The organism is Thermosynechococcus sp. HN-54, assembly GCF_023650955.1.
Classification (GTDB): domain Bacteria; phylum Cyanobacteriota; class Cyanobacteriia; order Thermosynechococcales; family Thermosynechococcaceae; genus Thermosynechococcus.
On sequence record NZ_CP098039.1, the window covers coordinates 1,955,303 to 2,070,645 of the forward strand.

Here is a 115,343-nt window from a genome sequence, read left to right on the forward strand (position 1 = left end):
TCCCAAACAGTAGAGATAACCATCCCGCATTGTCAGTGCTTAGGATCGAACTATCGCGTTGACGGGAACTCTGATGAACACAGTATTGGAGCCAGCGGTCACATACCTCACTCCGGAAGCTTACTTAGCTCAAGAAGTGGTGGCAACGGAGCGCCATGAGTATCGCCAAGGAGAACTTTACACCATGCCCGGGGGCAGCGTTAATCATAATGAGTTGGTTCGTTCCTTAACTGTTCTGTTGAGTTTGGCACTCAAGGGACAGCCCTACCGCGTCTTTGTCACAGATCAACGTCTGTGGATTCCGGAAACCCAGTCATACTACTATCCTGATGTCATGGTGACGCCGAAGCCGGTGCCATTGGTGGAGGGACGCAACGATGTGGTGATGCACCCGATCTTCATTGCTGAGGTTTTATCGCCTTCGACGGCAGATCGCGATCGCGGGACAAAATTTTTCGACTATCGCCAGATTCCGACCCTTCAAGAATATCTGCTCATCAGCCAAGAGCGCCCCTGTGTTGAACAATATGTGCGGCAAGCTGAACATCAATGGTTGCTCACAATTTGGCAAGATATTACGCAGGAACTGCCAGTGCCCTCGTTACAGACTTCCTTAAAACTCAGTGATCTCTATGCGGACGTTGAGTTAGCTGAGTCCTAAAAAAGAATTCCTTGACCTCCCTCTATGCCTTACCCCCTCCGCCACCCCATTCTGCTGGAAAACAAGTACACCCAGTTGCTGGTGGCGCAAATTTTGCTGCTACTCGTGCCGACAATGGTTCAGGGGGCAATACCCTCTATTTTAGCCTTTATCATTTTGGTTTCGAGTGTGGTTGCCTTCACACTGCGCACGTTTGAGGTGCGGTTTCATCACTTAGCTTGGTTTATTGTTGGTACATTTTTGGTTGGTTTTTTGGAATTTATCCTTGTGCTCTTTGCCATTGACTACCAGCAGCTCTCGCTCTTCATCAATGGTTTTCATCTCATCATTACTGTAATGGCTGTTGTTTTCATTTTGGGTCGCATCTTTAGCGCCAATATGATTACGGGGGACTCCATTCGTGGGGGGATTTGTGTGTACTTTTTGGTGGGGTATTCTTTTTTCTTTGTTTATAGAATCTTATCGGACTATGTGCCAACAAGCTTTTCGCGGCCAGCACACCTCGATCATTTGTTTAGTCTGCTGTATTGTAGCTTTACAACCCTCACGAGCGTAGGCTATGGCGATATTACTCCCACAACTCCTTTAGCGATGGCGATCGCCAACTTGGAAGCAATTTTTGGCCAGATGTATTCGGCAATTGTCATGGCGCGGCTTGTCAGTCAATATCTGAATAGTCGTTCTGCTCACCCCCACTAAGTCTCGACCAATGCCCATGACTGCTGTAACTGCTGATGCCTCCCTTCGTTTTGGCCTAATCATTGTCGAGGGAGAAGATGTTGTACGCCTTGGCCTCTGGACGGGCATTCAGCAGCAGTTGGGGATTGAACCATTGGTGTTTCACGATAGCCATGGCTTGATGACGTATCTTGCAAACACCCCCCTAGACAAGGAACACGATCCTTGGATTGTTCTCTGCGACGCCCAGCTGACCGTGAATGATGCCGCCACACCTTGGCTGTGGCAATGGCTAAAACAGCACTATCCTACTGTGCGAGTGATTCTTACGGTACGCCCTGCGGCTTTGGAACTCGTCCCTTTGGCACAACAGGTGGGTGTAGAGGGCATTTACTACCGCAATACAGCGCTCGGTGATCTGTTGCGGGGAATTCTGGCCATTGCCCAAGGGGAAATCGTTCATGCCGTAACCCTCCCCCCACCCCCTTTGAGTGTGCTCTTTCCTAATCCTTGGGATCGCTGGCGGTATCGGGTATTGCACCAAGGAATGGCGGAAATGGAGGCGTGGTTGCAGGCTTTGGATCAGCATCTCGGTCGGGCGAGCCTATCGCCTCTGGAACGCCTAGTGTGTGAAGGTCGGCATCGGGAAATTCGAGCCGCCCGCTGGTTGGTATCGCGCTTTCTGCCTCAACCCCGTCACGTTCCCGCTGCGCCGCTGGTTGCCCCTGCCCCTCCCCAAGTGGAAATCATTTCCCAACTGGTGGATCGCTGCTTGCAGCGGATGCAATCGGATCTACTAAACCTGACCAGCCGGCCTTTGGAGCTAGAGGTGCTGACCCTAAAGCAGCGACAGGAACTGCTCTACACCATTTTGCGGCAGTGGGATCTCTTGGTGCGCACATTGCAAGCCATACCACCGAGTATGGAGTTTTTGCAGCAACGGCGCGATCGCCTGCTCTTTGATCTTTGGGAACAAAGCCTGCGGGAGTTTTTTCGTCCCTATCGTTTTATCTTGGGGAGTGACTCCGACCTCATTGAGCAACTGCTCAGCGAAAGGGAGACTGTGACCACTGTCTATCTCAAGCCTATCCCCTTCGTGGCGGAAATACTGGCCCACTTGTTGAGCCAACAGCCGCTTGTGATTCATCAGCAAAGCTATCGCTATAGCACGGCTGCCGCCTTAGAAATCCTTGATGCTCTCCTTGATCATTGGTTACTCACCGTTGCCAATGGCATTGTCTATCCCCTGCTGAATCGTTGCTGCTACAGCGAGATTGTCCAACAAACGTTTTTTCAGCCACACTATGCCTCAATGCGGGAAATGGAACGCTTTCGCAACGCCCTCTCTTGGCATTACCGCTGGCAGCGCTGGGTCAAGGAACCCCAAAACATCTTTGAAAGTCGGTTGGTCTTGCTGCGACTCACGGAGCGGGGGATTCAGGAACTGGCACTAACGGTGCCCCGTCAACAGGAGCTACTGGAATTGGAGGGAATTCCCTACGCACTGACTTTGGCCCTTGAGGCTCGCGATGCCTTGGCTCCCCCTGTACGAGCCGTGGTGGCCTGGGTGGGTAAGGGGGTTGTGTATCTGCTGACGCAGGTGATTGGTCGCGGCTTGGGACTCATTGGTCGCGGCATTTTGCAGGGGATTGGTCAATCCGTTGGCAGTGGCTGGAGTCGCTCGGAAGCCTCCAAAAGCTCATCCAAGCCTGAGGGCATGAAATATTAAACGACTCTTAACCTTGGGACAACCTTGCACCAAAGAGCACTGTGTTAGAATCTGACCGAGGAAAGCTACCTCTTCATTTTGGGTAAGAGGGGCGATGAGGTGCGCTAGAGCCTCTGTAGGAAAGTCTGATAGCTCAGCTTGCCTGCGGATGCATAATTCTAGCAACCATCTCAGTAGGATCAATGATTGAGAAACCTGTCTTAGAGATCAACCCTCTCAGACAACTTCATTGAGGAGTGAAGGAGTAAAACGTTATGTCCCGCATTTTTCCGGGCTGGGTTTTGACCTCGCCTGTTTTATTGTTAGGTGTGTTTGCAGGTGGGGCTACAGCAGCCGATACCTCTTTGACCAACTTCAGTGCCACTCAGTTCCAAACTCCAACGACGGGGGCTGAATCTTTAAGTACACTGCCCAACAGCCCAGCCCTGATTGCTCAAAACCGCCGCAGCAGCATGTCCACCCCTTCGGTGGCGGAACTCGAAGCAGGGGGTAGCCCTAGCCCAACTGCAAGCATGGGTCAAGTGACCTCTGTTAGCCAACTCTCGGATGTGCGCCCCACCGACTGGGCCTACCAAGCCCTTGCTTCGCTGGTGGAGAAATATGGCTGTATTGCTGGCTATCCCGATGGCACCTTCCGTGGGAATCGGGCTGCTACCCGTTACGAAATGGCTGCAGCTCTCAATGCCTGCTTGGATGTGATTAGTGACCGCTTTGCCACCAAAGAAGACCTCGAAAAACTGCGGCGACTGATGCAGGAATTTGCCAAGGAACTTGCCGTCATCAAAGGCCGCGTCACCAACCTCGAAGGCCGCGTCGCCAACCTCGAAGCCACTCAATTTGCCACCCTCACCAAACTCAACGCCACGATTATCTTCAACGTCTCCGATATTCTGACGAACGATCAGGCAGTGGCAGTGGGTGCTGCTCTTCCTGTACCGCGGCCTGAAATTAACGACAACACTGTTGTTAACAACCGCGTCCGTCTGAACCTCGATACCAGCTTCTACGGCAAAGACCGTCTGCGGTTGCGTTTGCAAGCTGCAAACATTCAAAATTATGCTGGATTGATGGGCACCAACATGGGGCGCCTTGGCTACGATGGTGATAGTGGTAACCAATTTGAACTGCAAAAAGCATTCTACAGCTTCCCTGTCACGAGTCGTGGTCAGATGATCCTCGACTTTAGGGGCGGGGAGTTTAACGACAACTTTAACAACTTCAACCCCTTCCTCCAGTCCAGTGATACGGGCGCCCTGTCTCGCTTTGGTCGCTTCAACCCCATCTACCGCGCAGGAAACGCTGCCAACGCTGCGGGTGTGAGCTTCAAATACGACATCCTGCAAAACAAGGAGCGCGGCACCGGCGTCACCCTCAATGTGGGCTACTTAGCACCTAATGCTAGCAATCCCCAGCAGAATGCTGCCAATCCGGCTGGCTTTAACAATGCTGTTGGCAATACTAATGGTTTCTTTGACGGAGCGTATGCTGCCTTAGCACAGCTGGACGTGCGTCCAGTAAAAAATTTAGCTCTGGGCGTGACCTATGTGCACTCCTTTGGCTTAGATCCCTTTGGTGGAACTGGTAGTACAGGTAATTTCTCTGCTGCTAATCCTACTCGTACTGGTTTTGCAAATAGTACTGCCGATTCTTTTGGCTTCCAGTTTACCTACCGCCCGATCAAGCAATTCAATATTGCTGGTTGGGTTGGCTACTCTAGTGTCGATGCCGTTCAAAACCAAGCAGATTATCCAACACGAGCGGAAAGTGCAGAGGTGCTGAACTGGGCGGTGACGTTTGCTGCTCCTGACCTATGGAACAAAGGGGATGTTTTAGGCCTTATCTTTGGCCAACCTCCTCAGGTGATTAGCCTAAGTAACACATTTAATGGTGGTGTTCCCGGTCCTTTACCGCCAGTAGGTGCTGGTGCTTCATCTCGCACTGCGTTTAACTCCTATCACCTAGAGGGCTTCTACCGCTTTGCGGTGAATCGCAATATCTCGATTACGCCGGGTGTGATTGCGATCTTTAACCCCAACAGCAACTCAGTCAATGACCCCATCGTGGTTGGCGCTGTGCGGACAACGTTTAGCTTCTAAATCCGCACTGACGTGTTTCCCCCTCCCTGTGAGGGGGCTTTTTTTATGGGCGGACGATAGAATAGGGGCGGTGCGTTGTTCATGGGGTGTGCTGAGTGAAACACCTCTGTGCCAATGAAGTAAAGCGGTGGGCGATCGCTGGACTGGGTCTTGCCTTTTTGGGGATGCCACCCGCGATCGCCGGCACGAATACGCTCAAAGATTCCCCCAAGGCCTTGGTGGATGAGGCGTGGCAAATTATCTACAAAAGCTATCTGGATCGCAGCTTTAATCGTCTTGATTGGCAGGGCATTCGGCGGGAGTTGCTCTCACAGCCCTATCGCGATCGCCAGACGGCCCATCGGGTGATTCAGCAAACCCTTCTGCGGCTAAATGATCCCTATACCCGCTTTCTGCCGCCCGAAGAGTACCGGCAACTGCTGCTGCAAACCCAAGGCCAGCAGGTGGATGTGGGTCTAACCTTGGTGGAGTCGGGGGAACTCTTTCGCATTCAAGCGATTCAACCCGGTTCTGTGGCCGCCAAGGCAGACCTCAAGGTTGGGGATGAAATTTTGGCCATCAATGGCCGTGGGAGCGATCGCCTGACATTGGAGCGCGCCACCCTTGCTCTACGGGGGCCTGCCGGCAGTAAATTGCGCCTGCTCGTGCGCCGTGAGGGCAAACCCCAACCCTTTAGCGTCGAACTCACCCGCGCTGGCGAAATTCCTCGCACCGTCAATTTTCAAATCCTCAACAACCCGCGGGTGGGCTATATCCGCCTCAGTGGCTTCAACAGTCGCTCCCAACAACAGATGCAAGAGGCGATCGAACTTCTGCAACGGCAGAACGTCCAAGGCTTTATCCTTGATTTGCGCCACAATCCGGGAGGGCTACTAGAAGCAGGGATTGAAATTACTCGCCAATGGCTCGATTCTGGGGTGATTGTGCGCATTCAACAACATCAGCGGGAAGAGGCGATTCGTGCTCGCCAAGGCGCCTTGAGTCGGTTGCCCCTCGTGGTTCTCGTCAATCAGGCCTCCGCCAGTGCCAGTGAAATTTTGGCGGGTGCTTTGCAGGATCAGGGGCGGGCAACGGTTGTCGGCACTCCTACATTTGGTAAGGTGCGGGTTCAAGCGGTTCATGAACTGGGGGATGGCTCTGCCCTTGTAGTAACCGTGGCCCGCTATTTGACGCCAAGGGGTCGCGATATTGCCGCCGGGGGCATCACCCCCGATGTGCTAGTGACGGTGGATCCCAGTACCGATCTCGAACTGCGGCTCAATCCCAATTTAGTGGCTCGACCCACGGATCCAATGGTGGCCAAGGCCTTAGAATTATTGAGCACCAAAATCAGTAATGCCCGTGCTACCCATGTCCACTGAGGCCCTTGTTGTGCCAGCGGCACCCGCGATCGCGCCCGCACCCCGTCCCCTACGATTGGGCGTTTTAGCTTCTGGCAATGGCTCCAACGTTGCTGCCCTTGCGGAGGCGATCGCCCACGGCGAACTGGCCGCCCAGATTCAAGTCCTGATCTACAACAATCCCGATGCCTTTGTGGCCGAGCGCGCCAAACAGTGGCAAATTCCCAGTGTCCTCCTCAACCATCGCCACTACCCCAGCCGGGAAAGCCTCGATGCTGCCATTGTCGAAACCCTCAAGGCTCATGATGTCGAGTGGGTGGTGATGGCAGGCTGGATGCGCATTGTAACGCCGGTGCTGCTCAACGCCTATCCCCAGCGGGTAATTAACCTGCACCCCAGTTTGCTGCCGAGTTTTCGGGGGTTGCGTGCCGTCGAGCAAGCCCTTGCTGCTGGCGTCAAGATTACAGGGTGCACGGTGCATCTGGTGGAGGAGGAAGTGGATAGTGGCCCAATTTTAGTCCAAGCAGCGGTGCCGGTTTTTCCCGATGATACGCCCGCAACCCTCCATGCCCGCATTCAAGTTCAAGAACACCGCATTCTCAAGCAGGCGATCGCCGACATTGCCGCACGGCAATCACAAGCTTCCTGCTGACCCTTGGCCAATAGCAAAAACCACTAAGGGCGAGGGCAGTGGCACACTTCAACCCTCTTTTCTGATTGGCTTGGGGACTGCGTCGGAATCCTTTTCGCAGTAGGGTACATTGATTCGGGTTAGGATCGAGCATGATCAGCGGGAAGTAGCCATCTTTCTTCAGATAGCGGGGCAACCTCACCTGCGCAAAGCTGTACAGCCCTTGCTGAGCCTTTTTGAGCAAGCCGAAAAACCACCTGAAGGCTCTGTCCACTGCTTTGAGGGTTTGCTGAGCGATGTCGGTATTCAGTCCGACTCAAACCCCGTATTTGGTTCTGCGGCAGTCCCCCCTATAAATTCCCTCTGGTGGGGGAAGTCTCTGGGGAGCGTGTTCCCGAAAATAGCAGGCATCATAACTAAATAGCAGGCTGATTATTTCATTTTCTATGGTTTTGTAACGAAATGTTGCATTTTCTCAGATTAATCCCTAGCATAGAGGGTAAGGTGTGGTAGCTATAGGAATCATGAAAACGCCACGTTGGACACGACTCATTGACTTCCTACAGCGGGAGATGGCACTGCCCACCGCTGCCATTGACTTCGGCCTCAAGCACTGCGATGAGCAGGTGAATCTGTTGCCCGTGGTTCTCTGGCAGTATGGCTTGGTGAGCCTAGAGCAGCTTGACCGCATCTTCGACTGGTTAGAAGCAAGTCAGTCCTAGTGGCGCTCTCAGAATCCCTTCATCAAGACTTAATGAAGCGTTAATGAATTACGGTTTCCTTGGCCACAAAGTCGTAGCTCTGGGAAATACCTAATTGTTGAGGCAGTGAAATTGGGCTTTGCCAACCCACGGGTTGAATGGACAACAGGGGCGAAGGATTTTTGAACGTTCCCCAAAGGTACACCTTCTTACCCAGCAGCTCAGGCGGAACGGTAATCTCGTAACTGCAACCATTATTCCCTGTGGGTGTCAGACTGGCAGTGGCACCACCCACTGGAAAGCCACCGGGGGAATGCAGTGTGGCATTAATGACAATCTCATTGCAGGAGATGGAAGGAGATTTACTCACCTTGCCAATAATGGTCGGACGTACTCGTACCTTATTGGGGAGTTTGAATTGCACATTACTTGGGGGTTGCAATTGCACAGTCTGAGTGGAGGCTAGAGGCACTGCACGGCTCACCGCTGGGCTGAGGACAAGGGCGAGGCTAGCCAAGAGCAAACTTTGTTTATTCAGCATTTGAGTCGATCCTTTGTGTGAGTGAAGAGAACGGTTTTGTCAAACCCCGATGGGGTGAATACTCTTATCCTAGGGGGGCTAACCAAGAACACCTGTGGCGTTTCTCACCCGCAACCGATGAGGCTCATCACCAAGGGCTGTGACGGTTCAAGCTGTTGAATGGCGGAATAGACCAGTGGATCACTTGGGAATAGGGGAGTGGCTCTGTGAGCAAGTAGCCTTGAATGGCATCACAACCAAGGTGCTGCAGGAGCTGTCCTTGACCCCACATTTCTACGCCTTCCGCAACTGTGGAAATCTCTAAGCCCTTGGCCAAGTCAATGATGGCTTTGACAATCGCCTGATCTTGGCTATCCTCTTCAATGTCGGCGATAAATGAGCGATCAATTTTTAAGCCGGTAATCGGCAATTGTTTCAGGTAGTTCAATGAGGCATAGCCGGTGCCAAAATCATCCAGCGTAATCCCTACCCCAAGGGAACGTAACTCTTCGAGAATCAACTGGGTTCGTTGGACATGGTGAATGGCTGCGGTCTCGGTAATCTCTAAGGTCAGTAATTCGGGAGAAAGGTGAGCTTCACGCAGACACTGGCCAACTTCTTCGACCAGATTCCTGTGCAAAAACTGTCGGGCTGACAGGTTCACCGCTACCCCTACCCCCGCTAATCCCTGTTGTTGCCATGCGGAGCAATCCCGACAGGTCTGTTGGAGAACCCAACGACCAATAGTAAGGATCAAACCATTTTCTTCGGCAATATCGATAAAGTATTTTGGATAAAGCAATCCCTGCTGGGGATGGTGCCAGCGCAGCAATGCTTCAATGGCGTGAATTTTGCATTTTTTTAAATCCAGCTGCGGCTGATAATAAATCGAGAGTTCGCCCCGCTCAAGAGCAGTATGGAGATCATTTTCAAGGCGCAGGAGTTCAGGAGCAAGGGCATTGAGGCTGTTGGTGTAAAACTGATACGTATTGCGGCCGCTTTCCTTGGCGCGATAGAGGGCAGTGTCAGCATTGCGCAGCAGCACATCGGCGGATTGACCATGGTCAGGATAAACAGCAATGCCAATGCTAGCCGTAATGTGGAGATGGTGGCTATCGAGGACAAATTCGGGCTTGAGGGCATAGAGAATGCGTTCAGCCACAATTGCCAAGTCATCGGGGTGGTGTACCATTGGCAGGAGCACCGTAAATTCATCTCCCCCCCAGCGGGCGACTGTATCGGTTTCCCGCAGACAATGTACTAGCCGCTCTGCCACTTGTTGCAGCAACTGATCACCCACCGCGTGGCCAAGGGTGTCGTTAATGACCTTAAAGCGATCAAGGTCTAAGAACATGACCCCTACTCGCTGCTGGAGGCGGCGGGCTTCGGCTAGGGCCATGGGCAGGCGATCGTCAAAAAGGGCACGATTGGGCAGCCCCGTGAGCAGGTCATGGAAGGCTTGGTAGTGAATCGTGTTTTCTGAGAGTTTGCGATCAGTAATATCGACAACCGTGCCCTCAAAGTAGGCCAGACGACCTTTATCGTCATAGACAGCACGGGCATTTTCGCAAATCCAGATGATTCGACCATCCTTGCGATAAACTTGGGACTCAAAGTCAGTGACGACTCCTGTGGCAGTCAGAGCCTCGATAAATTCGTCACGACGGCGAGGGTTAACGTAGATTTGATGGGCAATGTCGGTGATGTGGGTTTCCAAATCTTCGGCGGAGTTGTAGCCGTAGATGCGGGCAAGGGCTGGATTCACTTTTAGGTAGTGACCATCGGGTGTTGATTGAAAAATCCCTTCAGTGGCATTTTCAAAGATACTGCGGTATTGGCTTTCGGCAAGGCGGAGCGATCGCTCGATTTCTTGGCGCTCCAGCACATTGGTAAATACTTGACCCATCACTTGCAGCAGCGGCAGGAGGCTCTCTAGGTGGGAGTGAACTTGACGTACAAAGTCTAACCCCAGAAAGCCGATCAACTCTTCACCACGATTGAGGGCAACCACCAAGAGAGATTGAATTTGCTGGGCTTCTAGACCTTGGCGATCCGGGAAATCCTTGGGCAGGTTTTGGATGCAAGGCCAGATGACATGATGCTGGCTCTGAATTTCCTCGAAAAAACGGGGATAGTCTTGGGTCACAATCCCCTGAAGCTGATCCTGCTGAGGTTCAATGCCGGGGGCACACCATTCGTAGGTATTGGAAAAGCTCCCTTGAGTACTAGGATCACGCTCAAAAAGGTAGGCGCGATCGGCCTGTGTCATTTCTCCCAATAGACCGAGCACCTTATGAATAGCTTGGGGAATCTCCGTCAGGGGTAAGTTAATAAACTCGCTGGCTACCGTACTAATTAGTCGTTCGTAGCACAGTTGCTGATCCAGTTGGGTTTGGCGGGCTTGCTGTGCTCGTTCGGTGCGAATACGCTCTAGTTCAGCGGTTACCCGTACAGCAAAGATTTTGAGCAGACTTTCAATGGCAGCAATCCGTTCAAGGGGTTGGCAATGCATGAGGGCAATAATACCGAGGGTTTCCCCCCTAGCATTGCGGAGGGGCACGCCAACATAGGATTCAATCTGCAAGTTTCGGAGCATTTCATCCTTGGGGAAGAGGCGCGCTACGCCATGGTTGTAAAAGCAGGTATCGGCTGTCAGTACTGAGGCACAGGGGGTATCGGCCAAGACATAGCTGAAGGGGGGTTGCAGCTCACCCCGATAACTCAAGGCAACTGTAGTAACCCAATCCTGCTGGTGGCCACTGAGTTCGCCAATCAAAACGTAGTCAATCCCTAAGCGCTGATTCAGATAAAGCGCAAGGTCACGGCAAAAGTCATTGCCCAAGCTTTCATTGAGGTGAATAATCGGCTGCTCGAGAGCGTCGTACAACTCTTTCCAAGTAGTAATGTCAGTAATTACACCATCAATGGCGATGACTTGGCCTTGGGCATTGAGCACGGGAATTCCCTGCTCTTGCACCCAGCGGGGTTGACGATCCCGATGCAGAATGCGGTATTCGATGTTGTAGGGCGTGGCGTGGGCGATCGCCTGCTGTAATGTCTCAAGCACAAGGGGGAGGTCTTGGGGATGGATGATTTGATTCCAGCCCTGATCACCCCGATCATAAAATTCGCTGGGAGTATAACCTGTAACGCCATAGCAGCCCTGACTGAGGTACGTCAACCGCCATGGTGGTGTGCTCTCGCAGGAAAAGATGAACCCTAAGAGTTGATCGAGCAGTTGGGTGAGACGATGAGGATTGTCGGCAAGGGGGCTATGGCTTGGCTCATGCTGGAGAAAAGCAATAATGAAGCCACTAACTGCACTGGGTTCCTTGAAGGGAACTAGTGTGAAACAGAGGTTGCGATAGCAACTTTGCAGGGGCATTTGCTGTTGCCAGCATTGATCCAGAAAGGAGACTAGGGCAACATCCTGAAGGAATGAAGCCACTGAGAGGTGATTCCCCAACAGTTGCTGGCCAATGCTATTGATGCTAATGATTTGGTATTGGGGTGGGCGAGGGGAATGGTGATCAACACCCAGCAACAAGAGTCCTTGGCTACTGTAATTAAAAAGAATCTCCAAGAGGCGATCGCCCATGGAGAGAGAGGAAACGGCCTGTGTCGTATCTTGCAGGGGAGACGGTTGAACCACGGCCAGTATTTCTCAGTTTTCTAAATTTTGGCTCTTAACCTATCTAGTCTAGACAATACTGACGAGCATGAACTGCTAAATAGAAAACAGTTTACTTCCCAGTAATGCTATTCCTCCTGTCAGCGCAAGGGTGATGAGATACAGACGACGACTGAGACGAAGAGCCGATAAAATGATGCCTTGATCAATAGGATAAAGCAGTTTCCCCAAAAAGGGTTTCACCTTGGTTTGACCGCGATAGGTATTGACGCCGCCAAGGCGAACACCAAGGGCGGCGGCGTAGGCACACTCACTCCACCCTGAATTGGGACTGGGATCTTTGGGGGCATCACGGCAACACCACTGCCATACCCGCTGCCATTGCCCTGAGGACAGCGCCACTAAACAGACCAGCCAGCGGCAGGGCAGCCATGTCAACAAGTCCTCAGTTTTAGCAGCAAACCAGCCCCAGTGGGTGTAGGGCGGCTCACGGTAGCCAATCATGGAATCAAGGGTACTCGCCGCTTTGTAGGCCATAACCAAGGGCAGGGGCGTGAGTTGAGGAACGCACAGGGTGGCGATCGCCCCATAAAAGAGTGGCGCCATCATGCCATCGGTGGCATTTTCACTGACGGTTTCGAGAACAGCGCGCAGAATCTCTGGGGGATCTAAATTGGTAGTTTCTCGCCCCACATATTTCGCCAATGCTTGGCGTGCCTCCTCAAGATGACCGCTCGTTAAAGGGGCAAGTACTTCCTCGGCGGCATCCCGCAAACTGCGACCTGCAAAGCCACTGGCAGTTCCAATGACGGCCACCCCCCAGCCCAGTAAGGGGGAAATCTGCATCCCCGAGGAAACAACTCCCCAACTGATGAGAGCAGAACCAGCGATTAAACTAAGGGTAAGCAGCGCCCCTCCCAACCGCTGTCCCCAGATTGGCCAGCCTTGGCCATAGTTGAACCTGTTGCTGACGAATTGGATATAGGCTCCCATCCAGCGCACCGGATGCGGCCAGCCCCAAGGATCGCCAAGGCCAAAGTCAAGGAGGGCAGCAGCCAGAAGAATCGTGTAGGCAATCAGCTGGCAAGACACAGGACGGATCCATGGGAGCGATCGCTCATTTTAGAACCTTAGCGCCACCCAGCCCGATCCATAATCCGCAGTGCCTCGGCATTGTTGCGGCCAAACACCGCCGCATTGACATTCTGGCCACGAAAGCTGCCAAATTGTTTCACAATCGGATGCACGGGCACCCCCGAACGCACTGGATATTCAAAGTTGGCCATCGCAAACATCTCCTGCGCCTTGGGACTCACCAGATACTCCAAGAAGCGAATTGCCGCCTGACGATTGGGGGCACCCGCCACCACACCGCCGCCACAGATATTCACGTGGGCACCGCGATCGCGCTGATTGGGGAAAAACAAGCCCACCTTCTCAGCAACTGCACGATCTTCTGCTTTATCTGAAGCAATTAACCGTGCTAGATAGTAGTGATTGGCAATTGCAACACTGCCAACACCGGCAGCACAGGCACGAATTTGCGCGGTATCATTCCCCTCCGGTGGGCGGGCAAAGTTTTGGGCTAGTCCCCGCGCCCATTGTTCCGTTTTCTGGGCACCATGAATGGCTAGCAAGGATCCCGTTAGAGACTGATTGTAGACATTGCTGGAACTGCGACTGAGAATTTGCCGCTGCCACTTGGGATTAGCCAGATCTTCGTAGGTGGAGAGTTGGTTGGGATTCACTTTGGATTTATCGTAAATCAGGACACGCACCCGCCGTGAGAGACCAAACCAGTGTCCTTGAGGCTCCCGTAGGTTTGCTGGCACAACACTGTTGAGTACCCTTGACTGAATGGGTTGCAAAATACCCGCCTGTTGTGCTCGCCAAAGCCGACCCGCATCCACCGTAATCAAGACATCAGCAGGACTACGGCTGCCTTCACTGCGAATCCGCTCAATCAGGGCGTCAGCTTCAGCTTCAATGATGTTCACCCGAATTCCGGTCTGCTGCGTAAAACCGTTGTAGAGGGCTTTGTCAGTGTCGTAGTGCCGTGCTGAATAGACATTGATCACACCACCCGCCTGCTGCTGTTGGGCATTGCTCGATTCAGCCTTTTGATTCCAGAGGTGGTGGGCAACATAAGCCGTTGCTGCGGCGCCCATGCCAAGCAATACACGGCGACCTACTTTCTCCATAGTTGAGAATCTCTCCTAAATTCAAGCTGAGAGATATTCTAAAACTACCCGTGCGTCTTTGCAATTTTTTCGCAATAAGTTTATCCCTTGCTGTACCACCACTGGCGATCGCTAGGGGCTAGCTCCACCCAATAGAGGGTAATCACCATCATTGCCCCCGTTTCAATGTGGCGTACCCAATAGCTGGGATGCCGTTTTGTGGCACTATCGAGGACAAGCCGTCGGCCAATGCGCCGCCAACTGGGTTCTTTGCTGCGCCAAGCAATGCGACAACAGGGCCACGGCAACTGCTCACGGTCAAAAAGGCGACAACAGGCACCGACCACTTCATAGCTAAAGGAATAGCCGGGACTGTAGAACTGAGTCCCACTCACCAAGACAAGGGGTTGTTCTATTGTCGAAGATGCGCCAGTCAAGGACGTGTGCTAGCATGCAGGCCAACTTGCCAGTGTATCAGGAATCCCCCCTAGGGTTCTTGGGCGGCAATCAAAAGGGCACAGCAGCTAAAGCCGATGACCAGTGGAAACAAAGACTGAAACCAGCCACTCAAGCCCGTAGTGACTAGGGCGATCGCCAGTGCCAACATCTGTAGGCGTCGTTGCTGCGGCGAGAGTGCAACCGGCAGGTCAATGAATTGCAGCCCCTCAGTGGGCAAGGGTAGGGGCATCACTCCCCCCGGCGGAAATGCCCAATACTGGTACTGCTCAATAAAGAGATCTGTCCAGCCGTGTTCTTGGCACCAGGCCACTGCGGACTGATAGGAGTATTTGAGTAATTGCAACGAAGGATGACGATCCATAGGGGCACTGGTAAGGGCAAGACAATCAACATCTCTATTGAGAACATAACAGAACTGGGAAATCTGTTTGGAACGCTTGTAGTAACTCTTAATCCTTTTGCTTGGGAGAAAATTAAGATTCCCGAAAGAGGTCAGCAGATATACTAAAAGATAGATAGAGTGAGTTATGTCAGAAAGCACCACGGTTCCTACACAACTGTTCGTTGCAGACCTTTGATGTAAAGAAGTGTTTATTTATGTTTTGCAGTGAGGGGTGTTGTTAAGCCATCAATTCATGGTTTTCAACAAGCATTAAATTTCCCTCAAACTCCTATGAAATCTTGCTTTGTAATGAGTCCAACCCAATCATGAAATCCCTTAAAAACCATCTAGGAGGCGGTCATGTTGCTGGAGGCACCGACTGTACCGATTTCACCTGTTGCCTTGCTCCATAGCCTGTTAGAACTGCGGCAGGAAATTACTAAAGAGGGGGAAGCCCGTTTTCAACAGTGGCAATCAAAAATTAAGCGATCCGAATTTATACCTAGTGCTCGTAACTTGGCCTACTATTTGGCCTTGCGCTGGCGAGATCTACGGGCAATTCAAATGGCCTTGATGCCTTGGGGGTTATCCTCCTTAGGACGGATCGAGTCGCGGGTGTTGCCCAATTTAGATGCAGTAATCAATACTCTGGGTGCCCTTTGCCATACCCATGAGGCATTGCCCCCCCGCCCACCCCTTGATGCCTTCTTTGCGGGCGATCGCCAACTGCGCCGCCAAACGGAAGAACTCTTTGGCCCGATTCGTGGCAAACGCCATGTGCGGATCATGGTGACACTCCCCACAGAGGCTGCGACTAATCCCCAATGGAGTATTACGCTCCTACGCAAGGGGATGAACTGTGCCCGCATCAACTGTGCCCACGATGACCCCGCCACTTGGGAAGCCATGATTGAGCACCTACGAGCGGCAAGTCACATTACGGGTCAACCCTGCAAAATCCTCATGGACTTGGGCGGCCCCAAACCCCGCATTGCCGACATTTTTCCAGAGGTGGTGCGTCTCCATGGGGGCGATCGCCTGCGGTTGACCACGGAAATTTGCCCTGAGGGCGGAGAAATACCGCAATTCACCTGCTCCTTGCCCGAAATTTTGCCGCAATTGGAGGGGGGGCAGCGGATTTGGATTGACGATGGCCACATTGGCGGTCGCATTGTCAGCAAAGATGCCCAAGGGGTAGAACTCACCATTACTCACTGCAAAGAAGGACAGCGGCTGAAAGTGGCCAAGGGCTTGAACTTCCCGGATAGTGATTTGCGCCTCTGTCCGCTGACCGAGAGCGATCGCGAGCATCTGGCCTTTGCTTGCCGCCATGCCGACATTATTGGCTACTCCTACGTCCAGTCCGCCGAGGACATTGCTCTGCTGCAACGGGAATTGGAACATTGCTGTGGCGATCGCGCCGACCAGATGGGCATCATTGCCAAAATTGAAACCCCCAAAGCGATTCGGGCACTACCAGAAATGATCATCCAAGCGGCGGGGCGGCAACCCTTTGGCGTCATGATTGCCCGCGGGGATCTCGCTGTTGAAATTGGTTACCAACGCTTGGCGGAAATGCAGGAGGAAATCCTCTGGCTCTGTGAAGCTGCCCATGTGCCTGTGGTGTGGGCCACCCAAGTCCTTGAAAACTTGGTGAAAAAAGGCGTGCCCTCCCGTGCAGAAATCACAGATGCTGCGATGGCAGAGCGAGCGGAGTGTGTCATGCTCAACAAAGGCCCCTATGTGGGACTGGCCGTGGATATTCTGGATGATGTCCTTGCCCGCATGGAAGCCCACCAGCAAAAGAAAACACCGCAACTGCGGGCACTGCACTCTTGGCGTCCCTATGAACCCACTGTCCACCAATAATCCCTAGAAGCGGCGGTCATTAGCCCTCAGAGAGAATGCTGGGGCGAATTTTATCCCCGTCCCGCAGGGGGCGACCCGAACGGACGACATAGCGATCGCCGGCATTCAAGCCACTGAGGATTTCCACTTTACCCTCTCGCCGTTGGCCAAGGGTGACCTGCCGCTCCTGCGCGCGATCGCCAACCACCACAAAAACGCTGCCCCGCCGGGAGGACAACTGCCCCTCTTCAAAGCCACTTAGCGCCGACTGGGGAATCAACAAGCGTGGCGCCTTCGCTCCTTGGAAAGCGACCCGTGCCAGTAAACCACTCCCTAGGCGTTCATCGGCATTGTCAATCAGGACTTCCACAGGAATCAGACGGGCATCGGCTGCCGCTGGCGAAATCCGCGTAATACGCCCTTGGTAGGTGCGGTTGGGGACGGCATCAAACGTCACTGTTGCTCCTTGGCCGGGCGCTAATCTCGCTAATTCCCGTTCCGAGACTTCAACTACCACTTTAAGCTGACGAATATCGCCAAGGCGGAGAACTTCTCCCCCCGGTTGCAGCAGGTTGCCCACCTCCGTGAGTCGCTCTAGCACCACCCCATTGAGGGGCGATCGCAGGAGGGCTTGATTCAACCGTGCCCGTGCCTGTTGGACAACGGCCAGTTGGGCTTGTACTCGTCCTTGGGCAACAGCTACTCCCTGTTGAGCCGTCACCACTTCTGCCTCGCGGGAATGGAGAACCTGCCGTGCTGTTTGCGCCGTGGTGCGTGCCTGTTCCGCTGCTTGCGCTGAGACGGCGCCATCCCGCAGCAGGGTTTCAAGGCGTTGGGCATCACTTTCTGCCTGTTGGAGGGTGAGACGCGCTTCTTCGACAGCCGTACGGGCACGATTGACAGCGGCTTGGGCTTGGATCACTTCATTGCGGCGGGCAGCGAGTTCTGCCTCTGCTTCAAAGACCGCATTTTTTAGGACAACGGCATCCACCTCCGCCAACAGTTGTCCCGATTGCACGCGATCGCCCACATCCACACTGAGACGAAGGACTTGCCCTTCCACCTGCGATCGCACCATCACTTCACGGTAAGGGCGAGTGGTGCCCGTGAGGGTTGAGCCTATTTCCAACTGTTCCAAGCGTGCCACCGCCACATCGGCCACAACCCCCTCACGGTCTGGACGCGCGACTGCGGGTGATTCTAAGCGACTCATTGCCGACTGGCAGCCCCCCAAGAGCACTGCGATCGCGATCGCCCCCAGCCATTGTTGCTTCGCCATGATTTGTCTAATCATCTTCCCAACTGCTGCCGATAGCCTATCACACTGTCCCCAACTGCATCAGTAACACCTCCCAGACGAGGCGAGGCTGGACGTACTGCTGTAAATATTGGCGGGCACGCTCCAATTGCTGAAGCAGCGCAACGCACCGAGGGAATTCTCCCCCCTGCCAAATTTGCTGCTGCATTAGACCGAGGAGCCAGAACTGCCGTTCCACGTCAAGGGATTGGCTAATATCCCGTGCCAACTCCAATGCGGTTTGTAAAGGGAGGGGCGTCGTCAATTGTTTGCCGAGGTGGCGGAACGCCTCAGGGATCTCCCGCCATGTTTGCCACGCTTGCAAAACGGCTCCTGGCGAGCCAGCTCCCAAGTCAAAGAGGGCAGGGCTAACCTCCTGCCAAAATTCAGGGGGGGCAACCCGTCGCAGCACCTGTTCGAGATCGGAACGATTGAGGGGATAGAAGGGAATCTTCTGGCAGCGGGAGACAATGGTATTCAAGAGCGCCGAGGGACTAGGGGCAATGAGAATCAACGTGGCCCGCCCCGGTTCTTCAAGGGTTTTCAGCAGCGCATTGGCAGCGGCTTCGTTCATCGTTTCAGCTTGGGTCAAGACCACCAGCGATCGCGGGGCACGCATGGGCGGTTGGCTGAGGTGACGGCTGAGTTGGCGAATCTGCTCGAGACGAATCTGGGGGGGACTGCGGGGAATTTCCTTGTCCGCGGCAAGGAGTTGGCGACGAGTGTAGAGGGTTCCCTGGGCACTGTAGGTGGGTTCCAGCCAGAGGACGTCGGGGTGGTTGCTAAGGTCACTGTCCTCTTTCAGAATGGCTTGCAGAAAACAGCGAGCCGTCAAGGCACGACCCACGCCTTCAGGCCCAACAAAGAGATAGGCCGGTGCCAGTCGCTGGCGATCGAGGGCATGGGTTAACAGTTGCACAGCGGTGGGCTGACCAATGACCGGGTGAAACCAATTCATGACTTCGGGAAATGGGCTTCAACATAGGCAATGGCACTGGCGCGATCGCTGACAAGGCCATCGAGCATCGCCGCTCGCAAGGCAAGGAGAATTTGCCGTAACTGCGGTCCACGGGGATAGCCCAACTGTTGCAGATCATGGCCATTTAAGGGCGGCTTTTGCACGCGCCACTGCCAGAGATACTCCCGCAGTAAGTTGACATCCGCTAAGGCGGCCTCGCTACCCACAGCCTTGAGCACTGCTGCCAACAGCACAATCAGCGGTAGGGGATGGCTCTCCAAAAACTCCCAGCAGTGACTGCGCTGTTGCGTCGTGTCCCGCAGTGTCTGCCATGCGTCTTGCAGTTGAGGAAAGCGATCCAACCACCCCCAAATGTGCTCTCCCAGTTGCAGTTGGCGGGCGATCGCTCCCGCTGTGGGCACGGTCACAATCAATGCCAAGAGTTCCAGCTCCCACAAAGGAAAGGTTTGCCACTCCCGCCGCTCAGGAACCTGTGGCCACCACTCCCACACTAGTCTTAGGCGCACCTTGGCCGCCTGATCAAACCTCACTTGGCGATCCAAACAGTCAAGCGCCCCCAACTCCGCTAGCAGTGTCAAGGCGCGCTCACCGCCAAATTGTTCCGTGGGGGCAAGGGGCAGTTCGAGGATGTGGCGCAGTTCATTGCGCAGCCGACTTTGCAGGGAAGGCCGCTTTGAGGTGGGGCGATCGCGGGTAGCAAAAACACCGCTGGTGAGCGCATATTCAATGTACTGGCGGGTTTGCGGCTCCACTTCAAATCCCAGACGCACAGCAAAACGCACAGCGCGAAAAATCCGCGTTGGGTCTTCGATAAAACTATTGGGGTGGAGCACCCGAATCAGTCTCCGTTGCAAATCCTCCCGGCCACCAAAGAAATCAAGGACTTCGCCGTGGCGAGGGGGTGTTAGGCGCATAGCGAGGGCATTGATGGTAAAGTCGCGGCGGTAGAGATCTTGGCGAATCGAACTGGCGGCTACTTCCGGATGCGCGGCGGGATAGGGATAAAACTCACTGCGGGCGGTGGCAATATCCACGGCAAAACCCGCCAAGGGCGAGGCCTTTGGCCAATGGAGTGCCGCGGTTTGAAACTGACCATAAATTTGTAAATCGGTCTCTGGGTAGAGCGTATGGAGCGCTTGCGCCAGATGCACGCCGGCCGCCTCCTCCTGTTGCACGCCATCCACTACCAAGTCAAACTCCCGTGTGGGTAAGTGGTGATTCCCTTGGGCGATCGCCAGCAGCAGATCTCGCACCGCGCCGCCGACAAGGTACAGTTGCCAACCGCGTTCCTTGGCGATCGCTGCCGCCCGCTGCAAAAGTGTCCACAGTTGCTCCGGCAGCCGTTGTTGTAGGGCGTCGTAAAGGTTTAAGGTCGGCAGAGGGCACACCGTTTCTGTCTCGCGGCTGAGGGCATAGAGATGGCGCAGCACATCGGTACGGGTAACAATGCCAACAAGGTCACCCTGATCATTGACCACCGGTAATCGCCCAATATCGTACTGCACCATCAGGGCTTGAATCTCAGGGAGTGGTGTGGTGGGGGAAATTGTGCGCACCGGTGCTTTCATATAGCCTTTGACCGGAGCATGGCCAAAGCCATGGTGCAGCGCTACATCTAAATCGCGCCGTGAAATAATCCCCTGAAGCTCCCCTTCAGCACTCACCACCGACAGACCAGAATGGCCATAGCGCAGCAAGACACGGTGGGCATCGGCAATGGGGGTTTCGGGGCGTACCGTGCGCACGGGGGAGGACATCAGTTCTGCGGCTGTGGGAGGATGGGGAATCTGCGCCTTGAGGGCACTGAACAGGTCTTTGAGAACCGCCTCTGGCTCCCCTGTGGTCATCGTCACCGCAGCGGCTTGGGCATGGCCACCGCCCCCAAGGGGAGCCAGTAAATGGGCAACATTGACATTGGGAATTTGGCTACGGGCAATAATGGCCAGATGATGTTGACGATACTGATGGCCAAGGAGCAGGGCATCGGATTCACTGAGATCCGCCAGTTGGGTAATTAACCGCGAGAGACCGGGGAGATACTCCTCAGTGTGTAGCAGAACCCAGCCCAAACGATAGCCCTGATAAACCACTTGCTGGAGATTGGCCCAAGCCTGCCGTAGCAGGGGCTGTAAGGTTTCACTCAAACCATCCTCGGAATAGGTGGCGATCGCCCGCTGATTGGCTCCTTGGGTCAACAGCCATGCCAAGGCCTGCACATCCCGCACCGTGGTTTGTTCAAAGGTCAGGGAGCCGGTATCTGCGTGAATTCCCAAGGCCAAGACGGTTGCTTCTGTGGGGGTGAGGCTAATCTCCGCGGCCTGCAAGTGCTCGCAAACGATAGTACTGGTGGCTCCAACGGGTTCTAGCCATTGCTGCTGTGGCACAATATCCCCCGCCATCTCTAAATGGTGGTCGTAAAGGCCAATTTGTACCTGTGGCTGATCGAGCCAGCCTGCGGCTTGCCCCAACTGGCGGCGCCACTGCGTATCCACCACCCAAATCTGGCGCAATTGACTGGGGTCAACGGCTCTTGCTTCAATGAGGGGATATTCATCGCGATGGTAAGCCAAAAACTCCCCCACTTTGGGATGGGTACCCCCTGTTAAGACAATTTTGGTTCCCGGATAAAGGCGCGTGAGACCGACGGCTGCCCCAAGGGTATCAAAATCAGCAATTTGATGACACAGGACAACATCCATCAACGATTCCGCAAGGGGACTGCAATCATAGCGTAACTTAGTGGCCTAGGCAATAAATGAGTACAAAAATTAGTGTTAAGTCTTTTAGTACAGGAAGGGAATCAGTTTTTTCACCGTCTGCCGATAGCTTGCGTAGTCCTTAAACTTGGCCGACAGCCACTGTTCCTCCTGAGCGGCCTTGCGGTCAAAGAAAATAAAGAGGGCGATCGCCCCCAGCCCGTGGGAGAGACTCATTTGCCATACGCCATAGGCCAACGCCAAAAAGATGACACTGCTGTAGATAGGGTGGCGCACCCAGCCATAGACCCCCGTGGTCACTAACTGACTGTCCTCCTTGGGATGGGGTAGGGGCGTCAAGTTGTTCCCTAGGTGAGACAGACCCGCAATGCCTAAGCCAAGGCCAATGAGACCCAGACCAAGGGTTAACCCTAGGCGCACCGCAAAGGATAAGGTAACCACTTGGACAACGGGCAGCAGAATAAAGCCAATACTGAGCACTGTTTGGCCAATGACCCAAAACTCTCCTCGCTGGTTGCGCCACCAGTCTTTGCTGAAGCCCCACTCTTGCAATTTATTCACGTTGGCTGCTGTTGTTAGGGGATACCTTGAATTCTAGCGATCGCTAGAGGCTTCAGGCAGCAACTTCACTGGCTTCGCACTGGCTTTTTTGGCCTTGGTTTGCCCACTCCCCAGTTTGCCTAGGGATTCTTGGAGGGTTCCCATCGGACAAATCGCACACCAAGCCCGCTGATTGAAGAGCACCCCCAGGAGAATGGCAACAATGGACGTGACAACGCACATATTGACAAAGAGGCCCCCCACCGCCATCCAGTTGCCCCATGCCAACGTCATGCGAATCGCAAAAACCGTCATGATGAAGCTAAACACCGCCCAACGAAAACTCTGTTTTTTGAACAGTTTGGGGTGGGGACGGTGCGGACTAAAGTGATAAAGCACAATGTCAAGGAAGGCGCCGCGAGGACACAGGTTGCCACACCAGTAGCGGCTGCGAAAATAGGCCAGCACCGGAATACCCAGCATCATTGCCAGCATCAGGTACCCCAGCCACGGATACCAAAGACCACCGATCGCAATCAAAAAGAACAGCCAAATTGTTGCCCACTGACTGGGCTTGCCGCGCAACGATCGCTTCATAGCCAACCTATCCTTATAGTCTTATATGAATATAGAGTTATTTAGTCAAAACCGTCAAGACCTTGCCGCCCTGCCTTCATCGTTCTTTACCTTAGGCGTCAATCGCTACCCGTGTCGCTCTAGCGCCAACTGCACCAAACGATGCACCAATTCCGGAAAGGGCACGCCACTGGCTGCCCACAATTGCGGGTACATGCTCAGGGCGGTAAACCCCGGCAGCGTATTCACTTCATTAATCAGTACTTCACCGCTACTGGGCACATAGAAGAAATCAAAGCGGGCAAGGCCAGCCGCATCAAGGGCTTGAAAAGCGTGCAGCGACATGGTGCGGATCTGCTCACTCACGGCTGGGGGAATCTCGGCAGGAATATGGAGCTGAGCACGGCCATCGGTATATTTGGTCTCGTAGTCGTAAAACTCACTGCTGTAGGTAATCTCCCCCACGACAGAAGCTTGGGGCTTATCATTGCCGAGCACGGCACACTCTAGCTCACGAGCGGTGACAGCCGCTTCCACAATAATGCGGCGATCCAGTTCGGCCGCGGCCTCAAGCGCGGTCGTCAATTGTTGGCGATTTTTGGCCTTGGAAATGCCCACCGAGGAGCCAAGATTTGCAGGTTTGACAAAGCAGGGATAGCCCAATTCGGTTTCAATGCGATCGCACAAATGGTTGTAGCGGCAGGGATCCGACCACAGATCATTGCGCTGGAGAGCGATGTAGCGCACTTGGGGTAAGCCCACCGCCCCAAAGACCGTTTTCATCAGAATTTTGTCCATACCAATGGCCGAGGCAGCCACCCCCGAACCGATATAGGGGCGTTGCATCAGTTGCAGCAGGCCTTGCATCGTCCCATCTTCGCCATTCGGGCCGTGGAGCATCGGGAACCAAACATCAATAGTTTCGGCAACCGCAGGAAAGTGCCACAGGGAGTCTTCTGGTGCTGCGCCATGGGGGATGCCGACATGGTCTGTAGAGCGCCAGCGGCCATCTTTTTGGATGTAGATGGGAATCACTTCATAGCGATCGCGATTGTCGCCCTCGGCAAAGGCTTGGGCGATCGCTGCCGCTGAAACTACGGAGACCTCATGTTCCCGTGAGCGACCCCCAAACAATAACCCAACCCGCAGACGACCCATAGTGCAAACCCGTGTGAATGTGACGGTTTCTTGGTAGGATTTTCAAGGATTATACAAAGTTTGGGAGTTGCTATGGACGTGGGGCAAAAAGTGCGCGTCTGTCGAATTCGCGATCGCGTCGCCCAAGACATCATTCAAAAACTCGGCCAAGTGGGTCAAATTACCGGTTTTAAGATGACCGATGGCAGTGGAGTTGGCGTCATTGTCACCTTTGACGATCGCTTTAGCACTTGGTTTTTTGAGGACGAAATTGAAGTCGTCGGCTAATTCCTGTCCTAGCGCCTTTTTCGCAGCAACTGAGCGGGGTCAATAAGACCTCAGATTTGGATCCCACTGAATCCGATAGAAAAAGGCTGCATTAGTGGTACGTTGTATTGTGGTGCACTTGCACCAAAAGCTGCATTCCACTTTCAGTCTCGATCGTTGTGCCCCCTAGGGAGCGATCGCCCTCTGAAAAACGCAAATGAATTTACCTAGACAGTAGGCAAACGTCCATGGTCATATCAGCAGAACGAACCAATGTAGGCTTTATTACTCAGGTCATTGGCCCTGTCGTTGACATTGAATTTCCCAGTGGCAAAATGCCCGCCATTTACAACGCCCTGCGAATTCAAGGCAAAAACGAGGCCGGCTTAGACGTGGCTGTAACCTGCGAAGTGCAACAACTCCTTGGCGATAACCGTGTCCGTGCCGTTGCCATGAGCAGCACCGATGGCTTAGTGCGGGGGATGGAAGCCGTAGATACCGGTGCCCCCATCAGCGTGCCCGTAGGCACAGCTACCCTTGGCCGCATCTTCAATGTGCTGGGTGAACCCGTGGACGAAAAAGGCGCTGTTAGTGCTACTGAAACTCTGCCCATTCACCGTCCCGCCCCCAGCTTTACGCAACTGGAAACCAAGCCCTCGGTGTTTGAAACCGGCATCAAGGTGATTGACCTACTCACCCCCTATCGCCGTGGCGGTAAAATTGGCCTCTTTGGCGGTGCTGGTGTCGGCAAGACCGTGATCATGATGGAACTCATCAACAACATTGCCACCCAACACGGTGGGGTCTCGGTATTTGCTGGCGTGGGCGAACGCACCCGCGAAGGCAATGACCTCTACAACGAAATGATTGAATCGGGCGTCATTGACAAAAACGATCCCAGCAAATCCAAAATCGCCCTTGTGTACGGTCAAATGAACGAACCCCCTGGAGCACGGATGCGCGTGGGTCTGTCGGGGCTGACGATGGCCGAATACTTCCGCGATGTCAACAAGCAGGATGTGCTGCTGTTTATTGATAACATCTTCCGCTTTGTGCAAGCCGGTTCTGAGGTGTCGGCGCTACTGGGTCGGATGCCCTCTGCGGTGGGATATCAGCCCACCCTCGGTACGGATGTGGGTGCCCTGCAAGAGCGGATTACCTCGACCACCGAAGGTTCAATTACCTCGATTCAAGCAGTTTACGTGCCTGCGGACGACTTGACTGACCCTGCTCCGGCTACGACCTTTGCCCACTTGGATGGGACAACGGTGCTCTCCCGTGGTCTAGCCGCAAAAGGGATTTACCCCGCTGTGGATCCCCTTGGCTCCACCTCCAACATGTTGCAGCCGGACATTGTGGGTCAGGAGCACTATCAAACCGCACGGGCCGTCCAAGCCACCCTCCAGCGCTACAAAGAGCTTCAGGACATTATCGCCATTTTGGGTCTCGATGAACTCTCTGAGGAAGACCGCCTGACAGTGGCGCGGGCACGCAAAATTGAGCGGTTCCTGTCCCAGCCCTTCTTTGTGGCGGAAGTGTTCACCGGTGCCCCTGGCAAATACGTCACCCTCGAAGAAACTATCAAAGGCTTCCAGATGATCCTCAGCGGTGAGCTGGATGATTTGCCCGAACAAGCCTTCTACATGGTGGGCAATATCGAAGAAGCCAAAGCTAAGGCTGAAAAACTCAAAGCCTAGGTTTCACAGGTGTCCATACAGGGTGGGGCAACCCGCCCTTCGATCATATTGAGTGGCAAGGGAAGCGTTATGGTGATGACCGTCCGGGTAATTGCACCCGATAAAACTGTTTGGGATGCCCCCGCTGAAGAAGTGATTTTGCCCAGCACAACGGGGCAATTGGGTATTCTCTCAAATCATGCCCCCCTCTTAACTGCCTTGGAAACGGGCGTGATGCGGGTGCGCCAAGACCGCGAATGGGTGGCGATCGCCCTCATGGGCGGCTTTGCCGAAGTTGAAAACAATGAAGTGACGATCCTCGTCAACGGCGCCGAGCGTGGGGACACAATTGACCTTGAAAAAGCCAAGGCTGAGTTTGCCGACGCCCAAGCCGCCCTCGCTAAAGCTGAACAGGGGGACTCGAAACAAGCGAAAATTCAAGCCACCCAAGCCTTTCGTCGTGCCCGTGCTCGCTTGCAGGCCGCAGGGGGTGTGGTCGAGATTTAGCCCCTTTCCTAGCTGATGGAGTTGAAGACCTCCCCAAATTGTCTGGGGGGGGTTTTATTTAGTGAGCTTCCTCCGTCTGCTGCCGCAGGTAGGCTTGGATAAAGGGATCAAGGTCACCATCCAGCACGTCTTGAATGGCCGTGGTTTCCACCTCCGTGCGCAGATCCTTGACCAATTGGTACGGATGGAAAACATAGTTGCGAATTTGGTTGCCCCACGCTGCCTCAACAGCATCCCCGCGAATATCGGCAATTTCCTTGGCTTTTTGCTCTTGGGCAATCACCAATAGCTTGGCTTTGAGAATAGCAAGGGCTTTTTCCTTGTTTTGCAGTTGCGATCGCTCCTGCGTACAGCGGACGGCCAAGCCTGTTGGTTTGTGGACAATACGCACTGCCGTTTCCACCTTGTTCACGTTTTGCCCCCCCTTGCCACCACTGCGGGAAGTGGTAATCTCCAAATCGCTTTCCGGGATCTCAACCGTAACGGATTGATCTAGTTCCGGCATCACATCCACGCCCGCAAAGCTCGTTTGCCGTTTGCCATTGGCATTAAAGGGAGAAATGCGCACAAGGCGATGGGTACCCTTTTCAGAGCGCAGATAACCATAGGCATAGCGACCGCGAATTTCCAATGTCGCCGATTTGATACCTGCCTCCTCCCCTTCTGATAACTCTGCAAGATGGGTCTGGTAACCGTGGCGCTCTGCCCAGCGGGTGTACATTCGCAGCAACATTTCTGCCCAATCCTGAGCATCAGTTCCGCCAGCACCAGCATTAATTGTGAGAATGGCATTGTTTTTGTCGTAGGAGCCACTAAGGAGTTGTTCTAGTTCCCAGCGACTCAACTGGGCGTCTAAATCCTTGAGCAGCGTGGTCGCCTCTGTCACCAGCCCTTCATCCGGCTCTAGCTCCAGCAGTTCCAGTGCCGTTTCCACGTGTTCAATGGTTTTTTGCCACTGCTGAAGTTGGTTGAGGGCGTCTTTGGCTTCGGTCAACTGCTGGAGCGTGCCTTGGGCGATCGCTTGATCATTCCAGAAGTCGGGCTGCGCGGCGGTGTGCTCAAGGTCGTGAATCTTGGCGTTTAAGGCCGCCGGGTCAAAGATAGTCCTGGGTATGACCCAGGCGATCCCGCAACAAAGAAAAATCGCGTTTGAGCGTACTTAAATCAATCATTCTACGATGCAAAAGAGAAGAATTCTGTTGATATTTTAGCAAAGGCTTGCCCACTTCCTCACTGTGGCGTCGGGCATTTCTAAACTAGCTTCGGGGTTGAGTGACCGAAGGTTAAGCTTCTTACCCTTGCCCTGTGTCCCTTCCAAGTGTCACCATGATCGATAGGTGAACTCTGGGGAATCTAACCTATGGCCATTAAGAACCCACCTGAAGTACCCCGCAATCGCTGGATTGGTAATCTACTTCTTTTCGTGGGGTTGGGATTTCTCCTGCTGAACTTGCTTTTTCCCCAACTTTTTGCCCCCCGTCCACCTCAGGTTCCCTACAGCATGTTTATCCATCAGGTGCAAGAGGGAGAAGTGGCTCGCGCCTACGTGGGTCAAAATGAAATTCTTTATCAACTCAAACCCCAAGGGGATAAGTCACCGCAAGTACTAGCGACCACGCCGATCTTTGATCTAGAGTTACCTAAGCTCTTGGAGGAAAAGGGAGTTGAATTTGCCGCTGCCCCCCCACCGCGCAATAGTTGGTTGTTGAATGTCCTTGGCTGGGTGATTCCACCGATTGTGTTTGTGCTCATCTTTCAATTTTTCGCCAGTCGTCAAGCAGGTGGTGGGCCTCAGGGGGTGCTCTCCATCAGTAAAAGCCGCGCTAAGGTTTATGTCGAGGGTGCGAACACGGGCATTCGTTTTGATGATGTGGCTGGGGTTGAGGAAGCTAAAGCGGAACTGGTCGAGATTGTTGATTTTCTGAAAAATCCCCAACGCTATATTCAAATTGGTGCCCGCATTCCCAAGGGGGTGCTGCTGGTGGGGCCACCGGGAACCGGGAAAACCCTGCTGGCCAAAGCCGTTGCGGGGGAAGCCAATGTCCCTTTCTTCTCCATTTCGGGTTCGGAGTTTGTCGAGCTATTTGTGGGTGTCGGGTCTGCCCGCGTACGGGATCTCTTTGAGCAGGCGAAAAAGCAAGCCCCCTGTATTGTCTTTATTGATGAGTTAGATGCCATTGGTAAGTCCCGTTCCAGTGCAGGCTTTTATGGCGGGAACGATGAGCGGGAGCAAACCCTGAACCAACTCCTCACAGAAATGGATGGCTTTGATGCCACGGAGGCAACGGTGATTGTCCTTGCTGCAACGAACCGACCAGAAACCCTTGATCCGGCATTGCTGCGCCCTGGACGCTTTGACCGCCAAGTGTTGGTCGATCGCCCCGATTTAAGTGGTCGGGAGGCAATTTTGAAAATTCATGCCAAAAAGGTGAAACTGGCCCCTGAAGTGGATCTGCACGCGATCGCTGCCCGTACACCAGGGTTTGCTGGTGCAGACTTGGCCAACCTAGTCAATGAAGCAGCCCTACTGGCGGCTCGCAATCAGCGGGAAGTGGTGACGCAGCAGGACTTTGCCGAAGCCATTGAACGGATTGTGGCTGGCCTTGAGAAGAAAAGTCGTGTCCTCAATGACAAGGAAAAGAAAATTGTTGCCTACCACGAAGTGGGTCATGCCCTTGTTGGCTGTGCGCTGCCGGGCAGTGGTCGGGTAGAGAAAATCTCGATTGTGCCCCGTGGCATGGCGGCCCTTGGTTACACATTGCAGTTGCCGACGGAGGACCGCTTCCTGCTTGATGAGCAAGAACTGCGTGCCCAAATTGCCACATTGCTGGGGGGGCGATCGGCAGAGGAGATTGTCTTTGGTACTATCACTACTGGGGCAGCTAATGATCTGCAGCGGGCAACAGATTTGGCAGAGCGAATGGTGCGCAGCTACGGCATGAGTAAAGTCCTTGGTCCCCTTGCCCTTGAGCAACAACAGGCGAGCTTGTTGACGAACAATGGCATGATGCTACGGGCAGTCAGTGAGGAAACGGCTCAGGCCATCGATCGTGAGGTCAAGGAAATTGTTGAAGCCGCTCACCAGCAGGCCCTCAGTATTCTCAAAGAAAACCGTGACCTTCTCGAAGCGATCGCCCAAAAACTCTTGGAAAAAGAAGTGATTGAGGGCGAAGAACTCCACGAACTACTGGCTCAAGTAAAAACTCCCACCGCTGCCTAACCAAGGGAGTCTCAAAAATCCAAGAAAACGCCAAAAAAAAGACCAGCGGATTACTGGTCATTCAGTCCAATGTTTTTGTCTTAGAAGAGCAGCTAAGGCGCACACAAAGTGATGAGGGCGATCAAAAAGCTGCGCTGCACTGCCTTAGCTCCCCTTCTTCTTCCATGATAATGGAGCGAGAGTCACAAAAATTCACATATAAAATCTTTGGGCATTTCTACTCAAACCCATAACTGCAGGTAATCAGTTTAGCGGCCACCGACGGTAATGGCATCGACTTTAATGTGGGGTTGACCAACGGTGACGTAGATACTACCGCTAATCGAGCCACAAAAACCGGGGGCAAGAGCCAAATCGTTGGCAGACATTGAGATTCGCTGCATGATTTCCTTTGCTTCGCCAATCAGTGTGGCTCCTTTGAGGGGCTGTTTGATCTGGCCATTTTCAATCCAGTAGGCTTCCTCAACGGCAAAGTTAAATTGACCCGTGGCACCGACACTACCGCCCCCCATACGTTTGCAGTAAATGCCGCGATCAATGGAGGCCATCAAGTCCTCAACACTGTATTCACCGGGGGCAATGTAGGTATTGCGCATCCGCGAAGCGGCGGCATAGGTATAACTTTGGCGGCGGCCACTGCCCGTGCGCGGGTGCCCTGTGCGCATCGAACCCGCGCGATCGCTCAAAAAATTCTTGAGCACCCCATTTTCAATCAGCAGCGTGCGCTGAGACGGCATCCCCTCATCGTCCATATCAATACTGCCGAAGGCACCGCTGGTAATCCCCTCATCCCAAGCCGTCAAGTTTTCATGGGCAATTTTTTCGCCTTTTTTATCGGCAAAGGGGGTCGTGCCCCGCTCAATTTGTGTCGTTTCCAAGAGGTGGCCACAGGCTTCGTGGAAGATCACCCCCCCAAATTGGTTGGCCATGATCACCGGATAAGTGCCCGATTCCACGTAGTCGGCATAGAGCATTTTGCCGGCTGCTTCAGCAACGGTATCGGCCAAGGTGGTGTAGTCCCACTGGCGCAAAAAGTCTGGATTACTGGTATCGCCATTGCGCTCACCAATGGAAGCGCGGTGCTCGCCATCGGCACAGAGAACAGAGGCCACTGCCGACTGGGTAAGGCGAATATCCCGACCAAAGGTGCCATCACTGGCAGCTACCATTACCTCTTGCCAATCGCGAAAATAACTGAGGCGGCGGGATTGCAGATGTTGGGTTTTCTGGCGCAGGCGATCGCTCCCCGCCAGCAGAATATCAGCCACTTCGGCGATGGGACTACAGGTGGCTAGCCAGTTTTCTTTGCGGCCTTGGGCATAGTCCCGCAGCAGCTCAAGGTGAATTGCTGGCACATAGGCTTGGGGACTCGGCAGGAGTAACCCCATCAAGCCAAGGGCTTTTTCGAGGGCAGCCCGCAGACCCTTGAAGCTGAGATCATTGGTGCTGACATAGCAATCACTGGTTCCCCGAAAAACGCGAATACCCGCCCCTAAGCTCAACCGCGGCGAGACACTCGTCAGGCGATCGTCCTCCACAAGGGCACTCACGTACTGATTGCGCTCTAGGAAAATCTCGACAAAGTCAGCGCCAGCGGCTCGCCCTAATCCAAGGAGAGTGGCTAGGGGAGATTCCCAAGAGCCATCAAAGCGATCGCCTTCAGGGGAATAGCTAAGGTGGGCAAGATCCGCAGAACGAAGAAGCGTGGCTGGCATTGTTAACAATCACTTAACATATCCCCACTATAGCAAATTCCCCCTTGCAGCCTAGTTTTCAGCTTTGGCTAAAAAGGAGAGGTGATAGAGGGTATCCTTGGCGGGGTGGGCTTGCACCTCTTGGAGCACCACCGTTCCCTGCCACGGCAGATCGGGGATCGAAAGCTGAATTGGGGTTTTCTGGGGACGGGCATCCCGCACCAAAAATTCGGCGGCATGGGTATCCACCACGAGGGAAATCGAAGATTCAATCGTAGGGCCGTAGAGAACGGCAGGAGTTTTGCCCTCACGCCGCAGGGCATTGGGCTTGGCATCGGCAGGGCGTAGTTGCCCCTCAATCGCTAAGGAACGAGACATTGCTGCAACTCCAATTAAGATAAAACGGGATGGACTTGGGTGCCATCATCCTTGAGGAGTGCCCGTTTGGGGCCATGGATCGGATCCTCAACAATGATGGTTTGGCTGCGCTCTGCTCCCAAGGACACAATCGCGATGGGCACAGACATAATTTCAGCCAAAAACTTGAGGTAGTTCAATGCCGCCTTGGGCAGATCATCAAGGGAGCGGCAATGACTAGTGGATTGCTGCCACCCCGGCAGGGTTTCATAGATGGGACGACAGCGGGCAAATTTGAGGGCATTGCTGGGGAAGTGTTCGCAGCGCTCACCGTCAATATCGTAGGCGACACAGACTTTGATCTCTGGCAATTCATCGAGGACATCGAGCTTGGTAATGGCCAAGCAATCGAGACCATTGATGCGCACAGCATAACGACCAATCACGGCATCAAACCAGCCACAGCGGCGGCGCCGTCCCGTTGTGGTACCAAATTCAGCACCGCGATCGCCCAAGAGTTCTCCCACCTCATCTAGCAGTTCCGTCGGAAAAGGCCCTTCGCCGACCCGTGTCGTATAGGCTTTGGCGACACCAATCACGCGGTCAATCATCGTCGGACCAATCCCCGCTCCGACACAGGCACCGCCAGCCACAGGATTTGAGGAGGTGACGTAGGGATATGTGCCATGGTCAAGGTCTAAGAGGGTACCTTGGGCACCTTCAAAGAGAATGTTGCGCCGCCGGCGGATGGCATCATCCAGCACGAGGGAACCATCGACAATGTGCGATCGCAGGCGCTCACCATAGGCGCAGTACTCTTCAATAATCGGCTGGGGTTCGAGGGGAGCCAGTCCGTAGAGCTTTTCGAGGATCAAATTCTTTTGGGCGATCGCCCACTCCAGCTTAGCGGCCAACTGCTCAGCATCCAGCAGATCCAGCATGCGGATCCCTGTGCGCTCCGACTTATCGGCATAGGTAGGGCCAATGCCCCGTCCCGTGGTACCAATGCGCCGCGAGCCACGCCGTTCCTCAGCAGCAATATCCAACTGGCGATGGTAGGGCATCGTCACATGGGCTGTTTCTGCAATCAGCAGATTCTCTGTGCTCACCCCCAACTGTTCCAGTTGTGCGAGTTCCTCAAGGAGCACCTTAGGATCCACCACTGTTCCTGCCCCAATGATGCACTGCGTATCGGGGTAGAGAATCCCTGACGGAATCAGGTGTAATTTCAGGGTCTGGTCTTTGACGACAATCGTGTGACCTGCATTGACACCGCCCTGATAGCGGACTACCACATCGGCAGACTTGCTCAGGAGATCGGTGATTTTACCCTTGCCTTCATCGCCCCACTGGGCACCAACAACGACGACGTTTGCCAAGTGATTTTCTTAACTCGTTAATTAACACAATCGTCTATTGTAACCCTTGGGGCAAATGCACACAAGCGCGCGATCGCAAAAATTTTGCCATTGCCCTGACCGTCCTAGGGGCGATCGTGCTAGCATAAATAATGCCTTGAATGCCGATGTAGCTCAGTGGTAGAGCACTCGATTCGTAATCGAGCGGTCGTGAGTTCGAATCTCATCATCGGCTTGGCTAGCCTATCTGCAACCGTCTGCGAGCAGGAATATACTGTGTTTGCCTACCTCAGAGGAACTGTTGTCGGCCATCAATCGGAAGGTGGCCATCGCTCTGCCCTAATTCTAGAGGTGAATGGGGTCGGCTATCGCTTACTGGTCACATCCCATCTGTTGCGGCAATACCCGCCGAGTGCTGAGGTGGTGCAGATTTTTACCCATCTCAGTGTCCGCGAGGATCAGATGCTCCTCTATGGCTTTGCCTCGGCAGCGGAGCGGGATCTCTTTTTACGTTTGATCCGTGTCAATGGGGTTGGGCCACAGATGGCGCTATCGTTGCTGGATACACTGCCCTTGCCAGAACTCGTGCAGGCAATTGTGAGTGGCAATACCCGCCGTCTCAGCCGCGCACCGGGAGTGGGCAACAAAACCGCTGAACGTATTGCCCTTGAACTCAAAGCAGCGCTGAGTGCGTGGCGACAGGAAATGGGTTTAACGACGCCTGCCTCTAGTCTCCCTACAGAAGCGATTCGTGAAGAGCTAGAGCTAACACTCTTGGCCTTGGGCTATAGCGATCGCGAGATTCAAGCAGCACTGACGGCGGTAGCGCAAACAAGTACCCTTGCCAAGAACAGTGATCCAGAAGCATGGCTGCGAGAAGCAATTACATGGCTAAGTGCCAATACCTAGGCCTTAGGATGAATAAAGACGACACCTACTCTAGACTTCTATGGGGCAGCCAACCTTTATTGGCCTATTTGCTGGCATCGGTGGGATGCGGCTCGGTTTTGCCCAAGCGGGGGGTCAATGCATTTTTTGCTCAGAGTGGAACAAGTTTGCCCAGATAACCTACGAAGCAAACTTTGGTGAGATGCCAGCAGGAGATATTACGCAAATCTCCTCAGAGGACATTCCCGATCACGATATTTTACTCGCAGGGTTTCCCTGTCAACCCTTCAGTATTGCGGGTGTCAGCAAGCATAATGCCTTAGGAATTCACCATGGTTTTCAGCACCCCACTCAGGGGAATCTATTTTTTGAGATCGCTAGAATCCTGAAGGATAAACGGCCTAAAGCCTTTTTACTAGAAAATGTTAAAAATCTTCAAAGTCACGATCGCAGTAGAACCTTTCAAACAATTCAAAAAACCCTAAATGATTTGAGATACTACATTTATTATCAAGTGATTAATGCCGTTCATTTTGTACCGCAGCATCGCGAAAGGATTTTTATTGTGGGTTTTAGAGATCCTCTTGAATTTACATTTCCTCAGTTGCCAACTCAACGACATAAAGTCAGAGATATTCTAGAGCCATCAGTAGAGGCTAAATATACTTTGAGCAATCATCTGTGGCAATATTTGCAAAACTATGCTGAAAAGCATCGTGCTCGTGGTAATGGATTTGGCTATGGTCTAGTTGATTTAGAGGGAGTAACCCGAACGTTAAGCGCAAGGTATTACAAAGATGGCTCGGAAATCCTGATTGCCCAAGAAAACAACAATCCGCGTCGCCTGACGCCAAGGGAATGTGCGCGCTTAATGGGGTTTCCTGACTCTTTCAAGATTGTGGTTAGTGATACAAGAGCATACCAGCAGTTTGGCAATTCGGTAGTGGTGCCACTCGTCAAAGCGATCGCTGAGGAGATTTTAAAATCTCTAAGCCAAAGAAAGCTACTAAAACAAACTAAGCAGCTGACTCTCTTTTAGTTCAGATATGGTAATGAATGTTTTAAGCAAGCAGGAGAAGCAAGTTCTAAGAGAGATACTTTCACCCAGAAGTGTTGAAAGATAGTTTAAGAGGCTAGAAAAAAGGGAAGAAATGTCGTATTCTTCCCTCAAAAGAAGAAAAATTAATCAGCTTACTATGGCATCTTTTTCAGTTCTTGTCAAGTCTATTCTCAAGCAGCTCAGCCCTTGCGACTACCCCGTCCTCAACTCTCAATTGTTCTTCAAAATCTGGTTGACCTACATTCTCGACCAAGGATTAACCAGCATGAGAGCCTTATTTTATCGCTTGAATCATTCGGGGATTACAGTGGATATGTCCACGTTTTCCAAGGCGAACAAAACTCGAACAACCACCTTATTTGAGAGGATTTACACTCATCTCATGTCTCAAGCTCGCAAGAGACATCGTTGTTCAAGTCTGATGCTGTTTCCTATTGATTCAACCGTCATTACCCTGACGAGTAAGCTCTTTTGGTTCTACAAATACCATCAAGTGAAGTTAATTACAGGATTTGATTTAACAGAGAACATCCTGGGTAAGGCAGTAGTCTCTTTTGGGGAGAGACATGACCTAAGCTTTCAAGACGAGATTTTAGAAATGATCCCTGAGAATGCCGTTGCCATCATGGATAGAGGGTTTGCGAGTTGGAGATTTTTAGAGCGGCTGAGTGAGAGGAAGTGTTTATTTGTTGTGCGTATCAAGAATAACATGAGAATGAAGCTCAATCATGAGAGATACCGAGTGGTTCAATTTTTTGATGAGCATGGAACAGAGTTTCGTATTGCGACGAATCTAATGCATCTAAGTGATGAGGAAGTGAGTGAGCTGTATCGGCATCGGTGGGGGATTGAGAACTTATGGAAGTTTCTAAAGATGCATTTATCATTAGACAAGCTGATTACGAAGAGTTTGAATGGGGTGATAAATCAGATTTATATGGTTTTGATTGGGTACTTAATTTTAGAGCTAATGGAGATACCTGAATACTTTGGCAGGAAGCTATTAGACAAATTGCGATATTTGCAACTGGAACTGAGTCGCCGCTGCTCGATAGTGCATTGGAGCTTTGATTGGCAGCCAGAGCTACTTGTCACTTAGGATGTTAAGTTTTGTTGCAGAATTCAACACTTCTGACTTTCACCTAATAAGTATTACATGACGCCTATTGTTAAGAGAATTAATCAATGGGTTGTTAGTCAGAACAATATAAAAGAAGCATGGTTATTAGTGCTTAACCAGTTAAACAAGATCATACGAGCTTCCCAGACTGATGTGGAAATGATTTTATATCAAAGACTTCAACAGAAGAAAATAAAGAATAAAAGTCAAGCCATAAAGAGCATTGTTGGCAATGCTTTCTCCAATGCATTAATTTACATATTTCTTGTTAATAAATGTCACAAAAATATACCCAACTGGATGTTCATAACATCTCAGCTATCGAGTATTCCAAATTTCAAGAGTGCAATTAATATCAATATCCAAAATGAAGTACAAAAACCAGATATGGATATTGTAATTTATGCAATTATATAGTAACGCCAAGCAAAAATATCCACCAGAAAGTTATATTATTTTGTCTCTTAAAACTTCCTTGAGAGAAAGAGCGGCTCAAACTTATAAGTGGAAACTTCTAATGGAAATTGCTCTACATAGCCCCGAATTACGTGAAAAATATAACATCTCCTATAACTCATCAGTAATTCCAATTATCTGTTTTGCAACAACGAACTTTTACAATGAAGTGAGTCATCCTCAGCAACGAGGACTGTTGAAGTTTTTTGATCGATCTTTTATTGCTAAGGAAATAAGTGTTACAGAGAACTCGTTTATTTATCCTCTCTCCAACCTAATTCCGTTTGCTATAGAAAAGCTCTCAAATCCCTATGTTCAGCTTAGTTTGTTTTAAGCCGCAAATAAAAAAGGGGCAGTTTTATGCCCCCTAGTATCAGCAAACTATAGTGAACGATTTGAATCCCTAGGAAAACATCGGCAGGCGAGAATAGATCGCTGTCCACAGGGGACTCCAAGGCCCAAGGTTGAGCACCAGAGCTGCGATCGCTACAGTGCTGCTGAGCCATGTCAGCCATTGGGAATAGATATTTGCCCCTTGCTTTTGCGTTTGCAGGTGTTCAACGGTTTGCTGAAGCTGCTCGACTTCTTGGTTCAGATCTGCAATCTCATGGTGTAGCTCATCAATTTCACGATCGCGATCGCTCACCGTGGCATGACAAGCCGCTAGTTCTGCCTCTTTTTCGCGACAGGTGGCTTCAATCGTGGTGAGAGAAGCGGTCAATGTCGCCGTTTGACTGGCATATTCTTCTTCGAGGCTGCTACTGCGTTGGTAGGCGGTTTCTAGCTCTTGGCGATAGCGATCGCAATTGTCCCGTAGGGCTTCGTTTTCCGCTTGGCTATTGTTGAGGGCATCGGTTAATTCCGCCACTTGCTGACGATAATCCCTCACTTGCTCTTGAAGCTGCTGCTGCTGGTCTTCTAGCTCCTGACAGCGGTGTTGCAGCTGTTCCACCTCTGAGCGCAATTGCTCAATTTCTTGGCGCTGGCGATCGCGCTCCTGTTCGCTACGGCTGACCAGTTCCTTTAGCCCTTCAATGCGCTGGGCTTGTTCGTTGACAATCTTGTGCAGGCGATCGCACTCTTCCTTCAAACGTTGCACAGAACCCTTGTACTGCCGCTGTACCCACGCCCGCAAAAACGATAGGCCAGAGATGGTAAATCCAATCAGGGCATAGGTGCCCACCACTGTATGACCCATGGCCGACATCTGTAACATACTCAACCCCTGAACTTCAGTTGAATGTCAATGAAAACGCCGCAATCCAGAATACAGCCCTTTTCCTAAGGATGGAACCCGCCCAAAACAGTCAAAGCCGCTGTCGGACAGGCCTCTATCTCTTTAATCCTTTGGCGATCGCTCCCCTATGCAGGAGCAGAGTGATAACGTTTGGGAATCAATGTAGAAACTTCTATTTCCTAGTCTAGCGAGGGAGAATGACCGCTGGGGCTAGCTTCTTGCCAGCATTGGTACAATAAGGGATGCACTTGAATTTGCAAGGGGAAGACCAATGACCGAGGCACCTGTATTGCCCATTCTATTGATGGGGATTGCGAACTTTTTGCAGATCTACTTAATTGTGCTGCTGATTCGCGTCCTGCTGTCTTGGTTTCCCAATATCAACTGGTACAATCCGCCCTTTTCAATTCTCAGTCAGTTAACAGATCCTTACCTGAATCTCTTTCGTGGTCTGATTCCCCCCATTGGCGGCCTTGACTTTTCGCCGATTATTGCCTTCTTCCTCTTGCAATTTATTGTCCAACTCTTATCGGGGTTCTCCAGTAGCGCCACCTTCTTCTAAACCATTGCTAGCCTAGGGGGCAATCGCCATGTCAACGCTGCCTGCATTTCAGGATGAATTTGATGTCATTGTTGTCGGTGCGGGTCACGCCGGCTGTGAAGCGGCCTTGGCAACGGCACGGTTGGGCTGTCGTACCCTCTTGCTGACCCTCAACCTCGATAAAATTGCTTGGCAGCCCTGTAATCCTGCGGTGGGTGGCCCCGCAAAATCGCAACTGGTGCACGAAGTGGATGCCCTTGGGGGCGAAATTGGGCGTGTGACCGATCGCACCTATCTGCAAAAGCGGCTCCTGAATGCCTCACGGGGGCCAGCGGTCTGGGCATTGCGGGCGCAAACCGATAAGCGCGAATACAGCGCCGTCATGAAGCAGGTGGTGGAAAATCAACCTAACTTGCTTGTGCGCGAGGGCATGGTGACGGATTTAATCCTCGACTCAAATGACATGGTGATTGGGGTTGAAACCTATTTTGGCGTCGCCTTTCGCTGTCAAGCAGTGATCCTGACGACGGGCACCTTCCTCGGTGGCCGCATTTGGGTGGGGAATAAATCCATGCCCGCTGGTCGGGCTGGCGAATTTGCTGCCGAGGGACTCTCCCAAACCTTAGCCCGCCTCGGCTTTGAAGTGGATCGCCTGAAAACAGGAACGCCCGCACGGGTGGATCGGCGATCGGTGGATTACAGCAAAATGGAACCCCAGCCCCCAGATGGGCAGGTGCGCTGGTTTAGCTTTGATCCCAACGCATGGGTCAAGCGGCCGCAAATGAACTGCTACTTGACGCGCACCACTGCTGCGACTCACCAACTAATTCGCGAGAATTTGCACCTGACACCCGTCTATGGTGGTTGGGTGGATGCCAAAGGTCCCCGCTACTGCCCCAGCATTGAGGATAAAATTGTTCGCTTTGCCGATAAAGAAAGCCATCAAATTTTCATTGAACCCGAAGGCCGTGATACACCAGAACTCTATATCCAAGGCTTTTCCACAGGGCTACCGGAACCCCTGCAACTGCAACTGTTGCGCACGCTACCGGGGCTAGAAAACTGCATTATGCTGCGTCCCGCCTATGCAGTGGAGTACGACTACTTGCCGGCAACCCAATGCTTTCCCACCCTGATGACGAAAAAAATTCAGGGGCTGTTTTGTGCGGGGCAAATTAATGGCACCACGGGCTATGAGGAAGCGGCCGCCCAAGGGATTGTGGCTGGGATTAACGCAGCTCGGTTTGTTCAAGGGAAGCCAATGATTACCTTCCCGCGTCAAGAGAGCTACATCGGCACTCTCATTGACGATCTGTGTACGAAGGAACTGCGGGAACCGTACCGCATGCTCACTAGCCGCTCGGAATATCGCTTGGTCTTGCGATCGGACAATGCTGACCAGCGGCTCACCCCGCTGGGGTATGAGATTGGCTTGGTGAGTGAAGCGCAGTGGCAGGTGTTTCAAGCAAAGCAACGGCGCCTTGCGGCGGAGACCCAACGCCTGCAAACAAGGCGCATTAAAGCCCATGAATCCGTCGGCGAAGCGATTGTGGCCGCGACAGGTCAAGCGATTAAGAGTGCCATTGCCCTTGATGAGTTGCTGCGGCGATCGGGGGTACACTACGAACTATTAGATCGCCATGGCCTCGGCAATCCCGACTTGACCCCCCAAGAGAAGGAGGCGGTTGAAATTGCTATTAAGTACGCCGGCTACATTGAGCGACAGCAACGGGAAATTGAGCAGATTGCCCGCCAAGAACAGCGTCCTTTGCCTGCGGATTTGGATTACTTTGCCATCCCTACCCTTTCGATGGAGGCACGGGAAAAACTCAGTGCTATTCGCCCCTTGACGATTGGTCAAGCCAGCCGTATTGGTGGGGTAAACCCAGCAGATATTAATGCCCTTTTGGTCTATCTCCAGGTGCAACAGCAGCGACAATCCCTAACGGCGGTGGGGGGCTAAGACCGCGTGGCCGGCTGGTTGGGAGAACTGGAGTTGGCCTATGCTTGGCAGCAGGGACAGACGATTCCAGTGCGGGCCTATGCCTCGGCACCCCTAAAGCTGCAACGGTCGTTTTATCCCGAGGGAAGGCCGATTTGCCACAGTGTAATCCTGCATACGGCGGGGGGCTATGTGGGGGGCGATCGCCTGCATCAAAAGATTCGCCTTGATCCCCAGTGTCGTGCCCTATTGACAACGGCTGCTGCTGCTAAAATCTACGGCCGTGCTCAAACCGTTGTCGAACAAACCATCCACTGCCACATTGCTAATGAGGCTGTTTTAGAATGGCTGCCCCAAGAAACAATTGTCTTTGACGGTGCCCAATTTTGCCAACGCCTACGCATTGACCTTGACCCCAGTGCACAGGTTTGCCTGTGGGAGATGACCCGCTTTGGCCGCACGGCTCGCGGTGAAGCCTTTAGTCGTGGCTATTGGCGTTCCCATACGGAGGTGTGGCAAGCAGGTGTGCCCCTGTGGCTCGATCGCCAGCGGATTGAGGGCACAACAGTGCGGCTAACAGCGATGAATGCATTGCAGGGGTGTCCCCTCATGGGGACATTGGCTTGGGTAGGTAGGGAAGTGAGCGGCGAACAGATACAACGGCTGCGGGATTTAGCAACGGGGATTCAGGGGGAGATGGGGGTCAGTGCCCTGATTCGTGGGGTAGTTTGTCGCTATCGCGGTCACTCAATGGGGGAATTACGGCACTGGTTTGTGGCGGCTTGGCAAATGTTACGACAGGCACAAGATGCCAGTTCCTCGCCTTGTTATCCACGAGTTTGGCCACGGTAATCAGCAGCATTGGCCTTCTGGAGGACGCGATCTCCAGCGACGAGATTTATGATGGTTTTTGGATGAGACACTCAGCTCGCCTTGAGCAATAGGAGAGGCGGGCAAATATCTCGCTAGAAGCTACCCTTTTTGCAGAACCAGCCCATGATTGCCCTGAACCTCCGCCCCACAATTGAACTGACGGACGAGGCCTTCGAGCAACTTTGCCGGAGCAATCCCGACCTGCGGCTGGAACGTAGTGCTCAGGGAGAATTAATTGCCATGGCGCCTGCTGGCAGTGAAAGTAGCCGTCAAAACCTAAGCCTCAGTGCCCAGTTATGGTACTGGAATCAACAAATGAAACTCGGTGTAACCTTCGATTCCTCCGCGGGCTTTACCTTAGCCAATGGAGCCATTCGCTCCCCTGATGCTGCTTGGATTGAAAAAAGCCGCTGGCAACGTCTCACCCCTGAGCAACGCCGCCGATTTGCTCCCATCTGTCCCGATTTTGTGTTGGAACTCAAGTCTCCCACAGATGACCTTGCCTCTCTCCAAGCTAAGATGCAGGAGTATGTGGACAATGGTGCCCAATTGGGGTGGTTAATTGATTCGGAAACGCACCAAGTTTACTGTTATCAACTCGGCCAAGCTATGCAGCTTTTGGAGCATCCCTCTCACCTCTCAGGCGAACCGGTATTGCCCAACTTCGTGATGGATTTAACGTTGATCTGGGATTAGTGATTCTCTATCTTGCTGTCGCATTCCCTGCTGCGCAGTCAGGGTGAAAGGGGGACTATCTGGCTCGCAGTTGATCGCCAACGCGGCGCAGTGCCTCAACCCCAGTACCATGCCTTGTTGACAACGGCCACCGGGTCTATGGTCGCGCTCAAGTGCTTGTGGAGCAAACGATCCACTGCCATGTTGCCGATGACACTGTTTTAGAATGGCTACCCCAAGAAACAATTGTCTTTGAGGGTGCTCAATGAGTGGTTTGTTACTATCAGGGTTACTTAGTTTTATTCAATTAATGGCGTCAATTCTCTTTTCATTTCTTCTGCTGTCTTGATACAGTTAAATCCCCAAAAATAGTTACAGGCTTCATATTGATCATGTGTAACACACAGTGAGATATTGCGAAACAAATTAGTCAGATGTGATGAAATTGATTGATATGTTTTTCTTTCTTTATAAGATTTTATGCTATTCTCTACCCTGATTTTCAAGGGAATGTTGATCAGAACATCTGCTGTCCAAGTTATCTGCTGTTCAGACAGCCAATGGGGTCTATTCATGTAAATGCAGTACCCAATGTGAGTACCAATAGCGTTAGAAGCAGTGACATCTGACAACCAGATAATTGATTTAAGACGATTCAGAAAATTCCAATCATAAATATGACCTGCTGTTGTGCAATGAAACCCTGCATTGAGGTAGGGTTCTACAATTTCAGGCCGACAGTCTTTCCAGTAAAAGCAAATGAGTACTGATTCAAATTGATGCTCTTTTGATACTCTTTTAAGCCATTCGATAGCCTGTAAATGATTGAATGAGGTTTTAATTAGATGGGTTGAGTGTGCAGGAAAAAATAGTAGCGTTTTTCCAAGTTTTTTCTTGTAATTCTTTAGTGTTTCAATATCGATTAACTCTGCGTAATGTATATATGGCCCTATAGGTAGTACTCTCCTCTCCGTATACTTTGAAATAGCTTCTTTTCTAAACTCACTGAATGTAATAATTGCCCTTGCAAAGGGATCATCGTCAGGTGCTCCGGAATCATCTAGATAGCAACCATGTTCGATAGGCGCCAGCAGCTTTTTTTTAGTCTGAATACCAGCGTACCGCTTGATCGTTCTGGATATACCGTAGAGTGAATTTTGTGAAAATTCTTCTGGGACTAAATGATAGCAAACTCTCATAGGGATATCTACGTTATTAATATCCCGGTCAAACTGAAGTATGCTTGCATTCTTTTCTATGTAGGGCAAATATAGGTAAGACTCAAGTTTTGTAATTGGGTTTCTGGCGGGTGCAATCAGAAACAGTCGAATAGCCCTGATCGTTTTCTCAATTCCTCTTGACAAAGATTGATTTAGTAGCATGACTTCCTGTATATCCTCTGTTAGAGGAGGAATAATTCTTCGTCTAAGATTATACTAGGAGATGATTCTTGTTAACAAAAGCTAAAGCTAATTTGGCTAATAATAGACTTTCTTAAGTTTGGTAAATGGGATTGGCAGTGCTGTTGAGGCTGAATGGAAGATGATTTGGGGCGCGTTGGGGTAAGTTTTCTAGCTATAGTCAAGGAACATCAGTATAGTATCCCCACAGTGCTCGCTAGTACGTGCTCACGGCGGCAGCGGAGTGGATCTCGCTTGCAGTTGATCGCCAATGCGCTGTAGGGCATCCATAGGCCCGGTGAGGAGGAGGCGATCGCCGGCCATCAAAGAACAATCGGCACTCGGTTCGGAAAGCAGTGTTCCTTCTCGCCGCAGGGCACGGATGGTCACTGTCTCAGGCAGGTGTAGATCAGCAATGGTTCGAGTTTGCTCCCCCGTCTCTTCTGGCAACATCACCCAGAGAAAGGAGGTTTCCCCTTGGGGCACACTGACACGACCATTGATTAGGGCTTCAAAGGCCTCAAACTCCGCTGGTTGGCCGACAATGAGCAGGCGATCGCCAACTTGGAGGCAGGTTTGACCACTGGGATAGTCCACTTCAGTGCCATCAGCACGCACAATGGCCAGCAACGTCACCCCCGTCAACTGCCGCAGTTGAATGTCCGCAAGGCTCATCCCCGCGACTGGCGAATCCTCAGGAAGGGTAAACCAGCGGCTGTTCATGTCTTGGGCTGCTTGGCGCAAAAGACGGCCTGTTCTTTCAGGGGGATGATCGCCGCGCAAATTGGCATAGTGACTGTCCCGCACCTGTTGCACCTCTTGCTGAATGTGGCGCTCACCCATGCCGAGGGTAAAGAATAGATGGGCCGCCAACTCCAAGCTGGCCTCAAACTCCGGCTGCACGACCTCCCGTGCTCCCAGTTGATAAAGTAACTCAATGTCGCGATCGCTATTGGCGCGGACAATGACATCCAATTCCGGGGCAAACTCTAGAGCACGCTTGAGACAGAGGCGGGTACTCATACTATCCGAGAGGGCGATCGCCATGCCGAGGGCTTGATCGACCCCTGCTTTGGCAAGGATTGTGGCACTGGCGGCATTCCCGTAAATGTAAGGCAGTTGGGCATCGCGCACTTCGTTAATCACCGTTTCACTTTGCTCAATCACCAAGACAGGATAATTCTGCTTTTGGAGGAGTTTCACCACACTCTTGCCGACGCGACCGTAGCCACAGACAATCACATGGTTTCGCTGAGGCAGCCCCGTTAAATCTATGTCGAGAATCTCATCCTCCTTGAGGATTTGACGCAGCAAGGGCAATTCCAGCAGCAATGGCACTAGCTTCAACAAAAAGGGTGTCACTAGCAACGTCACTGCTGTGGTGCCGAGGGTCAATAAGTAAACCTGTTGGGAGACCAAACCCAAGCCCCGTCCTGCCGTCAGCAGCACAAAGGAAAATTCCCCAATCTGGGCAAGGCCCATCCCTGCGAGGAGGGAGGTTTTCCACGAGTAGCCAAAGAGTTTGACAATGGGGGTGGTGATCAAGAATTTGCCCAGAATTACCAAGCTCACCAGTTCAATGATCAAATCCAAGTGCTGCCAGAGAAACACTGGATCGATGAGCATGCCAATGGAGGCAAAAAAGAGGGTCGTAAAGATGTCGCGGATTGATTCCACATAGTCGAGAGTCTGATCGGCATACTCCACCTCGGAGATCATCAGACCCGCAATAAAAGCACCAATCTCAATCGACAGACCTAAATACTGCGTCAGGAGGGCAATCCCCAAACAGAGGGCAACGACGCCCAAAAGGAAAAGTTCACGACTTTCAGTTTTTGCCAGCAGTCGCAGCAGCGGGGGCAGCAACCAAATGCCAGCAGCGATCGCTCCAGCGGCAATCAAGCCAATCGTGAGCAGCGCTTCTCCAAGAGCCAGCCATAATTCCTCTAGGGGTTTATTCAGGGCGGGCAGCACGGCAATCATCAAGCCCACCGCCAGATCCTGCACGACCAAGATGCCCAGCATAATTTGCCCTTGGATCGACTCCAACTCATTGCGATCCATCAGGCTGCGCAGAACGACCGCTGTTGAGGAGAGGGACAACACAGCACCCAAGAAAATTCCTTGGCTTGGCGAACTCACCCAGCCAACACCCACGGAAATGAGCGTTGTAACTGCAATGGTCAGGAGAATTTGCAGGGCACTGCCCCCTAAGCTAACCCCTTGGACTTTCCGAATTTCACCGAGGGAGAAGCTCACCCCTAGGGCAAAGAGCAAAAAGGCCACCCCCAGTTGTGCCAAACCTTCCACTTGGGGTACTTCCTTGAGGAGTCCCAAGCCCGTTGGCCCCACCAACATACCGGCCAACAGGTAGCCCAGTAGGATCGGTTGTCGCAGCAAAGCCGCTAACGCACCCCCCACCGCCGCTGCCCCCAGCACCACACTGAGGTCAATGACAAGGCGAAAATCTTCGGTCATGGGATCTAATGCTAGGGCATCAAGGCCAGCATCTGAGCCACAACAGCAAAACTCTCGTTGTAGAGAAAGTCCTGTCCCCAGCGTTGTAGCTCCTGACTGAGAAGTATCTCAGCGGTTTGGTCACTGAGCGGCGTCACATGGTAAGTGCGACACAGTTGAGCACTGCCGCCGGCTTCCATGCGCATGCAGCCACGGGTTTCAGAGCAAATAATCGTACAGCAATCTGCCTCAAGGTTGGTGGAGGTCAGCTTCAAATCAATGAGATCGCCGAGAACCTGTCCTGGATCGCCTGTTGGCATACCCGCCAGTTTTGCCTTAATTAATCGCTGATCAGCGCCAACAAGCTCGACATGGCACAGGTCGTAGTCACCGCTCTCATGGGTAATGTGTCGGGGCTGCCACTGGAGACGGGAGGCCAACCAGCCGAGGTACATCAGCGCTTGGGCGGGGTTCCCCTTTTCGTAGTCAATGACCACTTGATCAATTTCCTTGATGGCCAAACGGCGTTCGGGGGGATCAAAGGCTTCGGCGGCCAGTTCTTGCCATGCCCCCAGACGGCGCCAGTTCAAATCTGCGAGAGGGAGGTTTTGTTCCAGCAGGGGGGCGATCGCCCGCAAGCCCCGCAGCGGATCGAGAAAGTCACTGGAATCCACAAGCACGCGGTTAAATTGGGGCGCAAGGGTTTGAAACAGATCAAAGTTATTGAACAAGTCCCCTTTCCACCACAGAAAGCGGGGTAGCTCGCGAATAATCAGGGACTTTAAGAGGGGTTCTACCCGCTGAAAAGCACTATGGGTGCCCTTGAGGGTAATGTACTCACAGCAAACGAGGGAACTGCGCACCTTTTTGTTAATGGGGCAGTAGGCCGCCACCTGAGCCGTAATTCCCGTATCTTCGCCAAGGGTAGGACACAGGGCAATCACCCGACAGGGATTTTGGCTGGCGATCGCGTCAGCAATGCCACTACCGCGCATATCTACCGCATAGCGATCGCTCCGAGGGGTTCCCTGAGCATATTCTGCCTGCAAGGCCTGTCGGAGTTGGGGCGTGACTCGACCCGTCAAGGGCAAGTTGTGGTTCTTTTCGGCAGCACGAATCGCCGACTGCATCCGCGGGCCAAGAATGCCATCAATGGGGCCTGTGTAGTAGCCCAAAGCCGCCAGCAGTTGCTGCGTATCATCCGCCTCATAGACGACGAGGGTAAACGTGGTTGCCCGCACCGCGGCGGGCGCCGTACCATCTCCCCCATGACTCAGCCAAATTTGCCGCAGACTCTGTTCAATGTCATCGAGGGAGACATCCACGGGATCTTGGAGCGCTACGAGGGGAGTTGATTCAGTCGCCATACCTAGGTACCTATCTGTTGTAGAGGTGTGAAAGAGTTCGGCCTTTATTCCCATGATGGGCAAACATCACAGTCGCCGCCACCGCCGGCCATCGGCGTTAATCATCGCTTCCGCGGCATCGGGATCCCAAGTCCCCGCCTCATAGGTGGGAATGGTGTCTGGATCCGTAGGGGCATCCCAAGCACTGAGAACCGGCATCACCACCCGCCAAGCGGCTTCCACCTCATCCGCCCGCGTAAACAGGGTTTGATCCCCCAGCATGCAGTCCAGCAAGAGCCGCGCATAGGCATCCGCTGTCGCCATGCCAAAGGAGGAGCCATAGCTAAAGTCCATTTCCACCGTGCGTGTGCGCAGATCCGCACCGGGCATCTTTGCCTCAAAGCGCAGGGCAATTCCCTCATTGGGTTGGATGCGCATCGTCAGGATATTGGGATTGGTTTGGCGTGCCGCCGACTGGAAAATCAGCAGGGGCACATCGCGAAACTGAATCGAGATTTCCGTCACCTTTTTCGCTAAGCGTTTACCCGTGCGCAGATAAAAGGGCACCCCCTGCCAGCGCCAGTTATCAATCACTAGTTTGAGTGCCACATAGGTAGGAGTGGTGGAAGTGGGACTGACGCCCGGCTCTTCGCGATAGCCAACAACGGGTTTACCCTTCATCCAGCCGGCTCGGTATTGGCCGCGCACGGCACAGGCATCGAGATTATCCAAATCGGCCAAACGGGTGGCTTGGAGAACTTTTACCTTTTCGTTGCGCAGACTATCGGCATCGAGGGCGTTGGGGGGTTCCATGGCGGTCAAGGCCAATAACTGAAGGATGTGGTTTTGCACCATGTCCCGTAGGGCGCCCGAAGTTTCATAGTAGCCCGCGCGATCTTCAACCCCCACGGTTTCGGCGACGGTAATCTGCACATGATCCACGTACTGGCGGTTCCAGAGGGGTTCAAAGATGGCATTGGCAAAGCGAAAGACCATCAGGTTTTGAACGGTTTCTTTGCCGAGGTAGTGGTCAATGCGATAAACTTGCTCCTCTTTGCACACGGACTGCACCACCTCATTGAGGGCTTGGGCAGAGGTGAGATCGCGGCCAAAGGGTTTTTCAATCACGAGGCGATGCTTTTGGGGATCACTCAAGAGACCGGCAGCCCCCAGTTGCTGAATCGCTTCAACGAAAAAGTTGGGCGACACCGCAAGATAAAAGACACGATTGCCACGGGTTTGGCGTTTTTCGTCCAGTTCGGCCAAGAGGGTTTTCAGCTTGGTGTAGGTGCTTGGCTCATCCATATTGCCAGAGCAGTAAAACAAACCTTGGGCAAATTCCTGCCACAGGGGTTCGGCCTGAATGCCACCGCCAAATTCCTCAACGCCTTGGCGGAGGTGCTCACGAAAATAGTCATCGCTCCAGTGGCGACGCGCCACCCCAACAATCGTGAGTTCTGGGGGCAGACGGCGTTCGAGTTTCAGTTGATAAATAGAGGGAATGAGCTTGCGCTGGGTCAGGTCACCACTGGCACCAAAAATAACTAAAATGAGCGGCTCTGGCGTCCGCTCTTGGCGTAATCCGACCCGTAGGGGATTTTCAAATAGGGTTACCATGGGTTACACCTGTGTCACGGTTGGGTTGGCAGGGGTTTGCTGGATAAAGGATTCAACGAGGGCAACATTCTCAGGACTGCCAATAATCAGCGGTGTGCGCATGTGCAGATGATCGGGCACGACATCGAGGAGGGGTTGGGTGCCGGTACTGGCTTTGCCGCCGGCCTGTTCCACGAGGAAGGCGATCGGTGCCGCTTCGTAGAGTAGACGCAACTTACCCGCAGGATTTTTCTGGGTGCCGGGGTAGAGAAAGACGCCCCCCTGCATGAGGATGCGGTGAATATCGCCGACGAGGGCACCACTGTAGCGGGCACTGTAGCCGGGCTGGCGATGGACATGGCGGACATAGTTACGAATGGATTCTTCCCATGCCCAGAAGTTGCCTTCGTTGACACTGTAGATGGGGCCACTGGCGGGAATTTGCAGGTTCTCGATCGCCAGAATAAACTCGCCAAGGCTAGGGTCAAGGACAAAAACATGGGTGCCCCTGCCCATGGAATAGACCAGCATGGTGCTAGGACCATAGAGAATATAGCCTGCGGCAATTTGCTTGTGGCCATCTTGTAGGAGATCGGCAGCCGTCCCATCGAGATCGGTGCCCTCCTGCTGACGAATCGCAAAGATCGATCCCACATTCAGGTTAATGTCCACATTGGAGGAACCATCGAGGGGATCGTAAAGCAGCGTGTAGCGGCCAATGGGGCAATTTTCAGGAATGTAATAGGGCTTCTCCATTTCCTCGGAGGCAAGGCGACACACTAGACCACTCTGCTTAAAGGCCGCAATAAAGACTTCATTGGCATAGACATCCATTTTTTTGACATCTTCACCTTGGATGTTCACTGCCCCCGTAAAGCCCAGTACCCCCTCCATGAGGCCCGCTCGACTCAAACGGCGGGCAATAAGCTTGCCGGCAAGGGCAATGCGATTCATCAGGGCACTCAGGTCTTGGGCATCGGCATCAAAGCTTTGGAGTTGTTGAAGAACGTGGCGAGATAAGGTCAAACAATCGCGGTCGAGGGCTTGTTCGTGGGCTGCAAAATCAGTCATAGCCCCTCCCTGGTGAGGATGCATCTAGCCCCGATCCTAAACCGTCTCTTTTCAGAAGTGGTGAGTCTTTAGATCAACTAAAGATTCAGAGGCGTAGTTGTGGTTGTCGTGATGCGGTGCATGCCCGCAGCAGCAAACCCGGCAAAGGTTGCATCGGCGGTTTCACTAAAGTCCACCACCCCCGGCACCACCACAGGGGACATACAATCCTCAAGGAGATAGACCCGCTGAGCCAGTTGGGGATCGCGCTGTTGAATTTCACTGAGCAAGTCGGCCACCGTCCAAGCGACACAGTGACTTTTGGCTTGACCGGCAATGATCAGGCGATCGCCCGCCAGCAGATGCTCAATCAAAGCCGTATTCAACGGCATCAAGGGACGCCCTTGGGGGTCATGGCTCACCTCTGGGCGCAGCACCGAGTAATTTTCCGTCAGGGGATGGCTGCCCTTAAGTTCAATGCGAGTTTGCTGCTGTCGCGCCACAGTATGAAAAAAACAGGCCTCCTCCACAGCAGACACCAAGGCATGACCAATGCCCCCCAGCATGGAGTGGTAGGGCCAAATCGTCAAGGGAAACTTACCCTTAGCAGCTAGCTGAGCCACGTAGTACCGGGCATAGGCCTGAAGACTTTCCAAATCCGCTAGGGGCAGTGAAGGCAGCAGGTGAGGATTGGGCTGCCAATATCCGCTCTCCACCTCTTGAAGGGTGATGGTCGTTAAAGGTAGGGGATGCTCACCAGCGGGGTTGACCCAAAACAGAGGATGGAAAATCTGACTGGCGGTGTGGGTATCAAGAGTAACAATGATCTCGCTAATCTGGGCAAGGTGGGTGTAGATAAAGCGGCACAGGCGTTGATTATCCGCAACGGCACCGTGGACAAATAGCTCAAAATCTGGCAGGCAAAACGTGTTTTGGACATCAATGAGTAAGAGAATCGTGCGCTGCCGATCTTCACTGGCAGGGGGAATCTGGTACTGCTGTGCCCATTGGCGAGCCTGCGCTGCCCGTTCTTGGTAGGGGACACGCCACACTTGGTCAACCTTGTCGGCATCAAAGAAGTTGGGAATGGGCAGGTCTGTTGCTGCAACCATTAGCTCACTCCATGCAAGGGATACGCTAGGAAATCGTATCTAATGATACAAATGTTAATTTTTAATAAAATGCTGAGTATATCAGAAATTCTACGGATGTACAAGTATTGTTCACCTCTATAAAATTTGTGGTTAGTGAAAGTTTAATCCTCGTATAGGAGAACCTAAATGTTGGTGCGCACGCTCAAGAGTGTTTTGGAGCAACACATTGCCGGAGTTCCGGGCGTGTTAGCCGTGTTGATTGGCCGCATGACGGATGGGGCAACCATTGCCGAAATTAACTACAGTGGCAACAGCCTCGAAAATGATTCCCTAAGTTCCTTGGGTGCCTATGCCAGCGATCTGCTACGAGCCAATAATCGCGTGTGCCAAGTGGTGGATCCTGCCTCAGAGGCAGATTACTTGCTGGCAGGCTCAGCAGAGGTACGACTGGTGATCAAAGCCTTTAGCAAAACCCCCTACTTTGTTCTATTTCTTACCAAGGGTAGCACTAACCTGAAGCTGGTGTTTGAGCGGATCAAGGCCATCTTGGCGGATGGCAAGCCCCTGTTGCCGCCTGTACAAGACAACACCACCTCGATCGCCCAACTGCTCCTAAGTTATGCTCGCCGCTATGCCCCGGATCCCAACTTTGTGACACTGCGGCTATCGCTAAAAACCGGTTTGCACCGCGAGCGGCTGGAAAAAGGCCAGTTGGATGAGCGAGAAGTGCGCATTCTCTACAAGGGCGTGGCCGATATTTTGGGCGTGGAACGCCTGCCCGTTGCCCTTCCCTAAAGCTGTTTGATCCCCTTTCTTGAACAACGAGTAAAGATTTGTACCTATGTTTGAGCATCTCCGCATCGATCGCCCCCGCAAGCTGGTGGCTTTTTTTAATGAGCCTGTGATCTTCCACTGCCACCACTACAACCTGTTTTTGCAACAGACCATTGAAGACCCCGACTGGCTTGATGGGATCAGTATCCTACAGACCTCAGCCCAAGAGATTTTCTATAGCTTGCTCGCCAATGCCTTTAATACGTTGGGAGTGCAAACCCCAGGGGAACGCCTTGCCACCGCGGCACAAATTTTTAGCTTCTTGGGCCTTGGCCGTCTCAACTTTGATGTGACCGAACAGGGGGGCGAGGTGGAGTTGACCCACTCCCACTATGCAGAGGTCTGGCTAGGGAAATATGGCGAGCAGGTGAGCCGCACGAAACCCATTGATCACTTAGCCGTGGGCTATGTGGCAGCAACGCTGGATGCAACCTTTGCGGCGTTGGGTACCTATGTGGCCGAAGAAACGAGCTGCATGGCGGTGACGCGGCAGGATCACTGCATGATCCATGTGACCAAAGCACCAGTGCGCCGCTCCCTGACGCCGAGTCCGCAGATGGGCAAGCTTATTGATCAACCGGTGCCCCTGCCGAAGGCAGAAACCAGTGTGGACTACGATGCGGTAAATGAAGCCCTGTGGGAGCTACCCCTTGAAGGGGATGTGAATGGTCAAATCCGGGCGTTTAATGTCTTGTTAACGCGCATGCCCGCCAACTACTACAACCGCATTCAGTACCGCTTCTTGGATGAGCTGCAAAAGGTAGATCCGCAGCTTCTAGAGGTGGGGCAAGCCTTGATCCGTGAATCGGGCCATGTTTGTGTCTTCTACACCTTTGGCAATATCATGGAGTCTTTGGAGTGGGAAACGGTGGTTGGCCCCATGTTGAAGACCGACACAGATTGGATTCACGGGGGCTATGCCGTTGCTAGTAGCTTGGGGTGGGGTCGTTGGCAAGCCCTAGAGGTGGTCAGGAATGAATTCTGTCGGGTGGCGATTGATGGCAACTACGAAACGAACTACTTCTTGGCCTCCTATCCCCATGCCCTGCAACCCGCCTGCTACTTTGCCCAAGGGGCGGTGCCTGCAATGATGAACGTTGTCTATAACGGGTGCATTCAGCAAAAGCCTGTCTTGGATGAGGCGTTTTACAATCGTCTCTTTCAACGGGGCGGTGTATTTCAAGGGGCAGAGGTGAAGGCACGGGAAAAGGGTGATCCTTGGTGTGAATTCTATGCTCAACGCCTATAAGTCAGTTCTAAAGGATGTCAATTCAACTCTCTAAACGTCGGGAATGTGGGGGCACATGGGTGGTGGACGTTGATTTAGGACGATCGCCCACGGAAAAGGAACTTGCCACCCTTGCCCAGCGCCATGGTGGTCGCTGTCGCCAGTTTCAACAGTTGGTGTGGTTAGATCTGCCTAGCGGTCGGATTACGGCTTCACTGCGGCTGTCGCGTCTGACGATTCGCTTGGGGGATAAAGCCATTGAAGCGGCGATTATTGCGGATTTGCAGCAGCTGGCTGAGGGGAGTGTGCCGACGTTTGCAATGGATGTCTAGCAGGGGTTATGGCGGGTTGGCTCGGCACGTACGACTTCCTACTGGTTGCAATGACCCTAGGGGCGATGCTGGCCTTGTCACTGTATTTACCCCTGATGAGTGGCCAACTCTCCCTTGCGAGTCCAGCCTTTTATGCCATGGGTGGCTATATTGCTGCCTTGGTCTCAACCCGTCTTTTTCCTAACCTGAATCCCTATCCTGTGCCGCTGGTCCTAGGGGAAATGGCTTTGGCTGCTGTGGTCTGTGGCTTGGTGGGATGGGGCTTGGGGGTGCCGGTATTGCGGTTGCGGGGCATCTATTTTGCCATTGCCACGATCGCTTTCTCTGAGGTGCTGCGGGTATTGGCACTGAACCTAGAGATCACTGGGGGGGCGATCGGCATCTTTGGCATTCCCCAACCCTTTAGTACACCCTTGGGCTACTTGTGGCTGACGCTGCCCCTGCTGATCATGGTGGCGATCGCCATCGGTCGCTTGGAACAAACCCGTGCGGGCAAGGCAATGCAGGCCATTCGTGCTGATGAATTGGTGGCACAGACCCTCGGCATGGATACCACTCGCTATAAGGTTTTCGGCTTTGCCTTGGGGGCGATTCTGGCGGGAGTGGCGGGAGTTTTGGCTGCGCATCTTTTGAATACTTGGAATCCGCGGCAGGGCACGTTTGATACGGGGGTGCTGGCGCTGACGGCGGTATTGGTGGGGGGCAATCGCACGTTTATGGGGGCGATCGCTGGCGGTATGCTCTTTACGGCCTTACCAGAATTCCTACGGGGACTCGCCGATCAACCCTACTTACCCGCCGCAGTGGCCACTTTTTTCCGCGATGGGCGTCTGATGCTCTATGGATTGCTGATTATCCTCGGCACGCGGTTTTTTCCCAAGGGGTTATGCCAGCCTCCCAACTGGCGATCGCTCTGGTGCACCCTATTCGGCAATAAAACAAGGAAAATGTGATCAGTTCTCCTTCATTCGGCTGCTTCATGTCGCACCCTCGTCGCCTCATTGAGTCCCGCTTGCCCCTACAACCCATCTCCGAGGCCTCCGCCCGCGAAAAGTCCATTCGCCACGGCCACATTTCTACGCTCCACATCTGGTGGGCACGGCGACCCTTGGCGGCCAGTCGAGCAGCGGTCTTTGCCACCTTGGTACCCAATACCGATGAAAATGCCAAGCTGGTGGAGGCGATTGTCCCTTGGGAGGCGGTTAAAGATGGCAACACCCCGGCCATTGAGAAGGCGCGGCAGCAAATTTTAGAAGCTTTTGGTGGTACACCCCCACGGGTATTGGATCTCTTTGCCGGGGGTGGGGCGATTCCCCTTGAGGCCTTGCGCTTGGGCTGTGAAACCTATGCCGTGGATTTGAATCCTGTAGCCTATTTGCTGCTGAAAGGGACACTGGAATACCCCCAACGCTATGGCCAGCCCAATAGCCGTGCGATTCCTGAATACATTCGCGCCCGTGATGCCCAAAACCGCACCCAACAATCTTTGCTGCTCAGTGGTGAGACGGGGGAATGGCAGCAGGCCTATGCCCAAAATCCCTTGGCCACGGAAGTGCGTTATTGGGGCGAGTGGGTATTGGAGCGAGCACGCTCAGAACTAGCGGACTTTTATCCAGTAGATGGCGATGGCAAGACGCCGCTAGCCTATCTCTGGGCACGGACAGTGACGTGTACGAACCCCACCTGTCGAGCCGAAGTCCCGCTTGTGCGCCAATGGTGGCTAGCGAAAAAAGAGAAAAAGCGCCTTGCCCTCAAACCCTGCGTGGATACAGCAACGAAAACCATCACCTTTGATGTGGTGGAAGTCCCTGCGGGAGCCACTTGGCCAGAGGAGGGCACTGTTCAGCGGGGGAATGCAACGTGTCCAGTTTGTGGGACAACGATTCCAGCCAAAGATATTCAAACTAAGGCGAGGAAAAAACAGTGGGGACAAAGAATCATGGCTACTGTCTTATCTGACCAGCGTGGGGATGGCAAAGTTTATCGGTCAGCCAATCAAGATGACTTCGATAGCTTTGAGAAAGCAAAAACTAGGCTTTCGGAGGTTGCTCAACTCAGTAGTTCCTTTGAGAATTTGCCACTCCTACCCAATGAGCCAATTCCCTATGACCCCAGAGCTTTTACACCCTGTATTTACGGATTCCAAACTTGGGGAGACCTCTTTAACGCGCGGCAAGCCTTGGCCTTGGTCACGTTTGCCCAGTGGGTTCGCGCTGCCCACACAGAAATGCTGCAACGGGGCATGGAGGAGGAGTTCGCAAAGGCAGTCACAACCTACTTGAGCCTAATTCTTGATCGTGTGATTGACAAAAATGCTTCCATTGTTGTTTGGGACAACACACGGGATAACCCAACTCACGTTTTCTCGCGTCAAGCTCTACCCATGGTTTGGGATTATGCGGAAATTAATCCCTTAATTAATAATGGTTGGCCTAACGCAGCTCAGTGGGTTTGGCTCTCTATTCAATCGCTTTCTTTTGCAAGTATCTTGCCTGTTACTGTAAAACGCGCAACTGCCACATCTCTTCCCTTTACTGACAACTTCTTTGATGCCATTGTCACCGATCCCCCCTACTACGATGCTGTGCCCTATGCTGACCTCTCGGACTTTTTCTATGTCTGGCTGCGGCGCACCGTCGGGCATCTCTATCCAGAGCACTTTCGCACCCCCCTCACCCCCAAAGGCCAAGAAATTGTCCAAAATCCCGTCCGCCACAGTGGTGACAACGACAAGGCCAAAGCTTTCTTTGAAACCATGATGCAGCAGGCCTTTCAGGAAATGCACCGCATCCTCAAACCACGGGGAAAAGCCACCATTGTCTTTGCCCACAAAAGCACCGATGCTTGGGAAACCCTGATTAGCGCCCTCATTGCCGCTGGCTTTCAGGTGCAAGCCTCATGGCCACTGCATACAGAAATGCAAACACGCCTACGGGCACGCAACTCAGCGGCACTGGCCTCTTCAACATTCCTCAGTTGCACCAAGCGGGAGGGTGGTCAGCGGGGCTTGTTCACCAGTGTGCGCAATCAGATGCAAGCGTCGATTCGGCCTCGCCTAGAGCAGTTTTGGCAAGCGGGGATTCGTGGCGCGGACTTTTTCATGTCGGCGATCGGCCCAGGGCTAGAGGCCTACAGTGCCTACGATGTGGTGCAACGTGCCGATGGTCGGGCAGTCACCGTGGGCGAACTCTTGATGGAGGTACGCAAAATTGTGCTGGAGTTTGCCCTTGAGCAGGTGCTGGGGACAACAAGTGTCGCTGATGTGGATAGCCCGACGCAATTTGCCCTCTTGGCACTGTGGGCCTATGGCAATGAGTTGCCCTCCGATGAAGCCCGCAAGCTGGCCCAAAGTACCGGGGTGGAGTTGAGTGAGCTGGGCAGTCTAGTGCAGATCAAGGGAGAAAAGACCCTCTTGCCCAGTGCCAAGGAACGCAGCCAAAAGGACAAGAACTTTGGGTTTGGTGAGGCGGTACCCATCATTGATGCCCTGCATCGGTCACTGTTGCTGCTGCCAGAGGAAGGCCGCGAGGGGGTTGCCAAGTACCTCGATGAGGTGGGGTATCTTCAGCAGCCGAGTTTTTGGGTGGTGACCCAAGCCCTTGCCGATATTCTCGATGACCGCTTGCTTCATGAATTCCTCGCCTATCGCGAAAGTCTGCCGCAACTGATTCAACCTGATCAAGGACAACTCAGCCTATGACGCCTCCCTTCACGACGGTTTCCCTAACCTTGCCCAGTGACCTGACACAGCTTGAGGCTCTATTGGCATGGTTCAATCAGTACCGTCCGACGACGCTGCCCCTTGAGGAGTGGTTGAAACTAGAGCTAGCTCTCGCAGAGGGATTCACCAATGCCGTTCGCCATGCCCATCGCAATCGCGCCAGCAACACCCCCATTCGCATTGATCTCTCCCTTGCAGACACTGTGATTGAATTGCGCATCTGGGATCAAGGGGATCCCTTTGATTTGATGGCAAAGCTAAAAACGCTGCCCTCCCAAATTGCTCTTGATGCTGAAGGGGGACGCGGCCTGCGCCTCTTGGCAACCATTATGGATGAATTGGACTATCAACGCATTGACACGGGCGGCAACTGTTTGATTCTGCGCAAAACTGTGAAGTCCAAACCCCAATAGGCCGCTATTTGTGGGGAAAAAGGCGGGCTTCCAGTTCTTCATAGGGGGCATCAAAGGGACAGCGATCGCTCATCGAACAGTGGCGACAGTATTTGCTATCGCTATAACGTTCGAGGTTCTGACGGTTAAAAAAGTAAGGTTTGTGGCTAAACGTGCTGGCGACCCACTGCCACGAAAGGTTATTACTTGCTGGATCGCCATCGAGCAAGTGCTGCAAAAACCAAGCGGCTCCCGCCTGCCAGCGCACGCGACACCAATGCACCACATAAGCTGCCAGCCAGAGTCGGGCATGATTGTGCAAGTACCCCGTTTGTTGCAGGTCGCAACTAAAGGCATCCATACAGGCTAGACCCGTTTCCCCAGCGAGGAGGGCAGGGGGCAATTCCGGTTGATAATCTGTTGCTTGCCAACCCGTTTTGTAGGGTTCAATGTCCTGCCACAGGCGATCGCCCCAACGGGCATAGAGGCGCTGCCAATAGTCTCGCCACGCCAGTTGTTGGAGGAGAGCCTCCGCTTGATGGGGGTGAGCTACCGCTTGCCACACGCGATCGCGCACCGTTGCCAAACTAATCACCCCATGGCGCAAATAGGCCGAAAGCCCCGTCACTGCCCCCGCCAAGAAATTGCGAGTCTTGCCATAGCGTAGGGGCTGGATTTTTTCCAAACGCTCTTGAGCCGCTCTTTGACCCCCACGGGTTTCACTGACAACATCGTCGTCTCCCACCACATCTGCAAACACTTGACGTAGGTAGGGCACATAGGCGTCACGCATGCCTTGAATTCGCTCCACAGCCGCCGCACGAAGCAAGTCTTCAGGAGAGTGAGTCATGGGTCTAGGGAGTGAGCAAACGTTGCAGGCGATCGCGATTATCTAAGTGTCCGACAATGCGGCGCACGGGTTGCGGATAAACCCGCACTAAGGTTGGTGTGGCTTGGACTTGATCCTCCTCTGCCAGTTCCGGCTGCTTCGTCACATCCACCACCTTGAGGGTATAGGGCACCTTCAGGGAGCGACTCAGCAAATCATGGAGGTTTTTCAGGGCGACCTCAGCCGCATGGGTTTCCCCGCGCACATAGAGGCGAAAGACATAGCGATCGGGTTCCGAAGGACGCGGTGCAAAAGTGCTGAGGGGTGTCGCCTCCTGCAAATCATAGACGAGCTGGTGATGCTCCCACAGTTGAGGAAAGCTGCTGCGGTAGGCCTCTAGGGCTTGCAGATCGCAAGGATGCTGCGGATCCTGTACCAGCTGCCAAGGCAACACTGGTTGGTCAGGCGGGGCAAACAGAGCATTCAAGAGGGGACGATGCGGCCACGCCAAAGGATAGACCTCCGCCGCCACCCGTAGGCATTGCTGCTCCTCATCAAACCAATAATCTACCGCCGCTGTGTAGCAGGGAGAGAGAAATAGGGGTGGCTCCTCCAAATCCAAGAGTTGTTGCAAGGCTTGACAGAGCGATCGGTGCCACTGTCCCTGCTTGGAGGGGTCACGGCAAAAGACCACATCCTCCCCCGGTGTAAAGAGCGCCAACCCCTTGTATAAGACAGGCTTGAGGTTAACCATTGCCCTAGACACGACCCCGCAGAATTTGCGCCATTTCGTTAGGTTTGGGAGAGTGTTCGATAGCGGTTTCTTCGTCAATCCGCCCCGCCTCATAGAGTTCATAGAGGCACTGGTTCATCGTGCACATGCCGTCGTAGGTACACTGCGGAATAATCGCCTCGATTTCCTCCACTTCACCCCGCAAAATGTAGTCCTTGATGGCATCGGTGTTGATCATGATCTCGTGAATCGCCGCCCGCTTGCCATCCGTCGTGCGCACAAGGGCTTGGGCAATGACCGCCACCAGCGATTCTGCCACCTGCATCCGCATTGGCCCCTGTTCATCGGGGTTGTAGAGGTTGAGGATCCGCTCAATCGTTTTCACGGCACTGTTGGTGTGCAACGTACCAAAGACCAAGTGACCCGTTTGCGCTGCTTTTAGGGCTGTATTCACTGTCTCGCGATCGCGCATCTCCCCAATCAGAATAATGTCGGGGTCTTCCCGCAGTGAAGCCTTGAGGGCATTGTCAAATTTCAGCGTGTGGATGCCCACCTCCCGCTGGCGAATCAAAGAACGGCGGCTTTGGTGCACAAACTCAATCGGGTCTTCAATCGAGATAATGTGCTTTTGCATTTCCGTGTTGATGTAGTCCACCATTGCCGCAAGGGTAGTGGACTTCCCAGAACCTGTGGGTCCTGTCACCAGAATCAAGCCCTTGTGATAGTGGCAGAGATCCTTGAAGACCGGCGGTAAGTTCAACTGCTCCAGCGTGAGAATCTTCACAGGGATCAAGCGCAGCACCATGGCGGGGCCTTTGAGGGCGACAAAGATGTTAATCCGCACACGGCATAGCCCCTCGTACTGGTAGGCGCCATCGTATTCCAAATGGGTGCGAAACTGCTCAATTTGTTGCGGTGTCAGCAGTTCGTTGAGCCAGTAGTTAAAGGTTTCTTCATCAGTCACGGGGTAGTTGGTGATTTCTAATTTCCCGCGATCGCGAAAGCGCGGCGCTTCGCCAACCCCCACGTGAATATCGGAATAGCCGTGCTCAAAAGCCTCGCGCACCAGTTGTTCCATCGTGGGGCCAGAAATACGCGCGGCCGGTGTCGGCATCGGTTGGGTCGGTACCCCCTGTTGGGGCATTCCCGGCTGCGGTGGCATCGGTCGTGGGGGCATCCCCGGTTGCGGTGGCATGGGTCGGGGCGGCATGCCCGGTTGGGGAGGCATCCCTTGGGGTGGGGGGGCAGTAGGCCGGGGCGGCGCCATTCCCGGTTGGGGGGGCATCGGCGGAGCACCCGCCCCCATTGGCGGACGGGGGGGAGCCATTGGCGGTGAATTGGGCACACGCGGCGGTGGAGGAGGAGGACTTTGGGGATTGGTCATAGGGAGACTCGTGAGAGGGCTAGGAATGGATCAGGTATTTTCAGTGTGCCACTGTTCTTGGCCAACCATAGGGGTCATTAGCATTATGTTAAGACTTGACGGCACAGGAAAACCCACAGGGGCAACACCCCCACAAAACTCAGCGTACTCAGGGCAATCACGGCAGGGGGCAAATCGGTGTTCAGTTCATATTCCTCCGCCAAAATCAAGGCGGCAAAGGCAGTAGGTGTACCGGCCATAATGGCGATCGCCAGCAAGTCATCACCCCGTAGCCCCAAGCCATAGGTAATTCCAATCATTGCTAGGGGCAGCAGCAGGGTTTTTACCAACATGGGCACCACGGCCATGCGAAAGCTCTGCCAGCCCGGCAACCGACTCAGGCGAATACCCGTAAGGACAAAGGCAAAGGGAATCACCAAGTGAATATCCGTCTCACACAAACGGTCAATCACCGCAGGAAACCCAAGATCATGGGTGGCAAAGCCCGCCATTGACGCCCAAAGGGTCGGCACCGTTGGAATCACCATTAAGGCGCGCCACCAAGGTTGATCATTGCCTTTGCCGTAGTACTGACCAAGAAAGGAGCCAAGGCCATAGGTACCGAGGGCATTTTGGGTGATAGCATAGAATGCCGCCCAAGGCAATGCCGTGGCACTCAGAAGCGGAATTGAGACCCCCAAGCCGACAAAACCGGTGTTGCCGAGAATGCTGGCAATCAAATAACTCCCCTGAAAGCGGCGACTTTCTCCCTCTGGAACTGTACTCGTCAGAAAGGGAGGGGTATATTGCAGCCACTGCGGTTGAAAGTAACGTTTCTGCCAATGGTAGAGGCCTTGGGCAAGGGTATAGCCGACAGTCAGCGCCACAAAGGCCAGCACCGGTGCCAACCAAATTAACCCCGCGAAGTTGGTCTGCCGCACTAAGGCAAAAATTTGAATGGGCACCCCGACCCAATAGAGACCACGTCCCAACCATTGGGGAATCACTGCCGGCAACCAACGGCCACAGATGAACCCCAGACTTGTCCAAATGACTAAGGGGCTAGCTGCGCTGAGTGCATCCGCCATCGCGATCGCCCTTAACGATTCTCCACTAAATATACTGTGGATATTCCTAAATACAGGAGTTGACTCATGGTGTTCCAAAAGGGATCCGCCCTGCGGTTTGTGGTGCTCTTGGGGGTGGTGTCCCTCTGTGCCGATGCCACCTATGAAGGGGCGCGCAGTCTCACGGGCGTCTATTTAGGGGTATTGGGTGCCAGTGGGACAGTTGTCGGCCTCGTGGCAGGCTTGGGCGAGTTCATTGGCTATGGTCTGCGCCTTGTGATTGGCTATGTGAGCGATCGCACCCGTGCCTATTGGCGCATTACCACCCTTGGTTACGCCATCAATACCCTAGCTGTGCCCCTCATGGCCTTGGCCCATCGTTGGGAAGTCCTAGCGGGATTCATGATTGCTGAGCGCACGGGCAAAGCCATTCGTACACCCCCCCGCGATGTTTTGCTCTCCTACGGTGCCCATCAAGTGGGTCGTGGAGTGGGGTTTGGTCTCCATGAAGCAATGGATCAGATTGGTGCCGTTGTTGGGCCGCTGATCGTGGCCGGCGTCTTTGCCCTCACCCAACACTATCAATGGAGTTTTGCCGTTCTTGCCATTCCCGCCCTGATCGGTTTGGTCGTTTTGGGGGTGACGCAACGGCGGTACCCAGAGCCACGGGACTTTGAAACAGTGGTTCAGGATTTGGATACCAAAAGACTACCAAGGCTGTTTTGGATTTATCTATTGGCCGTGGCCTTTCTGGGTGCTGGTTATGTGGATTTCCCCTTGATTGCTTTTCATTTACAGCAGGGAGACAGTCTGCAAACCAGCCAAATTCCACTGCTCTATGCCTTGGCGATGGGGGTTGATGCGGTGGCTGCCCTCCTCTTTGGGTACTTACTGGATCGCATTGGCATCATGGCCTTGATCCTTGCGGTTGTGCTGTCGGTGGGCTTCGCTCCCTTGGTTTTCCTCAGTTCTGCGGTGATTTGGGGCATGGTGCTGTGGGGCATTGGCATGGGTGCCCAAGAATCCATTGTGCGGGCGATCGTCGCTAACCTCGTCCCCCCAGAACGGCGGGGGTCGGCCTATGGCATCTTCAGCACTGGCTACGGTTTGGCGTGGTTCTTGGGGAGTTTGCTCATGGGCGTGCTCTACGATCGCTCCTTGGGGCTGTTGGTACTGGTGTCGGTGGTGCTGCAACTACTGGGACTGCCACTGCTATTGTGGATTAGGCAAGGGGCGAGGCATCGTGCTTAGGGGCTGCTTCTTCGGCGAGCGCCTGCAACCGATAGAGATGGGCATATACCCCGTTGCGCGCCAAGAGTTCACTGTGGGTTCCCTGCTCCACCAGTTGTCCCCGCTTGAGCACAAAAATGCGTTCCACATGGCGGATCGTGGCGAGGCGGTGGGCAATAATAATGGCGGTTCGATTGACCAAGAGGCGGTTCAAGGCCTCCTGAATCATCACCTCTGTGCCCACATCCAAATTGGCAGTTGCCTCATCAAGGACGAGGATTTCCGGATTGCGAATCGCCACCCGCGCAAAGGCCAAGAGTTGCCGCTGGCCTGCCGATAGATTCGTGCCCCGCTGTCGCAGGGGGGTGTCATAGCCTTGGGGCAATTGCTCAATGAACTCAGCAATGTTCATTTCTGCGGCCACCCGCTGAATTGCGGCAAGGGTGTAATTGTCGCCAAGGGCAATGTTGCTTTTCACATCTCCGGAAAAGAGAAAGCTATCCTGCAAAATCACGCCAATGTGCTGCCGCAGTTCTGCTTGGGTGAATTCACGGACATTGCGACCGCCAACGAGCACTTCGCCCTGCGTGGGATCATAGAGGCGACAGAGCAAGCGAATAATCGAACTTTTGCCTGCACCTGTGGGGCCAACAATCGCCACCTTCTCGCCAGCGCGAATTTGAAAGGACAGTTGCTTAAGCACATAATCGTCGTCTTTGTAGGCTAACCAGACATCGCGAAACTCAACGGCAGCGGCTGTATTTGCTGTCTTGGGTAAACGCAAAAAGGTGCGATCGGGATCCTGAATTTCAATCGGTTCTGAGAGCAGATCATGGATGCGCTCAATGGCGGTTAAGCCCGCTTGCACCGTGGTAAATTTCTCGGCTAACTGCCGCAATGGATCAAAGACGCGCTGGGAAAAAAGGATAAACGTGGCCAAGGTGCCAAAGTCAATGGTGCGCTGCTCCACCAAAGCGCCTCCGAGCCAGAGCACACCGGCGATCGCCACAAAGGCAATCCACTCTAAGGTTGCTGATACTGCGGCATCGTAGAAAATGGTTTGATCCACCTCTTTAACGTAGCGTTGATTGCGCCGCCGAAACAATTGGCTATTAAACGCCTCGCGGCGAAACAGTTGCACCACCGTAATGCCGACAATGTTTTCCTGAAGATCGGCATTCAGCAGCGATAGCTCCTCCCGCGATTTATAGTTAGCTACCCGATAGCGATGTTGAAAATAGATAATCAGGGCGGTGATCGGCAGCACCAAGGCGAGCAGCAGGGTTGCCAGCAGGCGGTCAATGAAAAACATCGTCAGGATGACCACCAGCATTGAAAACACATCACTGAGAACCCCCACAGCCCCAGTGGCAAAGACATCCCCCAAGGCGTCCACATCACTCGTTAAGCGGGTAATCAGCTTACCAACAGGGGTGCGGTCAAAAAAGCGGGAGGACAAGTGCAGCACATGGTCAAATAAGTCGTGGCGAATATCGGCGGTAATGTTTTGGCCAATTTTTTGAATCCAGTATCCCTGCACCGCCTGCACCCCAAATCGCAACACCACCGTAACCAAGAGTGCAATGCTTAGTAGATCAATGCCTTGGGTCAGGGTCAAGGTTTTCAAAAAGCGGTAGGTACTCTCTTCCCCCTTGAGGAGGGCGATCGCCTGCCCAATAATAATGGGCTGTAATGCTGCCGCTGCCGCCAAAGGAATCAAGAGCAAGCTACTCCCCACCAGTCCCCAACGATAGGGCTTAAGGTAAGGAATCAGTCGTTGCAAAAGTTGCCAATCCGTGGAGCGTGTTGCCGCTGTCATGCCCTGCTGAACGTTGTGAAGGTACTCTTTCCCAGTCTAGTCTGGGGCTGTAATTGTTTGTAACAATCTACACGCTTCTGGCAGTTGTCATTTCGCCTTGCCTCAGCTAAGCTAAAGTTAGTTCGGGCTATTCAATCCCCCGCATAGCCCCACTGAAATCCCCGAAAAGGTAAGTTATGCCGAAAGGGTAACGCACAAATCAAGGATCCTGTAGCCGCCGCTCCAGAAAATGGTATGGATGTCCTTGATGCCGAAGGGATTTTTTCCAAGCTTCTCGACAGCTCTAAGGTTAGGGTGTAGATTCGCTTGTCTGTTGGCATTGAATACAGTGGGCGATCGCCGCGAGGCTCCCCATGACTCTCTCGAAATCACAGTAGGCTAGAACTAGCTGCACTCCCTTTCAGGCCATCAATACTTATGAGTGACTCCCGTTTGCTCGATCGTGCGCGGCAGGGTGACCCCCGTGCCATTTCTACGCTGCTGAATGCTGTCCTCTTGCCCAAGCGGGTGAAGGCCACTGTGATCCGTCAGGCTGAGGAGCTAATGATTACGCTGCACTCAGAAAAACTACTCAATCAAGGGGCAGCAGTGACCCTAATCCGCACGGCCTTGGAAAAGTTGCACCTACCAGAGATTCAACGGGTCTCCATTGAGTCGCGAGTTTTAGGCGTTCCCCTCTGGGAAAGTCATTTTCAGCTCCAAGTCATACCACCTACCCAACGCCATCAGGACATGGTCGAGGATCCATGGGGCGCCGAAACGGCACCAACTGAGCCACTCCCCCCTGAACCCACCCTGCTGGATTTAATGTCCGCCTTTAAGGAGGCTGAGGCAGCTCCCACTCAGCCAGAGCCATCGCCACCAGTTGTTAGTGATACCCCTGAACCGGCACCTGCCATCGAGGTAGTCAGTGAAGATGATGAGGATAGAATAGGGGAGTCTCAGGAGAGTCTCGCGAATGACCTAGCAGAAGTCAACCCTGACATCAATGCGGAAGAAGACATTAGCGTCGCCGATTTGGCTGCCGCCTTTGATCCAAACCCACCCTCACCAGAACCCAATACTGACAGTGAAGAATCTCCATCTGAACCGCCTCCCCTCCAAGAAAAACACATTGAATCCAACACCCTTGATGGGTTCTCAGAAGAATTACCAGTTCTCGCGGTCACTGCTGAATCACCCGTAGAAGAGAGCATTGCACCACCAGGAGCCCAAGCAAGTGTTGCTGAGATCCCTGAACCAGCACCCGACCTCTCTGAAGCTACCCTAGAGCAACCGACCCTTGAGGCATACGACTTCCCTGAACCGACGACTGAGGACATTGCCGCCCTAGGAGCCTTAGAAACGGAAATCAGCCCACAAACTGCGATCACCGCTGAGATGGCTGCTGAAGCTGAATCCTCCCCTGAGGGAGCGATCGCCCCAGACACCGTAGCCGCTGCACCCGCACCAGTAGTTCATGACCCATGGGTCGCTCCAGAACCCTCACCTTCTGCCGCCGCTATCCCTCAGGATGCCCCGCAGATTTCTCAAGAACAATCTCCAGCTCAAGAAACCATCAGCTATCCCCCCCTCAGCGATCCTTGGCTAGAGGCCGCGCCTGCTCCCGAGGTCAAGCCAGACAGGACACAGCAGCCCCCACCAACCGCACCCCCAGAAACGGCCGCCTCTGAGTCAGAGATTTACACCATTCCAACCATTGAAAAAGTCCCCCGCGATCATCAATCAAAAGTGGCAGGTCTTGCTGGCATGGTCATGGGTCTAGGCTTTTGTGCCACGGGATTAGGAGCGATTATTGGCCTGCCGATGGTGGTGGGCAGTATGTGGATGCTTGGGGATGAGGAGGTGTGGCGTGGCGAGTGTCCCCATTGTCATCAGCGGCTAAAAGTGCCGGTGGGTAAGCTGTGGCGCTTTAGTTGTGAGAAGTGTCAAGGGTTGATTGAAGTGAAGCAGGGTCGCTTTTACCCACGGGCAACACCCCCCGCCCCTCCCTTGTCTTGAATCTAACCAGAACTCTAGATGTCTAACTAGGTGTCTAAATCCTCTAGGTTCAAACTAACTTGACCCCGTTGACGACGGGCTTCAAGGGCTTGGGCAATCAGATCCAATAGCCCCGGTGCTTCTTCTTGAATCGTCAGCAATAGGCGTTCACCCATGGCCAAATCTGCATCGAGCGGGGGAGGCTCCTGTTCAACTAACTGTCGCAGTCGCGGTACAGTATTGTCAACAATTTCCACCAATGCCCCCAAGCAACGAAAAAATTGCCGTTCGGTGAGGGTGCTATCCTCAATGGGGAATTCAATCATCGCACGCACTTCACCCGCGTTGGGGTCATACTCCCACTGCAACATTTTTGTCTGCCACGAAATGCACAGTAGGGTTTGCAAAATGGCATCGCGAAACTGGTGGGTTTTAATCCCCGGCAAGAGATTGGGGGCATAGAGCTTAAAAAACTCGCCCCCCTCATCTAACTCAATGACGACGATAAATCGCTCAAGGTGATCGCCGTTGACGCCCGTAATAATTTGGTGGTTGGGCGCATTCAACCGATAGTTCAGTTGGTGCCGTTGGAGATATTGGGCAATTTGGCTGAGGGCGATCGCCATGCCACGGTGATTCTACACTGCTGCCAAGGGTCGGTGGCTGATCGTTGTTCCTAAAACCTCTAAAAATGCCGCCAACCACCGGGGATGGGCAGGCCAAGCAGGCGCCGTGACCAGATTGCCATCCACCACCACTGCATCTACCGCCACACTGGTAAAGTTCCCCCCGGCACTGACCACCTCAGGACCACAGGCAGGATAGGCCGTACAGGTTTTACCCGCAAGGACGCCCGCTGCTGCCAGCAGTTGTAGCCCATGACAAATGGCTGCAATCGGTTTTTGGGTCTCGCCAAAGTGCTTAGTGATTTCCAGTACCCGTGGGTTAAGGCGCAAATACTCTGGGGCACGGCCACCCGGCACCACTAAGGCATCATAGGTACTGGGATCAATTTCCGCAAAGGTGGCATTGAGCGTAAAATTGTGCCCCCGTTTTTCACTATAGGTTTGATCCCCCTCAAAATCGTGAACTGCCGTGCGAACCATGTCCCCAGCGACTTTATCCGGACAGACGGCATGCACAGTATGCCCCACCATTTGTAGAGCTTGAAAAGGCACCATCACTTCGTAGTCTTCAACATAGTCACCCACGAGCATGAGAATGCGTTTGCCACTCATGATTTCTTGCCTCTTGCATTGACCTGTTTTGATCCTGACATAATCTTGTCCCCTCCAAAAGTTAGGCTTAAAAAGTAAAAAGCGGATAGTCAGGTAGAGTCTAATGGTAGAAAGCAAGACTGCTGCCGGGGTTTACTTTGTGGGGGCTGGCCCCGGTGATCCAGAATTATTGACCCTCAAGGGACAGCGGCTGATCCGAGAGGCCGATGTGATTCTCTATGCCGATTCCCTTGTACCAAGCGAGATTTTGCAGTTTGCGCCGCCGAGTGCCCTCTGTATTCCCACAGCGGCAATGACCCTTGAAGAAATGATTCCGCTGATGGTTGCAGCCGTCCAAGCGGGTAAAAAAGTGGTGCGGTTGCAATCGGGAGATCCTAGCCTCTACAGTGCCATTCACGAGCAGATCTGCCGCCTAGCCCAGGCAGGCATTGCTGTTGAAGTTGTCCCCGGCATTAGTGCCTATCAATTGGCCGCCGCCCGCCTCAATGCCGAACTCACCCTACCCGAATTGGTACAAACTATTATCCTCACCCGTGCGAGTGGCCGTACGCGAGTGCCGCCAACGGAAGAATTGGCCAGTCTAGCCGCCCACAAGGCCAGCCTCTGCCTCTATCTGAGTGCGAATTGTGTCCACCGTGCCCAGCGAGACTTGCTTCAGCACTATCCGCCCGAAACCCCAGTTGCTGTGGGCTACCGCTTGGGATGGCCCGATGAGCAGTTGTGGCTGGTTCCCTTGGCTGAAATGGCATCATTCAGTCAGCAGCAGCGTTTGACGCGCACTACCCTTTACCTGATCAGTCCAGCACTGGCAGTACAACATCAAGGCCATGGCTCATTGCGTTCCTGTCTCTATAGTCCAGAACACCACCATCTATTTCGCCCTCATTGATCCTGCCTATAATTGGGATACGTTGTAGGCAAAGGCTGTGGGCAACTGGCTAAGCAAAGTACTGCTCTTTTTGATTCGCGCTTATCAGCGTTGGATTTCGCCCTTATTTTTGCCCACCTGTCGCTATACGCCCACTTGTTCTGCCTATGCGGTTGAGGCGATCGCTCGATTTGGGGCAGTGAAGGGAACCTATTTAGCGGCTCGCCGTATTTTGCGCTGCCACCCCTTTGCCGCCGGCGGCTATGACCCTGTACCCGATCTCCACAGCGACTCTTTACCTCCCACTCCCCCGTGTTAATTTCTGGGAGACCCTATAGACCCTCTACAGCATCGGCATAGCTATAAATCTCTATTCCCAATGCTTCGGCAACGGGTCGTGCTCGATCATCCACCATTGGCGAGATCACGATTTTACGTTCAATTTGGCGTTGGTGGTGCCGTGCATAAAAATTCACCTTGCGATCAAAGATATACATCCCTGCCTTGTCAATTGAAGATTTAATTTCACAGGCGATCGTCAGACCGTTTTTGATGATTAAGTCTAGTTCCACCTGATCCGGACGACCAAAGACCTCGCCCTCATGGTCATAGAGGGTCAAGTTTAGCACTTCAACCCCGAAGGATTCCGTCAAGATACCAGCAAGTGCATTCCGAAAACTTGTTTCAGAGGCAATCCCCCAGCGAGCACCTAGGGCACCTATCGTACTCTCAAACCGTTTATCCAGACGCCGAATTTCTGCAAGTTGCTCATGCCAGCGGCGATCCTGTTCCTCCCATCTGCGGACTTGTTCCTCCCACTTGCGATCTTGCTGCTCCCAGCGATGGACTTGTTCTTCCCATTTACGATTTTGCTCTTCCCAACGACGAGCTTGTTCCTCCCACTTGCGATCTTGCTGCTCCCAGCGATGGACTTGTTCTTCCCATTTACGATTTTGCTCTTCCCAACGACGAGCTTGTTCCTCGCGATCGCGCCGAAGTTCATCTAGAATGCGATCGAACTTAACGTCTGCCTCACGACGAGGAACGTATAATTCCGAGACTGTGCGCAGGACAAAGTCCCTCAGGCTGGGATCTTGAGCTACGAGCCGAGGTAACTCCTGTTGAATGAGGGCAATAATCTCTGCCTGCTCCATGAGGTGCTTCTAGGTGAGCTATCTTCAATTCTAGGGGATGAGCTGTTTGCGTTGCGGCCTTAACCCAAGACCTGTTTGAGCGCCTGAATTACCTGATCCTGTTGCTCAAGAGTCAGTCCATAGTAGAGGGGTAAGCTCATCGCTTCACGGTAATAGGCTTCGGCGTTGGCAAAGTCTCCCCATTGAAAGCCCAATTGTTGATAGTAAGGTTGGGTATGCACAGGAATGTAGTGGAGATTCACCCCAATCCCAAGGGAACGAAGGGCTTCAAAGACCTCTCGATGGGAAGCTTGAATCTGGTCTTGCTTTAGGCGAATGATGTACAGATGCCAACTGGAGCGGGTATCGGGATGCTGAAATGGGAGCGTGAGGGGTAAATCAGCAAGATATTGATCGTAGCGTTGGGCTAAAAAACGTCGCCGTTCGACAAACTGATCGAGGCGTTGCAGTTGCTGTAGTCCAAGAGCCGCTTGGAGGTCGGTCATGCGGTAGTTAAAGCCCAGTTCCAGTTGTTGATAGTACCAAGGGCCATGGGAGTCACTCACCATTTGTTGGGGATTACGGGTAATACCGTGGCTGCGCAAACGGACAAGGCGCTGGTAGAGGTCTGGATCATTGGTGAGAATGGCACCGCCCTCACCTGTGGTGATGATTTTGACGGGATGAAAGCTAAAAACCGCCATTGTTGAGAATTCACAGCAGCCAATCGGGCGACCACGATACTGACCACCAATGGCATGGGAGGCATCTTCAATCAGGGTAAAGCCATAGGTCTGAGCCAGTTTGGCCAGAGCAGCCATCTCACAGGATTGTCCTGCAAGGTGAATGGGAATGACAACCTTGGGGAGAGTGCCTTGTTTTTTAGCAATTTCTAGCTTGTCTGCGAGGGCAGAGACACTCAGGTTATAAGTCTGGGGGTCAATATCAACAAAGTCCACGGTGGCACCACAGTAGCGGCCACAATTGGCTGAGGCAACAAAGGTAATCGGCGATGTCCACAGGCGATCGCCCTCCTTTAACCCCGCAGCGATACAAGCTAAGTGAAGAGCCGCTGTGGCACTACTGACAACCACGGCATACTGAGCACCACAATAATTCGCTAGGGCTGCTTCAAATTCAGGAATTTTTGGGCCTTGGGTGAGCCAGTCCGATTGCAATACCTCAACAACAGCAGCAATATCCGCTGCGGTAATGTCTTGGCGACCGTAGGGAACGATGCTCATTTAGCCCTTGCCTGGAATAAAGTTGGGGTCAACGTGTTTGCGAATCAGGGTGCGTAGTTCTTCCACCGTTAGGAAGCGATCGTTGATGCCAGAATTATAGCTGAAGCCCGGTTTGACCCGTGTCGCCCCTGTTTTGGTACAGTACTCCTCTATCGTGAAGCGTCCCTGAGTAGGCAAAATGGCATAGTACTGACCTAAATCAACTGTCGTGTAGGAATCTGAAGTGGTAATCATCTCTTCGTGGATTTTCTCGCCTGGACGAATACCCACGATCGCCCGCTCACAGTCAGGACAAATCGCCTCTGCAACATCGAGAATGCGATAGGAGGGAATTTTCGGTACAAGGATTTCCCCCCCCCAACTGTGCTCCAATGCCCATAGGACCATTTCCACCCCCTCTTGCAGGGAGATATTAAACCGCGTCATCGCTGGATCCGTAATCGGTAGGCAGCCCTCACAGCGTTTCTTTAGGAAAAAGGGAATGACTGACCCCCGCGACCCCATGACGTTGCCGTAGCGAACCACGCTAAAACGCAGCTCACGACCCGCAAAGTTATTGGCAGCAATGAACAGCTTGTCACTACAGAGCTTTGTTGCACCATACAGGTTGATAGGCGCAGCTGCCTTGTCGGTCGAGAGGGCAACCACCTGTTTGACATCGGTATCGAGGCAAGTTTGAATGACATTTTCTGCCCCCATCACATTGGTGCGAATAAACTCAATGGGGTTGTATTCCGCCGCAGGCACTTGCTTGAGGGCAGCCGCATGAACAACGGTATCCACTTTATTGAGGGCACGGCGCAGGCGATCGCGATCCCTGACATCGCCTATGAAGTAGCGGATGCCCGGATACTTCTCATAGGGAAACTCTTGAGCCATCTCAAACTGCTTTAGCTCATCGCGGCTAAAAATGACCAGACGCCGAATATCAGGAAACCGCCGCAACACCTCCTTGACAAAGGCACGACCAAACGACCCTGTACCCCCCGTAACCAGTACACCGCTCTCCTTCGTTAGTCCTTGAGACATCCTATAGATCCTCTACAGCATTTCCATAGCTATTTTCTTTTCTCAGCAAGCAACTAGAGAGCTTATTGTACTCTGGAGGCCTTTATCAGAGCAGTGATCTCTGCTTTTCCTTATGCCATCGGTGAGCTTACTCCTTTCAGCAATGGACTTTCCTCTTGCGGTTGTGCTGATCTTCATCTAGGATTATAGTCAAAGTAAGACTGAGCCTAATAACTAGGTCTGCAAGGTAAATAGACAAGAGACTACTACTCTCTGACGTGTTGGTTGTTCAGTACGCAGCCTTTATTAGCACCTTCTTCAAATTAAAAATGACTGTCGATATATTACTGATTGAAACATTTGCTTATTGTCCTCACCTAGAAACCTCTGGTGAGATTGCTATTAAATTCAAAAAAAATGATCTTGAAGTTGGCATTGTATTCATTGATGTAGATAATCCTGATGACTACATTCCAAAGCCTAAATTCTTGATCCCTAGAAGTCGTCAAAATCGTGTAAAAGCTCTCTTTGGGGTTCTTAAGGGCTATAATATTGAAAATTGCTGGATAGAAATACCTGATGAATCATTAACTAACTTGCTCTTCGAGAAGATACGGAATCAAATCGATAGCTGTAATGATATTCGATCGATAAAAGAAATAAAGATACACGATCTTAACATTGGGCTAGGAGTTGCAAGCTCCTATGTTTCATACATGAAAGATCCAGAACCTTACATTAACAAAGAGTTAATTCAGCGATATTTTAAGTCAGCGATCGCTACATATCTAACAACAGAAAAACTAATTAAACGCTTTAGTCCTCGTAAAATTATAACATATAATGGAAGATTTGCTTGCTCAAAGCCGATTGTTGATTTGTGTAAAAAATATTCAATACCTCTGCTATATCACGAAAGAGGTGCAACAAAAGAGCGATACTATCTATCAGATAATTCTCCTCATGACTTCAAGGCTATTAGAACATCAATAAAGGAAATGTGGGAGCTTTCTGAAGTTCAAGGTAAAGACGAAATAGCAGAATCTTATTTTTTAAGAAAAATAAAAGGTGAAGGAATTGGCTGGGTCTCTTTCACAGAAAATCAGTTAAAAGGGATGGTGCCTGAAAAAAGTAAAAAGTACAGATGGACGTACTATAGTTCTAGTGACGATGAATTTATTTATGTTGAAGGCTCAATAGAACATCCTATCTTTAAGTCCCAGATTGAAGCAATTCATTGGCTCATAGATTATGTGGCAAAACTAAATGATGTAGAGCTAGTTATACGTGTTCACCCTTATAAAGAACAAAAGAGTCAAAGGCTCCGAGATTTTTGGAATAATCTTTGTGGTAAGAATGTATCAGTAGTCCCTAGCTACTCTCCTGTTGATTCCTATGCACTAGCTAAAAACAGTGATTTAATTATTGTTTATGGCTCAACAATAGGAGTAGAGGCTGCATATCTAGGTAAACCAGTAATTGTTATTGGTGATGCTACCTATAGAGAACTTGATTGTGTTTACGAGCCATCATCTCTAGAAGAGCTAAGTGGTTATCTATCTCTAAAATTTCTTAATCCTAAAAATAGTAAAAATGTAATGCCTTTTGGATACTATTATATGACATACGGAGAATTATTCTCATATTACAAGCCTTACAGCTTATTTCATGGTAAATTTGTGGATAAATATTTACTTTATGAAAACCAAATCTTTTCAAGATTACATGAATTGAAACTAAACTTAAGTCAGTTAACTTAACTCTCAAGGAGAAATCAAAAATCAAATCTTTTCTGAAAAAGCTTAAGTCGAAAATCAGTAACCCATTATGTCAATTTCTAAGAATTGACCCTATTAGACTTCTTGTAGGCTCTATTCGTTTAAGATACTATACTTTAAACTGTGGAATTAAATCATTGGAATCAAATGATGCATTTGAGTTGACTATGTTTGACAACATGAAGGCAGTTAAAAATCATAAACCAGACTTTTTAATGCTTCGAACGAACAAACTGATTTTACCATTATTGGGTATAGAAACAGTGTTTCCTGAGTCTTCAATTCTAGTAATTGATCCAAGAGCTGAAAATGACTAGCTTCGATTATTCAGTTGGGGTTTCAAAAATGTTAAAGGTCTAGACTTAATAAGCTACTCACCTCTAGTTGATCTTGGAGATATGCACTCTATGCCCTATGAAGATAATTCCTTTATGTCGCCCATAGAAGCTGAGAAGAAATTCGGATATTCAATAGAACCAAAAGATGGTAGCTTTGTAAGATTAAATAGTGCTGAACAAATCTATGAACTCTTTGGGGATGTAATTTCACATATTTACTTCTGTAATAATGCCACATTAAGAGATAAGGTTGAAATTTTGCAACAAAACGGTTTGTATCCTAATTCAACTGTGGCAACAATTTTCTCGATAAGTAAGGATTAATTGAATGAGATTATTTTCAAAGATATACTTACTTAAATTACCAATTGACTTCCTTGTTTTAGGAATTTTTTTCATTTACTTCTTAAACTATGGTCAAACACCTCAAAGAGGTTACTTATTGATGAGAAATTTATACGTTAAAACAAATGGATGGCTTACACAAATACTGGCAAAAATTTATAAAATTTATTTTCGTTACTCCAATGTAAATAAATCTTTACCTAAAATTAATCATAATATAGAGATTAAGCTTACTAAAATTTTAGATGAGTTACGAAGAGACGAATTTTCCGTATTAGAAAAAACAATAGAACTTTCTAAGATTGAAAAAATCTATCATTTTTCACTTAATACTCTCTCTGAAAATGACAGAAAACTTTTAAGAGATAATCATCATCTTGGTAAAAAAGCTAGGATATTTTACTCGGTTGATACTATATTTGAGTCAGAAGATATACAATCTATCATTTTTGATAATGATCTCTTGAACTTAGCTTACTTGTACTTGGAAGCACCTCCTGTATTAGACTTAGTTACTATGTGGTGGTCTGTTCCATCTGATAACTCATGTCTATCAGAAGAAGCACAGCTATTTCACTTTGATTATGATAGATTTAAGTTTCTGAAGTTTTTCTTTTATTTAACTGATTTTAGTCCAGTGAATGGCCCACACTGCTATGTCAAAGGTTCCCATATTCACAAGCCAAGAGAACTTTTCAGAGATGAAAGATTTACTGATGACTTGATACGCAAATACTATTCTGAAGATAAAATAGTAGAAATTTGCGGAGCACAAGGAACAATTATAGTTGCTGATACAATTGGCTTTCACAAAGGAAAACCCTTAGAAAAAGGATCTCGTCTATTGTTGCAAATTCAATTTTCCTTAAGTAAATTTGGACAGAGTTGTAAAGGTGTTGATGAAAGCAAAATCTTGCCCCAGTTCTATAACTATTATCAAGGTAATTTAATACATTATGAACCATTCTTCAAGACAAGATCAAAATACTTAAGATAGCACTAATTATGGAATATGAGCTAAGTAAAGGAGTTCTTTTTCTCATCTTTAATCGACCTCACACGACCCAGCGAGTGTTTGAGGCTATTCGCCAAGCTCGACCACCAAGGCTATATGTAGCCGCTGACGGCCCTAGGGAAAATCAAGAAGGAGAAGCAGAAAAGGTTGCCGAAGTCAGAAGAATCGCAACCCAAGTAGATTGGCCTTGTGAGGTCAAAACTCTTTTCAGAGAGAAGAATTTAGGATGCAAGGTAGCTGTTAGTAGCGCCATCTCTTGGTTTTTTGAGCATGAGGAGCAGGGGATTATCCTAGAAGATGATTGCTTGCCTCATCCTGATTTCTTTAAGTTCTGTGAGGAGTTATTAAACTACTACGCTGATGATAGCCGTGTCTGGGTTATCACAGGAAACAACTTCCAAGATGGACAAGTTCGAGGAGATAGCTCGTATTATTTTTCTAAGTATAACCACTGTTGGGGGTGGGCTTCATGGCGGCGTGCTTGGGAAAAGTACGAAGTCGATATATCCTTCTGGCCGGATTGGAAGAGATCAACAGATTGGCGTAAAAAAGTACCTAATTCTGTTGAACGAAAGTACTGGAAGAAAGTTTTCGATCAGGTTTATCTCGGGAAGATTAACACTTGGGATTATCAATGGACGGCCACTGTCTGGTATTATGGTGGGCTAACAGCGATACCAAATGTCAATCTTGTAAGTAATATTGGCTTTGGTGCAGATGCTACCCACACAACGGCAGTAAATGATCTCCATGCTAACTTACCAGTTTTTCCGCTAGGTGAGATTAGACATCCAAAAGAGGTTATTGTTGATGTTGATGCTGATCGCTATACCTTTAATGGGTATTGCGGTAGTAAGTACATGCGTTTTCTTAATGCTTTATTTAAGCTACTTGAGAGGGTTATTAAAAAATTTCAAAATCTGATTAAACGTCTGGGGAAAGTCTAAGCTTTATGAATCTATCAGTTCCTAAGTCACCTTTAACAAGTAAATCAAATACAGTAAATCTTAGAAAATTATCTGCCAAGAAAGTCTGCGAGGAATGGAGTAAAGTATTTGGTATTAACGTGTCTGATCAGCTTACTAAAATTGAAACAATCTATCATTGGAAATGCCTAGAGACTAATTTTGAATGGTATACTCCTGCTGAAGCTGCTGGTGATGGCCTCCTTTACCAGCAATTACAAAAATTTCCATGGTACTACATGTCTGATAAATGGGAATTTCATGCTGCTTTAGACTATATTCAACCATCAGAAAAAGTTCTTGAAGTGGGTATTGGTGGAGGAAGTTTTCTCCAACTAGCAAGACAAAAAGGTATCGATATTGAAGGTATAGAGATTAATCCTGAGGCAATTAAAAATGCTCGAGATTTAGGTTTTTCAATTTATCCACTTTCAATCGATGATTTCCTAAACCAATATCCACATCAAAAGTACGATGCTATTTGTTCTTTTCAAGTGGTTGAACATATTCCTGAACCTATTTTATTCTTAAGCAAGCTAATTGATACCCTAAAGCCGGGCGGAAAGCTAATTCTATCTGTACCCAATGCCGAAGTTCTACGTAAGCTTGATCCATACTACGAAAATCTTCTTGATCAGCCCCCTCATCATATGTCCCACTGGTCTAAAAGAGTCTTTTGCTACTTACCTAAAGCTTTACCGCTGGAAGTTATTGACTTAGTAGAAGAACCGCTGCAAAGCTATCATGTAGAATGGTTTGTTATTGGCTATTTTAGAGCTTTACTCAAAACTAAACTTAGAGTGCCAAGTCTAGCATGTCGCTTGATTGCAAACTACGTAACCTTAAGTCCAATTAACCTTCTCCTGAAACTAGGTACGCGAAGACTGCTGCCTGGGCACACTTTGTTAGCCGTACTCACTAAAAAAGCACCATGAAAGCTGCCCACCTAAATACCTATGCAGACCACGGAGGAGCAGCAAAAGCGGCTTTAAGGATTTGTCAGTCTCTCCGAGATATGGGCTGTGATGCATCTATAGTTGCTATTTGCTCTCGACTGAATGAGAGTTACATTCTATCCCAAAAGAGTATATTTACTTCAATCAAGTACACTCTATTCAACAAGTTATCTAAAGTCTTCATTAAACTATCTAACTTTAGAACTGAGAATAAAATCCTTCACAGCCCCAACCTATTTTCTTACTACTCAGCGACATTTTTGGAGTTATTGCTACCTGATCTTATCCATCTCCACTGGATTGCAGCGAACCTATTGAGTATTGAGGAAGTTTCTAAGTTAAGGCAGCCAATCGTTTGGACACTGCATGATATGTGGGCATTCTGTGGTGCCGAACACTACACGGAAGATTTGCGCTGGAAAGATGGCTACTATGCCCATAATCGACCTGCCTATGAAAAGGGATTTGATTTCAATCGCTGGACTTGGGAGCGTAAGCGAAAACATTGGCAAAAGCCTATACATATTGTTGCACCGAGTCGCTGGCTTGGCGAATGTGTCGAGCAAAGTGCTCTGATGAGGAGCTGGCCTGTCAGCGTCATTCCCAACCCAATTAACATTGAACAATGGCATCCCTATGATAAAGATCAGGTGCGTCAAGAGTTAGGCTTGCCTTTAGATACATCTGTCGTTCTTTTTGGAGCGATGGGAGGTGGTAAAGACCCGCGTAAAGGATTTGATTTACTAAAGGAAGCGTTAGGCTACTTGAAAGGGAAAGGCCAACCCTTGCAACTCGTTGTTTTTGGGAAAGCTCAGCCTCGCAAGAAACAACATTTAGTATTTCCAGTGAAATACACAGGGCACATTACCGATGAAAATTATCTTTGCAAGTTTTATAGCGCAGCCGATGTTATGATTGTCCCCTCACGGCAAGATAATTTGCCCAACACGGCCATTGAAGCAATTGCTTGCGGCACACCTGTTGTGGCATTTAACGTTGGTGGTCTGCCAGATATTGTGACTCACAAACATAGCGGCTATCTTGCTCAGCCATTTGATCCGCAAGATTTGGCCCATGGAATTCAGTGGGTTTTAGAGGATCCACAGCGTCATGCTGAATTATGTGTTCAAGCCCGTGTGGACGCAGTGGGGAAATTTGCCTATCCTGTGGTGGCTAAACAATACCTTGCGGTTTATGAGGAAGTTCTGGAGCAGCATCGTCAACAACAGTCGCCCGTACGGTAGCAACCACTGATCGCCCCAAGGCATCAAGGTTATATCCCCCCTCCAAACCCACAACAATACGGGGAGTGATCTGCAAGCACTGGTGCATCATCCAGCCATAATCAGCCTCTTCTAGCTCAATGCTGGAAAGGGGATCCTGGCGGTGGGCATCGTAGCCAGCACTAATGATGAGCAAATCTGGTTTAAACTGCTGCAAGAAGGGAATAACGTGATCTTGGAAAGCCGCTCGGTAAGTTGCTCCAGTTGAGCCGCTGGGCATAGGCAGATTGAGGACGTTGTTATAGTACCCGCGATCGCCCCCATCGCCCGTATAGGGATAGGCAGGACACTCATGGAGCGAACAATAGGCAATCTGAGGATGCGCTTGAACCAGTGCTTGGGTACCATTGCCGTGGTGGACATCCCAATCGAGAATGGCGACTCGTGTGATCCGTGGCAGACTGAGGGCATAATGGCCCGCGATCGCCCCATTGGCCAAGAGACAAAAGCCCATTCCCCGTTCCCGTAACGCATGGTGGCCGGGGGGGCGCGATAAAATAAAAATGGGTTGCTGCCGTTGCACTGCCAAATCCACACCATCGAGCCAAGCCTGTACGGCTAATCGTGCCACGCGATCGCTCACCTCATTGAGGTAGGTATCGGGATCCAACCAGCCGCCCCCCTCTGCCGCAATCCGCGTTAATTGCTCTAAATACACTCGACTATGTACCTTTTCCAACCACGGAGTTAATCCTTCTCCAACAGGGGTGGGTTCACGCCATTCTGCCGCTGGAAATGCTGCCTGTAAGTGCTGATGGATGGCGACTAACCGTTCGGGTCGCTCAAAGTGAAACTGGCAGCAGCGGTGTTCGAGGAAGCGATCGCTATAGATAAAGACAGGGGAAAACATAGGCACTCGGTCAGGCATTGCGTCCACGCATAAAAATTGGTATCGTAGAGCGCAGGATCACTCATAAAGAGAACCAGTAAACTACTGATGAACTATACTGCAACCCTAGCATAATGAAAATCGCGATTATTCCAGCGCGAGGGGGTAGCAAACGAATTCCCCGCAAAAACATCCGCAACTTCTGTGGAAAGCCGATGATTGCTTACGCGATCGCGATCGCTCAAGACTCTGGTTTATTTGATCGCATCATTGTTTCTACTGAAGACCCAGAGATTGCTACCATTGCTTCTCAATGGGGTGCAGAAGTTCCCTTTGTGCGGCCAGCTTCCCTAGCTGACGACTATACGGGCACCACACAAGTCATTGCCCATGGTATTCAAGTATTGAAAGAGCAGGGCTGTCATCCTGAGCTAGTGTGCTGCATTTACCCTGCTGTTCCGCTGCTACAGGCTGATGATCTCAAAGCTGCCTTGAACATGCTGCTTAGTTCTAATGCTCCTTATGTTTTTCCCGTGACGAGCTTTCCTTCTTCCATACAACGAGCTTTACGACGACATCCATCTGGTCAGATGGAGCCTTTTTATCCAGAGTATGAGCAAGAACGTACTCAGGATTTAGAACCTGCTTACTATGACGCAGGTCAATTTTATTGGGGCAAAACTGAAGCGTGGCTTGCAGACATTAGTATTCATCAGCACGGTATTGGTCTTGTCATTCCCCAGTTGCGGGTTGTAGATGTTGACACTTTGGAGGATTGGCAGCGTGCCGAAGTCCTGTATAAAGTACTGTACTCTACTCAAGTGGTGCAGGATTCATGCTAATCATTTTGTACTGGGGCTCTTCTTAATCTAGGCTATTTGAAAAATAGAACTAATACTATTGTTGGGGAAAGATGAGTATTTGCATGCAAAGAGTAGGTAATATTGCGATCAGGGTAGAGGCTAACTCAGAGATCGGCCTAGGACACTTACGACGTTGTTTAACCTTAGCAAAACAGTTATTTGAGGATGGCTTTTGTATCTACATTATTTCTCTTTCATCAATTAGCCACGATCTTTTACAGGGTTTTCATCATATTTGTATAAGAAATATGTATGAGAGTCTAGCCAAAAGTAATATCTTTCCTAATAATTTTAATAAGGAGTTACTTGATGCTGAATGTACACTAACAGCAATTAAAAACTTGTCAATTGATTGGGTAGTACTAGATAGTTATAATTTGGGGATTTCGTGGGAACAACGAGTTGCCGAATCTGGATATAAAATACTTGTGATTGATGATTTTCGTAATAGAGCACACTATGCAGACATAGTATTGAGTGATATTGATATTCCCTTTAATAAAAATCTGCTAAAAAAATCAACTAATTGTCATCAATTAGTAGGCTTAAAATACGCACTGATCGATTCATACTTTATTACTGCAAAAAATGGCCATAAGGACTGTACTCTACAGGATAACAGAAAGAAAATTCTGATTTCTTATGGTGGAAGTGATCCTACAGGAGAAACTATTAAAGTACTAGAATCAATAAGGCTTTTGATGGAAAATCACCCTAGACTTAAACAAGAAGTTAGTGTTGATGTAGTAGTTGGCTGCTTCAATTCAAATTTTAAAATAATCAAAGAAATTAGTAAGAACTTAGATGAAGTAAAAATTCATTATGCTCCCGATAGCTTAGCAAATCTACTTAAGAATGCTGACATTTTTTTAACTTCGGGAGGTAACTCTATGATAGAAGGTTTGTTTATGCAAAAAACTTGTTTAATTACAACAACAAGCAAAAATCAAATCCTCTCTGTTATGTGCTTACTTAAAAAAAATTCTATCTACTACTTAGGTCATTACAATGAGGTAAAGTCTCATACTATATGTGACTTTTTGTTAAAATCTATAAAAGATGATTCGAGTTCTAAGATCAACCACAATCTGGTATGTGATCATCTAGGGGCTAGCCGAGTAAGTCGCATGCTAAAGTTAATCATGAGCAAGTAAATCCGTAAAAATTTGAAGTAATAGTATGAATACATCTATTTCAATCGGTTCTAAAATCATTGGACAAAGTTATCGTCCCTTAATTATTGCCGAAATGTCTGGTAATCATCATGGTAATATAGATAGAGCATTTGCTATTATCGATGCTGCGGCTAAAAGTGGTGCAGATGCTATAAAGTTACAAACTTTCACACCTGACACTTTAACTATAGATAGTAAACGTCGTGAGTTTCTTATAGATGATCCTGAGAGTCCATGGTTTGGTCAGTATCTCTGGGATTTATACTCTGAAGCTTACATGCCTTGGGAATGGCAGGAAGAGTTATTTAAATTTGCCCGCAATAAAGGTCTCGCTTGTATTAGTACTGCATTCGATATTTCTTCATTAGAATTTCTCCTATCTATTGGAGTTGATGCGATAAAAATAGCATCATTTGAGCTTATTCACATCCCTCTACTCTCAGAAGCATCTTATTGCGGTAAGCCATTGCTCCTTTCTGTTGGTATGGCAACATTAGATGAAATACAAAAAGCTGTAGAGACAATCAGAAAAAGAGGCTGTGAAAACTTTATTCTACTAAAATGCACTAGCGCCTATCCTTCAACTGAAAAAGATGCTAACATCCTAACAATACCAGACTTAAGAAGTCGCTATAACTGTTATGTAGGATTATCTGACCACACTTTGAGTCCTTATGCTGCATTTGCTGCTGTTGCCCATGGGGCAGTGATCGTTGAAAAGCACTTTACTTTATCCCGCTCTGAAAGAGGAGTGGACTCAAGTTTTTCAATTGAGCCCACCGAACTACACCAGCTTCGACTAGGTACAGAGATGGTTTGGAAAAGTTTAGGGAAAGTCTGTTATGAGCCGTTATCATCAGAAAAAGCTTCATTGAAGGAGCGTCCCTCGATCTATGTTGTAAAATCTATTAAAAGCGGAGAAACATTTACGAATGAGAATATCCGTATTATACGACCTTCAGGAGGATTACTACCTGAGTTCTATGACCAAGTACTCGGAAGAAAGTCTAGGGTTACGCTGGAAGCAGGAACTCCTCTATCTTGGGATAAAATTGATTAACTTCAGCCAACTGTTTAAATCTAAGAGCATATAAGTCAAAATAATTTTCAGGAGAAAATATCAATGAATGAATATCTTCAAACAAATGCTCATTATTGGTCAGGAACTTACAACGCTCCAAACGTAGAGAGCTTTATTTTTAGGTTTTATGGCAGAATTCTAAAGTTTGACTACGGTATTGATGGCCAAGGACATGAACGTTTACTAGACTTTGGTTGTGGACAAGGTGCTGCCTTGGCCTTTTTTGATAATTTAGGATTTGATTGTTTCGGAGTTGATATTGCCGCTAATGATATTGCCGTTGCTCGTAGCAGAATGCCACACATTGCTTCACAGTTTGCTGTCATTGAACCTAAACCTAATCCAGAGCAGATATTCTTTGGAGGTGACTTTGATATAGTTATATCTATTCAAACTTTAGACTTTTTGTCGAATACAGATTTTGACTTAGCAATTAGGTGCCTCTATAACAACATGAAAGTTGGTTCCAAAATTTATGCTTCTATGAATGGATGGACGCACTACTATAGAAATCATGGGACTTATGTTGGGGACGGTTTGTGGCATGTCCAATTTAAGACTGACCGTTTAGACTATGATCTTTACCTTAACTTTGTGAGAGACAAGGAAGAAATGGTGAAGAAATTTTCCTTGTTTAAGCCTATTTATCTAGATTACTATGACTACTCTTTTCGTGAAGAAGGGAGCGAGTTGAGATATACTTTCTTTGGTGTTAAGGAGTGAATTAGTAATGAAAATAAAATCTAACAATGAATGGGATAAACTTAAGACAGTCATCGTTGGTACAGTAGAAAATTTCTCTCCAGGATTAGAAGTTATAGATAGTTCAAGATCATTTGAGATTTTGACAAAGGCTGAAACTATCGCTCGTAAAGCCTACCCCCAATGGTATTTAGATGAAGTAGCTGAAGATTTAGAGGTACTGTGTAGCATTCTACGAAAAGCTGGCGTTAACGTCTTACGTCCTTCATGGCATGAGGAATACTACACCTTTAGTACCCCGAATTGGTCAGCATCTGGTTTTGATATATATAATGTTAGAGACATTCACATTGTTTTTGGAAATACTTTAGTTGTCAGTGCTCCATCATCTAGATTTAGATTATTTGAGTTTTACGCCTTTCAAGACTTGCTCTACAAGCATTGTTTTGATGAAGGATTTAGATGGATATTTGCACCACCGCCAAAGTTAAAAGGGGAATATCGTCAGCTATTACAGCGTCCTTTAACTGATCTAGAAAATGTGGAAGATAAAGTACACCAACAGCTAAGTGGTGGAGTCAATGAAATATTTCACTTCTTGGTTGAGGACGAAATTATTTTTGATGCTGCCAACATAATTAGGCTCGGAAAAGATATTTTATATTTAGTTTCCTCGACTGGAAATCATAAAGGAGCTAAATGGCTTGCTGATGTGTTAGGTAGTGACTATAAAGTTCATTTGACGCATACCTATCGATCCTCTCACTTAGATTCAACTATATTACCTCTTTCTGAAGGGGTGGTTCTATTAAATGGTTTCAGAGTAAAAGAATCTACATGTCCTGAAGTATTCAGTAAGTGGGATAAAATATACTTTACGGAGGTTGTACCTGTGCCTGAAACTGAGGTCTCCTTTCATAGAGAGGTACGCCTTCCTGTATATGAAGAATTATTATCCATGGGTGTTATTTCTCATTTAAATACCATGAGTTCTCCTTGGGCAGGATTGAATGTATTTTCCATTTCTCCTGATACAGTCTTGGTTCATGACCAGCAACTCCCTCTAATCAAAGCCCTCGAAGCCAAAAGGTTTACTGTTGTTCCTGTCAGAATGCGTCATTGTTACACAATGCTAGGTGGTTTGCATTGCACTACTCTAGACCTTGAAAGAGATCACAGGTAGCGAGTGAACCAAGCCATTGAGCGGGGTACGGCTGTCTCGTGGGAGCATATTGGCTGAACCTAGAGGTGGAGCGGCTCTTCAAAAATTTGCGCTTCAGAAAAGGGGCACGTTTGGGGCAACATTTCAGGGTCAAGGGGTGTTTCTTGTCCTACTAAATCAAGAGCCGTCTCATAACTGATGCCAATTGCTTCTGAGAGGTAGGGCTTGAGGCTGGGGTTTTCCCTGAGGTGGCGTTCTATGCGACGTCGTTGCTCACGAATCGTGTAAAGCCAGCTTTTTGAGCGTCTTTCAGGTTGGTAGTACCACTTGATCAAGTGAGCCAGTAACACTTCAAGGCGGCTGCGCAGTTCCCGCTTCTCCTGCCTGCCCAAGGCTTCAATCTCCTCACTTAAGTTCTCAAGGTCGAGGAGTTCAAATTTGCCCTGGCGGAGGTATGTGGCTTGCTGTTGCGTCCAAGCATAAAAGTCGGTTTCATAGAGGCTACTCATGGCCGGCTCGACTCCAGAGATATCTAGTCAGGCTAGGGCAGTGCAGGGAAGTTATCGCTTTTCTAGGGTGTGTAGTACTTTTTCAATATCTACGATAAAGATGGGCGGTAACTCCTGATCGTCTTGACTACTGACCATGAGGGAACTGACGTTGTGAATGCTCCCCCAGTGGAGATAGTTGCTGGGAATGGGATGAATCGCCTCCCGCGGGATGCGCTCAATGACGGGGGGGTCTGTGAGGGGGAGTCCGAGCCACTCTTCTTGCAAACGGGGCTGGAGAATGAGCAAAAATTTGAGCTTTTGCGTTTCTGAGGCTGAGAGGGGATCATCAAAAAGACAGCGGCCAATATCAATGACTACAATTTCCCGATTCTCATAGCTGACAAGGCCAACCCCCCGCTGCTGTGGATCGCCATGAACAGGGGGCAAAGGAATGACGCGATAGGCCTGTGCCATGGGCACGGCAAACTGCTCTTGACGCACGATGAAGGTGAGGAATTGCTCTAAAACAATCGGTTGGCTTTGGCGACGACGACGGCTTTTAAGCATGGCGGATCAACTGATCAAGGGTGGCCAAGAGGTCGCTTTCGCGGAAGGGTTTGCTAAAGTAGGCGGCTGCTCCCAGACGTTCTGCCAGTTGGCGGTGTTTTTGACCCGTGCGCGAAGTCAGCATCATGACAGGGGTGTTTTGACAGTGGGGGATGCGGCGAATTTGGGTGAGAACGCCAAACCCATCAAGACGAGGCATTTCAATATCGCAAATGAGGGCGTTGACGTGTAGTCCCCCTTGGAGCTTATCAATGGCCTCCTGACCATCTTTGGCCTGCTCGACCCGATAACCCGCTTTTTCGAGGATACTGGCAAGAAAGCGCCGCACGTTCACTGAATCATCAACCACAAGGACGGTGTCTTGGCTAGGGGCAACGGGGCTAGCCACAGGGACACGAGAACTCTCTTGTTCTGACCAATCAAAAAGGGCGAGGGGATCTAATAGAGGGACAATACGGCCATTCCCCAAAATTGTGCAGCCACTAAAGCCCTTGGGGAGGGCTAATTCTCCTTCGACTTGGCGAATGGTGACTTCCTGCTCGCTCCAATAGCGATCAACCCGCAGGGCGAGGGCACTGTCCCCTTGACTAACAATCATCAGGGTTGGTTCGTTAATTGTGGGTGCTCCCTCCATTTCCACGGGACGATAGGGACGCTGAAAGTGGAAAATCTGGGTGAGATCAACTAAGGGAATGAGATAGCCTTCCCAGTCAATTAGGGTTGAGCCAAGGGTTTCGATCGGAGGGTAGCGATCGGCCAGTACCATTTCCTCGATTTCTTCGGTTGGCACCGCCAAGAGCATGCCAGCGGCCTCCACCAAGAGCACCCGTACCACCGAAAGGGTGTAGGGAATTGTAATCGTAAATCGCGTGCCTTGGCCGGGGGTACTGTGAATTTGGATGTCACCGCGAATTTGCCGTAGGTTGGTGCGCACTACGTCCATGCCTACGCCGCGTCCAGAGAGGCTAGTTACCTGTGAGGCTGTTGAAAAGCCCGGCTCAAAAATCAGTTGCCAAAGGTCGCGATCGCTCGCGGTTTCCAACCAGTCCCGAGCTAAGCCCAATCGCCGTGCCGTTTGGCGAATTTTCTCTGGATTGAGACCGCGGCCATCATCCGCCACCGTAATTACGGTTTGGTTACCGCGATAGGCCGCTTTTAGAGTAATGGTTCCCGCTGGGGGTTTACCAAGGGCTTGGCGTTCCTCGGCGGGTTCAATCCCGTGATCAAAGGCATTGCGGACAAGGTGCAAGAGGGGATCCGCCAACACACTCAATACAGTCCGGTCAATGAGAACGTGGCTGCCCTCAATCTCTAAGTTGACATTTTTACCATGCTCGCGACTCAATTCACGGATTAGGCGAGGATAGCGGTTGGCCAGATCCGCAAAGGGGCGCATCCGCACTTGGGTAAACCGAGCTTGAAGTTGCTTGGCGGTGCGGTTGAGATCACGGCCAGTGCGTTCGGTTTCCTCTAGGCTCAATTCCAAATCGCTGGTAATTTCCTGCACCTGCACAATGGTTTCCATCACCTCTTGGGAGAGCAGGTGCACATCGGTGTAGCGATCGAACTCGAGGACATCGAAGCCATGCTGATTTTGGGGATTAAAGTGATGGGGGGCACTGACACGGTCATACTCTGTGCGCAGACGAAAGTTGGCACGCTCAAGAGCACGCACTTTTTGCTTGAGACCCACTAGCAGATCATGGAGGCGTTCCCGTTGTAGATCCAGACCGTTACACTCAATGAGCAACTCCCCCATCAGATCACTCAGTTGATCCAACTGATGCCCCGGCACCCGCACGGTCATTTCCTTGGGTTCTTGGGTTTGGGGCTGGGGAGTCACTGGGGTGGTCTCAGCCTCTAGAGTAGGGGAAGGTGCCTCTCTAGGGGTGGGTGGGGGGGACAATAAATCCCCTAAGGAGAAAGCCTCCACTTCAGCACTGGCAAAGTCCTCGACTCCTAATTCTTGATTGAGGTTGGCCAGCGGCAAATCAATAATGGTTTGATCCTCGTCTTCTTCGTCCCCTTGATCATGGCCTTCAGGGGTTTCCAAATGCGTGGGGAGAGCCTCCAGTTGACCAGTAATCACAAGGGCTTGGCAGCGTCGCCATTGCTGAATAATGTGGGCACCCGCTTCGCTGACATCACAGTTGGGCTGCTCCAGATAGGCACTGACGGAGGCACAAAACTCGGCAAACTGGGGCAGCTCCAGCATTTGCCCTAGGCCTTCCAGTTCTTGGGCAGCGATCGCCAGCTCCTCCTTGAGGCAGGGTTGACCGGGGGTTTGCAGGACGGTTTCCAAGCGTTGCAGGCAGGCTTCCACCTCGGTTTCAAAGAGAACCACCCGCATCTGCTGGCCATCATCGCCACTGAGGAGTGCCAGATCATCCTCTGCCGTCGGCTCTCCCAGCCGTCCCTGTAACTCATCCAAAATTGGCTCGACTTGGGTGCGCCACCAGCCCTCATTGGGTTCAACCCCCTGGCGATGGAGGGTAATGACTGCTTGCAGTTGATCCACGGCCTTGAGCAGGAGGTGTTGTACCTCCACATCCTCGCAGGGTCGAGATTTCAAGACCTTGAAGAAATCCTCAAGGCGATGAGCCAGCTCACTGAGGGACATAAAGCCCATCATTGCGGCGCCGCCTTTAATGGAATGAGCCGCCCGCAGCACGCCATCGATCACCCCCGGCTGGTGGGAGAGTTCCAGTATCCCTGACTCAATCGTTTGCAGGTAGTCCTGAGCCTCCTCGAGGAACTGGAGACGAATCGTTTCCTCAACGCCGGGTTCGGGCATGGTTATCCCTCAGCAGTCACCTTAAAGATGTTGACGGAGTTTTGGAGTTCCTGAGCCATGTCCACGGTGGCTTGGAGAGACTCAGAGATCTGTTTGGAGGTGGCCGACATGCCTTCTGAAACCTTGGCGAAATCGCGCATCAGCGTATTCACCGTATTGGAGGTGCGGGCTTGGGAAACCGTGGCTTGGGAAATAGACTGCACCAGCTCGTCAATGTGCTGCGACACCTGCACGATTTCTTCGAGGTTCTGCTTGGTGATTTCCACAAGGCGGGTGCCTTCGACCACTTGGGCGGTACCCGTTTCCATGGCACTGACCACTTCGTGGGTTTCCTGCTGAATTGTTTCTACGATTTGCTCAATTTCACGGGTTGCCGCGGCCGATCGCGCTGCTAGTTCACCCACCTCTTCTGCCACCACAGCAAAGCCTCGGCCTTCTTCACCGGCACGGGCAGCCTCAATACTAGCATTGATGGCCAAGAGGTTGGTTTGCAGGGCAATCTGGTTAATCAGGGAGATCACCTTGGAAATTTGCTGCGAGGATTCGCCTAAGCGCTTCACTTTTTTGGCAGTTTCAGCCACGGTTTCCCGCAGGTGGAGAATGCTCTCGACGGTGGCATCCATCGTTTCACCACTGGTGACCGCTCGCTCTGAGGCTTTACGCGCCACTTCTGCCGCCTCGTTGGCGCTGTTTGCCACCGATTCAATCGAGCTGGACATGGCCTCAACCGCTTCCAGCATCCGCTTCACTTTCTTGGCTTGCCGCAGGGATTCTTCCGCCAGCTCGGTCATGGCTTGCTCATCCGCCAAGAGGGCGGTGTTCACTTTCTCGGTGGTGGCTTTCACTTGGATGACCACGTCCCGCAGACTTTCAATGAGCGAGTTGAAGATGTCAGCAACGGTACCAATTTCATCGGCAGTGATGTCTGCGCGTACTGTTAGATCCCCTTGGGAGGCGGCCTCTACCTCCGTCAGTAGGTTGATCAACTGCGTTTGGATGCGCTCCGTACGCTGCTGTTGCTCCTGAGCAAGGCGTTCGGCTTCTTTTTGGGCGGCAGTGGTCTGCTCAAGGAATTTGCTGCGCTCTAGAACCAGTCCTGCTTGGTTGGCCAACTGGAGAAAGGCATCAATTTCGGGCTGTTGCCATTGACGCGAGCCGCTGCACTGATGGGCAATTAACAGAGCCACCAGTTTTTTTTCCACGAGCACGGGCACGACTAGGTTGGCTCGCACCTTCAGGGGAGCGAGTTGTTTCAGGTGGCACTCCGTCAGACCCGCATTGAGAATATCGGCTGTGGCTTGGACACGCCCTTTGGTGTAGGCATCCACCCAATTTTGACGGAAGCAGGGATCGTCAATCACCTGTTCGAGGGCTTGGGGCCACCCCACGCCAACAGATTCGGCGATGACTTTGCCCACGTAGTTCTGATCAAATTCATAAAAAATCACGCGATCGCACCCCAACAGGTGACGACCCTCATTGACAAGGTTATCGAGAATTTGCTGGCGATCGCTCTGCTGGGTCAAGCGGAAGACACTATCGCGCAATTGCTGAGCGCGTTGGGCAGTCAGTCGGGCTTCGGTAAGGGAGGCTTCTAACTGTGCGGCCATCTGGTTAATGGTGCGGCTGAGGGTGGCCAATTCATCATCCCCTTCTACGGGGAGGCGGGTCTGGAGATCCCCTTCACCAATTTTTGTTACCGCGTTGGTGGCGCGCAGCAGCGGTTGAATGCCGCGATCGCTCAGATAAATAGCGATCGCCCCCGCCACAATTGCCGTCACGACTACCCCAGACAAAAGTGTCCACGTGAGGTTTTGCAGGGGCTTGAGGGCATAGTCTTGGTCGGTACCAAGGACAATGGAAGTAAAGGGTTGCGAAACACTGGTGTAGCTGAGAATTTGGGACTCCCCATCCAAGCGGCGTTTTTCTGTCAGCGTGCTCGTGGGCCTATTTTCCCTTGTTTGAGCCAGTTTGGGAAAAGCCTCCTCTAGGGGTTTGCCCTGCAACTCTGGGATTGAGGCCGCGAAGATCCTTCCCCCCGGCTCAACGAGGTAAAAACTCTCCTGTTGATCCCGATCATAGGTTTTAAAAAACTGCTGAATACTGCCCTTGGGTACCCGCAACCGCAGCACCGCCATGATTTGCTGGTTTTGGGGATTGATCAGCGGTACCGCCAAAAACATCCCGAGGGGGCGATCGGGCCGCGACAGCGTTGGCTCAACGGTTAAAACCACGCCCCGAGTTTGGATCGCCAGCTTAAAGTACTCTTGATTTTGGAGAATATTGTTGGCGAGACGGTTTCCTGCTGAGGATTGAGCAATGACGGTTCCTTGGCCATCGTTGGCAATGATTGCCGCACTGTCGTAGACCACATAGGCATCAAGGAACTGATCGAGAACGGCTTGCAGTTGGGGGCGATCGCGCCGCTGAATTTCACTGCTATAACGATTATTCAAAACAGAAGCCAAGACCCGTGCGTCCCCCCGGCGATCGCGCAGATAGTTGTCAAATTGAAGCGCTGCACTATTGGCTTCCTGTTGCTGAAGTTGCAATACCTGCTGCATTAACTGTTGACGCGCCACTTCATTGGCCGCTAAGCCCACCCCAATCATCGGCACCGTTGCAAGGGCAACAGCACTGGTAATCAGTTTCGGACGTAGCCCCCAAAATTTGCGGCGGGGGGGCGGTGGGGATGCAGGTTGTTCAGGGGATTTGCCGTTGGCGGGTGCTGTTTTCTCCTCAAGAGAAGGCAGTTGGTAGTTCAAGACCGAGGGTGGCAAGGGGGGAATATCGAGGGGGGGTTTAGCAGTGGTCATTGTTGGCACATCCTAACAGCATCAATAGCAGCCCTATCCGACATCAACAGCAAGCACACTTGCACAAAACCGTTCGGCGATCGCAGCGCCATCGAGGATGAAAACGACCTCCTCGGCTAGACGACAGCAGCCTTTCAGGTAGGGAACCAGCGCCGCACTCACTGTACCCACAGGCGATTGAATGGCTCGCTCGGGAAGACGGACAATGCCGCGTACTTCCTTTAGCGCCAATCCGAGGTATCCCTTGGGGGTGTGCAATAGCACGATCGTCACTAGAGACATATCTGCATCCAGTGGCTCTAGGCTCAGCAAGTGGGCTAAATCCAGCACCCAAACAATGCGGTTACGAAAGTTCAGCAGCCCCATCACCACTGGGGGCATATTGGGAATCACTGTGAGCTGTTGCGGCGGGATCACCAACACCTGCTGAATCTCAGTCATCGGCAGCAGTGCCGTCAATTGCTCGTGCACTACTAAGCGCAAGTAGGGTGCCCCTTGGGGGCGATCGCGCCCTTCACCACTGTTCAACCAAGGTGCCACCCCCAACATCGCTACACCACCACCGACTTCAGCGCCCGCACTAGATCGTCACGGTTAAAGGGCTTCGTCACATAGGCATCAGCCCCCTGTTTCATAGCCCAAAGACGGTCTAGCTCTTGGTTTTTCGAGGTGCAGACAACAATGGGGAGCTTTTCTGTTTCTGGATTTTTCTTGAGACTGCGGCAGAGTTCAAAGCCGCTCATCCCCGGCATCACCACATCCGTCACCACCACATCGGGCTTGTACTGCGTGACTTTTTCTAGAGCCTCCTTGGCGTCAGTGGCCGCAATGACGGTATAGCCAGAGTCCTTAAGAAACGAGGTAATCAGTGCCATTTCCGAGGGGGTATCTTCTACCACTAAGACCGTCGTCATGTCATCTCCCAAATGTCAATTCAAATAATCAATTACTGTCAATATACTGCCCACAGGTTGTCTGTACTACGTCAAGTACTGAAACACCATTTTGAGAAGTTCCGCTTGAGTAAAGGGCTTGGTCATGTAATCCGTTGCCCCCACAAGACGGGCTTTGGCGCGGTCAATGAGACCCGTGTTACCCGTCACCATAATGATGGGGACTGACTTAAAGCGTTCATGGTTGCGAATGACTTTACAAAACTTATAACCATCAATGTTGGGCATCCCCACGTCCAGCAGGATTAGATCTGGATTGAGGCGCATCACCTCCATCAGGGCTTTCACAGAATCATTGAGGGCAATGACTTCAAAGGCATCATCGGCCAAAAACCGCTTAATTTCATTGAGCATCGTCGGACTATCGTCAATACAGACAATCCGATAGGTACGGTTTGGCACTTGGGAAGTGAAAAAGCCACTGCCTACATCACCACTCTCCTCCGCAACAGCGGGTGTGGTTTCTTGCCACAAACTGGTATCAAAACTCGGCAGTAAATCAAAGGGGTGCTGCGGTTCCCGAACGACGACGGCCCCTTTCTCAATCAAAGGCACAAGGCTGCGCACCAAGGTAATTTCATTTTGGTTCATGAGCACCGCCAAGTGGCGAAAGCTAAAGCCCCGCAACATCGACCCCAAGCGTTGCTGCTGCTCAGGGGTTAGATTCACTTGGGCACCACTAAAAAAGTAGGGGCGCTGAAAAGGCGAGACAATTTTGTGACCCAAGCTCAGCCACTGCTGAATGCGGGATTTGCACTGCTGAATCAGTCGGCTGACGTCAAAGCGGCTGACAATCAGCACTTCAACATAGGGCACCAGTTGATGGTGACCACTCTTGAGATAGAGAAACGACTCGAGGACTTCCAAGATCAGCCCCTCCACCAATTGATAAAACTGCTCTGGGGTGATGATGTTTTGAGTGAGCAGCCAGCGCAGACTCTCATACTCATAGATCGGGGTAGGGGTATTGGCCTGTTCCCATTGCTGTCGGACTTGGGCACGTAACTCGCGATCGAGGGCAGGAACGATTTGGCTGAGTTGTCGCAGATGTCGCTCAAAGCGATCGCCCGGTTCAATCGTGTGGGTAGCATAGATGATGTCTCCCTGATCAAAGTAGAGAAACCACTGCTGCCCTTGAACGCTAACCCGAAAGCAACCTGTACCCGCTGAAGTACTCAGCTGCTGGAGTAATCGTTGCGGCTGAAGTGTTTCTGTCAATTGTGGTGTTCCCCCGCCACCAAAACTGCGATCTGATGTCATCATATTAACCTGATCCATTTACGCTGAACACTGCTGAGCATTACGACTCAGCACTGAAACGATAGCATCCCACTCATTCCTGAGCAGGAAGGCGGTATCCCGCAAAGCCCTGAGAAGGATTCCCAGAGCACCTTGATAGTCACGTGGCATCCTGTGGTGGCAGTTGGGGCATCGAAATACCTTTTGTCCGCCTAAACCGTTGTGAATATGACCGCAACGAGTGCAGGTCTTGCTGGTATAGGCTTCAGACACTTCAACGACCACCACACCACGCTTTTGCGCTGGGAACTTGAGAAACTGCTTGAACCGATAGTGCGCCCATGTCAGCATGGCTCGCGCGGTCTTGCTACCGAATTTTCGACCTACTTTGGCCACCATATCGGCAGTCTCAAACGTCGGCAGAAAAATCAAACGGTAGCTTGTCGTCAACCAGTGAGCCACCTGCTTGTGACACTCGTCAATCAAGTGCCGAATCCGTTCTCGCAGTCTGAATGCCGCCATCCGCATCCGTCGCCGCCGCTTGGCATGCACCTTAGTCATTCGAGACACTAGGTTATCCAAGTGGGCACAGAGGCGAGCAATGCGTCCAAAGTCGCCTTTGCCAATGTCCACAAACGCATCACCGTCAAATCCCCTTAGGAAAGTCCTCACGCCAGGGTCAAGAGCAATTACTCCCGTTGCTTGGGTGGTCTCGACAACAACAGGCTCAGGGAAAATCCCATACCCGCGGTCTTTAACTCGCATGAGTTCGGTGCCATAGTTGCACTCACGTTGCCGCATATAGGCAATCGCTTGGTTGTAGCAGTATCGGGATGCCGCTTGCCACTGCTTCCATTGTTTTGTCAATTCAGGCTGCGGATAAATCCTGATCTTTTTGGATTGCAGTTTTGTACTTGCGCAGTCCGTAGAGTCTGCTGCTGAAGCACTGGAGGATGGCGAGACTATCCTCAACCAATTCCTGTTGGGGAAACAGCTCCTGATCATCGAGAACCACGATTTGACACCCATGTCGTTGGCAATACCACTGCACAAGGTCAAATCCAAATCGGCAGAGTCGGTCTTGATGAGCGACCACAATTGTTGCGACATCACCTCGACCCACTCGTTCCAATAAGGAAAGAAACTGTTGACGCTTGAAGTTGAGACCGCCGCCAATCTCTGCCACCCCTTCGGCTCTAGGATAGAGTTCAAGCAGCTTGGCAACTTGGTGATTGAGGTCAGATTTTTGAGTGGGGCTACTAACTCTGGCATAGACCACAACGGTATTGGCCTTTGCGCCTGCCCAAGAGTCGAGATCATAGCGCCGCTCTGCGCTAGAGGGGGTGCGGATGGCTTTGATGAGTCCTCGCTTTTCCCAGCGCCGCAAGGTGTGCAGGCTGATTTTGAAGTATTCGCTTGCTTCTTTCTGGGTGACATAGTTAGGCACTGGAGATTATTGATGATCAATTACCCGCACCGAAGTCTCGTGCAACTGCGGCAGCAGCCAGCGATTGTTTAACAATAAAACTAGTTGAGATGTTTTACTATCCTTAAGTGAGAGATGTGCTTAAGAATACCGATGTGTTGATTATATTAAGCAGTATCGGCGAAAAGATGAAAGAAAACTTCAGAAAAGTTAATGACTTTTACAAAGGATAGTAAACTGCCTCCCTTCTCTAAAACATTAAAGAGGCTTCTCTAAGCATGACCTCCGTTCTTGCAGAAAAACTACGGACGGCGAGGCGCGCCTATGGGCGGAAGTGATCCGAGAGGCCTATGACGACTTAGTGAAGGCCAAAGACTTTAACGAATTGAAGGCAATTGGCAATTGTTGCGGATTTGGCTCAAGCGAAGAAACTCGCCCCCTCTTTTTTGCAGCCAAAGCCCTGATTCAGAACCGGGGCGCAGTAATGGTTACCACACGCGGTAAATACTTCCCATAAAAAAATCCCCCTCCACAAGGGAGAGGGACGAGGCATAAAGGCAAATCTAGCAACCTTAGAACGTGAAGGTGGTGCGAATCACGCCTTGCAGAATCGGCTGACCAGAGAAAACTCCACCACCGTTGGTATTATTGGGGTTAATGATCGCCGTGAAGATGGGTGTGATGCTGATGTTGTCGCTAATGGGAAACTTGTAGAAGGCTTCCACATTGACTTGAGTGGCGTTGTTGCCTATACCGCCGCCAAAAGTGGGAGCACTGTTGATAAAGGGCGCACCTGCAGCAGCAGCTAGCACTGATCCTGGCACCAGCAAGTCTTTATAGCCAATGCCCGCCATGAAGGTGTAGGCCATCATTCCGGGAGCCCCCAATCCAAAATTAGCAGCAGAGAAGGGCAGCGGAGATACCCCTGGGAAATAAGTACTTGGAATGCCCGCTACACCAGCACGACCAAAGATACCCAAGCGGCCGAGGTTCAGCTCGAAGTTAATGCCCCCTGCTTGAGCTTCAATACCATAGGTTTTGGAATAGGTACCTTGAAGCTTCACTGCATAGCTGTTGCGGCCATTGCCGAAGGTGTTAGCGTACTCTAGCTCAAGGGAAGCTTGGAAGGGATCACCCCCAAAGCCACCTCCAGGACTAGGTGGCACAATTCCAGACGCTGCTCGACCAGCTTCGGCAGCAAGATACAGTGCACGCACGGTAAACGGTCCTTCATTGGGATTCCACTGGATAGCCGCACCTGCACCCCCTAAGAAGTTCATTGCGTAGGGCACAATGAAGGGGTTGTTGATAAAGAAGTAAGTGCCAAAGTCACTGGCGGGAGAGTTCGCCCAGCTATTGGTGTCAATGATGTCACTGGGATAGAACTGAGGCCCCGCCGTAATGGTGATGTCTTGAGTGGGCTTGAAGCTGTAGGCAAGGCGGTACAGGCTAACACCGGGTCCAAAGCCAGACCAGTAATACTGGCTGGGGTTAAAGTAGGGGAGGGGACGGCTGAAAATGTCAGTTGTACCCACAGGGGGCTGGGCTAGAGTTGAAGTAGTTTGCAAGCCTAAACCATAGGTGCTAATGGCATCGCGGCCACCATTCCCAGTGGACAAGCTAGTTTGCAGTAGGTCAGTACCGGTAAAGCTGGTATTGAGGTTCAGGATGACGCCAGCAATAACTGTCGGATTGGTGCGACCAGATGCAGGAGTAAGAATACCAGCGGGACTGACGGAAAGATTAGGGCTACTTGGCCGGCCACCGTATTGAACCGACATCACCGCCGTTCCCGTGAGCTTGGTCGTGGTGGAGAATTGGGTGGCTTCGAGGGCGGCGGTACGGGCTTCGAGATTGTCCACGCGGCCGCGCAGGGTGGCGAGTTCGGCAGCGAACTCATCCATGAGTTTTTGCAGGGTGGCAAGGTCTTCCTTGGTGGCAAAGCGATCGCTGATCACATCCAAGCAGGCATTCAGAGCCGCTGCCATTTCATAACGGGTGGCCGCCCGGTTGCCCCGGAAGGTGCCATCGGGATAACCAGCAATACAGCCGTATTTTTCCACAAGGGAGGCAAGGGCTTGGTAGGCCCAGTCGGTGGGACGCACGTCGGAAAGCTGGGAGACAGAGGTCACCTGCCCCATGGATTCTTCGTTGGCAAGAAGCTGATTGACAGAGGTGATAGTGCTCGAAGCGTCTGCAATGGTGTTGGGGGCAGGCAGTGCTTCAGAAACTTGCAGATTTTGGGGTTCAGCCGCAATCAGGTTTTCAAATTTGGGGGGTTCATTGGCAGTAGCAATATTCGCCCCTGCAACCATACCTAGGAGGCTCAAGCTACCTGCAAACAGGTACGTCTTTTTCACGATGTTACTCCTCACTCACGAGCGTCTGGGTTCGGCAGAGCGATCAACTCATTCTGCTGTTCCCTAGTACCTAGCTTACACAATATGGCTTAACTGTGTTGCAAGCCGATTATGCAAGTTTTGCTAAATTATAAGTGCTTCCCCTTTAATTTGTCCAATACTTTGTTTTAATTTGTTGACACTGAAATTTCATCCGTCGCGCTGGTGTGGTAGGAGTCCGCACAAAGAGCTTTCCTGATAGAGGGCGTGGAAACCAGAGCAGCCCTGTTCGTTCGATAGAATACACTGTACAGCCAAGACTTCTATAGATGCAATGACCTCTGCCCTCGAAGAAAAGCTGCGGGCGGCGTTTCCTCCCGAACAGGCGCATCTACTTGCAGAAGTGATCCATGAAGCCTACAACGATGTGGTGAAAGCAAGAGACTTCAATGAGCTGAAGTCCATCGTCGGTGAACTGGCTCAAGCCCAAAAACGCACTGAGGAGCGGGTGGATCAGCTAGCTGTTGCTGTTGCAGAACTGGCTCAAGCTCAAAAACGCACCGAAGAACGGGTGGATCAACTAGCTGCTGCTCAGGAGCGCACAGAACGAGCCGTGAGGCAACTGGCTCGCCAAGTGGGAGGACTCAGTGAAGCTCTCGGCGGATCCCTAGAAGACCTTGCTCTGGAAGTGGTGCCCGAAATCCTCGAATATCGCTGGGGCATGGAAATCGAATTTTGTGAGCGGGATACCCTGCCGTTGCGCAATGGGGAGTATGAGTTTGCTTTGGTCATCCGTGGTCAAGTCCATGGAGAGCCGATTCTGGTGCTGGGGGAAGTCAAAAGCAATCTCACTGAATCTGAGGTGGAGCGGTTTTTGAATCTGGTGGCTCAAGTGGAAGCGACTGAGGAAATTCGTCCTCTCTTTTTTGGCTATCGTGTTGAGCGGGCGGCCAAGGCGTTGATTCGTGAGCGGGGAGCTGTGATGGTCACCACAAGGGGCAAATACTTTCCTGAGTGAATGAAGTACCCATCACGCTTCTGGGGTTGGCGCGGTGTCTGCTGCATGATAGGAGCTACGCACCAGCGGCCCGGATTGCACGTGGGAAAAGCCGAGTTCGCGGGCAATGTGACCCAAGTTCTCAAATTCTTGGGGCGTCCAATACTTGACCACCGGCAAGTGATGCAAAGAGGGGGGCAGATATTGTCCCAAAGTCAGGCGATCGCACCCCACGGCTCGTAAATCTTTTAGGGTTTGAATCACCTCTGCCTCGGTTTCTCCCAAACCTAACATCAAGCCCGACTTGGTGGGAAGGTGGGGATTCAGTTCCTTCACAGTGGCCAATACGCGCAGTGAACTCTCATAGGTGGCGCCACGGCGCACCGGACCTTGTAGGCGGCGTACGGTTTCGAGGTTGTGGTTGTAGCAGGCAGGCTGTGCTGCCACAATTTGGGCAATGCAGTCCCGTTGGCTCAAGCGTCCCCGATCCATGCGAAAGTCGGGGGTGAGGACTTCGATTTCCGTGTGGGGGCAGCGTTGGCGAATGGCGTGCATCGTAGCCACAAATTGACCTGCCCCCTGATCCGCCAAGTCATCGCGAGCCACAGAGGTTAAAACCACATAGCGCAATCCCAAGGTAGCCACAGCAGCCGCGATTTTTGCGGGTTCCTCTGGATCAACCGCAGCAGGAGCATGGCCTTTCTCCACTTGGCAAAAGGCACAGGCACGGGTACAGGTGGCGCCCAAGAGCAAAAAGGTGGCGGTTTTTTGGGCATAGCATTCACCGCGATTGGGACAGCGTCCCTCTTCGCAAATGGTGTGAATCCCATACTGGCGCACCAGTCGTTGCACGGTGGAGATCTCACTGGCTTTGCCAAGGGGTTTGCGCAGCCACGGCGGCAGGGGTTGGGAGACGGTCATAGAGTGGGGTTAATCCTGAAAATAGGGGAGAAGCGAACTAGATACAAAACTTGATTAACTATCGAGTCTATTTATTAAGTAACTGTAAATGATTGCCACGGGTACGCTTAGGGGGCGATCGCTTCTATGGCACCATTAATAGCGACGTTACCGCAGCTATGCCACAGAACCTATGAGTGATCAGCCACGCCCAACGGTCATTATTACGGGTGCATCCTCTGGAGTTGGTTTGTATGCCACCAAAGCCTTAGCCAATCGGGGCTGGCACGTTATTATGGCCTGCCGCAATCTTGAAAAAGCAGAGCAAGCTGCCAAAGACTTGCAGATTCCGCCAGAGGCCTACACGATTTTGCATTTGGACTTGTCCTCGTTGGCCAGTGTGCGCGGCTTTGTCGAGTCGTTTCGAGCCTTGAATCGCCCCCTGCGTGCCTTGGTCTGCAATGCCGCTGTCTATTATCCCTTGCTCAAGGAACCCCTCTACAGTGTGGATGGCTATGAAATGAGCGTGGCCACCAACCATTTGGGGCATTTTCTGTTGGCCAACCTGCTGCTAGAGGATCTGAAAAACTCCCCCGAAAGCGATAAGCGCTTGGTGATTCTTGGCACCGTGACGGCCAACCGCAAAGAACTCGGCGGTAAAATTCCGATTCCGGCTCCTCCTGATTTGGGCAATCTCGAAGGCTTTGAAAAGGGCTTTAAGAAACCGATTGCCATGATTAACGGTAAACCCTTCAAATCGGGCAAGGCCTACAAAGATAGCAAGCTCTGCAATATGCTAACGGCACGGGAACTGCATCGCCGCTTCCACGATAGCACTGGCATTGTTTTTAACTCCCTCTATCCGGGTTGCGTGGCTGATACTCCCCTCTTTCGCAATCATTTCCCTCTCTTTCAGAAGCTCTTTCCCCTCTTCCAGAAGTACATCACGGGGGGCTATGTCAGCCAAGAACTGGCCGGTGAGCGGGTCGCAATGGTGGTGGCAGATCCAGAGTTTCGCCAGTCCGGGGTGCACTGGAGTTGGGGCAACCGCCAAAAACAAGGCCGCAAGGCCTTTGTCCAAGAACTCTCGGCAGAGGGCAGTGATGAGCAAAAGGCTCGCCGCCTGTGGGAGTTGAGCGAAAAACTGGTGGGTTTGGCCTAAAAGTTAACACCTTCTTCCATTCCTCTGGCTGAGCTTGCCGCTATCGTGGAAGTGATCCTTGCCATTGCAGGATGGATGTATGTCACAGCAAGATTTTGGCGTCATTGGCCTTGCCGTCATGGGGGAAAACCTTGCCCTCAATGTGGAGCGCAATGGCTTCTCAGTGGCGGTCTATAACCGCACCCCCGCCCGCACCGAGGCTTTTATGGCGGAACGAGCCGCAGGCCGTCGCTTCAAGGCCACCTATAGTCTTGAGGAATTTGTGGCGTCACTGTCGCGTCCGCGGCGGATTTTGGCGATGGTCAAAGCCGGCCAGCCGGTGGATGACCTGATCCAGCAACTCAAACCGCTCCTTGAGCCGGGGGACATTCTCATTGATGGTGGCAACTCCCTCTACACTGATACAGAGCGGCGGGTGGCAGAGATGGAGGCGGCAGGGCTGTGCTTCTTTGGTATGGGGGTCAGCGGTGGTGAAGAAGGTGCCCTCAATGGCCCAAGTCTGATGCCCGGTGGCAGTCGTGAGGCCTATCAAGCTTTAGAACCCATCCTCACAAAAATTGCAGCGCAAGTGGACGATGGCCCCTGTGTCACCTACATTGGGCCGGGGGGATCGGGGCACTTTGTGAAGATGGTGCACAATGGCATTGAGTATGGTGATATGCAGCTCATTGCTGAAGCCTATGACCTACTGAAAAACCTCCTTGGCCTCAATCACCAGCAGCTCCATGAGGTCTTCCAAAGCTGGAATGCAACCCCTGAACTCAACTCATTTTTGATTGAAATTACCAGTCAGATTTTCACCTATATTGACCCCGAAACCCACTTGCCCCTAGTGGATGTGATTGTGGATGCGGCAGGTCAAAAGGGAACCGGGCGCTGGACGGTGGAAAGTGCCCTTGAAATGGGGGTGGCGATTCCAACAATTACTGCTGCTGTGAATGCTCGCATTATGTCCTCCCTCAAAGCGGAACGGATGGCGGCAGCCCAGGTCCTCCCCGGACCGGTGGCTCACTTTAGCGGCAATCGGGAAGACTTTATCAACAAAATTCGCGATGCCCTCTACTGCTCCAAGATCTGCTCCTATGCCCAAGGCATGGCTCTGATTGCCAAAGGCTCCCAAGAACTGTTTGATAACCAACTCAACCTGAGTGAGATTGCCCGCATTTGGAAGGGGGGCTGCATTATTCGCGCTGGCTTCCTGAATAAAATTAAGCAGGCCTATAGCGAAAATCCCCAACTGGCCAATTTACTGCTGGCGCCGGAGTTTCGCCAAACCATTCTCGATAAACAGGCGGCGTGGCGGGAGGTTCTCGTAGAAGCAACCCGTGCGGGAATTGCGGTACCGGCCTTTGGAGCATCGTTGGAGTACTTCGATAGTTATCGGCGCGATCGCCTGCCGCAAAATCTGACGCAAGCGCAACGGGACTTCTTTGGTGCCCACACCTACGAGCGCATTGATAAGCCGGGAACTTTTCATACCGAGTGGGTGCCGATTCGGGAGGCGGGGAAGGCCTCTGTTTGAGAGGCATGGCTGAAGTGAAATCAGCTCTGTGCTAAGGGGGCGGTGCTTTAGATTATTTTAAGAATGAGGCGAGTCATGCCCTTCTGCGGGGGCGATCGCCCGCTAGCAGTCTGCACCTTGGGGAGGCCAAGAACCCTTGCATCCGTTTATCCGACTCCTGCGCCACAGCCAACGCTACCAACGCCAAGTTTGGCAAGCCTCCCTCTGCTCTGTGCTCAACAAAATTTTTGACCTCGCTCCTCCCGTCTTGATTGGGATTGCCGTGGATTTGGTGGTGAAGCGGCAGGATTCTCTCTTCGCCCGCTGGGGGCTGGCGACCTTTGAGCAGCAATTGTTGGCCTTGGCGGGGCTGTCGTTTGTGATTTGGAGCTTGGAATCGCTCTTTGAGTATGCCTATGCCCGCAGTTGGCGCAACCTAGCCCAGCAGATTCAACACGACTTGCGCCTTGAGACCTATGCCCATGTCCAAGAGATGGATTTGGCCTTTTTTGAGGAGCGCAGCAGTGGCGTGTTGCTCTCGATTCTCAACGATGACATTAACCAACTAGAGCGATTTCTAGATGGCGGTGCCAACGAAATTTTGCAAGTGACGACCACCGTTCTCGTCATTGGTGGTATTTTCTTCTACCTAGCGCCCAATGTGGCGATCTGGGGCATGCTGCCGATGCCCTTTATTCTTTGGGGATCCGTGCTTTTTCAGCGGCGACTGGCGCCTCGCTATGCGGATGTGCGGGAAAAGGCGGGACTCCTCAATGAACGCTTGGCCAACAACATCACGGGCATTCAAACGATCAAAAGCTTTACTGCGGAAGCCTACGAATTGGAGCGTCTGCGCTGGGATAGTGACGCCTACCAACAGAGCAATCGTCGTGCGATTCGCCTCAGTGCTGCCTACATTCCCCTGATTCGCTTTGTGATTTTATTTGGCTTTACGGGCACCTTGGTGCTGGGAGGCTTTGCGGCTTTTCAGGGACGCTTGGATGTGGGTGCCTATAGCACAATGGTCTATCTCATTCAACGCTTGCTCTGGCCCTTGACCCGTTTGGGGGAAACCCTCGATCAGTATCAGCGCGCCATGGCCTCAACGCAGCGGGTGCTAAATTTGCTGGAAACGCCAGTCACGATCTGTACGGGCGATCGCCCCCTTGATCCGCGCCATGTCAAAGGGGAGGTGCGCTTTGAATCCGTCAGCTTTGCCTATGCTGGCCGTGCCCCCGTGCTGAAAAATGTCAGTTTGCATGTGCCTGCGGGTCAGACAATCGCCATTGTCGGCTCTACGGGATCCGGCAAAAGTACCCTTGTGAAATTGTTACTGCGGTTCTATGAGGTACAGCAGGGGCGCATCCTCATTGATGGGGTAGATATTCGCGAGTATCGGCTGCGGGATTTGCGCGGCGTCATTGGTTGGGTGAGTCAAGATGTCTTTCTGTTCCATGGCACCGTCTTTGAAAACATTGCCTATGGCAGTCCGGAAGCAACCCTTGCCGACGTTATCCACGCGGCAAAACTGGCTGAAGCCCATGACTTCATTGAGCAACTCCCCCAAGGTTATGACACGGTGGTGGGTGAACGCGGACAAAAACTCTCCGGCGGTCAGCGGCAGCGGCTGGCGATCGCCCGCACGATTCTCAAAGACCCACCCATTCTGGTGCTCGATGAGGCCACCTCGGCGGTAGATAATGAAACCGAAGCCGCCATCCAGCGATCGCTAGCGCACATTACCGCCCATCGCACCACCATTGCCATTGCCCACCGCCTCTCGACCATTCGCCACGCCGACTGCATTTACGTTCTAGAGCACGGCGAAATCGTTGAACAGGGAACGCACGAGGCACTCTTGGCGCAGCAGGGCGTCTATTATGGCCTCTGGCAAGTACAAGCTGGCCAGCTCCTCCCTGAAGATTAGGGCGTGAGGTGATAGCGTGCCCGCTCCGCCGCTGTCTTTTCGCGATCTAGTTTCAAGATCAGCACTGCCAAGGGGGGCAAACACAGATCAAGGGAGTAGCGACGGTTGTGGTAAGGCCATTCATCAGCCCATTTACCGCCCAAGTTGCCCATATTGCTACCGCCATACTCGCGGGCATCACTGTTAAACAATTCCCTATAGAAACCATGCTCCGGCACACCAATGCGGTAGTGGCTATGGGGCTGTGGCGTAAAGTTACAGACGACAACGACAAAATCTTGGTAGTCCTTGTCCCAACGGATGAAGGACACGACACTGTGGCGGTTGTCACTACAATCAATCCACTCAAAGCCCTCCGATTTGAAATCTTGGGTATAGAGGGCAGGTTGTGAACGATAGAGGCGGTTCAGATCCTCAAAGAAGCGTTTGGTTTGCTGGTGGGGTTCGTATTGCAGCAGGTGCCACTCTAAATCACTCCAGACATTCCACTCGCTCCATTGGGCAAACTCCATCCCCATGAACATTGTTTTCTTGCCGGGATGGGTGAACATGTAGGCAAATAAACAGCGCAGATTGGCGAATTTCTGCCAGCGATCGCCCGGCATTTTGCCAATGATGTTACTCTTGCCATGTACCACCTCATCGTGGGAGAGCGCCAGCATGAAGTTTTCACTGTGGTGGTACCACATACTAAACGTGACATTGTTTTGGTGGAACTGGCGGAACCACGGATCCATGCTGAAGTAGTCAAGAATATCGTGCATCCAACCCATATTCCACTTCAGGTTGAAGCCTAATCCCCCCATGTAGGTGGGCCAAGAGACCATCGGCCAAGCCGTTGACTCCTCAGCGATCGAGAGAATTCCCGGAAAGTAGCTAAAGATCACGTGGTTGACTTGGCGCAGGAAGTTGGCCGCCTCCAAATTCTCGCGTCCCCCATATTCATTAGGAATCCACTCGCCCTCCTTGCGGGCATAGTCAAGATAGAGCATCGAGGCCACGGCATCTACGCGAATGCCATCAATGTGGTACTTGTCAAACCAAAAGAGGGCATTGGCCACGAGAAAATTGCGCACCTCATGGCGACCGTAGTTAAAGACAAGGGTGCCCCATTCCTTGTGTTCGCCCTTACGCGGATCCGCATGCTCATAGAGGTGGGTACCATCAAAGAACGCCAGCCCATGGCCATCCTTGGGAAAGTGCCCCGGCACCCAATCAACAATGACGCCAATACCGTTTTGGTGGCACTGATCTACGAAATACATGAAGTCTTGGGGACTGCCATAGCGAGAGGTGGGGGCGTAGTAGCCAGTGACTTGATAGCCCCAAGAGCCATCAAAGGGATGCTCAGCAATGGGCAAGAGTTCGATGTGGGTGTAGCCCAGTTCTTTAACGTAGGGAATCAGTTTGGCCGCGAGTTCGCGATAGGTGAGAAAGCGTGCCCAAGGCTTGAGTTCTGCCACCTGCACGGGTTCTTGGGGTTTACCATCGGCACCAATGGGCGGATCGTCCATCGAGGCATGGAGCCACGATCCTAAATGCACTTCAAAGACGGAAATTGGTTGCGTCAGCGGGTCAGTGTGCCGCCGTTTTTCCAGCCAGTCATTATCACCCCATTCGTAGCTATTGAGATCGGTAACAATGGAAGCAGTCTTGGGTCGCGGTTCTTGGTAGAAGCCGTAGGGATCTGATTTTTCGTAGATGTGGCCGTCTTGGTTCTTAATTTCGTACTTGTAGTGCTCGCCCACACCTAAGCCGGGGATAAAGAGTTCCCAGATGCCATTGCCGCGCCGTGCCATTTGGTGCTTGCGGCCATCCCAGTGGTTAAAGTTGCCAATGACAGAGACATTGCGGGCATTGGGTGCCCAGACGGCAAAATACACTCCTGCAACGCCATCGACTGTGAGCAGGTGTGCCCCAAGTTTTTCATAAATGCGGTGGTGATTGCCCTCGGCAAAGAGGTGGATGTCAAAATCGGTGAGTTTGGAAGAGCGAAACGCGTAGGGATCGTAGATCACCCGCTCGTGGCCATTTTCATAAATTTTCAGTTGATAATTATTCAGTTGGGGCAAGGGAATACGGCATTCAAAAAAGTGGGGGTGATGAACCGGCGTCATCGGATACTCTTGTCGCTGCTCTGGACAGAGGACACTCACCCGTTCGGCATTTGGTAAATAGGCGCGTACCGCCCACACGGATTGGCCATTTTCATGAATCTGGTGACATCCCAAAATTTCAAAGGGGTCATGGTGCCGGTTGGAAACAATGCGGTCAATCTGTTCGGGCGAAACGGTCATATTTTTATACTTTCGTAAAATATGGGGACAATACTATAGAAAAGTTAACAATCAGAATGCTCCCCTTGACAAGGGCATAGAAGCTATTTCTCTGGTTTCTCTTGATCGGCGGCGTGGGCTAGGAGTCCTTTGAGTAGCTCTGGCAATAGGCTCGGTCCTTGGTAAATCCAACCAGTGTAGAGTTGCACCAGTGTCGCACCGGCCGCTAGTTTTTCGATGACATCCTCTGGCGTGAAAATCCCCCCCACCCCAATAATCGGCAGAGTGCCGTGGGTCTGTTCGTGGATAAAGCGAATGACAGCAGTCGCGCGATCGCGCAAGGGTGCCCCACTGAGACCGCCGGCCTCATCTGCGGGCGATCGCCCCGTTTGGGGAATGATCCGGGTCTTTAATCCTTCCCGTGCCACGGTGGTGTTGGTGGCGACAATTCCCGACAATTCATAGGTTTGAATCAGATCAAGAATGGCGGCAATCTGCTCCCAACTCAAGTCCGGCGCAATTTTCAGGAGCAGGGGTTTGCGGGGGGTATTCGCCGCTTGTAGTGCCTCCAGAATCGGTGCCAGTTGTGCCTTGGCTTGGAGATCCCGCAATCCCGGTGTGTTGGGAGAACTCACGTTGATTACAAAATAATCCCCTAAGGGATGGAGTCGGCGAAAGCTGGCCAGATAGTCCTCTTTGGCAGATTCCAAGGGGGTAATTTTTGACTTGCCTAAGTTAATCCCAATGGGAATCCTAGGGCGGGGCGATCGCTCCAAAAGGGCAGCCATGGCTTCTGCCCCAGCATTATTAAACCCCATGCGATTGATGGCAGCGCGATCGGCCGGTAGGCGAAAAAGGCGCGGACGCGGATTTCCCGCTTGTGGCTGCCAAGTGACGGTGCCCAACTCCGCAAAGCCAAAACCAAAGGCCGACCAGACACTACGGGCGACCCCATTCTTATCAAATCCTGCCGCCAAACCAATGGGATTGGGAAAGCGGAGTCCCCACACCTGCCGTTCTAAACGCGGATCTGAAAGGGCATACCGTTGCTGAAGTTGCTGCCGCAGCCAAGTGCTCAGGGCACGATCCTGATTGAGCCACCCACAGAGGGAGATAAACTGCTGGTGCAAAAATTCTGGATCCGCCTGCAACCCAGAAAAAAGAAGTGGCCGCAGCAGGTGCCGATAGGGATCAATGGCCATCCAGACTGCCATTCCCCCACCTAAAGGGGTTAATGGTCAACACTGTGACCCTAGTCCAGATAGCCCATAAGGACGGGTGAATCATCAATGATATTGGAAGCCACAGGACGTTCCCCAGCGGAATAATAGGTTTCAGCAATGTGCAGACCGCTGGTGGTAATCGGACGAATACCCATCCAATTCACTGTTTCGACAATTTCAAAGTCATCGGCAGCCACGGGGCGCACCCCCATGATGTTCAGGGTTTCAACCACACGGAAATTGGTCGCCACAATGGGGCGAATACCCGCAGAGTTGATGCTGTCGTAGATTTGTAGGCCACTGCTGAGCACAGGACGCTCGCCGGCATCTTTGATCATGTGCACCACTTGCACGGGACTGGCTTCAATGGGACGCAAGCCGGCACTATTAAAGGTTTGCCACACCACGATGTCACTAGCTGTAGTCGTGCCTGCGGGGGCAAGAGCGGTTTTTTCAGCCAAGGAGACCATTTGACCGCTATTTTCTTTGGCGGGCGGGTTGCTGCGACGGGCGGGACGGGCAGCTTTAGCTGTGGGTTCTTCAGGGGGTGGGGTTTGAGGCGTTTCAGTCATGGCGATCGCTCCTAATGCAATAATTCAATCCTACAGGTGAATTTGTATGCAAGCATTCTATATCCCTAGTCCTTAGATCATAGCAGCCCAAGAGGGGTGCCAGTGGTTTGAGAGATCCCTTTCGGCGCAGGAACAGTTGGCTTTTCAAGCGTGCAGCAGGGGCATCATGTCGCTGGGTGCCCCTTGGCCAATCACTTTGCCGCGCTCAAGAACAATGGCACCATCCGCTTGCGCCAGTTCATCGAGACGATGGGTGACCCACAGCGCGGTGATCCCTTGGGTGTTGACCAGTTGCCGCACGTAGCCCAAGAGTTCCCGCTGACTATCGGGGTCAAGGAGTGCCGTGGGTTCATCGAGCAATAGCACCCGACAGTGGCGAGCGATCGCCCCGGCAATGGCCACCCGTTGTTTTTGACCACCACTGAGGGCATAGATGGGACGGCGTTCTAGACCCTGTAAATTCACCGCTTGCAGGGCTGCACTCACGCGCTCGCGCACCTGCCAATAGTTAAGAGCCTCACCATTGAGACTAAAGGCAATATCGGCACCGACACTGGGCATCACCAGTTGGTGATCGGGATTTTGAAAGACAAAACCAAGGGGTTGCTCCACATAGACCTCGCCACTTTGAGGTTGCAAAAGCCCCCCCAAAATACGGACCAACGTTGATTTGCCACTGCCATTGCGGCCAAGGAGCATCCACAGTTGCCCTTTGGGAATGTCCAGTGAGACCCGATCTAGAACCAACGCCTCTGGCGACCAGCCAAAAGAAACATCTTTGAGATGAATGGCCGCAGGGATTGCCGCCATGGGTTTTTGGACAATGCTCATGTTTTTCGGTAGGGTGAGGATGACCCCCAATTGGGTTGTCGTGCACCAAGTAAGGGAGCGGCTATGCAAGAGGGATTATACATTGTCCTCATTAGTATTCATGGTTTGATTCGGGGCGATCGCCTTGAACTGGGGCGAGATGCCGATACGGGAGGACAAACCCGCTATGTGGTCGAACTGGCCAAAACCCTTGCAGCCCATCCCCGTGTTGCCCAGGTGGATTTGGTCACTCGTCTGATTGCCGATGCCAAGGTCAGTCCCGACTACGCCCAGCCCATTGAGCGAATTGGCGATCGCGCCCGCATTGTCCGTCTGGCCTGTGGCCCTCGCCGCTATTTGCGCAAGGAGGTTCTTTGGCCCTATTTAGACGTATTTGCCGATGAACTGTTGCGCCACCTCCGCCAAAGTGGCCGCATGCCCGATGTCATTCATAGTCACTATGCCGATGCCGGTTATGTGGGCTGCCGCGTTGCCGGTTGGTTGGGGGTTCCCCTTGTGCACACAGGGCATTCCCTCGGACGGGTCAAACGCCAGCGACTTCTTGCCCAGGGCAGTAAGCCCGATGCCATTGAGGAGCAGTTTCACTTTACGACTCGCATTGAAGCCGAGGAGCAAACCCTTGCCAGTGCGGCACTGATTATTGCCAGTACCCATCAGGAGGTCGAAGAGCAGTATCGCCTCTACGATCAGTACGACCCGGCGCGGATGGCGGTGATTCTACCGGGGGTAGATACCAGCCGTTTCTATCCAGCCCCTGTGCCAGCGGATTTGCCTTTTCGCAAGGAATTGCGTCGCTTTTTAGTGGAACCGGAAAAACCCTTTATCTTTTGCCTCTCCCGACCGGTACCGCGCAAGAATGTGGCTGCCCTGCTCAATGTCTATGGCACGGATCCCCTGTTGCAGGAGCGAGCCAATCTGGTCTTGGTGCTCGGCAATCGCACTGATATTAGCAAGATGGAGGCCAGCCCTCGCCAAGTATTGACGGAACTCTTTTTGCTGGTCGATCGCTATGACCTCTACGGCAAAGTGGCCTACCCCAAAACCCACACCAGCGATGAAGTCCCGGATTTTTACCGTTTAGCCGCCCAGCAACGGGGGGTCTTTATCAATCCGGCCCTGACCGAACCCTTTGGCCTCACCCTCATCGAAGCTGCCGCCTGTGGCTTGCCGATTTTGGCCACCGCAGATGGAGGGCCGCAGGAGATTATCCGCCACTGTTGTAATGGGTTGCTCTTTGATGCCCTTGATCTAGAAGCCATTCGCAGCGCCCTGCATCAAGCCTTTCAAAGTGATAGCCAATGGCAGACTTGGGCAGACAATGGCCTTAAGGGGGTACACGCCCACTACTCTTGGCGCAGTCATGTGGAGATGTATCTACAGGCTCTCGATCAACTAGCGGAAAAATCCGTGTTGCCAGTGTTGAGTCTGCAACGCCAACCCAGCCAGTACCAAGGCAATAGGCTGCCAACCACCTTGACACGGAATCGCCTGCTGACGCTTGAGTGCCTGTTAATTAGTGATATTGACAATACCTTGATTGGCGATCGCGCGGCCCTTGAGCAACTCTTAGATCTGCTGCAACGCCGGCCAGAAATGGGCTTTGGGGTGGCGACGGGGCGTCACTTGGCACTCACCCTTGAAGTCCTAAATGAATGGGGAGTGCCCATCCCTGATGTCTTAATTACCTCTGTGGGAAGTGAAATTTACTATGGCCCCCATCTTGTTCCCGACACCAGTTGGCAGCAGCATATTAGCTATCGCTGGGAACCTCAACGGGTCAGAGAGACTCTTGCTGATGTCGCCGGCCTGACGCTGCAACCTCCTGAAAATCAACGCTCCCACAAAATTAGCTATAACGTTGACACCACAGTTCTCCCTAGCATTACACCGGTCTTGCGGTTACTGCGGCAGCAAAAGCTCCATTGTCGTCCCATTTTTTCCCATAATCAGTTTTTGGATATTTTGCCCCTGCGTGCCTCCAAAGGCGATGCCCTGCGCTATCTCGCCCTCAAGTGGGGCTATCCCCTGCAAAAACTCTTGGTGGCTGGGGATTCCGGCAATGACGAGCAAATGCTGACGGGCAATACCCTTGCTGTTGTTGTAGGCAATCACAGTCCTGAATTGGACAAGTTGCGCGATCGCCCCCACATTTACTTTGCCCAAGGTCACTATGCCCAAGGGATTTTAGAAGCAATTGAATACTATGGCTTCTAGGGAAAAGCCTGCGACAGGGTCAAACTGGAAATTCCCTTGGCACGGTAATCGGCAAGAATCTGATCCAGTGCCTCCACCGTCGGTTGTCGAGTGGGATTGAGTTGGGGATTGCTCTGCATTGCTGGGTTGAACTCCGTGCCATCGTGCATCAGCACCAGTTGGCGATCGCCCCCCTGAATCACGCTGTTGGCAATCATCGCCGCCGTTGTTTCAAGATTCCAATCGTGAGTATCCAATGACCAAAGAGCGGAATTCATCCCCAGAGCCTTCACGTGACCTAAGACTTGGGCATTTTGATCACCATAGGGCGCACGAAACCAACGCGGATAGTAGTTGACACCGATTTGTTGCAAACATTGATGGATTTGCTGCTGATTTTTTGCTAACTGTGCCCACTGTACCTGTGAGGATTCTTGGGTTAAGAGGAGATGATCGTAAGTATGGTTGCCAATTTCATGTCCCTCGCGATAGATCTGCTGCAAAATGTCACAATTTTGAGCCACACGCCCACCAATCACGAAAAAGGTTGCCTTCATGCCATACTGGCGCAACTTATCAAGAATGGGCAGTGTGTACTCCCGCGTAGGGCCATCATCAAACGTGAGCGCCACATGGTTAGCCGGAATTTGTGCGGCATAGGTTGCGGCATTTTCATAATTGATGTTAATAAACTTGCTGGTGGCTGGCAGTGGTTGATGGTTTCCTGATGGCGATGGCGGTACTAGAGAAGATGGCCCAGCATCCATCGGTGTTTGTGTTTGTCTTGGCACTGCTTTTGTCTGACTGGTCTGACTTATTATCGTGCTTGAATTAGATCGTGCGGCTGGTTGGTTTGCAGACTGCGACCCATAAAAGTGCAAGAGCGTAGTGCTGATGAGAATGACTAAAATCGTTGCTACTGCAAAAGAGACAAATTTGATGACCTTTTGAGAGCGAGGATTTCCAGCCTTTTGCAATAGCGGTTTAGCTTGAGGTCTGATGTTATTTAATCGACCCATGTTGGTTCACCTACATAGAAAGGATAGCCACTCTCCTGACTTAGTGAATTGGCAAAAGCTTCAGCTTCCTCTTGGGAGCGAAAACTGGCTACTTGAGTTTGACCGTTGATGATAATGGCATCACCACAGTAGCGTTCTTTGACCAGATCAAGGGCAGAACTGGGGCCTCGAACCGGCCACCAATAGGCATTAGGCGCATAGCTGGAACCGCAAGCAGGTTGCCACGACAGTTGTGAGGGATTGGCTGGGGGTGCGTCTAGTTCATCTGGGGGCGACACTGTTTGCACGGGTTCGACTGGCGGCGGTGTGGGTTCTGGGGATTCGGCTGGTGGAGACGTTGGTTCTGGAGTTGGCGACGGAGATGCAAGAGGTGGCGATGGGTTAGGAGTTTCTGCTACTTCAGTAGCGGCATTGGGTGGCAAGGAAGGGCGGGGTTCTAGGCGGTTCCATAGCAAGATGATAGCGATCGCTGCAAACATACTTCCAAAGGCGATCAACAGTGAGACGAGAACTAGCCACGGTGGTAATGATGACTGGGCTGTGGGTACGGGCTGCGTCACAGAGAAGGGTTGGTTTGTCGGGGTGTTAGGAAAGGGTGGGGGTGGAGCAACGGGTTCGTGGACAACACTTCCCGTCTCAACCATCCTCCAGTATTGATCCTGCCGTTCGACTCGTGCTGGCTTCAGGAGTTGACCTGACCTTTCACTGGGGTGCTGGGGTAAGGTTCGCCGAAATAGATAAGGATCGAATTCCCCCTTGTGCAAGGGAATGAGCCAAGATTGCCGATTAACATCTGTGATCACGAAATAATTAGGATTAGAACTACCCTCGGTAAAAACGACTTCTTGACTCTGAGGATTCAAGGGATGGACGGGTGCAACCCGTGTGGCATAGTTCTGGATGTCTAGCCAATCGCTATGGAGGCCACTGTTGTATTTCTCAAGCAGCCAATTGACCGATGGCACAAACTGTGGCGAGGAAGACTGCTCATCAATAACGGTTGTTTCTAGCTCTTCGGTCTCTGGCGCTTTTTTGAGTTCTGTTTGTATTTCTTCTAGGGCAGCTTCGACTTCCTGAGCAGATTGATAGCGATCACTAGGCGCAACAGCCAGCATCTTCGCCAAAACATCTCGAAGCTTTGGTGTAATTTGAACGTGCTTTTGCCAGTTCCAAGTGTGATGATAGTTATCAAATAATTCTCTAGGGTCTTTGCCAGTAAGTAAGACAAGACAGGTCACTGCTAGGGCATATAGATCGGAACTTGGAAAAACCTGCTCGCCTCTCTGTTGCTCTGGTGCTGCGTAGTGCGCTGTATAGATCCGCGTATGACCTTTAGCAACTTCAGCCACGCGAGAAACGTCTTTGACTGCGCCAAAGTCAATCAAATAAAGGCGACGTTGTCCGGGAAACTTACTGTTCTTTGCCGATTGGCGGATAATGTTCGCTGGCTTAATGTCTCGATGAATTGCTCCTTGATCGTGGATGTACTGCAAAACGGGTAGGAGATCCTTCAAGACACCCTGAACTTCCTCTTCCTTCAAATACCTGTGATGGGCTAGTTCAGACTCAAGTGTATCGCCATCAATAAATTCCTGAACTAGATAAAAATAGTTTTGCTCCGCCTCTCCTGTGGTGCTGCTCACCCGCTCTTGAAAAAAGGCAAAGAGAGTAGGAATTTGGGGATGCTCCCCTAGTTTTTCTAGGAGTCGTGCTTCTCGCTTGAATAAATCTTCCGCTTTTTTCAAGAGGGCTAGGTTAGAAGTTTCCACTTGCAGTTGCTTGATCACACACTGGCGTTTGGCAGGGGTATCTAAATCCCGTGCGAGGTAAGTAATCCCAAAGCCGCCTTGTCCCAAAACTTGTTGGGCAACATAGCGCCCCCGCAAAATTAAGGGCATGCCGCAGTTAGCACAGTACTTTTGGCCAATGCTGTCAGCAGAAACATCCCCATCTAGTTCAGGCAGGTCAGTTTGGGGGAGGGAACACTGGGGGCGGGTGCAGTGAATAAGCATCGTCCTATGTGAAGTAGCACCAAGTTATCCACAATTAAAGCTGATTGAACACCTGAGCGACAACTTCGGGGCTAACGGAGATACTGTCAAGACCTAAGTCAATTAACCACGGTAACCAATGGGGATAGCGGGTGGGGGCTTCGCCACAAAGACTACAGCCCAAATGGTGGGCTTTGGCCTCTTGAATCAGTTGAGCGATCGCCCTGCGAACGGCAGGATGGTCTTCATTTAATTCTGCTAGGGTTGTTTCGCGGTCAATGCCCAAAAGCAGTTGCGTCAGATCATTGGTGCCAATTGTAATGCCAGCAACGCCAAGATTGGCTAGATCAGACAGTAAAAATAAAATGGCCGGCACCTCCGCCATGACCCACAGTTCTACGCCCGCATTTGGTGTGAGGCTGTGCTCCGCAAGTGCTTTTTGACAATAGGCCACTTCACTGACACTGCGCACAAAGGGCAGAACAATCCGTAGGGGGCAGGTTTCTAAACGGTGGGCGATCGCCAGCGCCGACAGTTCCAAGTGAAATAGTTCTGGACACTGGGGATAGCGACTCACGCCCCGCAGCCCCCAATCTGTTTCCGGTTCAAAGCGAGATCCCCCCAAAAGTTGTCGATAATCCGCTGGCCGCAAATCCAACGTGCGATAAAAGAGGGGACGGGGGGCGATCGCCCGCATAAATTCACACAGGTGCTGCACCCAGCGATCGCGCAATTCGTCTGCTTCTCCCTGTTCTAGCCAATGGCAGGGATGGCGATGATCCAAAAAGGCCAACAACATCAACTCTGAGCGCAACAGGCCAATGCCATCACAGGGGAGCGATCGCAATAACCGCAGGGCACTGACTTGACTCACATTTACCATGACCTGCAAGGGCAACCGCTTGACCATCGGGGGTGAGGGCGTTTGCGGAGACGGGGTAGCCACCACTGGCAATGGCTCTGGGGGCAGTTGATAGATAGACCCCCGATGAGCATCTAGAAATAGCGTCATTCCCGAACTAATCTGCTGAGTCGCATTTGCCACACCGACAACGGCGGGTCGTCCCAATTCCCGCGCTAGAATCGCCCCATGACTCGTTAGCCCCCCCTGCTCACAAATCACGCCAACGGCAGCATTCACAAGGGGCAACCAATGGGCGGGAATGCTTTTGCTAACTAAAATCCGCCCGGCCACAGCAGCGGGAGCACAGGGGTCGGTTACAACAATGGCGGGGGCGATCGCCTGCCCAGGAGCAGCGGGCAGCCCTTCAGCCAATAATGTGCGCTCTACCGGCTGCGGCGCAGGAACGACCGGCAGAGGTTCTGCTAAACACTGTCCCCACCAAACCTGTGTCTGACTGCGATGCCAAACCCAGAGATGGGACGCCGCCCCGCGACAGGCCTGCTGCAAGTATTGTTCCTCGGCGGGCGTCAGCTCAATTCCCCTTGGGGGCAAGGGAATGCCGTGATGGGGGAGCGTCACACCGCTGGCGATCGCCTTAAGCTTTCGATCTGTGCCTGCCCACCAGCCGGAGGTCACCGTGGTACTCAAGGGGTACAGCAAAATTGCCACTTTGAGTTGACAAAAATCCCATCCCTGCTGCCAATAGGTATAGAGATTCTTGGTGTTTACAAGAGCCGCAAAGGCCGCTTCGATTGCCTGATGACACAGGGGCAAACTGGGATGGTGCAAAACTGT

101 protein-coding genes and 1 tRNA gene (1 of these 102 cut by a window edge) are annotated in these 115,343 nt (G+C 51.7%); 49 read left to right on the forward strand and 53 right to left on the reverse strand.

From position 1 onward, the window contains the following. Positions 1-73 precede the first annotated feature (73 nt). From NBE99_RS09455 to NBE99_RS09485, 7 genes are all read left to right on the forward strand, one after another. Positions 74-661 (forward strand): Uma2 family endonuclease, encoded by a 588-nt coding sequence (locus NBE99_RS09455; RefSeq protein WP_250681836.1) that lies wholly within the window; start codon positions 74-76, stop codon positions 659-661. A gap of 24 nt (positions 662-685) precedes the next feature. Continuing rightward, positions 686-1,360 (forward strand): potassium channel family protein, encoded by a 675-nt coding sequence (locus tag NBE99_RS09460; RefSeq protein ID WP_250681837.1) that lies wholly within the window; start codon positions 686-688, stop codon positions 1,358-1,360. A gap of 16 nt (positions 1,361-1,376) precedes the next feature. After that, a complete protein-coding gene (locus tag NBE99_RS09465; protein ID WP_250681838.1) occupies positions 1,377-3,068 on the forward strand; it encodes a DUF3685 domain-containing protein in 1,692 nt (563 codons plus the stop codon). A 254-nt stretch (positions 3,069-3,322) separates the two neighbouring features. Further along, on the forward strand, positions 3,323-5,164 hold the full coding sequence (locus NBE99_RS09470; RefSeq protein ID WP_250681839.1) for an iron uptake porin: 1,842 nt from the start codon (positions 3,323-3,325) through the stop codon (positions 5,162-5,164). Between the two features lie 95 nt (positions 5,165-5,259). After that, positions 5,260-6,525: a S41 family peptidase gene (locus NBE99_RS09475; protein WP_250681840.1), complete on the forward strand. Its 1,266-nt coding sequence runs from the start codon at positions 5,260-5,262 to the stop codon at positions 6,523-6,525. Then, a complete protein-coding gene (purN, locus tag NBE99_RS09480; protein ID WP_250681841.1) occupies positions 6,515-7,156 on the forward strand; it encodes a phosphoribosylglycinamide formyltransferase in 642 nt (213 codons plus the stop codon). The genes NBE99_RS09475 and purN overlap by 11 nt, the downstream gene beginning before the upstream one ends. A gap of 503 nt (positions 7,157-7,659) precedes the next feature. Next, positions 7,660-7,857 (forward strand): DUF2949 domain-containing protein, encoded by a 198-nt coding sequence (locus NBE99_RS09485; protein WP_250681842.1) that lies wholly within the window; start codon positions 7,660-7,662, stop codon positions 7,855-7,857. 40 nt (positions 7,858-7,897) lie between these two features. Here NBE99_RS09485 and NBE99_RS09490 read toward each other — a convergent pair whose 3' ends face one another. From NBE99_RS09490 to NBE99_RS09515, 6 genes are all read right to left on the reverse strand, one after another. After that, positions 7,898-8,377 carry a hypothetical protein gene (locus tag NBE99_RS09490; RefSeq protein ID WP_250681843.1) on the reverse strand — a complete coding sequence of 160 codons (480 nt, stop codon included), beginning with the start codon at positions 8,375-8,377 and terminating at the stop codon, positions 7,898-7,900. A gap of 127 nt (positions 8,378-8,504) precedes the next feature. Continuing rightward, positions 8,505-12,008, reverse strand: coding sequence for an EAL domain-containing protein (locus NBE99_RS09495; protein ID WP_250681844.1), 3,504 nt, complete (start codon positions 12,006-12,008; stop codon positions 8,505-8,507). Between the two features lie 75 nt (positions 12,009-12,083). Then, complete coding sequence (cbiB, locus tag NBE99_RS09500; RefSeq protein ID WP_250681845.1) at positions 12,084-13,079, reverse strand: adenosylcobinamide-phosphate synthase CbiB; 996 nt, start codon at positions 13,077-13,079, stop codon at positions 12,084-12,086. Positions 13,080-13,117: 38 nt separating this feature from the next. Next, positions 13,118-14,188 carry a Fe(3+) ABC transporter substrate-binding protein gene (locus NBE99_RS09505; protein WP_250681846.1) on the reverse strand — a complete coding sequence of 357 codons (1,071 nt, stop codon included), beginning with the start codon at positions 14,186-14,188 and terminating at the stop codon, positions 13,118-13,120. An 80-nt stretch (positions 14,189-14,268) separates the two neighbouring features. Then, a complete protein-coding gene (locus NBE99_RS09510; RefSeq protein WP_250681847.1) occupies positions 14,269-14,604 on the reverse strand; it encodes a hypothetical protein in 336 nt (111 codons plus the stop codon). Between the two features lie 50 nt (positions 14,605-14,654). Beyond that, the gene (locus NBE99_RS09515) at positions 14,655-14,987 is read right to left on the reverse strand and encodes a hypothetical protein (RefSeq protein ID WP_250681848.1); all 333 of its coding nucleotides are present in this window, start codon (positions 14,985-14,987) and stop codon (positions 14,655-14,657) included. A gap of 381 nt (positions 14,988-15,368) precedes the next feature. Here NBE99_RS09515 and NBE99_RS09520 point away from each other — a divergent pair, with 381 nt between their 5' ends. Continuing rightward, positions 15,369-16,877, forward strand: a complete 1,509-nt coding sequence (locus tag NBE99_RS09520; protein WP_250681849.1) for a pyruvate kinase — start codon at positions 15,369-15,371, stop codon at positions 16,875-16,877. Between the two features lie 19 nt (positions 16,878-16,896). Here NBE99_RS09520 and NBE99_RS09525 read toward each other — a convergent pair whose 3' ends face one another. From NBE99_RS09525 to NBE99_RS09550, 6 genes are all read right to left on the reverse strand, one after another. After that, the gene (locus NBE99_RS09525) at positions 16,897-18,135 is read right to left on the reverse strand and encodes an efflux RND transporter periplasmic adaptor subunit (protein WP_250681850.1); all 1,239 of its coding nucleotides are present in this window, start codon (positions 18,133-18,135) and stop codon (positions 16,897-16,899) included. A gap of 40 nt (positions 18,136-18,175) precedes the next feature. After that, positions 18,176-19,111, reverse strand: coding sequence for a DNA polymerase III subunit delta' (locus NBE99_RS09530; protein ID WP_250681851.1), 936 nt, complete (start codon positions 19,109-19,111; stop codon positions 18,176-18,178). Then, positions 19,108-21,831: a CBS domain-containing protein gene (locus NBE99_RS09535; protein WP_250681852.1), complete on the reverse strand. Its 2,724-nt coding sequence runs from the start codon at positions 21,829-21,831 to the stop codon at positions 19,108-19,110. Before NBE99_RS09535 ends, NBE99_RS09530 begins: the two co-directional genes overlap by 4 nt. Before the next feature lie 84 nt (positions 21,832-21,915). Beyond that, a complete protein-coding gene (locus tag NBE99_RS09540) occupies positions 21,916-22,410 on the reverse strand; it encodes an isoprenylcysteine carboxylmethyltransferase family protein (protein ID WP_250681853.1) in 495 nt (164 codons plus the stop codon). Positions 22,411-22,443: 33 nt separating this feature from the next. Then, positions 22,444-22,986: a 4Fe-4S binding protein gene (locus tag NBE99_RS09545; RefSeq protein WP_250681854.1), complete on the reverse strand. Its 543-nt coding sequence runs from the start codon at positions 22,984-22,986 to the stop codon at positions 22,444-22,446. A 105-nt stretch (positions 22,987-23,091) separates the two neighbouring features. Continuing rightward, entirely contained in the window at positions 23,092-24,123 is a 1,032-nt protein-coding gene (locus NBE99_RS09550) for a D-alanine--D-alanine ligase family protein (protein ID WP_250681855.1), read from the reverse strand. A gap of 72 nt (positions 24,124-24,195) precedes the next feature. On the opposite strand from NBE99_RS09550, the gene NBE99_RS09555 reads away from it, so the two are divergent. The 3 genes from NBE99_RS09555 (at position 24,196) to atpC (ending at position 26,552) form a co-directional block, all read left to right on the forward strand. Next, positions 24,196-24,390, forward strand: a complete 195-nt coding sequence (locus NBE99_RS09555) for a DUF2862 domain-containing protein (protein ID WP_250681856.1) — start codon at positions 24,196-24,198, stop codon at positions 24,388-24,390. 227 nt (positions 24,391-24,617) lie between these two features. Next, positions 24,618-26,066 (forward strand): F0F1 ATP synthase subunit beta, encoded by a 1,449-nt coding sequence (gene atpD / locus NBE99_RS09560; protein WP_149817323.1) that lies wholly within the window; start codon positions 24,618-24,620, stop codon positions 26,064-26,066. 69 nt (positions 26,067-26,135) lie between these two features. Then, entirely contained in the window at positions 26,136-26,552 is a 417-nt protein-coding gene (gene atpC / locus NBE99_RS09565; RefSeq protein WP_250681857.1) for an ATP synthase F1 subunit epsilon, read from the forward strand. Positions 26,553-26,610: 58 nt separating this feature from the next. On the opposite strand, the gene prfB is transcribed toward atpC, so the two are convergent. Continuing rightward, positions 26,611-27,724, reverse strand: a protein-coding gene (gene prfB, locus NBE99_RS09570) for a peptide chain release factor 2 (protein ID WP_250681858.1) whose coding sequence is annotated in 2 segments (ribosomal slippage) — positions 26,611-27,648 and positions 27,650-27,724 — 1,113 coding nt in all. Because the reading frame shifts where the segments join, the coding sequence is not laid out codon by codon here. A 188-nt stretch (positions 27,725-27,912) separates the two neighbouring features. Here prfB and ftsH4 point away from each other — a divergent pair. Beyond that, positions 27,913-29,772: an ATP-dependent zinc metalloprotease FtsH4 gene (gene ftsH4, locus NBE99_RS09575; RefSeq protein ID WP_250681859.1), complete on the forward strand. Its 1,860-nt coding sequence runs from the start codon at positions 27,913-27,915 to the stop codon at positions 29,770-29,772. A gap of 248 nt (positions 29,773-30,020) precedes the next feature. Here the strand turns inward: ftsH4 and NBE99_RS09580 are convergent, their stop codons facing one another. Genes NBE99_RS09580 through NBE99_RS09590 form a run of 3 tightly spaced genes read right to left on the reverse strand, consistent with a single transcriptional unit; the run spans position 30,021 to position 33,202 of the window. Further along, positions 30,021-31,487 (reverse strand): TldD/PmbA family protein, encoded by a 1,467-nt coding sequence (locus tag NBE99_RS09580; RefSeq protein WP_250681860.1) that lies wholly within the window; start codon positions 31,485-31,487, stop codon positions 30,021-30,023. A gap of 51 nt (positions 31,488-31,538) precedes the next feature. Next, positions 31,539-31,844: a 50S ribosomal protein L25 gene (rplY, locus tag NBE99_RS09585; RefSeq protein ID WP_250681861.1), complete on the reverse strand. Its 306-nt coding sequence runs from the start codon at positions 31,842-31,844 to the stop codon at positions 31,539-31,541. 14 nt (positions 31,845-31,858) lie between these two features. Then, a complete protein-coding gene (locus NBE99_RS09590) occupies positions 31,859-33,202 on the reverse strand; it encodes an adenylosuccinate synthase (RefSeq protein ID WP_250681862.1) in 1,344 nt (447 codons plus the stop codon). Between the two features lie 142 nt (positions 33,203-33,344). On the opposite strand from NBE99_RS09590, the gene NBE99_RS09595 reads away from it, so the two are divergent. From NBE99_RS09595 to NBE99_RS09620, 6 genes are all read left to right on the forward strand, one after another. Then, positions 33,345-33,416: transfer RNA gene (locus tag NBE99_RS09595), tRNA-Thr, on the forward strand. A gap of 41 nt (positions 33,417-33,457) precedes the next feature. Beyond that, on the forward strand, positions 33,458-34,090 hold the full coding sequence (gene ruvA / locus NBE99_RS09600; RefSeq protein WP_250683716.1) for a Holliday junction branch migration protein RuvA: 633 nt from the start codon (positions 33,458-33,460) through the stop codon (positions 34,088-34,090). 40 nt (positions 34,091-34,130) lie between these two features. Continuing rightward, entirely contained in the window at positions 34,131-35,108 is a 978-nt protein-coding gene (dcm, locus tag NBE99_RS09605) for a DNA (cytosine-5-)-methyltransferase (protein ID WP_305879872.1), read from the forward strand. A gap of 157 nt (positions 35,109-35,265) precedes the next feature. Then, positions 35,266-36,228 (forward strand): transposase, encoded by a 963-nt coding sequence (locus tag NBE99_RS09610; RefSeq protein WP_399371026.1) that lies wholly within the window; start codon positions 35,266-35,268, stop codon positions 36,226-36,228. Positions 36,229-36,285: 57 nt separating this feature from the next. Next, positions 36,286-36,666 (forward strand): hypothetical protein, encoded by a 381-nt coding sequence (locus NBE99_RS09615; RefSeq protein WP_250681863.1) that lies wholly within the window; start codon positions 36,286-36,288, stop codon positions 36,664-36,666. Further along, entirely contained in the window at positions 36,653-37,039 is a 387-nt protein-coding gene (locus NBE99_RS09620) for a BsaWI family type II restriction enzyme (protein WP_250681864.1), read from the forward strand. Before NBE99_RS09615 ends, NBE99_RS09620 begins: the two co-directional genes overlap by 14 nt. Before the next feature lie 69 nt (positions 37,040-37,108). Here NBE99_RS09620 and NBE99_RS09625 read toward each other — a convergent pair whose 3' ends face one another. Further along, on the reverse strand, positions 37,109-37,921 hold the full coding sequence (locus NBE99_RS09625) for a hypothetical protein (RefSeq protein WP_250681865.1): 813 nt from the start codon (positions 37,919-37,921) through the stop codon (positions 37,109-37,111). Positions 37,922-38,213: 292 nt separating this feature from the next. On the opposite strand from NBE99_RS09625, the gene NBE99_RS09630 reads away from it, so the two are divergent. From NBE99_RS09630 to NBE99_RS13470, 5 genes are all read left to right on the forward strand, one after another. Then, positions 38,214-38,504: a YggT family protein gene (locus tag NBE99_RS09630; protein WP_250681866.1), complete on the forward strand. Its 291-nt coding sequence runs from the start codon at positions 38,214-38,216 to the stop codon at positions 38,502-38,504. Between the two features lie 28 nt (positions 38,505-38,532). Further along, a complete protein-coding gene (gene mnmG / locus NBE99_RS09635) occupies positions 38,533-40,446 on the forward strand; it encodes a tRNA uridine-5-carboxymethylaminomethyl(34) synthesis enzyme MnmG (protein ID WP_250681867.1) in 1,914 nt (637 codons plus the stop codon). Between the two features lie 6 nt (positions 40,447-40,452). Continuing rightward, positions 40,453-41,277 (forward strand): urease accessory protein UreD, encoded by an 825-nt coding sequence (locus NBE99_RS09640; RefSeq protein ID WP_250681868.1) that lies wholly within the window; start codon positions 40,453-40,455, stop codon positions 41,275-41,277. Between the two features lie 144 nt (positions 41,278-41,421). Next, positions 41,422-41,994 carry a Uma2 family endonuclease gene (locus NBE99_RS09645; protein WP_250681869.1) on the forward strand — a complete coding sequence of 191 codons (573 nt, stop codon included), beginning with the start codon at positions 41,422-41,424 and terminating at the stop codon, positions 41,992-41,994. 158 nt (positions 41,995-42,152) lie between these two features. Next, entirely contained in the window at positions 42,153-42,242 is a 90-nt protein-coding gene (locus NBE99_RS13470) for an urease accessory protein UreD (protein ID WP_399370437.1), read from the forward strand. A 30-nt stretch (positions 42,243-42,272) separates the two neighbouring features. On the opposite strand, the gene NBE99_RS09650 is transcribed toward NBE99_RS13470, so the two are convergent. From NBE99_RS09650 to NBE99_RS09675, 6 genes are all read right to left on the reverse strand, one after another. Continuing rightward, entirely contained in the window at positions 42,273-43,355 is a 1,083-nt protein-coding gene (locus NBE99_RS09650; protein WP_250681870.1) for a hypothetical protein, read from the reverse strand. Between the two features lie 246 nt (positions 43,356-43,601). Continuing rightward, positions 43,602-45,851: a cation:proton antiporter gene (locus NBE99_RS09655; RefSeq protein WP_250681871.1), complete on the reverse strand. Its 2,250-nt coding sequence runs from the start codon at positions 45,849-45,851 to the stop codon at positions 43,602-43,604. Positions 45,852-45,862: 11 nt separating this feature from the next. Next, the gene (gene opcA / locus NBE99_RS09660) at positions 45,863-47,197 is read right to left on the reverse strand and encodes a glucose-6-phosphate dehydrogenase assembly protein OpcA (RefSeq protein WP_250681872.1); all 1,335 of its coding nucleotides are present in this window, start codon (positions 47,195-47,197) and stop codon (positions 45,863-45,865) included. Positions 47,198-47,263: 66 nt separating this feature from the next. Continuing rightward, positions 47,264-48,793, reverse strand: a complete 1,530-nt coding sequence (gene zwf / locus NBE99_RS09665) for a glucose-6-phosphate dehydrogenase (RefSeq protein WP_250681873.1) — start codon at positions 48,791-48,793, stop codon at positions 47,264-47,266. Between the two features lie 3 nt (positions 48,794-48,796). After that, complete coding sequence (gene fbp, locus NBE99_RS09670; protein WP_250681874.1) at positions 48,797-49,843, reverse strand: class 1 fructose-bisphosphatase; 1,047 nt, start codon at positions 49,841-49,843, stop codon at positions 48,797-48,799. Positions 49,844-49,920: 77 nt separating this feature from the next. Continuing rightward, positions 49,921-50,934 carry an isochorismatase gene (locus NBE99_RS09675; RefSeq protein WP_250681875.1) on the reverse strand — a complete coding sequence of 338 codons (1,014 nt, stop codon included), beginning with the start codon at positions 50,932-50,934 and terminating at the stop codon, positions 49,921-49,923. 168 nt (positions 50,935-51,102) lie between these two features. Here NBE99_RS09675 and NBE99_RS09680 point away from each other — a divergent pair, with 168 nt between their 5' ends. The 6 genes from NBE99_RS09680 to NBE99_RS09705 are packed head-to-tail and all read left to right on the forward strand — an operon-like array spanning position 51,103 to position 57,444. Next, a complete protein-coding gene (locus NBE99_RS09680) occupies positions 51,103-51,711 on the forward strand; it encodes a hypothetical protein (RefSeq protein ID WP_250681876.1) in 609 nt (202 codons plus the stop codon). A gap of 46 nt (positions 51,712-51,757) precedes the next feature. Further along, entirely contained in the window at positions 51,758-52,999 is a 1,242-nt protein-coding gene (locus NBE99_RS09685) for a hypothetical protein (protein WP_250681877.1), read from the forward strand. A 59-nt stretch (positions 53,000-53,058) separates the two neighbouring features. Continuing rightward, a complete protein-coding gene (locus tag NBE99_RS09690) occupies positions 53,059-53,310 on the forward strand; it encodes a hypothetical protein (RefSeq protein ID WP_250681878.1) in 252 nt (83 codons plus the stop codon). 8 nt (positions 53,311-53,318) lie between these two features. Next, entirely contained in the window at positions 53,319-54,263 is a 945-nt protein-coding gene (locus tag NBE99_RS09695) for a branched-chain amino acid ABC transporter permease (protein ID WP_250681879.1), read from the forward strand. Between the two features lie 26 nt (positions 54,264-54,289). Continuing rightward, the gene (locus tag NBE99_RS09700; RefSeq protein WP_250681880.1) at positions 54,290-57,010 is read left to right on the forward strand and encodes a DUF1156 domain-containing protein; all 2,721 of its coding nucleotides are present in this window, start codon (positions 54,290-54,292) and stop codon (positions 57,008-57,010) included. After that, complete coding sequence (locus NBE99_RS09705) at positions 57,007-57,444, forward strand: ATP-binding protein (protein ID WP_250681881.1); 438 nt, start codon at positions 57,007-57,009, stop codon at positions 57,442-57,444. The genes NBE99_RS09700 and NBE99_RS09705 overlap by 4 nt, the downstream gene beginning before the upstream one ends. Positions 57,445-57,448: 4 nt before the next feature. Here the strand turns inward: NBE99_RS09705 and NBE99_RS09710 are convergent, their stop codons facing one another. The 4 genes from NBE99_RS09710 to NBE99_RS09725 form a co-directional block, all read right to left on the reverse strand. Next, complete coding sequence (locus NBE99_RS09710; RefSeq protein ID WP_250681882.1) at positions 57,449-58,273, reverse strand: FAD-binding domain-containing protein; 825 nt, start codon at positions 58,271-58,273, stop codon at positions 57,449-57,451. A gap of 4 nt (positions 58,274-58,277) precedes the next feature. After that, the gene (locus NBE99_RS09715) at positions 58,278-59,006 is read right to left on the reverse strand and encodes a circadian clock KaiB family protein (protein WP_250681883.1); all 729 of its coding nucleotides are present in this window, start codon (positions 59,004-59,006) and stop codon (positions 58,278-58,280) included. A gap of 4 nt (positions 59,007-59,010) precedes the next feature. Next, positions 59,011-60,369 carry a type IV pilus twitching motility protein PilT gene (locus tag NBE99_RS09720; RefSeq protein ID WP_250681884.1) on the reverse strand — a complete coding sequence of 453 codons (1,359 nt, stop codon included), beginning with the start codon at positions 60,367-60,369 and terminating at the stop codon, positions 59,011-59,013. An 83-nt stretch (positions 60,370-60,452) separates the two neighbouring features. After that, positions 60,453-61,436 carry an AEC family transporter gene (locus tag NBE99_RS09725; protein ID WP_250681885.1) on the reverse strand — a complete coding sequence of 328 codons (984 nt, stop codon included), beginning with the start codon at positions 61,434-61,436 and terminating at the stop codon, positions 60,453-60,455. A gap of 69 nt (positions 61,437-61,505) precedes the next feature. Here NBE99_RS09725 and NBE99_RS09730 point away from each other — a divergent pair, with 69 nt between their 5' ends. Beyond that, positions 61,506-62,666, forward strand: coding sequence for an MFS transporter (locus NBE99_RS09730; RefSeq protein WP_315897332.1), 1,161 nt, complete (start codon positions 61,506-61,508; stop codon positions 62,664-62,666). Here the strand turns inward: NBE99_RS09730 and NBE99_RS09735 are convergent. Next, positions 62,638-64,464, reverse strand: coding sequence for an ABC transporter ATP-binding protein (locus NBE99_RS09735; RefSeq protein ID WP_250681887.1), 1,827 nt, complete (start codon positions 64,462-64,464; stop codon positions 62,638-62,640). The genes NBE99_RS09730 and NBE99_RS09735 overlap by 29 nt on opposite strands. Before the next feature lie 417 nt (positions 64,465-64,881). Here NBE99_RS09735 and NBE99_RS09740 point away from each other — a divergent pair, with 417 nt between their 5' ends. Beyond that, the gene (locus NBE99_RS09740; protein ID WP_250681888.1) at positions 64,882-66,465 is read left to right on the forward strand and encodes a hypothetical protein; all 1,584 of its coding nucleotides are present in this window, start codon (positions 64,882-64,884) and stop codon (positions 66,463-66,465) included. 26 nt (positions 66,466-66,491) lie between these two features. Here the strand turns inward: NBE99_RS09740 and NBE99_RS09745 are convergent, their stop codons facing one another. Both NBE99_RS09745 and NBE99_RS09750 read right to left on the reverse strand, forming a co-directional pair. Next, positions 66,492-67,070, reverse strand: coding sequence for a hypothetical protein (locus NBE99_RS09745; RefSeq protein ID WP_250681889.1), 579 nt, complete (start codon positions 67,068-67,070; stop codon positions 66,492-66,494). Positions 67,071-67,082: 12 nt separating this feature from the next. After that, entirely contained in the window at positions 67,083-67,682 is a 600-nt protein-coding gene (locus NBE99_RS09750; protein ID WP_250681890.1) for a DJ-1/PfpI family protein, read from the reverse strand. 103 nt (positions 67,683-67,785) lie between these two features. Between NBE99_RS09750 and cobM the strand changes: the two genes are divergently transcribed. After that, positions 67,786-68,571 (forward strand): precorrin-4 C(11)-methyltransferase, encoded by a 786-nt coding sequence (gene cobM, locus NBE99_RS09755; protein ID WP_250681891.1) that lies wholly within the window; start codon positions 67,786-67,788, stop codon positions 68,569-68,571. 37 nt (positions 68,572-68,608) lie between these two features. Beyond that, on the forward strand, positions 68,609-68,869 hold the full coding sequence (gene yidD / locus NBE99_RS09760; RefSeq protein ID WP_250681892.1) for a membrane protein insertion efficiency factor YidD: 261 nt from the start codon (positions 68,609-68,611) through the stop codon (positions 68,867-68,869). A gap of 13 nt (positions 68,870-68,882) precedes the next feature. Here the strand turns inward: yidD and NBE99_RS13475 are convergent, their stop codons facing one another. From NBE99_RS13475 to pseB, 4 genes are all read right to left on the reverse strand, one after another. Next, positions 68,883-69,305 (reverse strand): PD-(D/E)XK nuclease family protein, encoded by a 423-nt coding sequence (locus NBE99_RS13475; protein WP_399371069.1) that lies wholly within the window; start codon positions 69,303-69,305, stop codon positions 68,883-68,885. Next, positions 69,269-69,553, reverse strand: a complete 285-nt coding sequence (locus NBE99_RS13480) for a hypothetical protein (protein ID WP_399371071.1) — start codon at positions 69,551-69,553, stop codon at positions 69,269-69,271. Before NBE99_RS13480 ends, NBE99_RS13475 begins: the two co-directional genes overlap by 37 nt. Positions 69,554-69,763: 210 nt before the next feature. Continuing rightward, positions 69,764-70,927, reverse strand: a complete 1,164-nt coding sequence (gene pseC / locus NBE99_RS09770; RefSeq protein ID WP_250681894.1) for a UDP-4-amino-4,6-dideoxy-N-acetyl-beta-L-altrosamine transaminase — start codon at positions 70,925-70,927, stop codon at positions 69,764-69,766. Continuing rightward, positions 70,928-71,956: a UDP-N-acetylglucosamine 4,6-dehydratase (inverting) gene (pseB, locus tag NBE99_RS09775; protein WP_250681895.1), complete on the reverse strand. Its 1,029-nt coding sequence runs from the start codon at positions 71,954-71,956 to the stop codon at positions 70,928-70,930. A gap of 308 nt (positions 71,957-72,264) precedes the next feature. On the opposite strand from pseB, the gene NBE99_RS09780 reads away from it, so the two are divergent. From NBE99_RS09780 to NBE99_RS09805, 6 genes are all read left to right on the forward strand, one after another. Beyond that, positions 72,265-73,695 carry a hypothetical protein gene (locus NBE99_RS09780; protein ID WP_250681896.1) on the forward strand — a complete coding sequence of 477 codons (1,431 nt, stop codon included), beginning with the start codon at positions 72,265-72,267 and terminating at the stop codon, positions 73,693-73,695. 425 nt (positions 73,696-74,120) lie between these two features. Next, entirely contained in the window at positions 74,121-74,375 is a 255-nt protein-coding gene (locus tag NBE99_RS09785) for a hypothetical protein (RefSeq protein ID WP_250681897.1), read from the forward strand. A 4-nt stretch (positions 74,376-74,379) separates the two neighbouring features. After that, positions 74,380-75,393: a phytanoyl-CoA dioxygenase family protein gene (locus NBE99_RS09790; RefSeq protein ID WP_250681898.1), complete on the forward strand. Its 1,014-nt coding sequence runs from the start codon at positions 74,380-74,382 to the stop codon at positions 75,391-75,393. An 8-nt stretch (positions 75,394-75,401) separates the two neighbouring features. Beyond that, positions 75,402-76,358 (forward strand): glycosyltransferase family 2 protein, encoded by a 957-nt coding sequence (locus NBE99_RS09795; protein ID WP_250681899.1) that lies wholly within the window; start codon positions 75,402-75,404, stop codon positions 76,356-76,358. A 5-nt stretch (positions 76,359-76,363) separates the two neighbouring features. Then, a complete protein-coding gene (locus tag NBE99_RS09800) occupies positions 76,364-77,311 on the forward strand; it encodes a bifunctional 2-polyprenyl-6-hydroxyphenol methylase/3-demethylubiquinol 3-O-methyltransferase UbiG (RefSeq protein ID WP_250681900.1) in 948 nt (315 codons plus the stop codon). Further along, the gene (locus NBE99_RS09805) at positions 77,308-78,576 is read left to right on the forward strand and encodes a glycosyltransferase family 4 protein (RefSeq protein ID WP_250681901.1); all 1,269 of its coding nucleotides are present in this window, start codon (positions 77,308-77,310) and stop codon (positions 78,574-78,576) included. The genes NBE99_RS09800 and NBE99_RS09805 overlap by 4 nt, the downstream gene beginning before the upstream one ends. Here the strand turns inward: NBE99_RS09805 and NBE99_RS09810 are convergent. Continuing rightward, the gene (locus NBE99_RS09810; RefSeq protein ID WP_250681902.1) at positions 78,506-79,465 is read right to left on the reverse strand and encodes a histone deacetylase; all 960 of its coding nucleotides are present in this window, start codon (positions 79,463-79,465) and stop codon (positions 78,506-78,508) included. The two genes, NBE99_RS09805 and NBE99_RS09810, sit on opposite strands and share 71 nt — an antisense overlap. Positions 79,466-79,578: 113 nt before the next feature. On the opposite strand from NBE99_RS09810, the gene pseF reads away from it, so the two are divergent. From pseF to NBE99_RS09835, 5 genes are all read left to right on the forward strand, one after another. After that, positions 79,579-80,286 (forward strand): pseudaminic acid cytidylyltransferase, encoded by a 708-nt coding sequence (gene pseF / locus NBE99_RS09815; RefSeq protein ID WP_250681903.1) that lies wholly within the window; start codon positions 79,579-79,581, stop codon positions 80,284-80,286. A 71-nt stretch (positions 80,287-80,357) separates the two neighbouring features. Further along, complete coding sequence (gene pseG, locus NBE99_RS09820; protein WP_250681904.1) at positions 80,358-81,461, forward strand: UDP-2,4-diacetamido-2,4,6-trideoxy-beta-L-altropyranose hydrolase; 1,104 nt, start codon at positions 80,358-80,360, stop codon at positions 81,459-81,461. Between the two features lie 25 nt (positions 81,462-81,486). Beyond that, on the forward strand, positions 81,487-82,542 hold the full coding sequence (gene pseI / locus NBE99_RS09825) for a pseudaminic acid synthase (RefSeq protein WP_250681905.1): 1,056 nt from the start codon (positions 81,487-81,489) through the stop codon (positions 82,540-82,542). A 63-nt stretch (positions 82,543-82,605) separates the two neighbouring features. Beyond that, the gene (locus NBE99_RS09830) at positions 82,606-83,286 is read left to right on the forward strand and encodes a bifunctional 2-polyprenyl-6-hydroxyphenol methylase/3-demethylubiquinol 3-O-methyltransferase UbiG (RefSeq protein WP_250681906.1); all 681 of its coding nucleotides are present in this window, start codon (positions 82,606-82,608) and stop codon (positions 83,284-83,286) included. A 7-nt stretch (positions 83,287-83,293) separates the two neighbouring features. Next, positions 83,294-84,448 carry a hypothetical protein gene (locus NBE99_RS09835; protein WP_250681907.1) on the forward strand — a complete coding sequence of 385 codons (1,155 nt, stop codon included), beginning with the start codon at positions 83,294-83,296 and terminating at the stop codon, positions 84,446-84,448. A 59-nt stretch (positions 84,449-84,507) separates the two neighbouring features. On the opposite strand, the gene NBE99_RS09840 is transcribed toward NBE99_RS09835, so the two are convergent. The 10 genes from NBE99_RS09840 to NBE99_RS09885 all read right to left on the reverse strand — a co-directional run bounded on the left by NBE99_RS09840 (position 84,508) and on the right by NBE99_RS09885 (position 97,073). After that, positions 84,508-84,936: a DUF29 domain-containing protein gene (locus NBE99_RS09840; protein ID WP_250681908.1), complete on the reverse strand. Its 429-nt coding sequence runs from the start codon at positions 84,934-84,936 to the stop codon at positions 84,508-84,510. Between the two features lie 51 nt (positions 84,937-84,987). Further along, complete coding sequence (locus tag NBE99_RS09845; protein WP_250681909.1) at positions 84,988-85,485, reverse strand: chemotaxis protein CheW; 498 nt, start codon at positions 85,483-85,485, stop codon at positions 84,988-84,990. Next, positions 85,478-88,279 carry a hybrid sensor histidine kinase/response regulator gene (locus NBE99_RS09850; RefSeq protein WP_250681910.1) on the reverse strand — a complete coding sequence of 934 codons (2,802 nt, stop codon included), beginning with the start codon at positions 88,277-88,279 and terminating at the stop codon, positions 85,478-85,480. The genes NBE99_RS09845 and NBE99_RS09850 overlap by 8 nt, the downstream gene beginning before the upstream one ends. A gap of 2 nt (positions 88,280-88,281) precedes the next feature. Continuing rightward, positions 88,282-91,095 (reverse strand): methyl-accepting chemotaxis protein, encoded by a 2,814-nt coding sequence (locus NBE99_RS09855; RefSeq protein WP_250681911.1) that lies wholly within the window; start codon positions 91,093-91,095, stop codon positions 88,282-88,284. A gap of 33 nt (positions 91,096-91,128) precedes the next feature. Beyond that, positions 91,129-91,644 carry a chemotaxis protein CheW gene (locus NBE99_RS09860; protein ID WP_250681912.1) on the reverse strand — a complete coding sequence of 172 codons (516 nt, stop codon included), beginning with the start codon at positions 91,642-91,644 and terminating at the stop codon, positions 91,129-91,131. Between the two features lie 2 nt (positions 91,645-91,646). After that, a complete protein-coding gene (locus NBE99_RS09865; protein ID WP_250681913.1) occupies positions 91,647-92,009 on the reverse strand; it encodes a PleD family two-component system response regulator in 363 nt (120 codons plus the stop codon). A gap of 66 nt (positions 92,010-92,075) precedes the next feature. Beyond that, positions 92,076-93,311, reverse strand: a complete 1,236-nt coding sequence (locus NBE99_RS09870; protein WP_250681914.1) for a response regulator — start codon at positions 93,309-93,311, stop codon at positions 92,076-92,078. Between the two features lie 15 nt (positions 93,312-93,326). Next, positions 93,327-94,154 carry a transposase gene (locus tag NBE99_RS09875; RefSeq protein ID WP_250681915.1) on the reverse strand — a complete coding sequence of 276 codons (828 nt, stop codon included), beginning with the start codon at positions 94,152-94,154 and terminating at the stop codon, positions 93,327-93,329. A gap of 1 nt (position 94,155) precedes the next feature. Then, positions 94,156-94,734 (reverse strand): IS607 family transposase, encoded by a 579-nt coding sequence (locus NBE99_RS09880; RefSeq protein WP_250681916.1) that lies wholly within the window; start codon positions 94,732-94,734, stop codon positions 94,156-94,158. Between the two features lie 551 nt (positions 94,735-95,285). Further along, positions 95,286-97,073: an iron uptake porin gene (locus tag NBE99_RS09885; protein WP_250681917.1), complete on the reverse strand. Its 1,788-nt coding sequence runs from the start codon at positions 97,071-97,073 to the stop codon at positions 95,286-95,288. A 313-nt stretch (positions 97,074-97,386) separates the two neighbouring features. Here NBE99_RS09885 and NBE99_RS09890 point away from each other — a divergent pair, with 313 nt between their 5' ends. Further along, positions 97,387-98,070 carry a hypothetical protein gene (locus NBE99_RS09890; protein WP_250681918.1) on the forward strand — a complete coding sequence of 228 codons (684 nt, stop codon included), beginning with the start codon at positions 97,387-97,389 and terminating at the stop codon, positions 98,068-98,070. 12 nt (positions 98,071-98,082) lie between these two features. On the opposite strand, the gene lipA is transcribed toward NBE99_RS09890, so the two are convergent. Beyond that, complete coding sequence (gene lipA / locus NBE99_RS09895; protein ID WP_250681919.1) at positions 98,083-98,970, reverse strand: lipoyl synthase; 888 nt, start codon at positions 98,968-98,970, stop codon at positions 98,083-98,085. A 172-nt stretch (positions 98,971-99,142) separates the two neighbouring features. Between lipA and NBE99_RS09900 the strand changes: the two genes are divergently transcribed. The 3 genes from NBE99_RS09900 (at position 99,143) to NBE99_RS09910 (ending at position 103,539) form a co-directional block, all read left to right on the forward strand. Further along, positions 99,143-100,111 carry a protochlorophyllide reductase gene (locus tag NBE99_RS09900; RefSeq protein ID WP_250681920.1) on the forward strand — a complete coding sequence of 323 codons (969 nt, stop codon included), beginning with the start codon at positions 99,143-99,145 and terminating at the stop codon, positions 100,109-100,111. A 79-nt stretch (positions 100,112-100,190) separates the two neighbouring features. Next, on the forward strand, positions 100,191-101,633 hold the full coding sequence (gndA, locus tag NBE99_RS09905) for an NADP-dependent phosphogluconate dehydrogenase (RefSeq protein ID WP_250681921.1): 1,443 nt from the start codon (positions 100,191-100,193) through the stop codon (positions 101,631-101,633). A 136-nt stretch (positions 101,634-101,769) separates the two neighbouring features. Continuing rightward, positions 101,770-103,539, forward strand: coding sequence for an ABC transporter ATP-binding protein (locus tag NBE99_RS09910; RefSeq protein WP_250681922.1), 1,770 nt, complete (start codon positions 101,770-101,772; stop codon positions 103,537-103,539). On the opposite strand, the gene glgB is transcribed toward NBE99_RS09910, so the two are convergent. From glgB to NBE99_RS09930, 4 genes are all read right to left on the reverse strand, one after another. Next, positions 103,536-105,836, reverse strand: a complete 2,301-nt coding sequence (glgB, locus tag NBE99_RS09915) for a 1,4-alpha-glucan branching enzyme (RefSeq protein WP_250681923.1) — start codon at positions 105,834-105,836, stop codon at positions 103,536-103,538. The two genes, NBE99_RS09910 and glgB, sit on opposite strands and share 4 nt — an antisense overlap. 83 nt (positions 105,837-105,919) lie before the next feature. Next, a complete protein-coding gene (locus NBE99_RS09920; protein WP_315897333.1) occupies positions 105,920-107,011 on the reverse strand; it encodes a quinone-dependent dihydroorotate dehydrogenase in 1,092 nt (363 codons plus the stop codon). A gap of 56 nt (positions 107,012-107,067) precedes the next feature. Next, the gene (locus tag NBE99_RS09925) at positions 107,068-107,610 is read right to left on the reverse strand and encodes a hypothetical protein (protein WP_250681925.1); all 543 of its coding nucleotides are present in this window, start codon (positions 107,608-107,610) and stop codon (positions 107,068-107,070) included. A 144-nt stretch (positions 107,611-107,754) separates the two neighbouring features. Further along, complete coding sequence (locus NBE99_RS09930; protein ID WP_250683717.1) at positions 107,755-108,441, reverse strand: energy-coupling factor ABC transporter ATP-binding protein; 687 nt, start codon at positions 108,439-108,441, stop codon at positions 107,755-107,757. Positions 108,442-108,504: 63 nt separating this feature from the next. Here NBE99_RS09930 and NBE99_RS09935 point away from each other — a divergent pair, with 63 nt between their 5' ends. Beyond that, complete coding sequence (locus NBE99_RS09935) at positions 108,505-110,655, forward strand: HAD-IIB family hydrolase (protein ID WP_250681926.1); 2,151 nt, start codon at positions 108,505-108,507, stop codon at positions 110,653-110,655. Here the strand turns inward: NBE99_RS09935 and NBE99_RS09940 are convergent. The 3 genes from NBE99_RS09940 to NBE99_RS09950 all read right to left on the reverse strand — a co-directional run. Continuing rightward, entirely contained in the window at positions 110,652-111,401 is a 750-nt protein-coding gene (locus NBE99_RS09940) for a polysaccharide deacetylase family protein (protein WP_250681927.1), read from the reverse strand. The two genes, NBE99_RS09935 and NBE99_RS09940, sit on opposite strands and share 4 nt — an antisense overlap. 239 nt (positions 111,402-111,640) lie before the next feature. Next, positions 111,641-113,665 carry a serine/threonine-protein kinase gene (locus tag NBE99_RS09945; RefSeq protein WP_250681928.1) on the reverse strand — a complete coding sequence of 675 codons (2,025 nt, stop codon included), beginning with the start codon at positions 113,663-113,665 and terminating at the stop codon, positions 111,641-111,643. A gap of 34 nt (positions 113,666-113,699) precedes the next feature. Then, a protein-coding gene (locus NBE99_RS09950; RefSeq protein ID WP_250681929.1) for a putative PEP-binding protein crosses the window boundary here: on the reverse strand, positions 113,700-115,343 show its 3' portion. The gene runs 396 nt beyond the window's last position; only the last 1,644 of its 2,040 coding nucleotides appear in the window; its start codon lies beyond the right edge, outside the window — the gene reads right to left on this strand; the stop codon is at positions 113,700-113,702.

Coding starts and splice junctions, on each gene's coding strand:
- NBE99_RS09455 (WP_250681836.1), top strand. CDS start 74: ATGAACACAGTATTGGAGCCAGCGGTCACATACCTCACTCCGGAAGCT.
- NBE99_RS09460 (WP_250681837.1), top strand. CDS start 686: ATGCCTTACCCCCTCCGCCACCCCATTCTGCTGGAAAACAAGTACACC.
- NBE99_RS09465 (WP_250681838.1), top strand. CDS start 1,377: ATGACTGCTGTAACTGCTGATGCCTCCCTTCGTTTTGGCCTAATCATT.
- NBE99_RS09470 (WP_250681839.1), top strand. CDS start 3,323: ATGTCCCGCATTTTTCCGGGCTGGGTTTTGACCTCGCCTGTTTTATTG.
- purN (WP_250681841.1), top strand. CDS start 6,515: ATGTCCACTGAGGCCCTTGTTGTGCCAGCGGCACCCGCGATCGCGCCC.
- NBE99_RS09485 (WP_250681842.1), top strand. CDS start 7,660: ATGAAAACGCCACGTTGGACACGACTCATTGACTTCCTACAGCGGGAG.
- NBE99_RS09490 (WP_250681843.1), bottom strand. CDS start 8,377: ATGCTGAATAAACAAAGTTTGCTCTTGGCTAGCCTCGCCCTTGTCCTC.
- NBE99_RS09505 (WP_250681846.1), bottom strand. CDS start 14,188: ATGGAGAAAGTAGGTCGCCGTGTATTGCTTGGCATGGGCGCCGCAGCA.
- NBE99_RS09515 (WP_250681848.1), bottom strand. CDS start 14,987: ATGGATCGTCATCCTTCGTTGCAATTACTCAAATACTCCTATCAGTCC.
- NBE99_RS09520 (WP_250681849.1), top strand. CDS start 15,369: ATGTTGCTGGAGGCACCGACTGTACCGATTTCACCTGTTGCCTTGCTC.
- NBE99_RS09525 (WP_250681850.1), bottom strand. CDS start 18,135: ATGGCGAAGCAACAATGGCTGGGGGCGATCGCGATCGCAGTGCTCTTG.
- NBE99_RS09530 (WP_250681851.1), bottom strand. CDS start 19,111: ATGAATTGGTTTCACCCGGTCATTGGTCAGCCCACCGCTGTGCAACTG.
- NBE99_RS09535 (WP_250681852.1), bottom strand. CDS start 21,831: ATGGATGTTGTCCTGTGTCATCAAATTGCTGATTTTGATACCCTTGGG.
- NBE99_RS09545 (WP_250681854.1), bottom strand. CDS start 22,986: ATGAAGCGATCGTTGCGCGGCAAGCCCAGTCAGTGGGCAACAATTTGG.
- NBE99_RS09550 (WP_250681855.1), bottom strand. CDS start 24,123: ATGGGTCGTCTGCGGGTTGGGTTATTGTTTGGGGGTCGCTCACGGGAA.
- NBE99_RS09555 (WP_250681856.1), top strand. CDS start 24,196: ATGGACGTGGGGCAAAAAGTGCGCGTCTGTCGAATTCGCGATCGCGTC.
- atpD (WP_149817323.1), top strand. CDS start 24,618: ATGGTCATATCAGCAGAACGAACCAATGTAGGCTTTATTACTCAGGTC.
- atpC (WP_250681857.1), top strand. CDS start 26,136: ATGGTGATGACCGTCCGGGTAATTGCACCCGATAAAACTGTTTGGGAT.
- ftsH4 (WP_250681859.1), top strand. CDS start 27,913: ATGGCCATTAAGAACCCACCTGAAGTACCCCGCAATCGCTGGATTGGT.
- NBE99_RS09580 (WP_250681860.1), bottom strand. CDS start 31,487: ATGCCAGCCACGCTTCTTCGTTCTGCGGATCTTGCCCACCTTAGCTAT.
- rplY (WP_250681861.1), bottom strand. CDS start 31,844: ATGTCTCGTTCCTTAGCGATTGAGGGGCAACTACGCCCTGCCGATGCC.
- dcm (WP_305879872.1), top strand. CDS start 34,131: ATGGGGCAGCCAACCTTTATTGGCCTATTTGCTGGCATCGGTGGGATG.
- NBE99_RS09610 (WP_399371026.1), top strand. CDS start 35,266: ATGGCATCTTTTTCAGTTCTTGTCAAGTCTATTCTCAAGCAGCTCAGC.
- NBE99_RS09615 (WP_250681863.1), top strand. CDS start 36,286: ATGACGCCTATTGTTAAGAGAATTAATCAATGGGTTGTTAGTCAGAAC.
- NBE99_RS09620 (WP_250681864.1), top strand. CDS start 36,653: ATGCAATTATATAGTAACGCCAAGCAAAAATATCCACCAGAAAGTTAT.
- NBE99_RS09625 (WP_250681865.1), bottom strand. CDS start 37,921: ATGTTACAGATGTCGGCCATGGGTCATACAGTGGTGGGCACCTATGCC.
- NBE99_RS09630 (WP_250681866.1), top strand. CDS start 38,214: ATGACCGAGGCACCTGTATTGCCCATTCTATTGATGGGGATTGCGAAC.
- mnmG (WP_250681867.1), top strand. CDS start 38,533: ATGTCAACGCTGCCTGCATTTCAGGATGAATTTGATGTCATTGTTGTC.
- NBE99_RS09645 (WP_250681869.1), top strand. CDS start 41,422: ATGATTGCCCTGAACCTCCGCCCCACAATTGAACTGACGGACGAGGCC.
- NBE99_RS09650 (WP_250681870.1), bottom strand. CDS start 43,355: ATGCTACTAAATCAATCTTTGTCAAGAGGAATTGAGAAAACGATCAGG.
- NBE99_RS09655 (WP_250681871.1), bottom strand. CDS start 45,851: ATGACCGAAGATTTTCGCCTTGTCATTGACCTCAGTGTGGTGCTGGGG.
- opcA (WP_250681872.1), bottom strand. CDS start 47,197: ATGGCGACTGAATCAACTCCCCTCGTAGCGCTCCAAGATCCCGTGGAT.
- zwf (WP_250681873.1), bottom strand. CDS start 48,793: ATGGTAACCCTATTTGAAAATCCCCTACGGGTCGGATTACGCCAAGAG.
- fbp (WP_250681874.1), bottom strand. CDS start 49,843: ATGACTGATTTTGCAGCCCACGAACAAGCCCTCGACCGCGATTGTTTG.
- NBE99_RS09675 (WP_250681875.1), bottom strand. CDS start 50,934: ATGGTTGCAGCAACAGACCTGCCCATTCCCAACTTCTTTGATGCCGAC.
- NBE99_RS09680 (WP_250681876.1), top strand. CDS start 51,103: ATGTTGGTGCGCACGCTCAAGAGTGTTTTGGAGCAACACATTGCCGGA.
- NBE99_RS09685 (WP_250681877.1), top strand. CDS start 51,758: ATGTTTGAGCATCTCCGCATCGATCGCCCCCGCAAGCTGGTGGCTTTT.
- NBE99_RS09695 (WP_250681879.1), top strand. CDS start 53,319: ATGGCGGGTTGGCTCGGCACGTACGACTTCCTACTGGTTGCAATGACC.
- NBE99_RS09700 (WP_250681880.1), top strand. CDS start 54,290: ATGTCGCACCCTCGTCGCCTCATTGAGTCCCGCTTGCCCCTACAACCC.
- NBE99_RS09705 (WP_250681881.1), top strand. CDS start 57,007: ATGACGCCTCCCTTCACGACGGTTTCCCTAACCTTGCCCAGTGACCTG.
- NBE99_RS09710 (WP_250681882.1), bottom strand. CDS start 58,273: ATGACTCACTCTCCTGAAGACTTGCTTCGTGCGGCGGCTGTGGAGCGA.
- NBE99_RS09715 (WP_250681883.1), bottom strand. CDS start 59,006: ATGGTTAACCTCAAGCCTGTCTTATACAAGGGGTTGGCGCTCTTTACA.
- NBE99_RS09720 (WP_250681884.1), bottom strand. CDS start 60,369: ATGACCAATCCCCAAAGTCCTCCTCCTCCACCGCCGCGTGTGCCCAAT.
- NBE99_RS09725 (WP_250681885.1), bottom strand. CDS start 61,436: ATGGCGGATGCACTCAGCGCAGCTAGCCCCTTAGTCATTTGGACAAGT.
- NBE99_RS09735 (WP_250681887.1), bottom strand. CDS start 64,464: ATGACAGCGGCAACACGCTCCACGGATTGGCAACTTTTGCAACGACTG.
- NBE99_RS09740 (WP_250681888.1), top strand. CDS start 64,882: ATGAGTGACTCCCGTTTGCTCGATCGTGCGCGGCAGGGTGACCCCCGT.
- NBE99_RS09745 (WP_250681889.1), bottom strand. CDS start 67,070: ATGGCGATCGCCCTCAGCCAAATTGCCCAATATCTCCAACGGCACCAA.
- NBE99_RS09750 (WP_250681890.1), bottom strand. CDS start 67,682: ATGAGTGGCAAACGCATTCTCATGCTCGTGGGTGACTATGTTGAAGAC.
- cobM (WP_250681891.1), top strand. CDS start 67,786: ATGGTAGAAAGCAAGACTGCTGCCGGGGTTTACTTTGTGGGGGCTGGC.
- NBE99_RS13480 (WP_399371071.1), bottom strand. CDS start 69,553: ATGAACTTCGGCGCGATCGCGAGGAACAAGCTCGTCGTTGGGAAGAGC.
- pseC (WP_250681894.1), bottom strand. CDS start 70,927: ATGAGCATCGTTCCCTACGGTCGCCAAGACATTACCGCAGCGGATATT.
- pseB (WP_250681895.1), bottom strand. CDS start 71,956: ATGTCTCAAGGACTAACGAAGGAGAGCGGTGTACTGGTTACGGGGGGT.
- NBE99_RS09780 (WP_250681896.1), top strand. CDS start 72,265: ATGACTGTCGATATATTACTGATTGAAACATTTGCTTATTGTCCTCAC.
- NBE99_RS09785 (WP_250681897.1), top strand. CDS start 74,121: ATGCCCTATGAAGATAATTCCTTTATGTCGCCCATAGAAGCTGAGAAG.
- NBE99_RS09790 (WP_250681898.1), top strand. CDS start 74,380: ATGAGATTATTTTCAAAGATATACTTACTTAAATTACCAATTGACTTC.
- NBE99_RS09795 (WP_250681899.1), top strand. CDS start 75,402: ATGGAATATGAGCTAAGTAAAGGAGTTCTTTTTCTCATCTTTAATCGA.
- NBE99_RS09800 (WP_250681900.1), top strand. CDS start 76,364: ATGAATCTATCAGTTCCTAAGTCACCTTTAACAAGTAAATCAAATACA.
- NBE99_RS09805 (WP_250681901.1), top strand. CDS start 77,308: ATGAAAGCTGCCCACCTAAATACCTATGCAGACCACGGAGGAGCAGCA.
- NBE99_RS09810 (WP_250681902.1), bottom strand. CDS start 79,465: ATGTTTTCCCCTGTCTTTATCTATAGCGATCGCTTCCTCGAACACCGC.
- pseF (WP_250681903.1), top strand. CDS start 79,579: ATGAAAATCGCGATTATTCCAGCGCGAGGGGGTAGCAAACGAATTCCC.
- pseG (WP_250681904.1), top strand. CDS start 80,358: ATGAGTATTTGCATGCAAAGAGTAGGTAATATTGCGATCAGGGTAGAG.
- pseI (WP_250681905.1), top strand. CDS start 81,487: ATGAATACATCTATTTCAATCGGTTCTAAAATCATTGGACAAAGTTAT.
- NBE99_RS09830 (WP_250681906.1), top strand. CDS start 82,606: ATGAATGAATATCTTCAAACAAATGCTCATTATTGGTCAGGAACTTAC.
- NBE99_RS09835 (WP_250681907.1), top strand. CDS start 83,294: ATGAAAATAAAATCTAACAATGAATGGGATAAACTTAAGACAGTCATC.
- NBE99_RS09840 (WP_250681908.1), bottom strand. CDS start 84,936: ATGAGTAGCCTCTATGAAACCGACTTTTATGCTTGGACGCAACAGCAA.
- NBE99_RS09845 (WP_250681909.1), bottom strand. CDS start 85,485: ATGCTTAAAAGCCGTCGTCGTCGCCAAAGCCAACCGATTGTTTTAGAG.
- NBE99_RS09850 (WP_250681910.1), bottom strand. CDS start 88,279: ATGCCCGAACCCGGCGTTGAGGAAACGATTCGTCTCCAGTTCCTCGAG.
- NBE99_RS09855 (WP_250681911.1), bottom strand. CDS start 91,095: ATGACCACTGCTAAACCCCCCCTCGATATTCCCCCCTTGCCACCCTCG.
- NBE99_RS09860 (WP_250681912.1), bottom strand. CDS start 91,644: ATGTTGGGGGTGGCACCTTGGTTGAACAGTGGTGAAGGGCGCGATCGC.
- NBE99_RS09865 (WP_250681913.1), bottom strand. CDS start 92,009: ATGACGACGGTCTTAGTGGTAGAAGATACCCCCTCGGAAATGGCACTG.
- NBE99_RS09870 (WP_250681914.1), bottom strand. CDS start 93,311: ATGATGACATCAGATCGCAGTTTTGGTGGCGGGGGAACACCACAATTG.
- NBE99_RS09890 (WP_250681918.1), top strand. CDS start 97,387: ATGACCTCTGCCCTCGAAGAAAAGCTGCGGGCGGCGTTTCCTCCCGAA.
- lipA (WP_250681919.1), bottom strand. CDS start 98,970: ATGACCGTCTCCCAACCCCTGCCGCCGTGGCTGCGCAAACCCCTTGGC.
- NBE99_RS09900 (WP_250681920.1), top strand. CDS start 99,143: ATGAGTGATCAGCCACGCCCAACGGTCATTATTACGGGTGCATCCTCT.
- gndA (WP_250681921.1), top strand. CDS start 100,191: ATGTCACAGCAAGATTTTGGCGTCATTGGCCTTGCCGTCATGGGGGAA.
- glgB (WP_250681923.1), bottom strand. CDS start 105,836: ATGACCGTTTCGCCCGAACAGATTGACCGCATTGTTTCCAACCGGCAC.
- NBE99_RS09925 (WP_250681925.1), bottom strand. CDS start 107,610: ATGACTGAAACGCCTCAAACCCCACCCCCTGAAGAACCCACAGCTAAA.
- NBE99_RS09930 (WP_250683717.1), bottom strand. CDS start 108,441: ATGAGCATTGTCCAAAAACCCATGGCGGCAATCCCTGCGGCCATTCAT.
- NBE99_RS09935 (WP_250681926.1), top strand. CDS start 108,505: ATGCAAGAGGGATTATACATTGTCCTCATTAGTATTCATGGTTTGATT.
- NBE99_RS09940 (WP_250681927.1), bottom strand. CDS start 111,401: ATGGATGCTGGGCCATCTTCTCTAGTACCGCCATCGCCATCAGGAAAC.
- NBE99_RS09945 (WP_250681928.1), bottom strand. CDS start 113,665: ATGCTTATTCACTGCACCCGCCCCCAGTGTTCCCTCCCCCAAACTGAC.